The 115,343-nt window shown below is 69.1% G+C and carries 103 protein-coding genes, 3 tRNA genes, 1 other RNA gene and 2 pseudogenes (1 of these 109 running past the window's edge); 30 read left to right on the forward strand and 79 right to left on the reverse strand.

The window, feature by feature from the left end:
• The first annotated feature begins 66 nt into the window (after positions 1-66).
• Both JX005_RS13575 and JX005_RS13580 read left to right on the forward strand, forming a co-directional pair.
• Positions 67-1,146 carry a GNAT family N-acetyltransferase gene (locus JX005_RS13575; RefSeq protein WP_214468090.1) on the forward strand — a complete coding sequence of 360 codons (1,080 nt, stop codon included), beginning with the start codon at positions 67-69 and terminating at the stop codon, positions 1,144-1,146.
• Positions 1,143-2,243, forward strand: coding sequence for a GNAT family N-acetyltransferase (locus tag JX005_RS13580; protein ID WP_214468091.1), 1,101 nt, complete (start codon positions 1,143-1,145; stop codon positions 2,241-2,243). Before JX005_RS13575 ends, JX005_RS13580 begins: the two co-directional genes overlap by 4 nt.
• 33 nt (positions 2,244-2,276) lie before the next feature.
• On the opposite strand, the gene mutM is transcribed toward JX005_RS13580, so the two are convergent.
• From mutM to JX005_RS13610, 6 genes are all read right to left on the reverse strand, one after another.
• Positions 2,277-3,197: a bifunctional DNA-formamidopyrimidine glycosylase/DNA-(apurinic or apyrimidinic site) lyase gene (gene mutM / locus JX005_RS13585; RefSeq protein ID WP_214468092.1), complete on the reverse strand. Its 921-nt coding sequence runs from the start codon at positions 3,195-3,197 to the stop codon at positions 2,277-2,279.
• On the reverse strand, positions 3,190-3,891 hold the full coding sequence (gene rnc / locus JX005_RS13590) for a ribonuclease III (RefSeq protein WP_214468093.1): 702 nt from the start codon (positions 3,889-3,891) through the stop codon (positions 3,190-3,192). The genes mutM and rnc overlap by 8 nt, the downstream gene beginning before the upstream one ends.
• A 16-nt stretch (positions 3,892-3,907) precedes the next feature.
• Positions 3,908-4,117: a 50S ribosomal protein L32 gene (gene rpmF, locus JX005_RS13595; RefSeq protein WP_055965500.1), complete on the reverse strand. Its 210-nt coding sequence runs from the start codon at positions 4,115-4,117 to the stop codon at positions 3,908-3,910.
• A 2-nt stretch (positions 4,118-4,119) separates the two neighbouring features.
• A complete protein-coding gene (locus JX005_RS13600; protein ID WP_307858603.1) occupies positions 4,120-4,674 on the reverse strand; it encodes a YceD family protein in 555 nt (184 codons plus the stop codon).
• 61 nt (positions 4,675-4,735) lie between these two features.
• Positions 4,736-5,233, reverse strand: coding sequence for a pantetheine-phosphate adenylyltransferase (gene coaD / locus JX005_RS13605; RefSeq protein ID WP_214468094.1), 498 nt, complete (start codon positions 5,231-5,233; stop codon positions 4,736-4,738).
• A gap of 13 nt (positions 5,234-5,246) precedes the next feature.
• Entirely contained in the window at positions 5,247-7,406 is a 2,160-nt protein-coding gene (locus JX005_RS13610) for an ATP-dependent DNA helicase RecG (RefSeq protein ID WP_214468095.1), read from the reverse strand.
• Between the two features lie 85 nt (positions 7,407-7,491).
• Between JX005_RS13610 and JX005_RS13615 the strand changes: the two genes are divergently transcribed.
• Entirely contained in the window at positions 7,492-8,076 is a 585-nt protein-coding gene (locus JX005_RS13615; protein ID WP_214468096.1) for a 1-acyl-sn-glycerol-3-phosphate acyltransferase, read from the forward strand.
• 22 nt (positions 8,077-8,098) lie between these two features.
• Positions 8,099-8,674: a 16S rRNA (guanine(966)-N(2))-methyltransferase RsmD gene (gene rsmD, locus JX005_RS13620; RefSeq protein ID WP_214468097.1), complete on the forward strand. Its 576-nt coding sequence runs from the start codon at positions 8,099-8,101 to the stop codon at positions 8,672-8,674.
• Between the two features lie 2 nt (positions 8,675-8,676).
• Here rsmD and thiL read toward each other — a convergent pair whose 3' ends face one another.
• Complete coding sequence (gene thiL, locus JX005_RS13625; protein ID WP_214468098.1) at positions 8,677-9,666, reverse strand: thiamine-phosphate kinase; 990 nt, start codon at positions 9,664-9,666, stop codon at positions 8,677-8,679.
• A gap of 22 nt (positions 9,667-9,688) precedes the next feature.
• On the opposite strand from thiL, the gene JX005_RS13630 reads away from it, so the two are divergent.
• Positions 9,689-10,165 carry a DUF3515 family protein gene (locus JX005_RS13630; protein WP_214468099.1) on the forward strand — a complete coding sequence of 159 codons (477 nt, stop codon included), beginning with the start codon at positions 9,689-9,691 and terminating at the stop codon, positions 10,163-10,165.
• Between the two features lie 10 nt (positions 10,166-10,175).
• On the opposite strand, the gene JX005_RS13635 is transcribed toward JX005_RS13630, so the two are convergent.
• The 7 genes from JX005_RS13635 to JX005_RS13665 form a co-directional block, all read right to left on the reverse strand.
• Entirely contained in the window at positions 10,176-11,267 is a 1,092-nt protein-coding gene (locus JX005_RS13635) for a D-alanine--D-alanine ligase family protein (RefSeq protein ID WP_372447346.1), read from the reverse strand.
• The gene (locus JX005_RS13640; protein ID WP_214468101.1) at positions 11,167-12,303 is read right to left on the reverse strand and encodes an NAD(P)H-dependent glycerol-3-phosphate dehydrogenase; all 1,137 of its coding nucleotides are present in this window, start codon (positions 12,301-12,303) and stop codon (positions 11,167-11,169) included. The genes JX005_RS13635 and JX005_RS13640 overlap by 101 nt, the downstream gene beginning before the upstream one ends.
• Complete coding sequence (locus JX005_RS13645) at positions 12,293-13,060, reverse strand: lysophospholipid acyltransferase family protein (RefSeq protein ID WP_214468102.1); 768 nt, start codon at positions 13,058-13,060, stop codon at positions 12,293-12,295. The genes JX005_RS13640 and JX005_RS13645 overlap by 11 nt, the downstream gene beginning before the upstream one ends.
• 4 nt (positions 13,061-13,064) lie before the next feature.
• Complete coding sequence (gene murA / locus JX005_RS13650; RefSeq protein WP_214468103.1) at positions 13,065-14,432, reverse strand: UDP-N-acetylglucosamine 1-carboxyvinyltransferase; 1,368 nt, start codon at positions 14,430-14,432, stop codon at positions 13,065-13,067.
• Positions 14,433-14,501: 69 nt separating this feature from the next.
• Positions 14,502-15,098, reverse strand: coding sequence for a 3-isopropylmalate dehydratase small subunit (leuD, locus tag JX005_RS13655; RefSeq protein ID WP_214468104.1), 597 nt, complete (start codon positions 15,096-15,098; stop codon positions 14,502-14,504).
• A gap of 1 nt (position 15,099) precedes the next feature.
• Entirely contained in the window at positions 15,100-16,578 is a 1,479-nt protein-coding gene (gene leuC, locus JX005_RS13660; RefSeq protein ID WP_214468105.1) for a 3-isopropylmalate dehydratase large subunit, read from the reverse strand.
• A 199-nt stretch (positions 16,579-16,777) separates the two neighbouring features.
• Positions 16,778-17,848 (reverse strand): TerC family protein, encoded by a 1,071-nt coding sequence (locus JX005_RS13665; RefSeq protein ID WP_214468106.1) that lies wholly within the window; start codon positions 17,846-17,848, stop codon positions 16,778-16,780.
• Positions 17,849-18,132: 284 nt separating this feature from the next.
• Here JX005_RS13665 and JX005_RS13670 point away from each other — a divergent pair, with 284 nt between their 5' ends.
• The 4 genes from JX005_RS13670 to JX005_RS13685 are packed head-to-tail and all read left to right on the forward strand — an operon-like array spanning position 18,133 to position 21,328.
• Positions 18,133-18,690 carry an RNA polymerase sigma factor gene (locus tag JX005_RS13670; protein ID WP_214468107.1) on the forward strand — a complete coding sequence of 186 codons (558 nt, stop codon included), beginning with the start codon at positions 18,133-18,135 and terminating at the stop codon, positions 18,688-18,690.
• Complete coding sequence (locus tag JX005_RS13675) at positions 18,687-19,865, forward strand: DUF4349 domain-containing protein (protein WP_214468108.1); 1,179 nt, start codon at positions 18,687-18,689, stop codon at positions 19,863-19,865. Before JX005_RS13670 ends, JX005_RS13675 begins: the two co-directional genes overlap by 4 nt.
• Before the next feature lie 30 nt (positions 19,866-19,895).
• Positions 19,896-20,735 carry an endonuclease/exonuclease/phosphatase family protein gene (locus JX005_RS13680; protein WP_307858594.1) on the forward strand — a complete coding sequence of 280 codons (840 nt, stop codon included), beginning with the start codon at positions 19,896-19,898 and terminating at the stop codon, positions 20,733-20,735.
• A complete protein-coding gene (locus JX005_RS13685) occupies positions 20,732-21,328 on the forward strand; it encodes a DUF2238 domain-containing protein (RefSeq protein ID WP_214468109.1) in 597 nt (198 codons plus the stop codon). The genes JX005_RS13680 and JX005_RS13685 overlap by 4 nt, the downstream gene beginning before the upstream one ends.
• A 42-nt stretch (positions 21,329-21,370) precedes the next feature.
• Here JX005_RS13685 and JX005_RS13690 read toward each other — a convergent pair.
• Positions 21,371-21,446: transfer RNA gene (locus JX005_RS13690), tRNA-Glu, on the reverse strand.
• Positions 21,447-21,553: 107 nt separating this feature from the next.
• Between JX005_RS13690 and JX005_RS13695 the strand changes: the two genes are divergently transcribed.
• Positions 21,554-22,189 (forward strand): MBL fold metallo-hydrolase, encoded by a 636-nt coding sequence (locus JX005_RS13695; protein WP_214468110.1) that lies wholly within the window; start codon positions 21,554-21,556, stop codon positions 22,187-22,189.
• Between the two features lie 97 nt (positions 22,190-22,286).
• Here JX005_RS13695 and JX005_RS13700 read toward each other — a convergent pair whose 3' ends face one another.
• From JX005_RS13700 to JX005_RS13715, 4 genes are read right to left on the reverse strand one after another with little or no spacing between them, the layout of a single operon-like run.
• Positions 22,287-22,556 carry an HPr family phosphocarrier protein gene (locus JX005_RS13700; RefSeq protein ID WP_214468111.1) on the reverse strand — a complete coding sequence of 90 codons (270 nt, stop codon included), beginning with the start codon at positions 22,554-22,556 and terminating at the stop codon, positions 22,287-22,289.
• Between the two features lie 35 nt (positions 22,557-22,591).
• A complete protein-coding gene (locus JX005_RS13705; RefSeq protein WP_214468112.1) occupies positions 22,592-24,646 on the reverse strand; it encodes a PTS fructose transporter subunit IIABC in 2,055 nt (684 codons plus the stop codon).
• A 31-nt stretch (positions 24,647-24,677) separates the two neighbouring features.
• A complete protein-coding gene (pfkB, locus tag JX005_RS13710; protein ID WP_214468113.1) occupies positions 24,678-25,628 on the reverse strand; it encodes a 1-phosphofructokinase in 951 nt (316 codons plus the stop codon).
• Positions 25,625-26,404: a DeoR/GlpR family DNA-binding transcription regulator gene (locus JX005_RS13715; RefSeq protein WP_214468114.1), complete on the reverse strand. Its 780-nt coding sequence runs from the start codon at positions 26,402-26,404 to the stop codon at positions 25,625-25,627. The genes pfkB and JX005_RS13715 overlap by 4 nt, the downstream gene beginning before the upstream one ends.
• 80 nt (positions 26,405-26,484) lie before the next feature.
• Here JX005_RS13715 and JX005_RS13720 point away from each other — a divergent pair, with 80 nt between their 5' ends.
• The gene (locus JX005_RS13720) at positions 26,485-27,405 is read left to right on the forward strand and encodes an aminoglycoside phosphotransferase family protein (RefSeq protein WP_214468115.1); all 921 of its coding nucleotides are present in this window, start codon (positions 26,485-26,487) and stop codon (positions 27,403-27,405) included.
• On the opposite strand, the gene JX005_RS13725 is transcribed toward JX005_RS13720, so the two are convergent.
• Positions 27,345-28,202, reverse strand: coding sequence for a hypothetical protein (locus JX005_RS13725; protein WP_214468116.1), 858 nt, complete (start codon positions 28,200-28,202; stop codon positions 27,345-27,347). The genes JX005_RS13720 and JX005_RS13725 overlap by 61 nt on opposite strands.
• Positions 28,203-28,488: 286 nt before the next feature.
• Here JX005_RS13725 and JX005_RS13730 point away from each other — a divergent pair, with 286 nt between their 5' ends.
• Positions 28,489-29,922 carry a hypothetical protein gene (locus tag JX005_RS13730; protein ID WP_214468117.1) on the forward strand — a complete coding sequence of 478 codons (1,434 nt, stop codon included), beginning with the start codon at positions 28,489-28,491 and terminating at the stop codon, positions 29,920-29,922.
• A 47-nt stretch (positions 29,923-29,969) separates the two neighbouring features.
• Here the strand turns inward: JX005_RS13730 and JX005_RS13735 are convergent.
• Positions 29,970-30,044, reverse strand: a tRNA-Gln gene (locus JX005_RS13735).
• Between the two features lie 75 nt (positions 30,045-30,119).
• The gene (gene gltX / locus JX005_RS13740; protein ID WP_214468118.1) at positions 30,120-31,634 is read right to left on the reverse strand and encodes a glutamate--tRNA ligase; all 1,515 of its coding nucleotides are present in this window, start codon (positions 31,632-31,634) and stop codon (positions 30,120-30,122) included.
• A 161-nt stretch (positions 31,635-31,795) separates the two neighbouring features.
• Between gltX and JX005_RS13745 the strand changes: the two genes are divergently transcribed.
• Positions 31,796-34,537, forward strand: coding sequence for a cell wall-binding repeat-containing protein (locus tag JX005_RS13745; protein ID WP_214468119.1), 2,742 nt, complete (start codon positions 31,796-31,798; stop codon positions 34,535-34,537).
• Between the two features lie 54 nt (positions 34,538-34,591).
• On the opposite strand, the gene JX005_RS13750 is transcribed toward JX005_RS13745, so the two are convergent.
• Entirely contained in the window at positions 34,592-35,530 is a 939-nt protein-coding gene (locus JX005_RS13750) for a LysR family transcriptional regulator (protein ID WP_246533986.1), read from the reverse strand.
• An 81-nt stretch (positions 35,531-35,611) separates the two neighbouring features.
• Here JX005_RS13750 and JX005_RS13755 point away from each other — a divergent pair, with 81 nt between their 5' ends.
• A complete protein-coding gene (locus JX005_RS13755) occupies positions 35,612-36,682 on the forward strand; it encodes an aminotransferase class V-fold PLP-dependent enzyme (protein ID WP_214468121.1) in 1,071 nt (356 codons plus the stop codon).
• Positions 36,683-36,704: 22 nt separating this feature from the next.
• Positions 36,705-36,833, forward strand: a complete 129-nt coding sequence (locus JX005_RS13760) for a hypothetical protein (protein WP_307858595.1) — start codon at positions 36,705-36,707, stop codon at positions 36,831-36,833.
• Between the two features lie 399 nt (positions 36,834-37,232).
• Here JX005_RS13760 and JX005_RS13765 read toward each other — a convergent pair.
• The 9 genes and pseudogenes from JX005_RS13765 to JX005_RS13805 form a co-directional block, all read right to left on the reverse strand.
• Positions 37,233-37,481 (reverse strand): annotated as a pseudogene (locus tag JX005_RS13765) (MerR family transcriptional regulator); the annotation flags it as partial.
• A 16-nt stretch (positions 37,482-37,497) separates the two neighbouring features.
• Positions 37,498-38,349, reverse strand: coding sequence for a DUF6999 family protein (locus JX005_RS13770; RefSeq protein WP_214468123.1), 852 nt, complete (start codon positions 38,347-38,349; stop codon positions 37,498-37,500).
• Between the two features lies 1 nt (position 38,350).
• Positions 38,351-39,028 (reverse strand): iron-containing redox enzyme family protein, encoded by a 678-nt coding sequence (locus JX005_RS13775; RefSeq protein WP_214468124.1) that lies wholly within the window; start codon positions 39,026-39,028, stop codon positions 38,351-38,353.
• Positions 39,029-39,039: 11 nt separating this feature from the next.
• Positions 39,040-40,167, reverse strand: a complete 1,128-nt coding sequence (locus JX005_RS13780; protein WP_214468125.1) for a 3-oxoacyl-[acyl-carrier-protein] synthase III C-terminal domain-containing protein — start codon at positions 40,165-40,167, stop codon at positions 39,040-39,042.
• A gap of 95 nt (positions 40,168-40,262) precedes the next feature.
• Positions 40,263-41,534: an MFS transporter gene (locus JX005_RS13785; protein WP_214468126.1), complete on the reverse strand. Its 1,272-nt coding sequence runs from the start codon at positions 41,532-41,534 to the stop codon at positions 40,263-40,265.
• Between the two features lie 8 nt (positions 41,535-41,542).
• Positions 41,543-42,310 carry a fumarylacetoacetate hydrolase family protein gene (locus JX005_RS13790; RefSeq protein ID WP_214468127.1) on the reverse strand — a complete coding sequence of 256 codons (768 nt, stop codon included), beginning with the start codon at positions 42,308-42,310 and terminating at the stop codon, positions 41,543-41,545.
• A gap of 162 nt (positions 42,311-42,472) precedes the next feature.
• Positions 42,473-43,579: a branched-chain amino acid aminotransferase gene (locus JX005_RS13795; RefSeq protein ID WP_214468128.1), complete on the reverse strand. Its 1,107-nt coding sequence runs from the start codon at positions 43,577-43,579 to the stop codon at positions 42,473-42,475.
• A gap of 62 nt (positions 43,580-43,641) precedes the next feature.
• On the reverse strand, positions 43,642-44,709 hold the full coding sequence (locus JX005_RS13800; RefSeq protein WP_214468129.1) for a 3-isopropylmalate dehydrogenase: 1,068 nt from the start codon (positions 44,707-44,709) through the stop codon (positions 43,642-43,644).
• Positions 44,710-44,746: 37 nt separating this feature from the next.
• Positions 44,747-46,291 (reverse strand): MFS transporter, encoded by a 1,545-nt coding sequence (locus tag JX005_RS13805; RefSeq protein WP_214468130.1) that lies wholly within the window; start codon positions 46,289-46,291, stop codon positions 44,747-44,749.
• A 75-nt stretch (positions 46,292-46,366) separates the two neighbouring features.
• On the opposite strand from JX005_RS13805, the gene JX005_RS13810 reads away from it, so the two are divergent.
• Positions 46,367-46,912: a TetR/AcrR family transcriptional regulator gene (locus JX005_RS13810; protein WP_214468131.1), complete on the forward strand. Its 546-nt coding sequence runs from the start codon at positions 46,367-46,369 to the stop codon at positions 46,910-46,912.
• Between the two features lie 18 nt (positions 46,913-46,930).
• On the opposite strand, the gene serA is transcribed toward JX005_RS13810, so the two are convergent.
• The 10 genes from serA to JX005_RS13860 form a co-directional block, all read right to left on the reverse strand.
• On the reverse strand, positions 46,931-48,535 hold the full coding sequence (gene serA / locus JX005_RS13815) for a phosphoglycerate dehydrogenase (RefSeq protein WP_214468132.1): 1,605 nt from the start codon (positions 48,533-48,535) through the stop codon (positions 46,931-46,933).
• Positions 48,536-48,684: 149 nt separating this feature from the next.
• Positions 48,685-49,050, reverse strand: coding sequence for a bacitracin resistance protein (locus JX005_RS13820; RefSeq protein ID WP_246533987.1), 366 nt, complete (start codon positions 49,048-49,050; stop codon positions 48,685-48,687).
• On the reverse strand, positions 49,047-49,589 hold the full coding sequence (locus tag JX005_RS13825; protein WP_214468133.1) for a DNA polymerase III subunit gamma/tau: 543 nt from the start codon (positions 49,587-49,589) through the stop codon (positions 49,047-49,049). The genes JX005_RS13820 and JX005_RS13825 overlap by 4 nt, the downstream gene beginning before the upstream one ends.
• A 111-nt stretch (positions 49,590-49,700) precedes the next feature.
• Positions 49,701-50,162 carry a hypothetical protein gene (locus tag JX005_RS13830; protein WP_214468134.1) on the reverse strand — a complete coding sequence of 154 codons (462 nt, stop codon included), beginning with the start codon at positions 50,160-50,162 and terminating at the stop codon, positions 49,701-49,703.
• A 233-nt stretch (positions 50,163-50,395) separates the two neighbouring features.
• Positions 50,396-51,421, reverse strand: coding sequence for a ketol-acid reductoisomerase (ilvC, locus tag JX005_RS13835; RefSeq protein WP_214468135.1), 1,026 nt, complete (start codon positions 51,419-51,421; stop codon positions 50,396-50,398).
• An 88-nt stretch (positions 51,422-51,509) separates the two neighbouring features.
• A complete protein-coding gene (gene ilvN, locus JX005_RS13840) occupies positions 51,510-52,019 on the reverse strand; it encodes an acetolactate synthase small subunit (RefSeq protein WP_214468137.1) in 510 nt (169 codons plus the stop codon).
• 3 nt (positions 52,020-52,022) lie between these two features.
• Positions 52,023-53,825 (reverse strand): acetolactate synthase large subunit, encoded by a 1,803-nt coding sequence (locus tag JX005_RS13845; RefSeq protein WP_214468140.1) that lies wholly within the window; start codon positions 53,823-53,825, stop codon positions 52,023-52,025.
• A gap of 43 nt (positions 53,826-53,868) precedes the next feature.
• Positions 53,869-55,575, reverse strand: coding sequence for a dihydroxy-acid dehydratase (ilvD, locus tag JX005_RS13850; protein WP_214468142.1), 1,707 nt, complete (start codon positions 55,573-55,575; stop codon positions 53,869-53,871).
• Between the two features lie 9 nt (positions 55,576-55,584).
• The gene (gene otsB, locus JX005_RS13855; RefSeq protein WP_214468143.1) at positions 55,585-56,379 is read right to left on the reverse strand and encodes a trehalose-phosphatase; all 795 of its coding nucleotides are present in this window, start codon (positions 56,377-56,379) and stop codon (positions 55,585-55,587) included.
• On the reverse strand, positions 56,376-57,809 hold the full coding sequence (locus JX005_RS13860) for an alpha,alpha-trehalose-phosphate synthase (UDP-forming) (protein ID WP_214468145.1): 1,434 nt from the start codon (positions 57,807-57,809) through the stop codon (positions 56,376-56,378). Before JX005_RS13860 ends, otsB begins: the two co-directional genes overlap by 4 nt.
• 137 nt (positions 57,810-57,946) lie before the next feature.
• Here JX005_RS13860 and JX005_RS13865 point away from each other — a divergent pair, with 137 nt between their 5' ends.
• Entirely contained in the window at positions 57,947-58,210 is a 264-nt protein-coding gene (locus JX005_RS13865; RefSeq protein WP_214468147.1) for a hypothetical protein, read from the forward strand.
• 2 nt (positions 58,211-58,212) lie between these two features.
• On the opposite strand, the gene JX005_RS13870 is transcribed toward JX005_RS13865, so the two are convergent.
• Genes JX005_RS13870 through JX005_RS13885 form a run of 4 tightly spaced genes read right to left on the reverse strand, consistent with a single transcriptional unit; the run spans position 58,213 to position 61,327 of the window.
• Positions 58,213-58,653: a GNAT family N-acetyltransferase gene (locus JX005_RS13870; protein ID WP_214468149.1), complete on the reverse strand. Its 441-nt coding sequence runs from the start codon at positions 58,651-58,653 to the stop codon at positions 58,213-58,215.
• 37 nt (positions 58,654-58,690) lie between these two features.
• Positions 58,691-59,875 (reverse strand): acetyl-CoA C-acetyltransferase, encoded by a 1,185-nt coding sequence (locus tag JX005_RS13875; RefSeq protein ID WP_214468151.1) that lies wholly within the window; start codon positions 59,873-59,875, stop codon positions 58,691-58,693.
• Complete coding sequence (locus tag JX005_RS13880; RefSeq protein WP_214468153.1) at positions 59,872-60,525, reverse strand: CoA transferase subunit B; 654 nt, start codon at positions 60,523-60,525, stop codon at positions 59,872-59,874. Before JX005_RS13880 ends, JX005_RS13875 begins: the two co-directional genes overlap by 4 nt.
• 1 nt (position 60,526) lies before the next feature.
• Complete coding sequence (locus JX005_RS13885; RefSeq protein WP_214468155.1) at positions 60,527-61,327, reverse strand: CoA transferase subunit A; 801 nt, start codon at positions 61,325-61,327, stop codon at positions 60,527-60,529.
• A gap of 105 nt (positions 61,328-61,432) precedes the next feature.
• Here JX005_RS13885 and JX005_RS13890 point away from each other — a divergent pair, with 105 nt between their 5' ends.
• Positions 61,433-62,227: an IclR family transcriptional regulator gene (locus JX005_RS13890; RefSeq protein WP_214468157.1), complete on the forward strand. Its 795-nt coding sequence runs from the start codon at positions 61,433-61,435 to the stop codon at positions 62,225-62,227.
• Here JX005_RS13890 and JX005_RS13895 read toward each other — a convergent pair.
• From JX005_RS13895 to JX005_RS13940, 10 genes are all read right to left on the reverse strand, one after another.
• Positions 62,224-63,150 (reverse strand): alpha/beta hydrolase, encoded by a 927-nt coding sequence (locus tag JX005_RS13895; protein WP_246533989.1) that lies wholly within the window; start codon positions 63,148-63,150, stop codon positions 62,224-62,226. The two genes, JX005_RS13890 and JX005_RS13895, sit on opposite strands and share 4 nt — an antisense overlap.
• The gene (locus tag JX005_RS13900) at positions 63,147-63,899 is read right to left on the reverse strand and encodes a 3-hydroxybutyrate dehydrogenase (RefSeq protein WP_214468161.1); all 753 of its coding nucleotides are present in this window, start codon (positions 63,897-63,899) and stop codon (positions 63,147-63,149) included. Before JX005_RS13900 ends, JX005_RS13895 begins: the two co-directional genes overlap by 4 nt.
• Positions 63,899-64,585, reverse strand: coding sequence for a TetR/AcrR family transcriptional regulator (locus tag JX005_RS13905; RefSeq protein ID WP_214468163.1), 687 nt, complete (start codon positions 64,583-64,585; stop codon positions 63,899-63,901). The genes JX005_RS13900 and JX005_RS13905 overlap by 1 nt, the downstream gene beginning before the upstream one ends.
• The gene (locus JX005_RS13910) at positions 64,582-66,171 is read right to left on the reverse strand and encodes a class I adenylate-forming enzyme family protein (protein ID WP_214468164.1); all 1,590 of its coding nucleotides are present in this window, start codon (positions 66,169-66,171) and stop codon (positions 64,582-64,584) included. Before JX005_RS13910 ends, JX005_RS13905 begins: the two co-directional genes overlap by 4 nt.
• The gene (locus tag JX005_RS13915) at positions 66,168-67,292 is read right to left on the reverse strand and encodes a branched-chain amino acid ABC transporter permease (RefSeq protein WP_214468167.1); all 1,125 of its coding nucleotides are present in this window, start codon (positions 67,290-67,292) and stop codon (positions 66,168-66,170) included. Before JX005_RS13915 ends, JX005_RS13910 begins: the two co-directional genes overlap by 4 nt.
• Positions 67,289-68,164: a branched-chain amino acid ABC transporter permease gene (locus JX005_RS13920; RefSeq protein ID WP_214468169.1), complete on the reverse strand. Its 876-nt coding sequence runs from the start codon at positions 68,162-68,164 to the stop codon at positions 67,289-67,291. Before JX005_RS13920 ends, JX005_RS13915 begins: the two co-directional genes overlap by 4 nt.
• On the reverse strand, positions 68,161-68,895 hold the full coding sequence (locus JX005_RS13925) for an ABC transporter ATP-binding protein (RefSeq protein WP_214468308.1): 735 nt from the start codon (positions 68,893-68,895) through the stop codon (positions 68,161-68,163). Before JX005_RS13925 ends, JX005_RS13920 begins: the two co-directional genes overlap by 4 nt.
• On the reverse strand, positions 68,895-69,686 hold the full coding sequence (locus tag JX005_RS13930; protein ID WP_214468171.1) for an ABC transporter ATP-binding protein: 792 nt from the start codon (positions 69,684-69,686) through the stop codon (positions 68,895-68,897). The genes JX005_RS13925 and JX005_RS13930 overlap by 1 nt, the downstream gene beginning before the upstream one ends.
• 19 nt (positions 69,687-69,705) lie before the next feature.
• Positions 69,706-70,911, reverse strand: coding sequence for a substrate-binding domain-containing protein (locus JX005_RS13935; protein ID WP_214468173.1), 1,206 nt, complete (start codon positions 70,909-70,911; stop codon positions 69,706-69,708).
• 214 nt (positions 70,912-71,125) lie between these two features.
• On the reverse strand, positions 71,126-71,962 hold the full coding sequence (locus JX005_RS13940) for a zinc-ribbon domain-containing protein (RefSeq protein ID WP_214468175.1): 837 nt from the start codon (positions 71,960-71,962) through the stop codon (positions 71,126-71,128).
• 89 nt (positions 71,963-72,051) lie between these two features.
• Here JX005_RS13940 and JX005_RS13945 point away from each other — a divergent pair, with 89 nt between their 5' ends.
• The gene (locus JX005_RS13945) at positions 72,052-72,357 is read left to right on the forward strand and encodes a hypothetical protein (protein WP_214468177.1); all 306 of its coding nucleotides are present in this window, start codon (positions 72,052-72,054) and stop codon (positions 72,355-72,357) included.
• Between the two features lie 56 nt (positions 72,358-72,413).
• Here JX005_RS13945 and JX005_RS13950 read toward each other — a convergent pair.
• Positions 72,414-72,489, reverse strand: a tRNA-Lys gene (locus JX005_RS13950).
• A gap of 93 nt (positions 72,490-72,582) precedes the next feature.
• Here JX005_RS13950 and JX005_RS13955 point away from each other — a divergent pair.
• Both JX005_RS13955 and JX005_RS13960 read left to right on the forward strand, forming a co-directional pair.
• On the forward strand, positions 72,583-73,413 hold the full coding sequence (locus JX005_RS13955) for an inositol monophosphatase family protein (protein WP_214468179.1): 831 nt from the start codon (positions 72,583-72,585) through the stop codon (positions 73,411-73,413).
• 38 nt (positions 73,414-73,451) lie between these two features.
• Entirely contained in the window at positions 73,452-74,036 is a 585-nt protein-coding gene (locus tag JX005_RS13960; RefSeq protein WP_214468182.1) for a hypothetical protein, read from the forward strand.
• Between the two features lie 328 nt (positions 74,037-74,364).
• Here the strand turns inward: JX005_RS13960 and JX005_RS13965 are convergent, their stop codons facing one another.
• The 5 genes from JX005_RS13965 to nhaA all read right to left on the reverse strand — a co-directional run bounded on the left by JX005_RS13965 (position 74,365) and on the right by nhaA (position 86,640).
• Entirely contained in the window at positions 74,365-80,040 is a 5,676-nt protein-coding gene (locus JX005_RS13965; RefSeq protein ID WP_214468183.1) for a cell wall-binding repeat-containing protein, read from the reverse strand.
• A gap of 354 nt (positions 80,041-80,394) precedes the next feature.
• Positions 80,395-82,545, reverse strand: coding sequence for an MMPL family transporter (locus JX005_RS13970; RefSeq protein WP_307858596.1), 2,151 nt, complete (start codon positions 82,543-82,545; stop codon positions 80,395-80,397).
• Between the two features lie 178 nt (positions 82,546-82,723).
• Positions 82,724-83,077, reverse strand: coding sequence for a UBP-type zinc finger domain-containing protein (locus JX005_RS13975; RefSeq protein WP_214468187.1), 354 nt, complete (start codon positions 83,075-83,077; stop codon positions 82,724-82,726).
• 30 nt (positions 83,078-83,107) lie between these two features.
• Positions 83,108-84,739, reverse strand: coding sequence for an FAD-dependent oxidoreductase (locus tag JX005_RS13980; RefSeq protein WP_214468309.1), 1,632 nt, complete (start codon positions 84,737-84,739; stop codon positions 83,108-83,110).
• 2 nt (positions 84,740-84,741) lie between these two features.
• Complete coding sequence (gene nhaA / locus JX005_RS13985) at positions 84,742-86,640, reverse strand: Na+/H+ antiporter NhaA (protein ID WP_214468189.1); 1,899 nt, start codon at positions 86,638-86,640, stop codon at positions 84,742-84,744.
• 194 nt (positions 86,641-86,834) lie between these two features.
• On the opposite strand from nhaA, the gene JX005_RS13990 reads away from it, so the two are divergent.
• From JX005_RS13990 to JX005_RS16170, 3 genes and pseudogenes are all read left to right on the forward strand, one after another.
• On the forward strand, positions 86,835-87,341 hold the full coding sequence (locus JX005_RS13990) for a DUF2231 domain-containing protein (RefSeq protein ID WP_214468190.1): 507 nt from the start codon (positions 86,835-86,837) through the stop codon (positions 87,339-87,341).
• A gap of 129 nt (positions 87,342-87,470) precedes the next feature.
• On the forward strand, positions 87,471-88,793 hold the full coding sequence (locus tag JX005_RS13995) for a flavin monoamine oxidase family protein (RefSeq protein WP_214468192.1): 1,323 nt from the start codon (positions 87,471-87,473) through the stop codon (positions 88,791-88,793).
• 48 nt (positions 88,794-88,841) lie between these two features.
• A pseudogene (locus JX005_RS16170) lies at positions 88,842-88,970 on the forward strand (VOC family protein); the annotation flags it as partial.
• 15 nt (positions 88,971-88,985) lie between these two features.
• Here the strand turns inward: JX005_RS16170 and JX005_RS14000 are convergent.
• The 4 genes from JX005_RS14000 to JX005_RS14015 all read right to left on the reverse strand — a co-directional run bounded on the left by JX005_RS14000 (position 88,986) and on the right by JX005_RS14015 (position 91,515).
• Complete coding sequence (locus tag JX005_RS14000) at positions 88,986-89,675, reverse strand: ArsR/SmtB family transcription factor (RefSeq protein ID WP_214468194.1); 690 nt, start codon at positions 89,673-89,675, stop codon at positions 88,986-88,988.
• Positions 89,672-90,031 carry a hypothetical protein gene (locus JX005_RS14005; RefSeq protein WP_214468196.1) on the reverse strand — a complete coding sequence of 120 codons (360 nt, stop codon included), beginning with the start codon at positions 90,029-90,031 and terminating at the stop codon, positions 89,672-89,674. Before JX005_RS14005 ends, JX005_RS14000 begins: the two co-directional genes overlap by 4 nt.
• A complete protein-coding gene (locus JX005_RS14010; protein ID WP_214468199.1) occupies positions 90,028-90,480 on the reverse strand; it encodes an OsmC family protein in 453 nt (150 codons plus the stop codon). The genes JX005_RS14005 and JX005_RS14010 overlap by 4 nt, the downstream gene beginning before the upstream one ends.
• Before the next feature lie 420 nt (positions 90,481-90,900).
• Positions 90,901-91,515 carry a hypothetical protein gene (locus JX005_RS14015; RefSeq protein ID WP_214468201.1) on the reverse strand — a complete coding sequence of 205 codons (615 nt, stop codon included), beginning with the start codon at positions 91,513-91,515 and terminating at the stop codon, positions 90,901-90,903.
• Positions 91,516-92,160: 645 nt separating this feature from the next.
• Here JX005_RS14015 and JX005_RS14020 point away from each other — a divergent pair.
• A complete protein-coding gene (locus JX005_RS14020) occupies positions 92,161-95,511 on the forward strand; it encodes a DUF5979 domain-containing protein (protein ID WP_214468203.1) in 3,351 nt (1,116 codons plus the stop codon).
• 306 nt (positions 95,512-95,817) lie between these two features.
• Here the strand turns inward: JX005_RS14020 and JX005_RS14025 are convergent, their stop codons facing one another.
• From JX005_RS14025 to JX005_RS14065, 9 genes are all read right to left on the reverse strand, one after another.
• A complete protein-coding gene (locus JX005_RS14025; RefSeq protein ID WP_307858597.1) occupies positions 95,818-98,379 on the reverse strand; it encodes an AAA family ATPase in 2,562 nt (853 codons plus the stop codon).
• Positions 98,380-98,728: 349 nt separating this feature from the next.
• Complete coding sequence (locus JX005_RS14030; protein WP_214468207.1) at positions 98,729-100,162, reverse strand: SAVED domain-containing protein; 1,434 nt, start codon at positions 100,160-100,162, stop codon at positions 98,729-98,731.
• A gap of 11 nt (positions 100,163-100,173) precedes the next feature.
• Complete coding sequence (locus tag JX005_RS16470; protein ID WP_214468209.1) at positions 100,174-100,650, reverse strand: Mov34/MPN/PAD-1 family protein; 477 nt, start codon at positions 100,648-100,650, stop codon at positions 100,174-100,176.
• Complete coding sequence (locus JX005_RS14040; RefSeq protein ID WP_214468211.1) at positions 100,637-102,067, reverse strand: ThiF family adenylyltransferase; 1,431 nt, start codon at positions 102,065-102,067, stop codon at positions 100,637-100,639. The genes JX005_RS16470 and JX005_RS14040 overlap by 14 nt, the downstream gene beginning before the upstream one ends.
• Positions 102,064-103,110 carry an SMODS domain-containing nucleotidyltransferase gene (locus JX005_RS14045; RefSeq protein WP_307858598.1) on the reverse strand — a complete coding sequence of 349 codons (1,047 nt, stop codon included), beginning with the start codon at positions 103,108-103,110 and terminating at the stop codon, positions 102,064-102,066. Before JX005_RS14045 ends, JX005_RS14040 begins: the two co-directional genes overlap by 4 nt.
• Before the next feature lie 372 nt (positions 103,111-103,482).
• Positions 103,483-104,754: an APC family permease gene (locus JX005_RS14050; RefSeq protein ID WP_246533990.1), complete on the reverse strand. Its 1,272-nt coding sequence runs from the start codon at positions 104,752-104,754 to the stop codon at positions 103,483-103,485.
• A gap of 41 nt (positions 104,755-104,795) precedes the next feature.
• The gene (locus tag JX005_RS14055; protein ID WP_214468213.1) at positions 104,796-106,148 is read right to left on the reverse strand and encodes a M20/M25/M40 family metallo-hydrolase; all 1,353 of its coding nucleotides are present in this window, start codon (positions 106,146-106,148) and stop codon (positions 104,796-104,798) included.
• A 61-nt stretch (positions 106,149-106,209) separates the two neighbouring features.
• Entirely contained in the window at positions 106,210-107,673 is a 1,464-nt protein-coding gene (locus tag JX005_RS14060; RefSeq protein WP_214468215.1) for an anaerobic C4-dicarboxylate transporter family protein, read from the reverse strand.
• A 147-nt stretch (positions 107,674-107,820) separates the two neighbouring features.
• Positions 107,821-108,351 carry a DUF1269 domain-containing protein gene (locus tag JX005_RS14065; RefSeq protein ID WP_214468217.1) on the reverse strand — a complete coding sequence of 177 codons (531 nt, stop codon included), beginning with the start codon at positions 108,349-108,351 and terminating at the stop codon, positions 107,821-107,823.
• A 272-nt stretch (positions 108,352-108,623) separates the two neighbouring features.
• Here JX005_RS14065 and JX005_RS14070 point away from each other — a divergent pair, with 272 nt between their 5' ends.
• From JX005_RS14070 to JX005_RS14085, 4 genes are all read left to right on the forward strand, one after another.
• Entirely contained in the window at positions 108,624-109,007 is a 384-nt protein-coding gene (locus JX005_RS14070; protein WP_214468219.1) for an SHOCT domain-containing protein, read from the forward strand.
• A gap of 60 nt (positions 109,008-109,067) precedes the next feature.
• Complete coding sequence (locus JX005_RS14075) at positions 109,068-110,210, forward strand: peptidoglycan-binding domain-containing protein (protein WP_214468220.1); 1,143 nt, start codon at positions 109,068-109,070, stop codon at positions 110,208-110,210.
• Positions 110,211-110,311: 101 nt separating this feature from the next.
• Complete coding sequence (locus JX005_RS14080; RefSeq protein ID WP_214468222.1) at positions 110,312-110,830, forward strand: DUF1269 domain-containing protein; 519 nt, start codon at positions 110,312-110,314, stop codon at positions 110,828-110,830.
• Between the two features lie 285 nt (positions 110,831-111,115).
• Entirely contained in the window at positions 111,116-112,282 is a 1,167-nt protein-coding gene (locus JX005_RS14085; RefSeq protein WP_214468224.1) for a site-specific integrase, read from the forward strand.
• Between the two features lie 233 nt (positions 112,283-112,515).
• Here the strand turns inward: JX005_RS14085 and ssrA are convergent.
• Positions 112,516-112,884: a transfer-messenger RNA gene (gene ssrA / locus JX005_RS14090) on the reverse strand.
• Positions 112,885-113,019: 135 nt separating this feature from the next.
• Between ssrA and JX005_RS14095 the strand changes: the two genes are divergently transcribed.
• A complete protein-coding gene (locus tag JX005_RS14095) occupies positions 113,020-113,694 on the forward strand; it encodes an SIMPL domain-containing protein (protein WP_214468226.1) in 675 nt (224 codons plus the stop codon).
• Between the two features lie 8 nt (positions 113,695-113,702).
• Here JX005_RS14095 and smpB read toward each other — a convergent pair whose 3' ends face one another.
• From smpB to ftsE, 3 genes are all read right to left on the reverse strand, one after another.
• Positions 113,703-114,179 (reverse strand): SsrA-binding protein SmpB, encoded by a 477-nt coding sequence (smpB, locus tag JX005_RS14100; RefSeq protein WP_214468227.1) that lies wholly within the window; start codon positions 114,177-114,179, stop codon positions 113,703-113,705.
• Positions 114,180-114,253: 74 nt separating this feature from the next.
• Positions 114,254-115,168: a permease-like cell division protein FtsX gene (gene ftsX / locus JX005_RS14105; protein ID WP_214468228.1), complete on the reverse strand. Its 915-nt coding sequence runs from the start codon at positions 115,166-115,168 to the stop codon at positions 114,254-114,256.
• Positions 115,165-115,343, reverse strand: partial view of a cell division ATP-binding protein FtsE gene (ftsE, locus tag JX005_RS14110; RefSeq protein ID WP_214468229.1) — the 3' portion only. The gene runs 901 nt beyond the window's last position; only the last 179 of its 1,080 coding nucleotides appear in the window; its start codon lies off the right edge, out of view — the gene reads right to left on this strand; it ends in the stop codon at positions 115,165-115,167. The genes ftsX and ftsE overlap by 4 nt, the downstream gene beginning before the upstream one ends.

A 115,343-nucleotide genomic window follows, 5' to 3' on the forward strand; every position in this document is an offset into this window, starting at 1 on the left:
GCCGCCCGCAACGGGCGGCGGACCCCCTCCCCCTCTTTCACACACGCACACACCGAAAGACGCATCATGAACACACTGACCGACATCGAATTCCGGCCGCTTATCGTGCCGGAGTCCATCGATGCACCCGACGCCGCCGACTTCCTCGAGATGGTGCGGGTGCGCAACCTCGTCTACAGCGAGATCTCCGGTCATGGCGACCACAGCATCCCGGCCGACGAACTGCTCCCCCATTTCAAGCCGAACGAGTACGAGCGGCGCCTGATGTGGGTGATCGTCGACGACGGCGCGGTCATCGGCCGCGCGGCGTGCGACCTTCCACTCGAGAACGACTCGAAGGTCGCGTTCTGGCTCATCGAGCTGGTCCGCGCCTCGTGGGGTCGCGGCATCGGCTCCGCCGCCTACGAGCTGATCGAGCGCGTGGCGCGTGAGAACGGCCGCAACGTGCTGCAGGCCTGGGCGGAGCATCCCGCCGCCGACGGTCCGCGTCTCGCGCCGCCGACCGGATTCGGCGAGATCCCCGAGGATCACGCCGCCCGGTTCTTCCAGCGGCACGGGTACACGCTCGAGCAGGTCGAGCGCAACAGCGCGTTCGACCTGACGGCTCCGTTCGACACCGTCGAGCGGCTGCTGGCCGAGGCCCAGGCGGCGGCGTCCGGGTATCGCGTCGTGCAGTGGTTCGCGCCGACCCCGCCCGAGTTCGTCGACGGCTACGCGTGGATGAAGTCCCGCATGGTCACCGACGCGCCGTCCGCCGGCCTGGAGTTCGATGAGGAGAAGTGGGATGCCGCGCGCATCGCCGAGCACGACTCGAAGTACACCGACTCTGGCCGCACCATCCAGGTGACCGCGGCGCAGCACATCGACACCGGCGAGCTCTGCGCGTTCAACGAGCTCGTCGTCGGCAAGGACCGCACGGAGGCCAGCCACCAGGAGGACACCCTCGTCCTCAAGGAGCACCGCGGGCACAAGCTGGGCACCCTCGTGAAGTGCGCGGGTCTGCTGTCGTGGCGCGACATCGCACCCGACTCGCCGCGGGTGATCACGTACAACGCAGAGGAGAACCGTCCCATGCTCGACATCAACGAGGCGATCGGCTTCGCCCCGATCGCGTACGAAGGCGCATGGAAGAAGGTGCTGTCATGACCGGGATCGCACAGGCTCCGGCCATCACCGTCCGGCCGGTCGTCGTTCCGGCCGGCCTGGATGCTCCGGACGCCGGCACTTTCCTCGAGATGGTTCGCATCGCCAACGCGGTGTGCCTGCACGACGCCGGCCACGACTACCTGCACGAGGAGCCCGAGGAGATGCTCGGCTTCATGCAGGACCAGTCGGACTGGACGCAGCCGGCCTTCGCCGCCGAGCGCGACGGCGTGGTCCTCGGTGTCGTGAAGCTGATGATCTCGAACGAGCCCGATGCTCAGACCGTCGAGTTCGATCTCATGATCGACCCGCCGATGTGGGGTCAGGGCGCCGAGGAGCTGCTGCTCGCCGAGGTCGAGCGCGAGGCGCGCGACCGCGGCCTGGCGACGATCCAGACGTGGACGCTGCACCGCCCCGGCACGCCCGGGCCGACGCTGGAGCCGCCGACGGGCTGGGGCAGCATCCCCGCTGAGGATCGCCAGACGGTCTTCCAGCTGTCCCATGGGTTCAGCCTCGAGCAGGTGGAGCGCAACAGCGTCTTCGATCTGACCGGCGAGTTCGGGCTCGTCGAACGCATGCTCGCCGAGGCTCAGGAGGTCGCGGGCGCCGACTACCGTGTGGTGAGCTGGACGGCTCCGACGCCGCCCGAGTTCCGGGACGGGTTCGCGTACGTCCTGTCGCGGATGTCGACCGACGCGCCGAGCGGCGGGATGGTCGTGGACGAGCAGCACTGGGACGCCGCGCGCGTCGAGCGCCGCGACGCCCGCCAGCGGGCGCAGGGGCTCACCGTCTCCGTCGCCGCGGTGCAGCACATCCCGACCGGCACCCTCGCGGCGTACAACGAGCTCGTCATCTCGGAAGACCGCTCCGGTGCCACGCAGCAGTACGGAACCCTCGTGCTCACCGAGCACCGAGGTCGGCGCCTGGGCACGGTCGTCAAGTGCGCGAACCTCCTGCGCTGGCGCGACGTCGTCCCGGAGTCGCCGCGGGTCTCGACGTTCAACGCCGAGGAGAACCGGCACATGCTCGACATCAACGAGGCGATCGGCTTCGTCCCGGCCTCCTACGCGGGAGCCTGGAAGAAGACGCTCGCCCTGTGACGGCCGTGGGTGAGGGCGCGGTGCGCCGCGTCCTCACCGGCCGCCGGGCCGCGGCATCCGCTGGCAATGCGGGCAGAAGTGGCTCGAGCGATTGGTGAACGAGACACGCACAATCGGGCGCCCGCAGCGTGGGCACGGCTCGCCCGTGCGTCCGTAGGCGTTGAGCGAGTGGGCGAAGTAGCCCGCCTGACCGTTGACGTTGACGTACTGCGCGTCGAAGCTCGTGCCGCCCTCGGCCAGGGCTTTGTCGAGCACGTGCCGCACCTCCGCGAGGAGGCGGTTCACGGCGCGGGTCGAGAGGTCTCCGGCGCGTGTCTCGGGATGGATCCGAGCCGCCCACAGCGACTCATCGGCGTAGATGTTGCCGACGCCGCTGACGACGGTCTGGTCCAGCAGGACCCGCTTGATCGCCGAGTCCTTCCGCGCGAGAGCCCGGCGGAAGCCGGTGTCGGAGAACGCCGGATCGAGCGGGTCGCGGGCGATGTGCGCGACCTGACGGGGGACGGATGCCTCGGCCGCGCCGAGTCCGCCGGGCGCGGCGTCGGGCGTGGGGATGAGCTCGTCGATGGCCAGCGATCCGAAGGTGCGCTGATCGGCGAAGACGACGGAGATCTCACCGTGAGTCGGGTGGGCGAGATCGATGCGCACGCGCTCGTGCCGCTCGGGTGCGGCCCCCGGCGGGCGCAGCAGAAGCTGGCCGCTCATGCCGAGGTGACCGACCACCGCCTCGGCGGGATCGCCGCCGCGCTCCTCCAGCGGCAGCCAGAGGAACTTGCCGCGGCGAGCCGCCGACCGGATGGTGCGCCCCGTCAGGGCCGACTCGAACTCGGCGGCGCTTCCGGCGTGCCGCGTCAGCGCGCGCTCATCGAGAACCGACACGCCGAGCACGGTGGCGCCGGTGACCGCGGGCGCGAGGCCGGCGCGGACGACCTCGACCTCGGGCAGTTCAGGCACGCCCGCTGAGCTCCTGCCAGGCGCGCAGCGCCGCGGACATCTCGGCCTGCTTCTTGCTGGTGCCGACGCCCTCGGCGGAGACGTCGCCGACCACCACGGTCGCCATGAACTGGCGGTCGTGATCGGGTCCGGTCGACGACACCGAATACGCGGGAGGCTGCACGCCGCTGCGCGCCGCGAGCTCCTGCAGGCTCGTCTTCGGATCCATCGCGGCGCCGTACCGATCGGGGTCGCTCAGGAGCGGTTCGACGAGGCGGAGGACGAGCGCCGTGGCCGCGTCTGCACCCGCGGAGAGGTACGTCGCGCCGATGATCGCCTCGGTCGTGTCGGCGAGGATCGAGTCCTTGTCGCGGCCGCCGGTCATGTCTTCCCCGCGACCGAGCTTGACGTGGGCTCCGAGGCCGATGGTGCGGGCGATCTCGGCGAGGGCCACAGTCGAGACCACACTGGCACGGCGCTTGGCGAGGGCGCCTTCTTCGAGCTCGGGGTGCCCGGTGAACAGGCGCACCGTCACGGCTTGGCCAAGCACGGAGTCGCCGAGGAACTCGAGGCGCTCGTTGTGCGGGACCTGGCCGTTCTCGTAGGCCCATGACCGGTGGGTGAGCGCGAGCGACAGAAGCTCGGGGTCGATATCGACCCCGAGCTTCTGCATGAGCTCGGTGAGCGCGAGGCGCTCATCCATGACGTCGGTCATGTCGCCGTGGTGGCGATCAGACGTCGGCGACCTTGCGGCCCTTGTACTCGAGGAACAGCTCGGTGCCCTGCGAGTCGGTGACGACCTTCGCCTGGTGCGGGCGGCTGTAGACCGTCTTGCCGTTCTCGACCGTGGTGGTCAGCGTGATGGGCGCCGCCTTCCACTGGGCGCGACGCGAGCGGGTGTTCGAGCGGGAGACCTTCCGCTTCGGGGGGTTACCTGCCATGGCTAGCTCTCTTCTGTGTTCTCGACGCGGAGGCGCGGTGCTTCTTCGTCGTGGTCTGTGGTGTAGTCCTGGAGCGCGGCCCAGCGAGGATCGAGGGGCTCGCGCTGCTCTGCGCCGGTGCTGTCGGTCAGTCGCTCACCCGTGGCCGGATCGAGGCCGGGGCAATCCGGCTGACACACCGGCTGAAACGGAAGCGACAGGACGATCGCATCCCTGACCAGAGTTTCAAGATCCACGTGGTCGTCTTGAACCTCGAAGTCAGTTGCTTCCTCACCAGGATACGCGAAAAGCTCCTGAAACTCGACTTCGAGCGGCTCGGCGATGTCGGTGAGGCAGCGTCCGCACACCCCCGCGTACTCCGTCGCGGCGCTTCCCGAGACGAGGATGCCCTCGTGCACGGACTCCAGCCGGACCTCGAGGTCGAGCGGCACGCCGGCGTCGACCGAGACCAGACCCTCGCCCCACTTCTCGGGCGCGGGGACCTCGAAGTCGTGCTCCCGCATCTCGCCGGGACGGCGGACGATGTCTCTCACGCGGATCACGAACGGACCCGTCACATGCTGTCTGGCCACGATCAACCATCGTAGCGGGGTGGTCCTGGGCGAGGGCCGGGAGCGATCAGACGTCGCGCGCGCCGGTGTCGAGGAAGCGGGCCACGGCCGGCGGGACGAACGGCGACACATCCCCTCCGAGCGAGGCCACCTGCCGCACGAGCGAGCTCGACACGAGAGCGTGTGCCGGATCGGGCAGCAGGAAGACCGTCTCGACGTGCGCGAGGTGCCGGTTCACGATCGCCATCGGCGTCTCGTACGCGACGTCGACCTGGGACCGGATGCCCTTCACCAGGACCCCGGCATCGACATCCGTCGCATAGTCGACCAGGAGTCCCATGCTCCACGATGCGACGACGACGTCGCCGTCGATGTCGCTCTCGGCGATGGACTGCTCGAGCAAAGCCAGGCGCTGCGCGATCGGCAGCATCGCCTCCTTGCCGGGATTGTGCACGACGAGCACGTGGAGCTGGTCGTAGAGGGAGGCGGCGCGTCGGATGACGTCGAGGTGACCGAGGGTCGGCGGGTCGAAAGACCCGGGGACGACGGCGATCCGGCTGTTCATGGGGCCAGCCTATTCAATTCTTCGCGAGGGCCGCTCGCTCCTCCATGCCCACGCGGCGCTCGAGCGCGGCAGCCAGGCCGGGGTGACGGGTGAGCGCGGGGTCGTCCGCGAGCACCGCCTCGGCGGCGACTCTGGCCTCGGCGATGATGTCGGCATCCTTCACGACGCGCAGCAGTCGCAGCGACGAGCGCGCGCCGGACTGCGCGTCGCCGAGCACATCGCCCTCGCCGCGCAGCTCGAGGTCGACCTCCGCGAGCTCGAATCCGTCGAGCGTCGCCGCGACCGCGTCGACGCGCTCACGCGCAGGCGATCCGGCGCCCGCCTCGGTCACCAGCAGACACAGCCCCGGCACGCCTCCGCGGCCGACACGGCCGCGCAGCTGATGCAGCTGCGACACCCCGAAGCGGTCGGCCTCGAGGATCGCCATGGTGGACGCGTTCGGCACGTCGACCCCGACCTCGACGACGGTCGTCGCGACGAGCACGTCCACCTCGCCGCGGGCGAACGCCTGCATGACCGCGTCCTTATCTTCGGACGGCATCTTGCCGTGGAGCATCTCGACGCGAATGGCGGAGAATGCCGGATGCCGCGACAGCAGGTCCGCGACCTGCACGACGCCCCACCGGGTGCGGGCACCGCCGGCGTCGTCGGGCACCGGTTCATCGGCGGTGTCGTCCTTGGTGAGCTTCTCGGCGTCGATCGCCGCGCAGACGACGAACGCCTGGCGTCCTTGCGCGACCTCCTCGGCGATCCGGTCCCACACGCGCCCGAACCACGCGGGCTTCTCGGCGAGCGGCGCCACGAAGGTCTGGATGCCGGCGCGCCCCGCCGGCATGGTGCGGATGGTCGACACATCGAGGTCACCGAACACCGTCATCGCCACCGTCCTGGGGATCGGGGTCGCGGTGAGCACGAGCGCATGCGGCGACGAGCCTTTGGCGCGGAGGGACTCGCGCTGCTCGACGCCGAAGCGATGCTGCTCGTCGACCACGACGAGACCGAGGTCGGCGAACGTGGTCGTCTCGCTCAGCAGCGCGTGGGTGCCGACAACGATGCGCGCCTGCCCTGAGGCGACCCGCAGCGCGGCCTTGCGACGTTCGGCGGCCGGCATCTGGCCGGTCAGGAGCGTCGGCATGAGCTCGGGGGCGAGCTGCGGCCCGAGCATGCGGGCGATCGACCGCAGGTGCTGCCCCGCGAGCACCTCGGTGGGCGCGATGAGCGCCGACTGACCGCCGCTCTGGGCGACCTGCAGCATCGCGCGCAGGGCGACGAGCGTCTTGCCCGAGCCCACTTCGCCCTGCACCAGCCGGTTCATCGGCCAGTCGCCCTGCAGATCGCGCTCGATCTGCTCGCCGACGCCGATCTGGTCGGGCGTGCGGGGAAAGGGCAGCGCCTCGTCGAAGCGCTCGAGCAGCGCGCCCGGCGCGCGGCGGGTGGCAGACAGGGCCCGGACGAACGCCCGCTGCTGGAGAAGCGCCGCCTGCAGCACGAAGGCCTCGTGCATGCGCAGCGTGCTGCGCGCAGGTTCGATCTGGTCCTCGAAGTCGGGACGGTGGATGCGCTCGACGGCCTCGCGGGCGCCGAGCAGGCCACGCCGCGCACGAAGGTCGTCGGGAAGCGGGTCGGGCACGGGTCCGAGACCATCGAGCACGAGGGCGATGATCTTCGTCAGCTGCCAGCTGGCGATCGTGCTCGTCGCCGGATAGATGGGGATCGGCAGGTTCGCGTTCGCCTCGGCGGTGAGCCGCGCCGTCGCCTCGTCGTCGAACAGCTCGTAGTCGGGGTGCGCCAGCTGCTGGGTGCCGCGGTACTCCCCCACTTTGCCGGCGAAGATGCCGCGTCGACCGGGCTGCAGATCCTTGACGCGCCACGACTGGTTGAAGAAGGTCAGGGAGAGGTCGCCGCGGCCGTCGCTGATGACGACCTCGAGGATCGAGCCCTTGCGGTTCTGCATCCGGCGCTCGTTCGCGCGTCGCACCTCGGCCACGATCGTCACCGGCTCGCCCACCGGCAGCGACGAGATGGGGGTCAGCTCGCCCCGCTTGGCGTAGCGCCGCGGGTAGTGCGAGAGCAGGTCGCCGACCGTGCGCATGCCGAAGGCGCGCTCGAGCGCCGACGCGGTCTTTCCCCCGACGGCGCCGTCGAGGCGGGACTCGAGGGAGAACGACGGCATGCGACGAGTCTAGATTCGACCGGCGACGCGCGCGGCTGCGGTCGCCTGTCGGCGCAACCTCAGCCCCGTGGCATACGGTGGCGGGATGCTCCGACGACTCCTTTCCCGCGCCTACTGGGCCTGCAGCCGTTGGACGCTCTCATCGCAGCCCGCCCCCGACCGCCCCACGGTGCTCCTCGGCGTTCCGCACACGTCGAACTGGGACTTCGTGCTGATGCTCGCCATCGCGTGGCGGCTCGGAATCCACGTCCGGTGGCTGGGCAAGTCGAGTCTCTTCGGCGGCTGGCGGGGTCCTGTGATGCGCCGGCTGGGCGGCATCCCGGTCGACCGGTCCGACCCGTCCCGCGTCGTCGGCGACGTCGTCGCCCGCATCCGCGGCGGCGAGACCTTCGGCCTCGTGGTCACCCCCGAGGGCACACGAGGAGCCGGCGACTACTGGAAATCGGGCTTCTACCGCATCGCACGCGAGGCTGGCCTCGGGGTCACGCTCGGCTACGTCGACCGCACGACCATGACCACCGGGCTCGGGCCGACGATCGACCTCACCGGCGACGTCCGCGCCGACATGGACGTGATCCGCGCGTTCTACGCGGACAAGTCCGGTCTGCGCCCCGAGCGTCGCACCGAGCCGCGCCTCCGCGAAGAGGACGCCCCGCCCGCCGACGCCTGACCTGCGCGGCTATCGTGGGCGTGTGACGCGCATCATCGCCGGCAGAGCCGGCTCCCTCACCCTCGAGGTCCCCGACGCCGGCACCCGCCCGACCAGCGACCGCGTGCGCGAGTCCCTCTTCGGAGCGCTCGAGTCGGCCGATGCGCTTCGCGGCGCGGCGGTGCTCGACCTCTATGCCGGTTCAGGTGCGCTCGCGCTGGAGGCGATCAGCCGGGGGGCCGCGAGCGCCGACCTCGTGGAGAAGTCGCCGCGCGCAGCGACAGTGGTCCAGCGCAACGTCGCGCGCGTCGCCAAGTCGGTGGGGCGGGATGCCGCGATGAACGTCCACCGGTCGTCGGCGATCGCGTACCTGCAGACGGCGCGCGGCCCGTTCGACCTCGTGTTCATCGATCCGCCCTATGACCTCGCCGAGCACGAGCTGACGCACGCGCTGGAGCTTCTCGTTCCCCTGCTCTCACCGCACGCGGTCGTGGTCGTCGAGCGCGCGAAGCGATCCCCCGAGCCCACGCTCCCCGCAGGGCTCATCGCCGATCGCATGAAGCGCTACGGCGACACGGCGCTGTGGTGGTCCCGCCCGGCGGAACCGTCGGCCGACTGACCTCAGCCCCGCCCGGCGTCCCAGTCGCGGTACGGGTCCCACCCGGTCCGGCCGTCGTGCGGGCGGCCGTCGACGGTCACGGCTTCCGCGCCGCTCGCACGCACCTCTCCGATCACGCGGAACCCCTCCGGCAGGGGCGCATCCGGCGGGAACGTCGCGAGCAGGCCGTGGTCCTCGCCCCCGGAGAGTGCCGCGCCGGGGTCGGCTCCGAGCGCCGCCGACTCGATCGCGAGGCAGACACCGGATGCCGCAGCCATCCGGGATGCGTCGAGGACGAGGCCGTCCGACACGTCCATCATCGCCGTCGCGCCGGCGGCCGCCGCGATCGCCCCGAGCGCCACCGGCGGGCTGGGGCGCAGCTGGACCTCGAGGTCGGCGCGCTCCTGGTCGGCGAGGCGACCGAAATCGATGGGGATCGGTGAGCCCGAGGCATCCGTGAATCGCTCGAACAGGATGCCGAGCCCTCGCGCGGCCCGGCCGAGTGTGCCGGCGACCGCCACGACGTCACCCGCACGCGCGCCCGACCGCAGCACGGGGGCGCGTCCGTCCAGCGAGCCGAGCGCCGTCACGGCGATGGTCAGCGTGTCGGACACCGTCAGGTCGCCGCCCTCGACGGCGCACCCGGGCGCGAGGGCATCGCACGCCGCGCGGAGCCCGTCTGCGAGACCCTCGACGAAGGACAGCCGGGTGTCTTCCGGCATGGCGAGGGCGACCAGCAGCGCGGTCGGCCGCGCGCCCATCGCCGCGACGTCGGCGAGGTTCACCGCCGCCGCCTTCCAGCCGAGGTCGAACGCGCCCGACCAGGCCAGGCGGAAGTCGGGTCCGTGCACCAGGGTGTCGACGGTCGCGACCACACGGGCGTCGGGGGCTGCGATCAGGGCGGCGTCGTCTCCCGGACCGACCAGCGCACCCGACTTCGGGAGCCGCGCCAGGATGCCGCGGAGGATCGTGCCCTCGCTCACGTCGCCCACGCGCGGATCGGAGGCAGTCATCCTCCCAAGGTAGCCTGGAGAGGTGACCCGAGCGCGCCGATCCCTCGCCTCCGTGCTCGTCCTGGCCGCCGCGGTCGCCCTCGCCGGCTGCGCCGCGAACGTGTCGATGCAGCCCGCCGACGGATCGAACGACCCTGCATGCGCCGACGTCTCGGTCGCGCTGCGCGGCACCCTCGCCGGACAGGAGCGCCGCTGGACCGACGCGCAGGCCACGGCGGCCTGGGGCGACCCCGCCGCCGTCCTCTTCACGTGCGGTCTCGAGCCGCTCGGACCCACGACGCTCCCCTGCCAGACGATCAACGGCGTCGACTGGGTCATCGACGAGGCCGACGCCCCGCAGTACCGTGTCACGTCGTTCGGCCGCGTCCCCGCGGTCGAGGTCTACCTCGACAACGACGTCGTCGCCAGCGCCGAGGTGCTCGACGCGCTGTCGCTCGTCGTGTCGCGTCTCCCCGCGGACGGGTCGACGTGCGTCGCCCGCGGCGACGCCGGCGAGTAGCCGCAGCCGGCTAGGCCGCGCGCTCGAGCGCGGTGTCGATGAGCTCCGAGATCAGCTCGGGGTAGGTGACGCCCGACGCGATCCAGCACTTGGGGAACATCGAGATGGGCGTGAATCCCGGCATCGTGTTCAGCTCGTTGACGTAGAGCCCGTCGGCGGTCAGGAAGAAGTCGACGCGGGCGAGTCCCTGTCCGCCCACCGCCTCGAACGCCCGTACGCCGAGCTCCTGGATGGCCGTGATCTCGTCGGCGGTGAGATCGGCCGGGCACACGACCTCGGCACCGTCACCGCCCAGGTACTTGCCCTCGAAGTCGTAGAACTCGCGGGTCGTCAGGACGATCTCTCCGGGAAGCGATGCCCGGGCGGGTGCTCCGCCACGGCCCTCGAGGATCGCGACCTCCACCTCGCGCCCGACGATCGCCGTCTCGATGAGCACCTTGTCGTCCTCGGCGAACGCCAGCTCGAGCGCTACCTCGAGCTCGGAAGGGTCGTGCACCTTCGAGACCCCGACGCTCGAGCCCGCGCGCGCAGGCTTGACGAAGGTCGGTTCGCCCAGGGCCGCGGCATCCGCTCGCACACCCTCGGGGTCGAGCTCCCAGCGCCGGCGCGTGACCGTGATCGATGGCGACACCGGCACGCCCGCCGCGGCGAGGACGATCTTCATGAAGTGCTTGTCCATGCACAGCGCCGAGTCGAGGACGCCGCCGCCGGCGTACGGGATGCCGAGCGTGTCGAAGAAGCCCTGCACCGTGCCGTCCTCCCCGTGGAGTCCGTGCAGGATCGGCAGGACGACGTCGATCGCGCCGACCTCGTCGATCGAGCCGTCGGCTCGCCGCACCCGCAGCATGCGGTCGCCGCCGCCCTCGGGCCACAGCACGCGCGTGCCGTTGTCGACAACCTCCGGCAGCCGCTCGGCGTCGAGCCCGAACTTGGTGGGGTCGTCGTCCTCGAGCACGAACACGCCGTCGCGGGTGATGCCGACCGGGATCACCCGGTAGCGGTCACGGTCGATCGCCCGCAGCACCCCGCCCGCCGTTGCGGAACTGATCGAGTGCTCGCTGGATCGACCGCCAAAGAGCACCGCCACCGCCGGCATGTCCATTCTGCGTCCTCTCGCCCTGGGGGGTGTCGTCGTCTGTCGTCAGATGCGGCGCGATGTCGCGCGGGTTCATGGTTCCGTCGAGGACCATCTTGACCTGCTCGACGATCGGCATCTCGACGCCGACCTCTCGGGCGAGCTGGAGGATGGGCGCCACGGAGGCGAGTCCCTCGGCCGTCTGATTCATCTGCTTGACGACGTCGTCGAAGCGGTAGCCCTGGCCGAGGAGGCGGCCGGCGGTGTTGTTGCGGCTGAGGGGAGACTGGCACGTCGCGATGAGGTCGCCGAGACCGGCGAGGCCCTGCAGCGTCTCGGGATGCGCGCCGAAAGCGACCGCGAAGTCGGTCATCTCGACGAGACCGCGCGTGATGATCGACGCCTTCGTGTTCTCGCCGTAGCCGACGCCGTCGACGATGCCGATCGCGACCGCGATGAGGTTCTTCAGGACGCCGCCGAACTCGGTTCCGATGACATCGGTGTTCACGAACGTGCGGAAGTAGCCGTTGCGCGCTCGGCGGGCGACGGCGTCGGCCGTCTCCTGACTCGTCGACGAGATGACCGCCGCCGTCGGCTGCTCCCGGGCGATCTCGAGCGCCAGGTTCGGTCCGGACGCCACGGCGATGCGGGCGGGGTCGCAGTGGAGCTCCTGCTCGATCACCTGGCTCATGCGCAGCCCGGTCCGGCGCTCGACGCCCTTCATGAGCGACACGATCGGCACCTCGCTGCGCGACACGAGGGGGCGCACCGCCTTGAGGTTCTGGCGGACCGCCTGGCTCGGAATCGAGAGGTACACCTGCTCGGCGCCGTCGAGCGCCTCGGAGAGGTGGTGGGTGGCCGACATGGAGCGCGGCAGGTTGATGCCCGGCAGGTACTCGCTGTTGCGCTTGGCCTCCTGGATCTCGCTCGCGAGCTCCGGGCGCCGCGCCCACATGGTGACGTTCGCGCCGCCGTCGGCGAGGATCTTGCCGAACGTCGTGCCCCAGCTGCCGGCTCCGATCACCGCGACGCGCGGGCGGGAGGCATCCTGTCTACGGCTCAAGGCGACCCGTCTCCTTCTGCCCGTGATCCGCGGGATTCCAGCGCGCCGCGGGGGCGGGCTCGCCGCGCAGCTGCGCGAGGAGGTCGGCGACGGCGGCCATCACCCGGTCGGTCGCGGCCGCCAGGTTCACCGGCTGCCCCGCGACCTGAAATGCGGACAGGTCGACCGGATCGCCGATGAGCACGCGCACACGGCGCCGGAGGGGCCACAGCTTCAGCTTGCCGTATCGCGGCATGACCTGCTGGACGCCCCAGTGAGCCATCGGGATCACGGGGATGTCGTCGGCCAGCGCGAGCCGCACGGCCCCCGTCTTCCCGCGCATCGGCCACAGGCCGGGCTCACGGGTGAGGGTCCCCTCCGGGTACACGATCACACCGCGCCCGAGCCGGACCAGCGTCTCGGAGGTCTCGAGCGTCTGCCGAGCGGATGCCGCGGACGACGAGCGCGCGACCGGGACCATGCCGGTGCTGCGCAGGATCCATCCGAGCACCGGAACACGGAAGAGGCTCTCCTTCGCCATGAAGCGAGGGGCGCGCCCGGCCTTCCAGACGGCCAGCGCCACGGCCAGCGGATCGGCCTCCGAGTAGTGGTTCGGCGCGAGGACGTACGCGCCTTCGCGCGGGAGCTTCTCGGCGCCGTGGATCTCGAGCTTGAACAGCAGCGCGATGAGCGGGGCCGCGATCGCTGCGAGCGGCCAGAAGGCGCTCGGGCGCGTCTTCTCCCGAGACGCCGGCGGCATCGGTGACGAGGGTGCCATCGCGCTATCCGATGACGTCGAAGTCGGCGCCGAGCGTCTCGAGCTTGGTCAGGAACTTCTCGTAGCCCCGTCGGATGATCCCGACGTTGCGCACGACGGACTCGCCCTCGGCGGCCAGCGCGGCGATCACGTAGCTGTAGCCGCCGCGGAGGTCGGGAACCACGACGTCGGCGCCGTGCAGCGGGGTCGGCCCGCTGATGACGGCGGCCTGCTCCAGCTCCCGACGGGGCACCCGCCGGTCGCCCGCGTCGATGCCGTGCGGGTGGACGACGATGTCGGCGCCCATCTGCACGAGGGCCTGGGTGAAGCCGAGGCGGTTCTCGTACACGGTCTCGTGGACCGTGGACGTACCCTCGGCCTGCGTGAGCGCCACGATGAGCGGCTGCTGCCAGTCGGTCATGAACCCGGGGTGGACGTCGGTCTCGACGACGACGGGCTTGAGCGCTCCCCCGCGACGGAACTGGATCCCGTCCTCATGCACGTCGAACCACCCGCCCGCCTTGCGGAACACGTTGAGGAACGTGAGCATCTCCTGCTGCTTGGCACCGCCGACGAAGATGTCGCCGTCGGTGGCCAGCGCCGCGCACGCCCAGGACGCCGCCTCGTTCCGGTCGAAGATCGCTCGGTGGTCGTAGCCGCGCAGCTCGTCGACGCCCTCGATGAGGATGACGCGGTTGGGCTCGTACGAGATGATCGCGCCCATCTTCTGCAGGACGGCGATGAGATCCATGATCTCGGGCTCGATGGCCGCGTTGCGGAGCTCGGTCGTGCCCTTGGCCTTCACGGCCGTCAGCAGCACCTGCTCCGTGGCGCCGACGCTCGGGTACGGCAGCTCGATGTTCGCTCCGTGCAGCCCGTCGGGCGCCGTGATCCGGATGCCCTCGTAGCTCTTGTCGACGACCGCGCCGAACGCGCGCAGCGCATCCATGTGGAAGTTGATCGGGCGGTCTCCGATGCGGCAGCCGCCGAGGTCGGGGATGAGCGCCTCGCCCAGCAGGTGCAGCAGGGGTCCGCAGAACAGGATCGGGATGCGGGATGCCCCGGCATGCGCGTCGATCGCCTCGAAGTGCGCCGACTCGGCCCCGCTGGGGTCGAAGTGGAGGGTGCCGTCCTCTTCGCCGTCCCAGACGCGCACGCCGTGGACCTCGAGCAGGGAGCGGACCACCTGGACGTCGCTGATGTCGGGAACGTCGCGCAGCACGCTGTTCGTGCCCCCGAGAAGAGCCGCCACCATCGCCTTGGTGACGAGGTTCTTCGCGCCCTTCACCTCGACGCGCCCGGTCAGCGGTCGCCCCCCTCGGATCGCGAGGACCTCGCCGGCGGGTTCTTCGCCCGCGGGCGTGCTGGGCGTAACGCTGAGAGCGGACTTCATCCGGTGGACCTCACTTGTGTCTCTGGAGGGTGGGCAGATCACGCGCCCTCGTGGGGTGCGTGCCCTGGCTCACGGAACGGGGAGCGTCCGTGGCCGCCATGCCTCGCGGCGAGCCTCGAACTGCGCGATCTTGTCTTCGTTGCGCAGCGTGAGCCCGATGTCGTCGAGCCCTTCGAGAAGCCGCCACCTAGTGTAATCGTCGATGTCGAAAGCGACCTGGTGATCGCCGATCGTCGCGCGTCGCGCCTCGAGATCGACGGTCATCTCGATGCCCGGGTCGGCCTCGATGATGCGCCAGATCGGCTCGAGCTCGTCCTCGTCGATCACGCCGGCGACGAGTCCCTGCTTGCCGGCGTTGCCGCGGAAGATGTCGGCGAACCTCGGGCTCAGCACCACGTGGAAGCCGAAGTCCCGCAGGGCCCACACCGCGTGCTCGCGGCTGGAGCCGGTGCCGAAATCGGGACCGGCGACGAGCACGCTTGCGCCCTGGTACGCCGGCTGGTTGAGCACGAACTCCGGGTCCTGCCGCCAACTGGCGAACAGCGCGTCCTCGAAGCCCGTCTTGGTGACGCGCTTGAGGTAGACGGCCGGGATGATCTGATCGGTGTCGACGGCCGAACGCCGCAGCGGAGCGGCGATGCCGGTGTGGGTGATGAACTTCTCCATGTCAGGCCTCCGCTCCTGCCGCGACCGCGGAGTCCGCCGCGATCGGCTCCAGGTCGCTCGGGCTCGAGAGCGTGCCGCGCACGGCGGTGGCGGCGGCCACCAGCGGCGACACCAGGTGAGTGCGCCCCCCCTTGCCCTGCCGGCCCTCGAAGTTGCGGTTGCTCGTCGACGCGCAGCGCTCCCCCGGCGCGAGCTGATCGGGGTTCATGCCGAGGCACATCGAGCAGCCGGCGAAGCGCCACTCGGCGCCGAAGTCGGTGAAGACCTTGTCGAGCCCCTCGGCCTCGGCCTCGAGCCGGACGCGTGCCGAACCCGGCACGACCATGACGCGGACGCCGTCGGCCTTGGTGCGACCGCGGACGACGGAGGCGAACGCGCGGAGGTCCTCGATGCGGCTGTTCGTGCAGGAGCCCATGAAGACGGCGTCGACCGGCACATCCCTCATCGGGGTGCCGGGCTCGAGAGCCATGTACGCCAGCGCGCGCTCCGCGGCGGCGCGGTCGTTGGGGTCCGTGATGTCGGCCGGGCTCGGCACGACATCGGACAGCGACACGCCCTGGCCGGGGTTGGTGCCCCACGTGACGAAGGGCTCGAGTTCGGCGGCGTCGAGGTACACCTCGGCGTCGTAGACCGCGCCCTCGTCGCTGGGCAGCGTGCGCCAGTAGGCGACCGCGTCGTCCCAGTCCTCACCCCGCGGGGCGTGCGGCCGGCCCTTGACGTAGTCGAAGGTGATCTCGTCAGGCGCGATCATGCCGGCGCGTGCGCCGGCCTCGATCGACATGTTGCACATCGTCATGCGCCCCTCCATGGAGAGGGAGCGGATCGCGCTGCCGCGGAATTCGAGCACGTAGCCCTGCCCGCCGTTGGCGCCGATCTTGGCGATGATGGCGAGGATCACGTCCTTCGCCGTCACGCCGGGCTTCAGCTCGCCCTCGACGGTGATCGCCATCGTCTTGAACGGCTTCAGCGGGAGCGTCTGCGTCGCCATGACGTGCTCGACCTCGCTGGTGCCGATGCCGAAGGCCATCGCGCCGAAGGCGCCGTGGGTGCTGGTGTGGCTGTCGCCGCAGACCACGGTGATGCCCGGCATCGTCAGGCCCAGCTGGGGTCCGACGACGTGGACGATGCCCTGCTCCTTGTCGCCGAGCGAGTGCAGCCGGACGCCGAACTCCTCGGCGTTGCGCCGCAGCGTCTCGATCTGGGTGCGGCTCGTCAGGTCGGCGATGGGCTTGTCGATGTCGAGCGTCGGGGTGTTGTGATCCTCGGTCGCAATGGTCAGGTCGAGGCGCCGCACCGGGCGCCCCTCGGCACGGAGGCCGTCGAAGGCCTGCGGGCTGGTGACCTCGTGCACGAGATGGAGGTCGATGTAGATCAGGTCGGGCTGGCCGTCCTCGCCTTTGACGACGAGATGGTCGTCCCAGACCTTCTCGGCCAGGGTGCGAGGACGATCGGGGATGCCGGATGCGTCGGAAATGCTCATGCTCTGTTCTCCTCGGAGGGGACTGTGTCCGCTAAGGGGGCCCGCGACGAACTCCGCGACGAGGGAGGCCTGGAACTAGGACTCGTCGCGGCCGCTAAGGAGAAGGCGAGCGATCCGCACGGGGCCCAGGCTACCACCCGCTCGAACCCCGACGCGCCGCGCACGACGTCGTGTGACGCGTGCGCGGCGGCCGTGAGGATCAGTGCTGGTCGCCCCGGTGGTGCTCGACGGTCGGCGGCGTGCCCTTCTCATCCGCGACGACGGCGGCCGCGGCATCCGCGCTTCCCGCCTTCTTCTCGCGGGAGGAGGCGACCAGGCTCGCGACCGTCGCGACCGTCATCGCGACGACGATCACGCCGAGCGACATCCACGTCGAGATCTCGGGCGCCCACTCGATGTGCTCGCCGTTGTTGATGAAGGGCAGCTCGTTCACGTGCATGGCGTGGAACACGAGCTTCACGCCGATGAAGGCCAGGATGAAGGCGATGCCGTAGTGGAGGTACCGCAGGCGGTCGAGCAGGTCGCCCAGCAGGAAGTACAGCTGGCGCAGGCCCATGAGCGCGAAGATGTTGGCGGTGAACACGATGAAGGGGCTCGTCGTGATGCCGAAGATCGCGGGGATGGAGTCGATCGCGAACAGCAGGTCGGTGACGCCGATCGCGGCGAACACGATGATCATCGGCGTGAACATCTTCTTGCCGTCGACGACGGTGCGGATCTTCGCGCCGTCGTAGTGATCGGTGATGTCGATCGCGCGCCGCAGCAGGCGGACGACGAAGTTCTCCTGCTTCACGTCGTCGTCGTGGTCGCCGCCGGGGAAGGCCTGACGCCACGCCGTCCACACGAGGAAGGCTCCGAAGAGGTAGAACACCCAGCTGAACTGCTCGATGATCGCAGCGCCCGCGAGGATGAACAGGCCGCGCAGGACCAGGGCGATGATGATGCCCACCATCAGCACTTCCTGCTGGTAGCGCCGCGGCACCGCGAACTGGCTCATGATCAGCACGAAGACGAACAGATTGTCGATCGAGAGGCTGTACTCGGTGAGCCAGCCGGCGACGAACTGACCGGCGTACTCGGCTCCGGCGAACACCCACATCAGCGCGGCGAAGATGAGCGCGAGGGTGACGTAGAAGACCACCCACAGTGTCGACTCCCGCGTCGACGGGATGTGCGGCCGCTTCAGGATGAGCAGCAGGTCCGCGAGGAGGATGAGGGTCAGGATCACGAGCGATCCGATTTCGAACCACAGCGGGAGTTCGAGGTCCATTGAGGGCCTTTCAAGGGAGAGGACGGAGGGTCGGCGGAACGCCGAGAGTCTCTCCCCGTGACCCTGACGGTCACGGCGCGCATCCGGGGTCGCACTCTCGGGACCCGTGATGACGGACGCGCGCTGTCGGGATACTCCCTCTCGCCCGATCAGGATACAGGCTCGGGATGCCGCGCCCGCCGTCTGCGAGACGATGGATCTCCCGGCGACACTGACACCGTGAGAGACAATGGTGCTCCGCGACGTCGCCTGCCCGGTGGCGCCGACGGGGCAGAAGGACGGGAATGCCACAGGACACCGAGCGGGACGACGCTGCGCTCGTGGCGCAGGCGGCGGGGGGCAGCGAGCACGCCTTCCGCGCCCTCTACCGTGCCTACGTGCGGCCGGTGTACTGGCTCGCCTACGGGCTGGTCGGGAACGCGGCCGATGCCGAGGACGTGACCCAGGAGACGTTCCTGGTCGCGTGGCGGAAGCTGCCCGGCCTCGAGCTGGCCGGGGAATCGCTGCTGCCGTGGCTGGCGACGGTGTGCCGCTTCCAGGCCGCCAACCGCATCCGCAGGCAGAAGCGCGATCGCGAGCACACGGCCGCTGCCGCCGACGAGACCCTGCCCGCGACCGTGGACGTCGAGGAGCAGGTGATCGGGGCCGACCTGGCTGACCGCATCCTGCAGGAGGTCGCCGGGCTCAGCCCGCTCGACCGCGACATCTTCCGCCTGTGCGCGGCCGAGGGATACGCCTACCAGGCGGCCGCCGATGAGCTCGGCGTGGCCCACGGCGTCGTGCGCAACCGTCTCTCCCGCATCCGGACGCGTCTCCGGACCGTTGTGAAGGAGAGCACATGAGCACCCAGCACCCCACGGGGGCGCCGGCGGCGCTTCCCGAACTGAGCGACCAGCGCATCGACGAGATCGAGAACGCGCTGTTCGCCGACATCGCGCGCGAACGGACGGCGACACACGCCCGCAGCGCGCGCCGCGGGCGGATCTGGCTGGCCGGCGGTGCGGCTGCGGCGATCGTGGCGGTCGCGGCGGTCATCGCCCCGAGCGTGGTCCCCCTCGTCAGCGGCGGCGCCGGCGGGTCTGCCGACTCCGCCATCGCCCCCGATGTCCCCGTCGAGTCCTCCGAGAGCGACGGCGATGCGGCACTCGACTCCGGCGCCACCACCGACGACAGCGGCGGCAGCCGGAGCGACCTGACCGGTGCGCCCGGCGCCGCCGTGATGGGCGAGGAGTCGGCCGTCGAGCGCGAGATCATCACGACCGCGTCGGCCACCGTGGCCGTCGACGACGTGACCGTCGGGGCGCGGACCATCGGCAACTCCGCGGTCGCGCACGACGGCTACGTCGAGTCGATGAACATCGGCACCGACGGGGCCTACTACCCGGTCGACCCGCAGACCGGCGTCGCGTACGACACGATGCCCTACCCGTACACCCCGAACGGCGCCTGGATCAGCATCCGCGTCCCGTCCGGCGAGCTGCCTGCCGTGATCGACGAGCTGTCGGACGTCGGCGAGGTGACCGCGTCGTCCATCAACCGGCAGGACGTCACCGAGCAGACCGTCGATCTGCGCGCTCGGATCGACGCGGCGCAGGCATCCGTCGACCGTCTCGTCGACCTCATGGCCGAGGCCTCGAGCGTGTCCGACCTCATCGCTGCGGAAGCCGCCCTCTCGGAGCGGCAGGCGATGCTGGAGTCCTACCAGCAGCAGCTGGAGATGCTCGAGGACCAGGTGGCCATGTCGTCGCTGACGGTGACGCTGCACCCTGTCGTCGAGACGGTCGAGGCCGACCCCGCCGGTTTCGCCGACGGACTCGTCGCGGGATGGAACGGCCTCGTCGCGACGCTCAACGGCATTGTCATCGCCCTGGGCTTCCTGATCCCGTGGCTGGCGGTCGCGGCCGTCGCCGGCCTGATCGTGTGGGCCATCGTGCGGGCGGTGCGCCGCCGGCGAGCGGCTAATCGAGATCACCGCCCCGTGTCAACCGCCTCGGAGATCGCTCCGCCGTCGGACTAGCGTGGGGTCCTCCCCCTACGAGGAGACGACGTGAGCGGCTACGAGCCCCTGATCGGGCCAGTTCATCCGCCCGGACTCCATGTGATGACGTTCAACGTGCGTCGCCGACTGGACGCGGCCGCGTTCTCGCCGGCGGATCGCTGGAGCGTCCGGGCGCCACGTGTCCGGACGCTTCTGCGCACGGAGGTCCCGACGCTCGTGGGGCTGCAGGAGGCGCTTCCCGACCAGGCGTCGCTCGTGCGCGACTCCCTCGGTCCGGCCTACAGGCTGATCGGCCACGGTCGCAGCGCCACCGGTGGCGGCGAAGGATGCCCGATCGTCTACGACGCCGGACGCCTGGAGCTTCTGCGGTGGTCGCAGAAGGCGCTGTCGGACAGCCCCGACGTCGCCGGTTCGCGCTCGTGGGGCAATCCGATCGCGCGGGTCCTCGTCACCGCGCTGTTCAGGGATCGCTCGACAGAGCAGTCCTTCACGGCGATGAACACGCACCTCGACCCGCTGTCGCACCGGTCGCGAGTGCGTTCGGCGGCCGTGATCCGCGAAGGCGCGGCCGACGCCGGAACTCCGGTGGTGGTGACCGGTGATCTCAACAGCCGCGCATCGTCTCGTCCGATGAGCACGCTGCTGGAGGGTGACGGACTCCGGGATGCGTGGGACGCGGCATCCGCTCGCCTGACCCCGGAATGGGGGACCTACGCTCGGTACCGGGCACCCCGGTCGAAGGGCGCGCGGATCGACTGGATCCTGGTGTCTTCCGGCGTCACGGTCGACCGCACCGCCATCAACGCCGGTCGGATCGACGGAGGCTGGCCGTCGGATCACCTGCCCGTGCAGACGGTCCTCCGCGTCCTGGCGGAGGAGGCGGCATGAGACGCGCGTTCCTGCAATGGCCCCGCACCGCGGGCGAGCTCACCGCCGACGGCGTGCGGATCCTCGCCGTGGTCAGCGTCCTCGCGGGGGCGATCTGGTGGACGCCGACGGATGCCGGAATCCTCGCCTTCGCGCTGCCGGCCACGCTCCTCCCCCGCTTCCTCAGCGTGCGGCCGGGGTTCGACATCGCCTACGGGATCACGATCCTCGTGGCGGCGTGGAGCAATGTGCTCGATCTCTACACGTCGATCGCGTGGTGGGATCTGGCGGTGCATTTCGTGGCGACCGGCGTGGTGGCCGCGATGCTCTGCGTGCTGCTGAGCCGCTGGGGCGTTGTCGTGTGGCAACCCGAGACCCGTTCGATGCGTCGCGTCCCGCTCATCGTCGTTCCGGTGCTCGCCCTGGCGATCAGCGCTCTCTGGGAGATGGTCGAGTGGTTCGGCTACACCTTCATCAGCGATGACATCTTCGTCGCGTACGCCGACACCATCGGCGACATGGTCGTCGGCGGACTCGGCGGCGTCGTCGCCGGAGTCGTCACGGCCTTCGTCCCGCTGGGAGTTCGGGCGAGGGTCGCGGTCGACGACCGGTAGAAAGCAAGAAGCCCGGTCCGATGGACCGGGCTTCTTTCGTGTTGGTGACCCCAGCGGGATTCGAACCCGCGTTACCGCCGTGAGAGGGCGGCGTACTAGGCCGCTATACGATGGGGCCGTTTTCGCAACCGTTCGATTATGCCATGCCGTTCATGCCCTCTCCAAATCCGCGCGGGAACCGACGCGTCGCTTGCCCGCGCCGAGTCTCCGGGGTTGACTCGGGGCATGCGAGTGACCAAGTTCGAGCATGCCGCCCTGACCCTCCTCGAAGCCGGACGGACGCTGGTCATCGACCCCGGGTCCTTCACGACGCCGCTCGTGGACATCCAGGATCTTGTCGGCATCGTGATCACCCACGAACACCCCGACCACTGGACTCCCGATCACCTCGACCGTCTGCTGAAGGCGTTCCCGAACACACCGATCTACGGCCCCGAGGGCGTGGGCAAGGCCGCCGCCGGGTACGAGGTGACGCCTGTCCGCCCGGGCGACACGCTCGAGCTCGAGCCGTTCCGCCTGGAGTTCTTCGGCGGCCGCCACGCGGTGATCCACGAGTCCATCCCGGTGATCGACAACGTCGGCGTGATGGTGAACGACGAGTTCTACTACCCGGGCGACTCGTACGCGGTTCCGGGCAAGGAGGTGCGGCTGCTCGCCGCGCCGGTCGGAGCGCCGTGGCTCAAGATCGGCGAGGCGATGGACTTCGTGCTGAAGGTGGCGCCGCGACAGGTCTTCGGCACGCATGACATGACACTGTCGGTCGTCGGCCGCGACATGGGGCGCGCTCGGCTGCGCTGGGCGGTCGAGCAGGGCGGTGGAGAGTTCCTCGTGCTCGACCCCGGCGACTCCACAGACCTGTAGCGCACGCCGCGTGAAACGCAGACGACGGATGCCGCGCGGCTTCTCTCCGCGGCATCCGTCGTGCTGTGTCGCGCCGATCGCGGGGCGACCGAGCGCGCTACTCGGCGTCGAGATCGGTTTCGAGCAGTTCGACGAGTTCGTCGAGAGCCTGCTCGGAACCCTCCCCCTCGGCCTTGAGTGTCACGACGGTACCATGCGACGCACCGAGCCCCATGAGGGACAGGATGCTGCCGGCGTTGAGGTCCGGCCCGCCCTCCACCGCGATGGTCACGGGCACGCCCTTCTCCTGCACGGCCTGCACGAAGAGCTTCGCGGGGCGGGCGTGCAGCCCTGAGCTGCTCGCGATGGTGGCCTGACGTTCTGCCATTTCGTGTCTCCTTCGATGGATGGTCGTGCGGTCGGTCACGCGGGCACTGCCTCGAACGGAGCTTCTGCCTGCTCCAGCTCCTTGCGGCCGACCCACTTCTTGAGTGCGACGACCACGAGTGCGGTCACGACCGTACCGGCCGCGATGGCCACCAGGAAGCCCCAGAACGGACTGATCGCGAAGAATACGAACGCGCCGCCGTGCGGTGCCAGTGACTGGACCGCCAGCGCCATGCTCAGGCCGCCCGTCACCGCGCCGCCGACAAGGGATGCCGGGATGACCCGCAGCGGATCGGCGGCAGCGAAAGGAATGGCGCCCTCGCTGATGAAGGCGGCACCGAGCAGCCAGGCCGCCTTGCCGTTCTCTCGCTCGACGGGCGGGAACAGGTCGCGGGCGATCACCGTGGACGCGAGCGCCATCGCGAGGGGCGGCACCATGCCGGCGGCCATGACCGCGGCCATGATCAAGTACGGCGTGGGGTTGTCCGGCGACCCGGCGGCGAGTCCCGCCACGGCGAAGGCGTACGCCACCTTGTTGACGGGCCCGCCGAGGTCGAAGCACATCATCAGCCCGAGGATCACCCCGACGACGACGATGCCGGCCGTGCCGGCGAGGTCGTTGAGCCAGAGGGTCAGGAGCTCCATCAGCGTCGCGATCGGGCGCCCGAGGAACAGCACCATCAGCCCGGAGGCGACGATCGAGGCCAGCAGGGGGATGATCGCGACGGGCATCAGGCCGCGCAGCCACCGGGGCACCCGCCAGGTGCCGATCCACCACGCCGTCACGCCGGCGAGAAGGCCGCCGATGATACCGCCGATGAAGCCGGCGTTCATCAGGACGGCGACCGCACCCGCCACGAATCCGGGGGCGATTCCGGGACGATCCGCGATGGCGAAGGCGATGTACCCCGCCAGGGCGGACACCAGGAATCCCATGGACGCCGCACCGATGGCGAAGGCCACGGATCCCAGGTAGATGCCGAGCCCTCCCTCGGGGAGGTCCCACAGCGAGTTCTGGACGACCACGGTGTTGGCATTCGCCGGCGCGGTGTAGTCGTCGCCGAAGAAGAGGAATCCGAGGGCGATCAGGAGTCCCCCGCCCGCGACGAACGGGATCATGTAGCTGACGCCGGTGAGGAGGATCCGCTGGATGCGGGCTCCCCAGGAGATCGGCTCAGACGACGCAGCGGCGCTCGCCGCGCCCGCGGTGCCGGAGACACGGGTCGCGTCGGGGTCGTTGGCCGCGGCGACAGCCTCGGCGATCAGCTCGCGGGGCTGTTCGATGCCGCGCTTGACGCCGGAGCGCACGACGGGCTTGCCCGCGAACCGCTGCGGCTCGCGCACGTCGACGTCGGTCGCGAAGATCACCGCGTCGGCGCGGTCGATGACGTCTCGGGGCAGCGCCTGGTAACCGCTGGAGCCCTGCGGCTCGACGACGAGGTCTACTCCCCCGGCCACGCCGGCTGCCGTCAGCGCGTCCGCGGCCATGAAGGTGTGGGCGATGCCGGTCGCGCACGCGGTGACGGCGACGATCCGTGCGGGGCGACCGTCGACGACCAGCTCGCTCGGCGTCGGGGTGGCGGCGGCGGACGCTGTGGCGGCCGGCGCCGCGGCGCGGGGGGCGGCGGTCGAAGCATCCCCCTCCCCGATCGCCTCGCGCACGATCGCGACGACCTCGTCGTCGGTCCGTGCCGCGCGCAGCCCGGCGGTGAAGCCCTCCTGCATGAGGCTGCGCGCGAGCTTGGACAGCACCGCGAGGTGCGCCTCGGCTGCGCCTTCGGGAGCGGCGATCAGGAATACGAGATCCGCGGGACCGTCCGGTGCGCCGAAGTCGATCCCGGGCGCGAGCCGCGCGAACGCGAGGGACGGTTCGATGACGGCCGCGCTCTTGGCGTGCGGGATCGCGATCCCGCCGGGCAGCCCTGTCTCGTCCTTGAGTTCACGCGTCCACGCGTCGTCGAACAGCGCCTGGGCGTCGGTGGCGCGGCCCTGAGCGACGACCCGAGCGGCGAGCGCGCGGATGACCTCCGCCTTGTCGGAGCCGAGGCCGACGTCGAGACTGACGAGCTCCGGTGTGATGGTGTCGGACACGGTGACCTCCAGGGGTCGGTGTTGGCTGGGATCAGGCTGGCGAGAGAAGGGTGACGAGCACGTGGCCGGCGGGAAGGTCGGCGGGCGTCGGCGCTTGGGTGCCGGGAAGGGATGCCGCAGCCGCGCCGTAGCGCACGGCCTGACGCAGCCGCTCCTCCGGCGTCGCTCCGGCGGCTTCGGCCAGGACGTACCCCGCGAGCGAGCTGTCGCCCGCCCCGACCGTGCTGACGACGCGGACGGCGGGCGGAGCGGCCGACCAGGCGGCGTCGGCTGTGACGAGCACCGCGCCGGCAGCGCCGAGCGTGACGAGCGCCGCGGCGACCCGCGAGGGCACGAGCGCGCGTGCCACATCGACAACGGCTGCCGCAGCGCCGCCGTCGGTAAGCGCGACGCCGGCGAGCTCGGCGAGCTCGTCGTCATTGGGCTTGATCAGGTCGGGCCGGCCGCGCTCGACGACGGCCGCCAGCGCCGGGCCGGAGGTGTCGACCGCGATCAGCGGGGCATCGGTGCCGTGGGCTTCGCGGACAGCCGAGATGACGTCGACGTAGAAGTTGTCGTCGACACCGGGCGGCAGCGATCCCGCCAGCACCAGCCACCGAGCTGCGGACGACGCGTCGACGACCGCAGACACGACGGCCGCGGCATCCGCTCCGCTCAATGGGGCGCCGGGCAGGTTGAGCTTCGTGGTCATCCCCGAGGGATCGGTGATGGTGACGTTGGCGCGGGCATGGCCGCGGACCGTGACGCGATATGCGGTCAGCGACGATCCGCGCAGGGCGGTGTCGAACGGGTCGTCGTCGGCGAGCGGCAGGACGGCGACGACGTCGACTCCGGCCGCCGACACCGCGCGAGCGACGTTGATGCCCTTCCCGCCGGCGTCCTCGCGCGAGGATGCCGCGGCCTGGACATCGCCGGGCCGAAGCGGCTGATCCAGCGCGATCGTGCGGTCGAGGGACGGGTTCGCCGTGAGGGTGACGATCATGGCCGCCACACCTCCACGTCGGCGTCCGCGAGCGCAGCGGCGAGTTCCGTGTCGGGCCGGCCGTCGGTGACGAGCACGTCCACATCGGACAGCGATGCGAAGCCGACGAGCAGCTCGCGACCGAGCTTCTCGGCGTCCGCGACGAGGATGACCCGGCGCGCAGTGCGGACGATGGCCCTCTTGACGGCGGCCTCGTCGGGATCTGGGGTGCTCAGACCGAACCCGGCCGACACGCCGTTCGCCCCCAGGAAGGCGATGTCGGGGCGCATGCCCTCGATCGCGTGGACGGTGTCGGTGCCGACGGCGGCGCCGGTCACGCCGCGGACCCGGCCCCCGATGAGCGTCAGCCTGGTGTCCGTCGCCGCACTGAGCGCGTGGGCCAGGCTGAGGGCGTGGGTCACGACCTCGACTTCTTCGGACCTGAGGCGCCGCCCCAGGTGTGCAGCAACGGCTGCGGTGGTGGTGCCCGCATCGAAGAACACGGATCCTCGGAATCCGTCGGGGAGCGCAGCCGCCGCGCGGGCGCCGATCGCGGCCTTGGCCGGCCCCTGTCGCTGCTGTCGCTCCCACAGCGACGCTTCGGTGGTGCTCGCCCGCTCGATGCCGACCGCACCGCCGTGGACGCGACGCAGCACGCCTTCGGCCTCCAACTGGTCGAGGTCGCGGCGCACAGTCTCCGTCGTGACGTCGAAGCGACCGGCGAGTTCAACGACGCTCACTCTGCCGTCCGTCTCCAGCAGGCGTTCGATCTGCTCCTGGCGCTCCGTCGCGTACATTCATGACCCTCCATCGGATTCCCACAGAATACAACACATCCCAACATAAAACAATATCCACTGTTGGATATCGTCTTACCGTGGCCGACAAACCCTCCGCCGACATGACCATCGACGAGGCCCTGGTGCGCCGGCTCCTCGCGGCGCAGGCGCCCTCCGACGTCGCGTCCCTCCCCTTGATCCGGGTAGCCGAGGGCTGGGACAGCGAACTGTGGCGGCTGGGTGCGGACCTCGCTGTTCGTCTCCCGCGCCGGGCGGTCGCCGCCCCCCTCATCGAACACGAGCAGCGCAGCCTGCCGCTGATCGCCCCGGCGGTGGAGGCGACGGGTGTCCGCGTCCCCACGCCGCTCGTGCACGGCCGTCCCGCTGCCGGGTTCCCGTGGCCGTGGTCTCTCGTGCCGTGGTTCGAGGGAGTGCGCGGGATCGACGTGCCACGGGTCGAGCGACGCGAGTGGGCGGGGCCGCTCGCACGGGCGCTGGCGGCACTTCACGTAGAGGCACCCGCCGACCACCCGGTCAACCCGGTGCGCGGGCGTGCTCTCGCGACGCGGGCGGCGGTGTTCGAGGAACGCGTGCACATCCTCACCGCCTCTGGTCGACTGGACTCTCCCGCGGCGGCCGCGCTGACGGACGTGTGGCTCCGCGGTGTCGCCGAGCGTCCTTGGGCCGCGACTCCGGTGTGGATCCACGGTGACCTGCATCCGGGCAACCTCGTCGCGGCCGGCGGGCGGCTGCGCGCGATCATCGACTTCGGCGACGTGACAGCCGGCGATCCGGCGTACGACCTCGCCGTCGCGTGGCTCGCGTTCGACCACGCCGGCCGGTCGGCTTTCGTCGAGGCGGCCGGCGATCGATACGACCGCGCCACCTGGATCCGCGCGCATGCGTGGGCAGCCGCGATCGCCGTCGTGCTGCTCGCGCACAGCGACGACAACCCGGACTACGAGAAGCTCGGCGCCGATTCCGCCCGCGAGGTGATCGCCGCGGCATCCCCGCGCTGACCGCCGCCCGGCGTGCTCACCCAGACATCCACGTGCCCGCCGCGCCCCACGAAGCGGATCACCGTCCCGATGGGAAGGGGCTCGTCGAGCGCGAGGGACATCCCGTCGTACACCGTGAAGTCCAGCACGGGGTCGAGCCCCGCGCCGCTGCACGTCGCACTGAGGAAGCCGTCGTCGTGCGACAGGAGCACGCAGCGCGAGTCGTCGACCGCTCGAGCCGTCCAGACCTGGATCACATCGAAAGCCTCGTGCGGCACCACGCTTCCCGGGTCGACCCCCCAGTAGTCGAGGTTCTCTCTGAACCCGGCACCGCGCTCGCCGCCGCCCGGCTCGACCTGGAGCGTGAGATCCGGCGGAGGCTCGGAATCGGTGGGCCACAGGAACCCGAGCCAGATTCCCAGCCCTACCCCGGCCGCTGCGGTGACCGCCCACAGCGGGACCCGCTGCCACCAGCGGCGCGCGGGCGCCGTGGGAGACGCCGCGGCGTCGGGTGCCTCGGGCAGATCGGCATTGTGCACGGGAGGTGTGTCTGCAGCGGGAGGTGAGGTCTCGGATGCCTCGCCGACGACGGGCTGCGGCTCGGGAGCGAGCAGGGGGCCGACGCGGCGGGCGCCGCCGTCATCATCGCTCGATGCCGTGAGATCCTCGGCCGGGATCGGCCGCGCCAGTTCCTCGAGTTCGTGAAGCCGCCGCTGGGCGATCGGATCGCCGTCGATGTCGGCATCCGGGCCGTACGCGCGGCGCCGCAGAGCGGCGAGCTCCTCCATGCGGGCCGTCGTCAGCGCTGGCGCGTCCATGGGGCCATTATCCGCCCGCTGGAGGCATTCGTCTCGGACGGTTCTTTGTCGACCATCTACAGAAATCGAGTCTCAGCAAACGTGACACTTGGTCCCAGCCGGAAGAGTGCGGCGACGTCGATCCGCCGACTGCTACCTTCGCATCGCTTCACGACGACGCTCGTCCCGGCGCACCGACGATGGTGCGCCGGCGATCACCACCCCGGAGATCGCGTCGTCGGCCGGCGACAGCATGCCGGCGCACTTCCGCACGCCTGCCCGCAGGCGCGACCACCAGGAGTCCTCAGTGACGAGAACGACAGTCCACACGCACGGCCTCGGCATGCGCATCGCCGTCATCGTGCTCAGCGTGCTGCTAGCCGCGATGATCTTCCTCTACTTCGCCACGACGTCGAAGATCGCCGCAGGCGCGCAGCAGCTCGCCGACGGCACGACGCAGGCGGACGCCGGATCGGCGGAGCTCGCCGCCGGCGCGGTCACGCTGTCCGACGGCGCCGCCGAGCTCAGCGCGGGTGCGACGCAGCTCGACGACGGTGCTGCGGCTGCGGCCGCCGGTGCCGCGGCGCTCACGGCCGGCGCAACGTCGGCCGACGCGGGAGCGGCGCAGCTGTCGAGCGGAGCGTCCTCGCTCTCGGAGGGCGCATCCTCGGCGGCCACCGGAGCTGCGAACCTGAGCGCCGGTGCGCAGCGTGCCGCGACGGGTGCGGCGGATCTGGCCGCTGGAGCGAAGAACGCCTCGATCGGCGCAGAGACGCTGGCGGGCAAGACCGCGCTGCTCGCTCAAGGGGTGGTCGGCGCGGACACCTACTCCAAGACGCTCCTGTCGAAGGCCGAGGGCTTCCGCGACCTGCTCGCGAAGGGAGTGACGCCCGACGTCGTGACGCTCTCGGGCGCAGGGGCGCAGCTCGGCGCCGTTGCGGCGTCGGCACCGGGCAACGCCCACACGCTGGCGACGACGATCGCCGCGCTCGCGGGAGCAGACCCGACCAATGCGACCCTGCAGGGCCTGAAGCAGCTCTCTGCGGGACTCGAACTGCAGGTCGGCGCGTTGGCCAAGCCTGCCGCCGGCGCACCGGCGCTCGCGCAGGGCCTGATGCAGGCAGCGGGCGGTGCTGAGCAGGTCGTCGGCGGTCTCGACGGGCTCGTCCACGGCGACACCGCGAACAAGTGGCCCGGCACGGTCGCACTCGCGGACGAGAAGACCGGCGCCCCCGCGCTCGCAGCCGGGGCGGCTGACCTGCGCGACGGCGTCGCGCAGGTGCGGGCGGGCGCCGACAAGGTCGCCGCCGGTGCAGGGGAACTCGCCTCGGGCGCCGCGAGTCTGCACACGGGCACGCAGTCCCTCGCAAGCGGCGCAGGCTCGCTGTCCGCCGGCGCCACGACGCTGGCCGACGGCACCTCGAAGCTCGCAGCGGGAGCGGAGGCGCTCTCGACCGGAACGGAAGAACTCGCCGCCGGTTCGGGCACGCTGGCCGAAGGCTCGCAGACGCTGGCCGACGGAACGGTCGAGCTGGCCACCGGTGCCGCGTCCCTCAACGACGGCACCGCGCAGATCGCGGACGGCTCCGGCGAGCTCGCCGCAGGAGCGGCGGGAGCGACGCCCATGGTGCTGCCGTGGCTGCTGCTCGCAGCGCTCGCAGGCCTCGTGGCGATCGGATTCTGGATTGGCCATCGGGTGAGTCACCGGAGCCGGGCGATGGGGGAACCAGCCATCGCGTAAGCGCCTGGAGAAACGAAAAACCCCCGCTGAGCGGGGGTTTTTTCGTTTGGCTGGGGTACCTGGACTCGAACCAAGAACAAAGGTACCAGAAACCTCCGTGTTGCCAATTACACCATACCCCAAGGCGTACGACCGCAGTCGTGCCGAAGATCAAGTTTAGACGACGGAGCCGTCTGAACCAAACCCAGCGTGTCGCGTCAGCTGACGCGGGGCACAAGATCGCCGAGACGGCCGATGGATACCGTCTTGCCCAGCAGCTCCATCGACTCGAAGAGCGGCGGCGAGATCCGGCGCCCGCTCAGCGCGACACGGAGCGGACCGTAGGCGACGCGCGGCTTGAGACCCAGTCCATCGATCAGCGCTGCCGAGAGAGCCTCCTGCAGCGCCGCCGCAGTGAAGTCGGAGTCGGGCACGCTCTCGAGCGCCCCGACGGAGGCCACCAGCACCTCCCCCGCGTTCGCGGGCAGGCTCGAGAGAGCGTCCTCGTCGTAGACGACCTCATCACGCAGGAGAAACCCCAGCAGCCCGGGCGCTTCGCCGAGGAGCTGCATGCGCTCCTGCACGAGTGGTGCCGCGGCCTCGATGATCTGCTGCTGCTGCGGCGTCGGCGGCTCCGACACAAGACCCGCCGTGGCCAGGTACGGGACCAGCCGCTCTGCGAAGTCGGCGGGCTGCAGCATCCGAATGTGGTCGCCGTTGATCGACTCGGCCTTCTTCTGATCGAAGCGGGCGGGGTTCGGATTCACGTCGACGATGTCGAAGGCCTCGACGAGCTCGTCGAGCGTGAACACGTCGCGATCGGGCGCGATCGACCAGCCGAGAAGCGACAGGTAGTTGAGCAGGCCTTCGTGGATGAAGCCCTTCTCGCGCTGAAGGAAGAGGTCGGCCTTCGGGTCGCGCTTGGAGAGCTTCTTGTTGCCGACCTCGCCGAGCACCAGCGGCATGTGCGCGAAGCGCGGGATGAACGTCGTCACGCCGGCGTCGACGAGCGCACGGTACAGCGCGAGCTGGCGTGCGGTCGAGGGCATGAGGTCCTCGCCGCGGATGACGTGGGTGATGCCCATGAGCGCGTCGTCGACCGGATTCACGAACGGGTAGAGCGGCACGCCGCCGGCGCGCACGAGCACGAAGTCGGGGAAGGATCCGGCCGGGAACGTCACCTCGCCGCGGATGAGGTCGACGTAGGTGAGGTCCTCCTCGGGGACCCGCAGGCGCCAGGCGGGCTCGCGGCCCTCCGCCCGGAACGCCGCCTTCTGCTCGTCGGTCAGATCGCGGTCGAAGTTGTCGTAGCCGAGCTGCTTCGCGCGTCCGTTCGCCTCGTTGCGGGCGTCGATCTCCTCTGCCGTCGAGTAGCTCTCGTACACGGCGCCGGCCGCGACGAGCTTGTCCAGCACCTCCCGGTAGATGTCGTGCCGCTGCGACTGGCGGTACGGCGCGTGGGGACCGCCGACCTCGACCCCTTCGTCCCAGTCGATCTCGAGCCACCGCAGGGCATCGAGCAGCTGAAGATAGCTCTCCTCGCTGTCCCGCGCGGAGTCGGTGTCTTCGATGCGGAAGACGAGCTTGCCGCCGTTGTGCCGCGCGTACGCCCAGTTGAACAGGACCGTGCGGATCAGACCCACATGCGGAAGGCCGGTGGGCGACGGGCAGAAGCGCACGCGCACGTCGGCCCCGGTCGCGGTGGTGGTGCGGGGATCGGGTGAAGAAGGCATCGCCGACAAGTCTAGTTGCGGGATGCTGCGATGCCCGGTGGAGGAGCTGCAGGGCCGCTGTCCGCCGAACGGGTGACATTCCGAAGCCCTCGGGCTAACCTCGCCATCAACCGGCTGTGTCACCCGGCCCGGCCGACGGCCAATCGACGAAGGAGTCGAACGTGACCTCAGTTCTCGCGCGTCTGCGCCGTGGCACCATCGGTGCGACGGCGGCACTGGCGCTCACCGTTCCGCTTGGACTCGCCGTCGCTCAACCGGCGATGGCGGCTGTCGAGCCCGCGCCGCCGCCCGTTCAGAAGCTCATCGCCGACGGGGAGTCGGCGGTGAGGATCTCCGGTCCCGACCGCTACGAGACGGCGGCGCGCATCTCCCTCGAGTTCGGCGCGGCCGACGTCGTGCACGTCGCGTCGGGCACCGCGTTCCCGGACGCGCTCAGTGCGCAGCTCCCGCCCTCGTCGGTCCCGACCGAGGACGTTCTGCCCGGTGGGCTGTGGCCGGCGTCCCACGCCGGCGGCGGCGGAGCACCGACGCTTCTGACGCAGCAGAACTCGGTGCCGTCGGCCACGGCGGCGGCACTGTGGACCCTCGCGCCCACGACGATCCGCATCATCGGCGGCGAGGGCGCGGTCTCGCGAAGCGTCGCTCGCCAGCTCTCGGCCTACGGCACCGTCGAGCGGATCGGCGGTGCGGATCGCTACGAGACCTCGGCACTGGTCGCCGCGAAGTTCCCGAAGAACCTTCCGATCCTGTTCGTCGCGACGGGCGAGACCTTCCCCGACGCGCTCGCCGGCAGCGCCGCGGCCGCGCGGGCGCAGGCGCCGATCCTGCTCACACGGAGCACAGCGCTTCCCGCTGTGACCGCCGCCGCGCTGCGGTCGCTCGCACCCCGCACAGTGGTCGTCCTCGGTGGTCCCGGCGCGGTCAGCAACGCGGTCGTCTCCGCCATCACCGCGATCGTGCCCGACACGACGCGTATCGGCGGCGCCGACCGTTATGAGACGGCCGCCGCGATCGCGCAAGCGTACGAGCGCGACAGCTCACCGCTGCTCGCCACCGGACAGACCTTCCCCGACGCTCTCGCCGGCGGCGCCTTGGCGGGACACCTCGGAGCACCGCTCCTGCTGACGAAGAGCACATCACTGCCGCCGTCGACCAGCGCGGCGCTCGATCGACTGTCGCCGCAGGGCATCAGCATCCTCGGTGGCACCGGCGCGGTCAGCCAGGCCGTGCAGAGCGCTGTGAACGCGCAGCAGCCGCGGTGGTTCGACGAGACTGTCGCCCAGATCCTGTCGTTCAACGACTACCACGGCCACCTCGAAGCCATGGAGGGCGCCGTGCTCACCCCGGCCCAGGATCCCGACCAGAACCTCGTCGGCGGCGTGGAGTACCTCTCGACGACCCTCGCGGGTCTGCGGACCACGTCGCTCGCCGACCGGACGATCACCGTCGCGGCGGGCGATCTGATCGGCGGTTCGCCGTTCCTGTCGGGGCTGTTCCAGGACGAGCCGTCGGTGGAAAGCCTCAACCACATCGGACTCGATGTGTCCAGCGTGGGCAACCACGAGTTCGACGAGGGGACCGAAGAGCTCCTCCGCATGCAGAACGGCGGGTGCCACCCCGAGAAGGGATGCTTCTTCCCCAACGAGCCGTACGCGGGCGCGGACTTCTCGTGGCTGGCAGCCAACGTGGTCAACCGCGTCGGCGGCGGCACCCTTCTGCCCGGCACAGCGGTGCGTGAACTCGGCGGCATCCAGGTGGGATTCATCGGGATGACCTTGGAAGCGACTCCGACACTCGTGGCGCCCGGCGGCGTCGCCTCGGTGGAGTTCCTGGACGAGATCGTGACGGCGAACGCCGCCGCGGCCGAGCTGCAGACGGCGGGCGTCGAGGCGATCGTCGTGCTCCTGCACGAAGGCGGCTTCCAGACGGGTTCGTACAACGGGTGCGAAGGCATCTCCGGCCCCATCGTCGCGATTGCCGAGGGGCTCGATCCGGCCATCGACATGATGGTCACCGGCCACACCCACATGCCGTACATCTGCGACATTCCCGACCCCGACGGCAACAGCCGCTACGTCACGAGCGCGAACCAGTACGGGCGTGTCGTGACCGACACCAGCCTGGTGCTGAGCCAGACCACGGGGGATGTCGTCCGGGACCGGGTGTCGTCCGAGAACAACCTCGTGCTCCGCACGGCGGCCGACCCCGCGGCGACGGCGATCATCGACAAGTGGGCCGCACTCAGTGACGTCGTCGGTGGTGAGGTCGTCGGAAGCGTCGCCGAGGACATCACCGGAGACTCGAGCGGTGACCGCGGAATCGAGACGCCCCTGGGCAACCTCATTGCGGACGCGATCCTGGCGGGCACCTCGGCTCCCGAGGACGGCGGAGCGCAGATCGCGTTCATGAACATCGGGGGCATCCGGGCCAGTCTCCTGTTCAACGCCCAGTCGCACGATGAGCAGCCTGGCGAGATCACCTATGCCGAAGCATTCGCCGTGGCTCCGTTCGGAAACATCACGGTGACACTCGACCTCACGGGGCAGCAGATCAAGGACGTGCTGGAGCAGCAGTACGTCCCGGCGCGCAGCCGGCAGTTCCTGCATCTGGCGACGTCGGGAGGGCTGACCTATTCGTGGGACAAGTCAGCCCCGGAGGGCGAGCAGATCAGTGATCTGATGTTCAACGGCACGCCGCTCGACCCGGCGGCGACCTACCGTGTGGCCACGCTGAGCTTCCTCGCGGAAGGCGGTGACAGCTTCACGGCGTTCACCGGTGGCATGAACCTCGTCGGTGGTCCCGAGGATCTCGCCAACCTGGTGGAGTTCTTCGGAGCGAACCCGGGCCTGACGGCACCGGCGACGGACCGCGTGACCGAGATCGCACCGGCGCCGGCACCCTAGCGGCAGGTCATCCGTCACGGCGGCCGGTCCCGCAAAGGGTCCGGCCGCCGGTCGTCACTCCGACATCCGCTCCAGCACATGCTCGATTCCGGCGAGCACCGCACGGACGGCAGGCACTCGCTCGGCGCCGTGCGCCGTCACGACGTGGATCGTGCGGGACTCGGTCGGCGGGAGCGGCAGCGTCACCACGCCCGGCAGTTGGGGGAAGGATGCCACGGCCATGCGCGGCAGGGTGGCGACGCCGATCCCCTGCGCCACGAGGCCCTCGACCGCGACGAAATTGTCGGTCTCGAACGCGATGTGCGGCTCGAACCCGGCGCGTGCGCAGAGCTCCAGCAGATGTCCACGGCAGCGGGGGCAGCCGGCGATCCATCTCTCCCCCGCGAGTCCGGCGACGTCGACCACCGCGGTGCCCGCCTCGCGGTGACCCGCCGGCAGCACCGCCAGGAGGTCGTCCGTGCCGACGGTGCGGACCGAGAGACCGCGGGCACTCGGTCCGTGCGGGTCGTCGCGGTCGCCGGGATAGCTGAAGGTCAGCGCGATGTCGGCACGGTCCTCGCGTACCGCCACGACCGCCTCCGGCGGCTCCGCCTCGAGGTACGTGACGGTGACGCCGGCGTGGCCCGCCTCGAGCTCGGCGAGAAGGCGCGGCACGATTGTGGGCGATGCGGACGGAAAGCCCACCAGCCGCACGCGCCCTGCGCGCAGACCTCGAAGCTCCGCGAGTTCGCCGGCCGCGGCATCCAGCGCCGTCGTCACCGCCGGCGCGTGGCGCGCGAGGATGCGGCCCGCCTCGGTGAGGCGGACGCTGCGGCCGACCCGCTCGACCAGCGGAACCCCGAGCCGCCGTTCGAGCCGCTTCAGCTGCTGGCTGATCGCCGGCTGGCTGTAGCCGAGCGCCGCCGCGGCGCCGGTGATGGACCCGGCATCCGCGACGGCCTTCACCACACGAAGCACCTGCGGGTCGAGGTCGGGATCGTCGAACGCGCTCATGCCGGAATCATAACGAAGCGACATGATTCGCATGCATCACCTCCCGTAGACGAATGCGTCGGCGACGGTCAGGCTGGGTCCATGTCCACTCTCGCCGCCCCGCACCCCGCGATCTACGCGGCCCGAGCCGAGTTCACCGGCGGCCGCGGCTACCTCGCCGCCTGCACGGTGGGCCTTCCGACTCGCGCCGGTCGAGCGGCGGTCATCGCCGACCTGGATGCCGCGGCCGCGGGTCGTCCCGATCCGAAGGCTTACTCCGCCGCGGTCGAACGCACGCGGGATCACTTCGCGGCGCTCGTCGGCGTCGGCTCCGACCGGGTGGCCATCGGCTCGCAGGCGTCCGTCGCGGCGGCGCTCGTGGCGGCATCACTCCCCGACGGCGGCGAGGTGCTCATCGCCGACGGCGACTTCTCGTCGATCGTGCTTCCGTTCGTCCATTCGGGCCGCGGGCTGCGCGTGCGCACCGCTCCCCTGAGCCGCCTCGCCGACGCGGTCGGCACCGACACGGCTCTCGTCGTCTTCTCGCTCGTCCAGTCGGCCACCGGTGAAGTCGCCGATGCCGAGGCGATCCTCGCCGCGGCGACTGCGCACGATGCACGCACGCTGTGCGATGCGACGCAGGCGGTCGGATGGCTGCCGGTCGAGGCATCCCGATTCGATGCGGTCATCTGCCACGCGTACAAGTGGCTGTGCGCGCCGCGCGGCGTCTCCTTCCTCACCGTCTCGCCGGCGCTGCAGCGCGACATGCCGGCCCTCTACGCCGGGTGGTATGCCGGGTCCGATCCGTGGTCGTCCTGCTACGGGCGCGAGGTCGACCTGGCTCCGGACGCGACCCGGTTCGACGTCTCCCCCGCCTGGCAGGCCTTCGTCGGCGCCGAGCCCGCGCTCGCGCTGTTCGCGTCGCTGGACGCGGGCGTCCTGCACGCGCACACGACCGGACTCGCTCGTCGGTTCCGTGAGGGTATGGGACTGAAGGCGCCCCGACGCGAGAGCGCGATCGTGACGTGGGCGGATGCCGACGGTGCCGATCTCGCCGCCCTCACCGCCGCTGGGGTGACCGCCTCGGGTCGCGCGGGACGCGCACGCGTGGCCTTCCACGTCTTCAACGACGAGGATGACGTGTTTCTGGCGCTGCGCGCACTCGGCCGTTGAGTCGGCAGCGTCGACTCGCCCGGTGCAGTCGGAGGCCAAGCCGTCGGACGCGCTGGTGCGCCTGTCGATCGGGCTCGAGAGCCCCGACGATCTCATCGCCGAACTCGAGCAGGCGTTCGCGCGCTCCAGGGTGCTCTCGCACCAGGTCTGAGGTCGCCCCGCCCGGAGCGCTTTCCCCACAGGTGATTGAGCGAAGAGCCCCGGGGCCGCGGTGCCGTTCTCAGGACGAGTCGACACCCGGGACGACCCCCGCCGCGGAAATCCGGTGCTGCGAGCGCGGGGGCTGTCCATCGATCCTGAGAACGGTACGCGGCCTCACGAACCGGGGCGTCGCCTCGCCCACGGCTCGTTGAGCGAGGAGCGAAGCGACGAGACGAAACGCCTCGAACCCGCAAAGAGCCCCGGCGCGTCGCCTCCCCCACGGGTCGTTGAGCGAGGAGCGAAGCGACGAGACGAAACGCCTCGAACCCGCGAGGACCCCCGTCGGTGCGACGCGTTTCGTCTCGCTCCGCTCGCTCAACGACCCGGGTTGCCTCCCCTGTGAAGGGCCTCAGGCCGTGGGGGCGGCGCGGCGGACCGCGAGCTCGTCGAGCGTCTCGGGCGCCTGCGCCTCGAACGCCACGAGCTCGGTCTCGACCTCGCGAAGCACCTTGCCGACGGCGATGCCGAAGACGCCCTGACCGCGGCTGACGACGTCGATGACCTCGTCGTTCGACGTGCACAGGTAGACGGACGCGCCGTCGCTCATGAGGGTGGTTCCGGCGAGATCGCGGATGCCCGCGGCACGCAGCTGATCTAGCCGCGCACCCGCAGTGTCAGTCGAAGTCGACCGGTGTCTGGCGCGGATAGGCGCCACCGGCGAGCTTGACCAGGCGCGCGTGCGCGTACTCGCACACCAGCGCGTGCCGGTACACCATCTGGGGGACGTCGACGTTCGAGTCCATCCAGAGGCTCAGTCCGCCCACCTTCCAGTGCCGGAACGTGTCGTCGTCGCACACGAGCGCGAGGATCTCGAGGAACGAGTCGTCGAAGCGGATCGAGTGCACCGCGCGGCGATACTCCTCGACCGTGAGCGCCATCGAGAACGGGATGTTCATGAAGCAGAGCGCCGTCTGGATGTCGAGCCGCAGCAGCCGGCGACGATGACGCTCGGCGTCGAGCGGCGGGATGTCCAGCTGCGAGAAGTCGAGCGTCTCGGGCCGTGTCAGCGGCACCGGGTCGAGCGCGATGAGCAGGTCGTAGACGTTGACATCGTGCTCGACCACCGCATTGTCGCCCAGGCCCGCGAGGGTCTCGGGGCGCAGGGTGACCGGCTCCATGTCGATCGCGGTGTTGCGGATGATGAAGTTGACCAGGTTCGTCTCGACGACGAAGTGCCGGATCAGGAGGTCGACTGCGTCCGGCGAGACGAAGTGCCGCAGGAACCAGACGCAGAGCCGGTCCATCGTCGACAGCGGCATCCACCGGAAGGGGAGCACCCGTTTCACGATGGAGACCAGCGCCACGACGAGGCGCGAGAGGATCCGCACCACCGGATAGAGCCAGCGCCGCGACAGCCGGCGCTGGTCGTCGATGATCTGCCGCACGACCGCCCGATCGAGCGGGATCGACGGATCGGCGTAGATCGCCTCCCACATGCTCGGATCCGAGCGCACGAACTCCGCCACGTCAGCGATCCAGTTCCTCGAGCTGGAGCGCGTACAGCCGCGCGACGACCTCGGCGCAGCGCACGATCTCGTCGGCCGCCTCCGCGTCGATGTCACCCGAGGTGAGGATCGCCTCGAGGTTGCCGGTGTGCTCGGCATCGGCATCCTGGTGGTAGGTCATGAAACGCACCTGGCTGTCGGCGAGTCCGAGGACCTCCTGGAACCGCGCCGCCCATCCGGCGGCGCGTCGCGCCCCGAGCCCCTCGATGATGAACATCGCGCCGAGCAGCCCGACCGGATTCGGCCGGTCGGCGTAGTGGAACATGTAGCCCGACAGAGCTTCGGACCCGAGGTTCTTCCGCCCGGCGCGGAGGTCGGCCAGCGAGCCGCCCACCGCGACGTAGTCGCGCTCGATCATGAGGTAGTCGCGATGCTCCTCCTCGGCGTGGCGGATCGCCGCCGAGCGCAGCTCGAAGTAGGCGATGTCGAAGCTCGCGGCGGCACGCGAGATCCACGGCGATCCGTCCACGACCTGCTGACGCAGGTTGAACAGCAGTCGGCGATAGTCCTCGATCGTCACTGTGCCGTCGGCGAGCCGTCGCAGGACGGGAACGTCGGAGAGGCGTGCCTCGAACTCGTCCCACACCGAAGCGAGCCGGTCGGCGAGCGTGGCGGCAACGGTGAGCGTTTCTGTCGTCATGTCGGTGCTCCTTAGGGTGCGGTCGGGGCGACCACGGTGAGATGGGCGAAGGCGAAGGCGAAGCGGCCGGACTCCGGAACGGCGAGCAGAATGGTCTCCCCCGGCGCGAACCGTCCGGTGCGCCAGGCCTCCTCGAGCGCGATGAAGATGCTCGCGGCGCCGGTGTTGCCGCAGGTCTCGAGGTTCGAGAACCACCGGGAGGTGTCGAGCGTGGGGATCCGCCGCCGCAGGCCTTCGAACGCGAGGTCGCGGAACATGTTGGTGCTGTAGTGGCACAGCACGTGGTCGAGATGGTGCACGTCGACCAGCCCGATGTCGACGAGCTCCTCGAACTGGGCGAGGCCGGCGTCCGCGAGCTCGTCGAGCACTCGGACGTCCTGGCGCAGGAGGAACATGCCGGCGGCGTCGGCCTGGTCGACGGAGACGTCCTGCCAGGTCCGGCCGACGACCGGATCGATGCCGTCCATCCCCGCCCGCATGCAGACGTCGTGCTCGTGCGCAAGCGAGACATGCCGCACCCAGTCCACCCGCAGCGAGGGACGGCTGGGGTGCGGCTGGAACTCGACGACGACGGCGCCGGCGCCGTCCGACAGCATCCACCGCAGGAAGTGCGAGTCCATGCCGGAGCGGATGCCGTCGAAGCGCGCCTGGCGCAGACTCCGGCTCGGCAGCTCGGAGCCGACCACGGCCACCCGCGGGTGATCGCCCAGACGCACCTTGCTCACGGCTGCGTCGAGCGCGGCAAGGCTCGACGCGCAGACGCCGGACGCCGAGAGCAGCTGCATCGGCCCGCCGCCCAGTCGCCCGTGGACCATGGACGCGAACCCCGGGACGAGCACATCGCCCATCGTCGTCGCCGTGGCGAGCATGCGCAGGTCTGCGGCATCCATCCCCCGATCCTCGAGCGCGGCGCGCAGCGCCTTCACGGCGAGCTCCTCGTTCAGCTCGGTCGGGTCGCCGTTCTCGTCGAGTGCGTAGTGGCGCGAGCGGATGCCGTTCGCGGCAAGGACACGGCGCCGGATGCGCTCGGTGACGGCGTCGTCGCCGCCGAGGCGGTCGACGATCCCGCCGTTGCCGACCGGCTCGCCGGGGAGGTAGCGGCCGAAGCCGGTGAGATACGCAGACGCCGTCGTGCCCATGGGGCGACGCTAGAGCACGCTCACGCGTGTGTTCGGGAACGTTGTGGCGAGGTCACAAAACTGCATTCCGTTTCGCGAATATGCGGAGAAGCGGATCACGGGCTGGATTGCGCCGACTCGGCAGCGGGCGTCGGCACCCTCCGCCCGAAGGGCGCGAGCAGGACGGTGGCGATGACGGCGACGCCGACGACGAGGGCGAGCCCGCCATAGCCGATCCACGACAGCACCAGGCCGGCGAGGATCGCCCCGGTCGCCCCGACGAGGCTCATCGTGAGGTCGCTGAGTCCCTGACGGCGCGTGCGCTGCACCTCGGACGACGCCTCGGTGAGCAGCGCCGACCCCGACACGGTCGTCGCACTCCACCCGAGACCGAGCAGCACGAGCGCGACCGTCACGGATGTCGTCGACTCCGCGCCGAACGACGCCGTCACGAGCGCCGCCACGAGCAGCACCTGGCCGATCATGATCGTCGGGAGGCGGCCGAGGCGGTCGGCAAGGATGCCGAACACCGGCGACAGCGCGAACATGCCCGCGACGTGCAGGCTGATGGTCAGCCCGATGACGGACAGTGAGGCGCCATGGTGAAGCAGATGCACCGGGGTCATGGCCATGACCGAGACCATGACGCCGTGGGCTGCGGCGACCGCGAAGATCGCGTAACGGGCCACCCTGGGCTGATCCGCCTTGGCGATGCGGGGCGTGCTCGACCGGGCCTCCGAAGCCACCACGCGCTGTGCGAGCTTGAGCGGATCGGGCCGCAATGCGACGAGGTACAGCGTGATGGCCAGCAACTGCGCCGCCACGGCGATGAGGTAGGCGCCCGTGAGCTCGGGCATGCCGACCGCCCGTCCGAGCACCTCACCCGGTTCGATGAGGTTCGGGCCGAGCACGGCCCCGATCGTCGTCGCCCAGACGACGAGCGACAGGTCGCGGCCGCGGGTGGCGTCAGTCGCCAGGTCGACCGCCGCGAAGCGGGTCTGAAGGTTCGCGGCCTGGCCCGCGCCGATGAGTCCGAAGCTCACGAGGAGGAGCGGGAAGGAGCCGAGCGCCACCGCGACCACGACCGACACGACGCCGATCAGGGCGATGGCCATGCCTGTGGCGAGGGACGGGCGTCGACCGCTGCGCCGGGCGAAGGCCGCCATGGGCACGGCGAAGGCGGCCGTGCCGAGCGTGATGGCCGCCGTGGCGAGCCCGGCGAACGCGTCGTCGCCGGAGACCTCGGCCGCGAGGACCGCTCCGAGCGAGAGAGTCGCCCCGAACGCGAGCCCGCCGAGGACCTGGCCGAGCGACAGCACCCACACCGTCCGCCGCTGTGCCGACGCGATGCGGTCGGGCGCGAGCGCGGCATCCGTCGAGTCGGCCACCGCTGTTCCTAGGCGTCGCGCGCGGTGTTGCGCAGGATCCCGAGGCCGCTGATCTCGACCTCGACGGTGTCGCCGGCCGAGATCTGGCCGACGCCGGCGGGGGTGCCCGTGAGGATCACGTCACCGGGAAGCAGCGTGAACGCCGCCGATGCGTACTCGATGACCTCGGCCAGCGAGAAGATCATGTCGGAGATCGGCCCCTGCTGGCGCACCTCGCCGTTCAGGCGGGTGGTGATCACCGCCGAGCCGTTCACGTCGAAGTCGGTCTCGATCGCGGGGCCGAGCGGACACGACGTGTCGAAGCCCTTCGCGCGTGCCCACTGCCCATCGGACTTCTGCCAGTCGCGCGCGGTGAGGTCGTTGCCGATCGTGTAGCCGAAGACGTAGTCGAGCGCGTTCTCGGCCGAGACGTTCTTCGCGATGCGGCCGATCACCGCGGCCAGCTCGCCCTCGAAGCTGATGAAGTCGGAGCCCTTCGGCAGCACGACCGCGTCGCCGGGACCGACCACCGAGGTGTTGGGCTTGAAGAACAGCATCGGCGCTGTGGGGACGTCGCTGCCCATCTCGGCGGCGTGGTCGCGGTAGTTGCGGCCGACGCACACGAGCTTCGATCGCGGGATCACCGGCGCGAGCAGCGCCACATCGGCGAGCGGCACGCGCTCTCCCGTGGTGTCGTACCCCGCGAACATCGGGTCGCCCGCGAGGACGACCAGCTCGCCCTCGTCGACGATTCCGAACCTGATGGCGTCGTTGTGGCTGAAGCGCGCGATCCTCACCGGATCAGCCTAGCCACCTCCCCCGACCCGCGCCCGCCCCTCGCCCAAGCCCCCACCCAAATCCGCGAGACCGCATCGGTGCACCGAGGGTGCAGCTACCGGCCGCGGTTTCGGTGCACCGATGCGGTCTCGCGAGAACGGGGGTTCACGCGGGCGGACAGGTCAGGCGTCGAGGCGCAGGAGCCAGCCGTGCTTGTCCTCGCGGCGGCCGTACTGGATGTCGGTGAGCTCCTCGCGCAGCGAGAGCGCCAGCTCGCCGATGGGCTGCTCGTCGACGAAGTCCTTGCCCTTGAGGACGCCGATCGGCGTGACGACGGCGGCGGTGCCGCACGCGAACACCTCGACGATGTCGCCGGATGCCACGCCCTGGCGCCACTCGTCGAACGAGACCGCGCGGCCCTCGACCTTGTGACCGCGGTCCATCGCGAGCTGCAGGATCGAGTCGCGCGTGATGCCCTCGAGGATCGAGTCGGACTGAGGGGTGACGATGGTGCCGTCCTTGTAGACGAACACGACGTTCATGCCGCCGAGCTCCTCGACGTTGCGGTCCTGGTCGAGGAAGACGACCTGGTCGCACTCGTTCTCGTACGCCTCGGACTGCGGCAGCAGCGACGCGGCGTAGTTGCCGCCGGTCTTGGCCGCACCCGTGCCGCCCTTGCCGGCCCGCGCGTAGTCCTCGCTCAGCCAGATCGACACCGGCCGCACGCCGCCCGTGAAGTACGCGCCCGCGGGCGAGGCGATCACGTAGTAGCCGACCTTGTGCGCGGGGCGCACGCCGAGGAACGCCTCCTTCGCGAACATGAACGGACGCAGGTAGAGGCTCTGGTCGGCGCCCGAGGGCACCCAGTCGCCGTCGACCGCGATGAGCTCGCGCAGCGACTGGATGAAATACGAGACGGGCAGCTCGGGCAGGGCGAGTCGGCGCGCCGAGCGCTGCAGGCGACGCCCGTTCTGGTCGGGGCGGAACGTGTGGATCGAGCCGTCGGTGTGACGGTAGGCCTTGATGCCCTCGAAGATCTCCTGGCCGTAGTGCAGCACCGCGGCGGCCGGGTCGAGCGACAGAGGGCCGTACGGCTGCACGCGCGGGCGGTGCCATCCGCCGCCGGTCGACCAGCAGATGTCGACCATGTGGTCGGTGAAGCTGGTGCCGAAGCCGGGGTCGGTGAGCATCTGGGCGCGCTGCTCGGCGGACTTCGCCTGCAGATTGCGGTTGACGGTGAACTCGAGCGGGGCGAGTCCGGTGTCGGGATCGGAGTCGATGAGCGTCATGACGGCCTGTGCTTTCCTGCGGAGCGTTCCGCTGCGTTGTGGTGGCGCCTGCCGGTTCCAGGTTACGCCTGGAGTCGGGCGGCGATGGAGTCGCCGATCTGCGCCGTGGTGCGGGATGCCGTGCCCCGGTCCGCGATGTCGGCCTCGACCGCGCGGGTGACGGCGTCGGACTCCGCCCGCAGCCCGAGGTGATCGAGCAGCAGAGCGGTGGACAGGATCGCGGCCGTGGGGTCGGCCTTCTGCTGACCTGCGATGTCGGGCGCCGAACCGTGCACGGGCTCGAACATCGAGGGGAACGCGCCGTCGGGGTTGATGTTGCCCGATGCGGCGAGACCGATGCCACCGGTGACGGCGCCGGCCAGGTCCGTGAGGATGTCGCCGAAGAGGTTGTCGGTGACGATCACGTCGAAACGGCCCGGGTTCGTGACCAGGAAGATGGTTGCCGCGTCGACGTGCAGGTAGTCTACGGCCACCTCCGGGTGCTCCGCCGACACGGCGTCGACGATGCGCTTCCAGATGCCGCCCGCGTGCACGAGCACGTTCGTCTTGTGAACGAGCGTGACCCTCTTGCTGCGCCGCTCCGCCAGGTCGAACGCGTACCGCACGACCCGCTCCACGCCGAAGGCGGTGTTCACGGACGTCTCGTTCGCCACCTCGTGCGGCGTGCCGCGACGGATCGAGCCGCCGTTGCCGACGTACGGCCCTTCGGTGCCCTCGCGCACGACGACGAAGTCGATGTCGCCGGCCTCGGCGAGCGGACCGGGGACGCCCGGATAGAGCTTGGAGGGACGCAGGTTGACGTAGTGGTCGAGTTCGAACCGCAGCTTCAGCAGCAGACCGCGCTCGATGTTGGCGTCCTTCAGGCGCGGGTCGCCCGGCACTCCCCCGACGGCGCCGAGCAGGATGGCGTCGTGCTGCTTGATGGCGTCGAGATCGGCATCCGTCAGCGTCTCACCGGTCTCGAGGAAGCGCGCCGCTCCCAGCGAGAAGCGCGACTTCTCGAATCGGATGCCGCTGCCCGCGGTCGCCGCATCGAGCGCCTTCTCGGCCTCGGCGATCACCTCGGGTCCGATCCCGTCGCCCGGGATGACGGCCAGCTTCACGACGCTCGGGTCCTGCACGCGCGGCATTGCTCTCCTCGCCTGGCGTCCGGCGGGGCTCCCGAGCTCAGTGCTCGGACGCGGACGCGGTCCTCTCCAGGGTAGTGGCCGCGATGACGGCGGCGATCACGATCAGGCCGGCGCCGATCAGCGCGGTGACGCCGACGCCCGCGTCGAAGGCGTGGGCCGCGGCATCCCTCAGCTGCTGCGCCATCCCGGGGTCCAGCTCGCGTCCGGCGGCGACCGCTCCGGCGAGGGTCTCACGCGCGGCCTCTGCCGCCTCCGCGGGAACCCCGTCCGGCAGGACGAGGCTGCCGCGGTAGAGCGCGGTCAGCAGTCCGCCGAGCACCGCAGTGCCGAGTACCGCGCCGAGCTCGTACGCGGTCTCCGACACGGCGCTCGCGGCGCCGGCCTTCTCGGGCGGGGCGCTCGAGAGGATGAGCTCGTTCGAGACCGTCTCGGCCATGCCGATGCCGATGCCCAGCGCGACGAAGGCCAGCGACAGCACCCAGACCTCGCCGTCCTGCGCGGTGACGGCGATCGTGACGTAGGCGAGCACCGACACCGCGAGCCCCGCAGGCACGATGACACGTGACGAGAAGCGCTTCGCGAGCGGCACGACGAGGAGCCCGGCGGCGATCATCGCGACGAGACCCGGAACCAGCGCGAGCCCGGCCTCGAGAGGCGACAGGCCCACGATGAGCTGCAGGTGCTGCGCGACGAAGAACAGGAACCCGACCAGGGCGATGACGCTCAGCAGGTTGACGAGGATCGCACCGCTGAACGAGCCGCGGCGGAACAGCGCCATGTCGAGCATCGGCGTCTCGAGCCGCAGCTGGCGGCGCACGAAGAGCACCGCGAACAGCACGCCGACCCCGAAGAGCGCCGGTGCGAGCCCGACGATGCCGTGGACGGCGAACTCCTTGATCGCGTAGACGATCGGCACCAGCGCGGCCATCGAGAGCACGATGCTCACGGGGTCGATGCGACCGGGATGCGGGTCGCGCGACTCGGGCACCAGCAGCGGAACGAGCACGAGCAGGGGCACGAGCACCGGAACGGCCATGAGGAACACCGACCCCCACGAGAAGTGCTCGAGCAGGATGCCTCCGACCACCGGTCCGAGGGCGGCACCGGCCGAGAACCCGGCCGCCCAGATCGCGATCGCGAGGCGCCGCTGATCGCGGTTCGTGAAGACCGTGCGCAGCAGCGACAGGGTCGACGGCATCAGCATCGCTCCGAAGACGCCCATCCCCGCCCGCGCTGCGATGAGCAGCGCGGCGGTGGGCGCGAAGGCCGCGAGTGCGGACACGATGCCGAACCCGGTCGCGCCGATCAGCAGCATCCGTCGCCGTCCGAAGCGATCTCCCAGCACGCCCATCGTGACGAGCAGTCCAGCCAGGACGAGCGGGTAGGCGTCGATGATCCAGAGCTGCTGCGCGCTCGTCGGCTCGAGGTCCAGCGCGATCGCGGGCAGCGCGAAGCTCAGCACGGTGTTGTCGACCGAGACGAGCAGCACGGGGAGCATGAGCACCACGAGCGCGAGCCAGCCCCGCCAGCCGACCCGCTGTCCGGCGTCGGCGCGGGGCTCGATCAGGGTCGCGGTGGTCATGGCTTCCTCAGTTTCTGTACCGTCCAGCCGGTATAGTATCAGGATGCCGCGTCCGCCGTCGATAGCATCGACCACATGAGCCGCCCTCCCCTCGCCCGAGACAAGGTGCTCGACGCGTTCGAGGCGATCCTCATCGACGAAGGCGAGCGCTCGGCGACGATGGACGCCACCGCTCGGGCGGCGGGCGTGTCGAAGGGCGGTCTGCTGTACCACTTCGGCTCGAAGGATGCCCTCGAGGCGGCGCTCCTCGAGCGGCTCCATGCACTGGTCGAAGACGACGTCGCCGCGATGGCCGCCGCACCGGAAGGCCCGATCGCCTACTTCCTGCGCACGTCGGTCATGGAGAACGACCGGATCGACCGCGCGATCCTGGCCGCCTCGCGCCTCGCCCAGGGGGGCAGCGCCCCGGCTCGCGCCGCGCTCCGCGACATCCGCGATCAGTGGGCGGAACTCCTCCGCGCGCACACCAAGGACGCCACCGCGCTCGACCTGGTGATGCTGGTCAGCGACGGCCTGTACTTCAACAACGCGCTCGAGGGCGGCTCGATCCCGGGACCGGTCCCCCGCGGCGCCGCGCTGGACGCCCTCATCGCGATGGTCGAGCGGGCCGCCAGAGCCTGACGGCCGCGGCGGCGCCGATCAGGACTCGGTGATCTCGATCTGGCGGAAGATGTCGGCCTGGATGTCGGACCGCACCTCGTCGAGGAGCGCGTCGGGCACCGGCGAATCGACCGTGAGCACCGAGAGCGCCTGGCCGCCGGCCTCGCGCCGTGCGATCTGCATGCCTGCGATGTTGATGCCGGCCTCGCCGAACTTCTGGCCGTACACCGCGACGATGCCGGGACGGTCGGTGTAGATCATCACGACGTGGTGCTTCTCGATCGGCAGCTCGATCGCGTAGTCGTTGATGCCTACGAGCTTCTCGATCTGCTTCGTCCCCGTGAGCGTGCCCGAGACCGACAGCTGCGAGCCGTCGGAGAGGGCGCCGCGGAGCGTGATGATGTTGCGGTACTCGGGGCTGTCGTCGTCGACGAGGAGGCGCACCTCGACGCCGCGCTGGTCGGCGAGCAGCGGGGCGTTCACGTACGACACCGTCTCGCTGACGATGTTCGTGAAGACGCCCTTGAGCGCCGCGAGCTTCAGCACGCTGACGTCGTAGTCGTTGAGCTCGCCGTGCACCTCGACGTCGAGGCTCGTGAGCGGCGAGTGGGCCAGCGCGGCGAAGATCTGGCCGAGCTTCTCGACGAGCGGAATGCCGGGGCGCACGTAGGGGTCGATGACGCCGCCGGCGACGTTGACCGCGTCGGGCACGAGCTCGCCGCCGAGCGCCAGTCGCACCGAGCGGGCGACGGACACGCCGGCCTTCTCCTGCGCCTCCTCGGTCGACGCGCCGAGGTGGGGCGTCACGACGACGTTGGGCAGGTCGAGCAGTGCGTGAGCGGTGCCGCCCTCGACCGGGGGCTCGGACGTGAAGACGTCGAGCCCCGCGCCGGCGATCTCGCCGGTCGTGAGCGCGGTGTGCAGCGCCTCTTCGTCGATGAGTCCGCCGCGTGCCACGTTCACCACGACGGCGGAGGGCTTCATGAGCTTGAACTGCTCGGCGCCGATCATGCCCGTCGTCTCGGGCGTCTTGGGCATGTGGATCGTGACGAAGTCGCTCTGCTGGAGCAGCTCGTCGAGGCTCAGCAGCTGCACGCCGAGCTGCTGCGCACGCGCGCTGGTGACGTACGGGTCGTACGCGACCACGCGCATGTCGAAGCCCTGCAGACGGGCCGCGATGAGCGCGCCGATCCGGCCGAGACCGATGATGCCGACCGTCTTCTCGAAGAGCTCGGTGCCGGTGTACGAGCTGCGCTTCCACTGCCCCTGCGCCAGCGACGCGTGCGCGGCCGGGATGCGGCGGGCGAGGCTCAGGATGTGACCCACGGTCAGCTCGGCCGCCGAGATGATGTTCGAGGTCGGCGCGTTCACGACCATCACGCCGGCTGTCGTGGCCGTCTTGATGTCGACGTTGTCGAGGCCGACACCCGCGCGGGCGACCACCTTGAGCACGGGCGCGGCCGCGATGGCCTCCGCGTCGATCTTGGTCGCCGACCGGATCAGCACGGCATGCGCGTCGGCGAGGGCCGACAGGAGCGCAGGCCGGTCGGTGCCGTCGACGCTGCGCACGTCGAAGTCCGGACCCAGGGCGTCGATCGTGGCGGGAGAGAGCTCTTCGGCGATCAGAACGACAGGCTTCGTCACGGGATGGTTCCTTTGGGGGCTGTGCGCGACGGGCAGAGGCCGTCCGTCAGTGCAGGGCAGAGCGGATGCCGCGCCGCACGCCAGCGGGGGCGAGGCCTCTGCCAGCCTATCGCGGGGCGACGAGTTCCCCGACCGTGTGACGCAGAGCGTCAGCCGAGGAGCGACGCGCCGTAGACGGCCGCGTACGCGACCACGTTCAGCCAGAACACCGCGACGAGGCAGAGGCCCGTGAACAGCACGAGCGCGAACTGCCACGCCGTCCGGCGCCACGAGAGCGCGAACGCGATCCCGAAGGCGGCGAGCGGGAAGACGACGGCCAGCAGCAGCACGAACCAGCCGTACCCGTTGAGGCCGAGCGGTCCGCTCGCCTGGGCGATCAGGAAGCCGAGGGCGTTCCACACCGCGTAGGCGTAGAAGAGGCCGAAGACCACCGCGATCGCGACGACGACCCAGGTCGGCATCCGCTTCGACGGGGAGGAACCGGATGCCGCGGCATCCGTCACGGAGTCGGTCATCGTCCGATCGCCCCCACCATGATGAAGGGCCACGGCACGAGCAGCACCACGCCGGCGGCCAGCCACGCGAATCGCACCCACGTCTTCGACCCGATGGTCAGGAGGTACACCGCGGCGAACCAGACCACGGGTGCGAGGACGGCGAGCCAGAGGCTGATCTGGTAAGCCACGGACGACACCAGGAACTGCGCCGTGCCCTGCAGCCGCAGGCCTCCGATCAGCCATCCGACGGCGTACAGGACCGAGAACCCGCCGATGACGCCCAAGGTGATCAGCTCGGCGTTGCCCATCGGCTCGCGCACCGGCGCACCCTGCGCCACCGACTCCATCGAGCCTTGGGCCCCGGCGTCGGCGTCGGCTTCGGCGGCTTCAGCGGCCGAAACGGACTCGCTCCCCCGCCCGACGGCGCTCCACCCCTCGGGCAGCGACGCGGTCTCGGCGGTCGGTGTCGCCTCATCGCGGTCGGCGGCGCCGACATCGAGCGTCGGGTCGTCGTCACCGCCCCAGGAGAGGGCGTCTTCGTCGCGTCCGGCCGGCATGCCCTCAGCGTACCGGTGCACCGAACGCGGTGGCCCCAGCGCAAACGATGAGGCTCCCGTTCCGAAGGACGGGAGCCTCAGCGTTCGATCTGCGGCGGTCGCGTTCGACGCCTACTCATGCGTGTCGACTCGGTCGGCCAGGACGCGGACCTGCGTGGCCTCGCGCTGCGTGTCGACTCGGTCGGCCAGCACCCGCACCTGCGCTGCCTCGCGCTGCGTGTCGAGACGGTCGGCCAGGACGCGGACCGAGGTGTCGGCCTGCTGTGCGCGACGAGCCCAGTACTCGGCCAGTCCTTCGTACCGAGACTGCGACGCATCGGCGACGATGGCGGTCTGCACTCCGTCGGCGCCCTGAGCGCGCTCCGACCAGTAGTCGGCCAGGCCTTCGTACCGTGCCTGTGCGGCGGCGGCCGATCGTTCGACCTGAGCTGCCGACGGCGGCGCGTCCTGTTCGGTGCGGTTCGGGTCGACGACACCGGTCTGGCATCCGGCCAGTCCCAGTCCGACGACCGCGAGGATCGTAGCGGTGAGGGCGACCTTCCGGCCGCGACCTCCGCGCGTGATGGTGTTCATTTGGGGGCTCCCTTGCGGTTCCGCCGGACGGGCTTCCGGCTGCCATAAGAGAGCGGAGTGCGGCCGGGGATGATACCAAAAGGACGGGCCCCCGTGGTGCGATTCCGAAGGAGAAAGGGCCGTCCCCTCGTGGGGAACGGCCCGGACCGCGGCTCCGGAGTACCGGGCGCGCGGAAGTCGAGGGACCGCGCCGCCTCGATCAGAGAGCGGCGCGACCCCTCGAAGACGTCAGGTCAGCGCGCGGCGCTGCCTTCCACGTAATCCTCGTCCTGCTGCTTCCAGGCGAACAGACCGCGCAGGTCCTTGCCGACCTCTTCGATCGGGTGCTGCGCCGCCTTGGCGCGCAGCTCCTGGAACTCGACGCCGCCCTTGTCCTGGTCGTCGATGAAGCGCTGCGCGAATGCACCCGACTGGATGTCGGCGAGGACGGCCTGCATGTTCTCCTTGACGCGCGGGTCGATCACGCGCGGACCCGAGACGTAGTCGCCGTACTCGGCCGTGTCGGAGACCGACCAGCGCTGCTTGGCGATGCCGCCCTCCCACATCAGGTCGACGATGAGCTTGAGCTCGTGCAGCACCTCGAAATAGGCGATCTGCGGCTGGTAGCCCGCCTCGGTGAGGGTCTCGAAGCCGTACTGGACGAGCTGCGACACGCCGCCGCAGAGCACGGCCTGCTCGCCGAAGAGGTCGGTCTCGGTCTCCTCGGTGAACGTCGTCTTGATGACGCCGGCGCGCGTTCCGCCGATGGCCTTGGCGTACGACTTCGCGAGGTCCCACGCGGTGCCGGAGGCATCCTGCTCCACCGCGATGATGTCGGGGATGCCGCGACCGGCGACGTACTCGCGGCGCACCGTGTGGCCCGGCGCCTTCGGCGCGACGAGGATCACGTCGACGCCCTCGGGCGCCTGGATGTAGCCGAAGCGGATGTTGAAGCCGTGCGCGAAGGCCAGCGTCTTGCCCGGGACGAGCTTGTCCTTGATCGAGTCGTTGAAGATGCCGCGCTGGTGCTGGTCCGGCGCGAGGATCATGATGACGTCGGCCCACTCGGCGGCGTCGGCGACGGACTTGACCTCGAAGCCCTCGTCCTGCGCCTTCTCGGTCGACTTCGAGCCGTCCTTGAGGGCGATGACGACCTCGACGCCGGAGTCGCGGAGGTTCTGCGCGTGCGCGTGGCCCTGCGAGCCGTAGCCGACGATCGCGACCTTCTTGCTCTGGATGAGCGACAGGTCGGCGTCGGCGTCGTAGAAGAGTTCAGCCATGGGGTGTGTCTCCTTGTGTGATTCCGGTCGTTGCGTTTCGTCTCGCTTCGCTCGCTCAACGACCGGGAGCGGCATGCGAAATGGTCTGTCAGCCGCGCAGGACGCGTTCGGTGATGCTCTTGCCGCCGCGGCCGATCGCCAGCAGTCCGGACTGTGCGAGCTCCTTGATGCCGAACGGCTCGAGGGCGCGCAGGAGCGCCTCGACCTTGCCCTTGTCGCCCGTCACCTCGACGACGAGCGCGTCGGTGGCGTAGTCGACGATCGACGCGCGGAAGAGGTTGACGACCTCCAGCACGTTCGACCGCGTCTGGTTGTCGGCGCGCACCTTGACGAGCATGTGCTCGCGCTGCACGGATGCCCCGGCGTCGAGCTCGACGATCTTGATGACGTTCACCAGCTTGTTGAGCTGCTTGGTCACCTGTTCGAGAGGAAGCTCGTCGACGTCGACGACGACGGTGATGCGCGAGAGTCCGGGAACCTCGGTCACGCCCACCGCGAGCGACTCGATGTTGAAGCCGCGACGGGCGAAGAGCCCGGCGACGCGCGTCAGCAGACCCGGCTTGTCCTCGACGAGGAGGCTCAGCACGTGCGTGGTCATGGCTCAGTCCTCCTGCTCGAAGGCGGGCGCGTGGTCGCGCGCGTACTGGACGTAGCTGTTGCTGACGCCCTGCGGCACCATCGGCCACACCATCGCGTCGGCGCTCACCACGAAGTCGATGACCACGGGGCGGTCGTTCGTCTCGAGGGCGGTGCGGATCGCGGCATCCACGTCCTCCTCCTTCTCGACGCGGATCGCGAGACAGCCGTACGCCTCCGCCAGCTTCACGAAGTCGGGGATGCGCACCGTGTCGTGCCCGGTGTTGAGATCGGTGTGCGAGTAGCGGCCGTCGTAGAACAGCGTCTGCCACTGGCGCACCATGCCCAACGACGAGTTGTTGATGATCGCGACCTTGATCGGGATGTTGTTGATGGCGCAGGTCGCGAGTTCCTGATTCGTCATCTGGAAGCAGCCGTCGCCGTCGATCGCCCACACGGGGCGATCGGGCTGGGCGACCTTGGCGCCCATCGCGGCGGGCACCGAGTAGCCCATCGTTCCCGCTCCGCCCGAGTTGAGCCACGCATTGGGCCGCTCGTACTTGATGAACTGCGCGGCCCACATCTGGTGCTGGCCGACGCCTGCGGCGTACACGCCCTCGGGGCCCGTGAGCTCGCCGATGCGCTGGATGACGTACTGCGGCGACATGAGCCCGTCCGAGGGCTGCGTGTAGCCGAGCGGGAACTCGTCGCGCAGTCCGTCGAGGAACGACCACCACTCGGCGATGTCGGGCTTCGACGCCTGCGCGGCGGAGCGGAAGGCGACGTCGAGGTCGACGAGCACGTCCTTCAGGTCGCCCACGATCGGCACGTCGGCGGTGCGGATCTTCGAGATCTCAGCGGGATCGATGTCGACGTGCACGACCTGCGCGTTCGGTGCGAACAGCGCCGCCTTGCCCGTGACGCGATCGTCGAACCGCGCGCCGAGCGACACCAGCAGGTCGGCCTCCTGCAGCGCGAGCACCGCGGGGACGGTGCCGTGCATTCCGGGCATGCCGAGGTGCTGCGCGTGCGAGTCGGGGAACGCGCCGCGCGCCATCAGGGTCGTCACGACCGGCGCGCCGGTGGTCTCGGCGAGCGTCCGCAGCTCGGCGGACGCCTGCGCGCGGATGACCCCGCCGCCGACGTAGAGCACGGGCTTCTTGGCCTCGGCGATCAGCTGCGCGGCCGCCTGGATCTGCTTGCCGTGGGCCTTCGTGACCGGGCGGTAGCCCGGGAGGTCGATCTTCGGAGGCCAGACGAACGGCGCCTCGGCCTGCTGCGCGTCCTTGGTGATGTCGACGAGAACCGGGCCGGGGCGACCGGTGCCGGCGATCTCGAACGCGGCGGCGATGGCGCCGGGGATCTCGGAGGCGTCCTTCACGAGGAACGAGTGCTTCGTGATCGGCATCGTGATGCCCACGATGTCGGCCTCCTGGAAGGCGTCCGTCCCCATCAGGTTCGAGAAGACCTGGCCGGTGATGCACACGATCGGCACGGAGTCCATGTACGCGTCGGCGATGGCCGTGACGAGATTCGTCGCACCGGGGCCTGACGTGGCGATGGCGACGCCGACCTTGTTGGAAGCGCTCGCGTAGCCCTCGGCGGCGTGACCCGCACCCTGCTCGTGGCGGACCAGGATGTGGCGCAGCTCGCTCGAGTCCATGAGCGGGTCGTAGACGGGGAGGATGGCGCCGCCCGGCAGCCCGAAGACGTCGGTGACGCCGAGCAGCTCGAGCGAGCGGACGACCGCCTGGGCGCCCGTGAGCACGGGCGCGGTGGCGGTGCGAGCGGGAGGCCGTGGAACGGCCGCGGCGGTTTCGGCGGGCATGATGAGGATCCTCGATCGGTCGAAGGGATGTCAGTGGCCGGGCTCAGCCGGTCGTCGCGCCCTCTGCTGCAGAGCGCACGAGACGGGAGTACTTGGCTAGGACGCCACGGGTATAGCGCGGAGGGAGAGGCTCCCAGCCAGAACGGCGGGAGTCGAGCTCTGCATCGTCGACGAGTAGGTCGAGAGTGCGAGCCGCGATATCGACCCGTATCAGATCACCATCGCGCACGAAGGCGATCGGACCTGCGTCCACCGCTTCGGGTGCTATGTGGCCGATGCACAGGCCGGTTGTGCCGCCTGAGAATCTGCCGTCCGTCAAGAGTAGTACATCTTTTCCGAGCCCCGCGCCCTTGATGGCGGCGGTGATGGCGAGCATCTCGCGCATGCCGGGACCGCCCTTGGGGCCCTCGTAGCGGATGACGACGACGTCGCCCTTGTCGATGGCGCCCGCCTCCAGCGCGTCCATCGCGGCGCGCTCGCGCTCGAACACGCGAGCGGGGCCTTCGAACACGGCGGCGTCGAAGCCGGCCGTCTTGACGACCGCCCCCTCCGGTGCCATCGACCCGTGCAGGATGGTGATGCCGCCGGTGGCGTGGATCGGGTCGTCGAACGTGTGGATGACCGTGCCGTCGATCGGGTCGGGGTCGAGTTCGGCGAGGTTCTCGGCGAGCGTCTTGCCGGTCACGGTGAGGGCGTCGCCGTGCAGCAGGCCCTCGTCGAGCATGGCCTTCATGATGACGGGGATGCCGCCGTGGCGGTCGACGTCGTTCATGACGTACTTGCCGAACGGCTTCATGTCGGCCACGTGCGGCACCTTGTCGCCGATGCGGTTGAAGTCGTGGAGGCTGAGCTCGACGTCCGCCTCGCGGGCGATCGCAAGGAGGTGCAGCACGACGTTCGTCGAGCCGCCGAGCGCCATCGCGAGGGCGATCGCGTTCTCGAACGCCTCCTTGGTGAGGATGTCGCGCGTCGTGATGCCCTGGCGCAGCAGGTTGACCACGGCCTCGCCGGAGCGGTGGGCGAAGTAGTCGCGGCGGCGGTCGGCCGACGGCGGCGCGGCCGAGCCGGGCAGCGACAGCCCGAGCGCCTCGGCGACGGACGCCATCGTGTTGGCGGTGTACATGCCGCCGCACGCGCCCTCGCCCGGTGCGATCGCGCACTCGATGCGCTTGAGGTCGGCCTCGCTCATCTTGCCCGCGAGGCAGGCGCCCACCGCCTCGAACGAGTCGATGATGGTGACGTCCTTCTCGGTGCCGTCGGAGAGCTTCACCCAGCCGGGTGCGATCGATCCGGCGTACAGGAAGACGCTCGACAGGTCGAGCCGTGCGGAGGCCATCAGCATGCCCGGGATGGACTTGTCGCACCCGGCGAGGAGCACCGATCCGTCGAGGCGCTCCGCCATCATGACGGTCTCGACGGAGTCGGCGATGACCTCGCGGGAGACCAGCGAGAAGTGCATGCCCTCGTGACCCATCGAGATGCCGTCGGACACGGAGATCGTGCCGAACTGCAGCGGATAGCCGCCACCGGCGTGCACGCCCTCCTTCGCGCCCTGCGCCAGCCGGTCGAGGCTGAGGTTGCACGGAGTGATCTCGTTCCAGCTCGACGCGATGCCGATCTGAGGCTTGTCCCAGTCCTCGTCGCCCATGCCGACCGCGCGGAGCATTCCGCGCGAGGTGGTCGCTTCGATGCCGTCGGTGACGACCCGGCTGCGGGGCTTGATGTCGATGGAGTTGTCAGGCTGGGGCATGACCAGAGTCTATTGCCGCGCGGCGGACCGCTCTGCGGCGATGACGGCCAGCAGGTCGGCCATCGCCGCGATGTCGGGGACGCTCAGCGTGGCGGCGGTCGGCCGCGTGCCGACGTGCACGCCCAGGTCGGACTCCCCCAGGCTCTCGAGTGCATCCTCGTCGGTCACGTCGTCGCCCGCGAAGAGCACGGCCGAGGCATCCGTCCGCACGCGCAGCTCCGCGACCGCGGAGTCCTTGCCCTCGTGCCGGAACGCGTACTCGACGATGTTGTGCCCCGTGCGGCGACGCCAGTGCGGGGCTTCTGCCGAGACGAGCGCGTCGACCAGGCGGTTCGCCTCGGCGGCGTCCGCCGCGGCGGCCCTGCGCGTGTGCACGCCGAAGCCGAACCGCTTGGGCTCGATCCACACGCCCTCGAGGCTCGCGGTCGCCTCCTCGGCGTGCGCGCGCAGCGCGTCGCGCAGCGCCGCGTCGGCGGGATCGTCGTCATGGGTCACGACGCCCTCGCCGGGGATCCAGAACTCGGCGCCGTGGGATCCGGCCAGCAGCAGCGGCGAGTCGTCGAGGTGCTCGGCGATGATCCTCAGGTCGGACAGGCTGCGCCCCGACACGAGCGCCACCGACGTGCCCGGCGCCGAGACCGCCGCGTCGACGGCCTCCCGCGCGGCCGGCAGCATGCGGGCGTCCATCGGCTCGTCCTCCAGCGGCGCCAGCGTGCCGTCGAAGTCCAGGGCGATCAGAAGGCGATCGGATGCCACGACCCCGGCGATCGCGGTGGCGATGTCGTCGCCTCGGCCCGCGCTCATGCGGTCTCCCGGATGGCGCGATTGGCCGTGCCGGCGGCGTCGAGGGCCGCGAGGAACGACTGCGACCATCGCGCCACGTCGTTCTCGAGCACCTTCCGGCGCAGGGCGCGCATCCGCCGCCCCTGCTCGGCCGCGGGCATCTCGATCGAGCGCATGATGGCGTCCTTCATTCCGTCGATGTCGTGGGGGTTGATGCGCACGGCGCTCGACAGCTCGTCGGCGGCGCCCGCGAACTCGCTCAGCACGAGCACCCCGCGGTTGTCGGTGCGCGCCGCGACGTATTCCTTGGCGACGAGGTTCATCCCGTCGCGCAGGGCGGTGACGAGCATCACGTCGGCCGCCAGGAACAGCGCGACCATCTCCTCGCGCGGGTAGGCTTGGTGCAGGTACCGGATGGCCGTGTGGCCCATCGTGTCGAAGTCGCCGTTGATGCGGCCCACCCGCAGCTCGATCTCGTCCCGCAGCTGCACGTACGCCTCGACGCGCTCTCGGCTGGGACTCGCCACCTGCACGAGGGTGACCTCCTCGACCGAGATCTTGCCGTCCTCGAGCAGTTCGCCGAAGGCCTTCAGGCGATGTCGGATGCCCTTCGTGTAGTCGAGCCGGTCGACGCCGAGCAGGATCTTCTTCGGGTTGCCCAGCTCCTCGCGGATCTCGGCCGCACGCGCACGGATCTCGGGGCGACGAGCGAGCTCGACGTACGACGCCGCGTCGATCGAGATCGGAAAGGCCTTCGCCAGCGCGTTGCGCGTCGTGCCGTCATCGTTCGGGACGGTGATCCCGGACGCCTTCGTGGGATAGCGCAGCGCACGCCGGACGGCCCGGGCGAAGTTGCCGGCGTCGGCCGCGCGCTGGAATCCGATCACGTCGGCACCGAGCAGGCCCTCGAGCACCTGGCGACGCCAGGGAAGCTGCGAGTAGAGGCCATATGCCGGGAAGGGGATGTGGTGGAAGTAGCCGATCACCAGGTCGGGCCGCGCCTCGCGGAGCATGCGCGGCACGAGCTGAAGCTGGTAGTCCTGCACCCATACGGTGGCGCCGGGCGCAGCCACCTCCGCCGCGGCCGCGGCGAAGCGCCGGTTGACCTTGACATAGGCGTCCCACCACACGCGCCGGTAGCGGGGCTCGGCGATCACGTCGTGGTACAGCGGCCAGAAGGTGTCGTTCGACATGCCCTCGTAGTAGAGCTCGATCTCCTCCGCGCTGAGCGACACCGGCACGAGGTGCGTGCCCTCGAACTCGAACGGCTCCACCTCGATGCCCGGCTGCCCGGGCCAGCCGACCCACGCTCCGTCGGCCCGCCGCATCACCGGCTCGAGCGCCGTGACGAGGCCTCCGGGGGAACGCCGCCAGGACTGCTCTCCCGAGCCGTCGGCCACGCGGTCGACGGGAAGGCGGTTGGCGACGACGACGAGTTCGGCCTGGGTCACTCGGGCTCCTGACGGTGGCTGGGGGACGAGGCATCCTCAGGATATCGGTCCCACCGGGGCCGCCTTCCCCGCTTGACGTGCGGAGGGATCCCTGTCAAGGGGCGCGGCCCGGCAGCGCGCCGCGATAGCGTGGCCGCATGCGCAAGTACCTCTTCGGCACAGGGCTCATGACCGCCATCACCGGAGGCCTCACGCTCCTGCGGGGGATGCGGGAGGATGCTCCGTTCACTTGGCGGACCGCGCTCGGCTGGCTGAGCTGGGCCATCTCCGTCGCCCTCGTGGTCGGCGCGATCGTCGACATCCGCCGTGCGTCGCACGGCGCGACCATCGCGCCCGACTCGCCCGTGCACGGCCAGGAGAAGAAGCTGCAGCAGAACCGCCTGCGGCGCGAGCGCCGCTGAGGCTAGACCTCGATCTCGTAGTGCACGAAGCCGGTCGACACGGCGACCCGGTCGTAGAGGGCGCGCGCCGTCGCATTGTGGCCCTGGGTGAGCCAGTACACCTTCTCGGCGCCGTGCTCGGCGGCCCACGCGCGCACGTGCTCGATCAGCGCCCGGCCGGTGCCGCTCCCCCGCGACTCGGGATCGACGAACAAGTCCTCGAGGTAGCAGTAGACGCCGGTGGACCAGGTCGCCGGGTGTGTCAGCCAGTGCACGATGCCGATCGCGCGGCCCGAGGCATCCCTCGCCATCGCTCCGTGCAGCTGCTCGTCCTCGAGGATGCGGGCGAACGTCGCGTCGGAGACGTGCGCGGGCACCTCCGACTCGTAGAACGCGATGTACGCCTGCCAGAGCGCGTCCCATTCGGCGCGGTCGGCAGGGGTCGGTCGGGAGATCGTGGTCACGTCGCGACGCTACCGCCCGCCGACCCGCCGCCGCACCTCAGCGCGTGAGGATCAGCGCGTCGCCCTGACCGCCGCCGCCGCACAGCGCGACCGCCGCGGTGCCGCCGCCGCGGCGCACGAGCTCGTGCACGGCGTGGACGACCAGCCGGTTGCCGGACGCCCCGATGGGGTGCCCGATCGCGATGCCGCCGCCGTGCGGGTTGACGATGTCGTCGGGCAGCCCGAGCTCGGCCTGCGACCTCACCACGACGGCGCCGAACGCCTCGTTGATCTCGACGAGGTCGAGGTCGGAGACGGCGATGCCCTGCTTGGCCACGGCCTTCTCGATCGCCCGGGCGGGCTGCGAGTGCAGCGAGTTGTCGGGCCCGGCGACCTGACCCGAGGCGCCGACCACCGCGAGCACCGGCCAGCCGTTCTCATCGGCGTGCGAGCGGCTCGTGAGGACGACCGCCGACGCACCGTCGGAGATCTGCGACGAGTTCCCCGCGGTGATCGAGCCGCCCTCGGCGAAGGCGGGGCGCAGCCCGGCGAGAGTGTCGACCGTGGTCTCGGGCCGGATGCCCTCGTCGGTGGTCACGACGATCGGGTCGCCCTTGCGCTGCGGGATCTCGACGGGCACGATCTCGGCGTCGAACAGCCCGTCGGCCTGAGCGGCCGCGGCACGCTGGTGGGAACGGGCGGCGACGGCGTCCTGGGCTTCGCGGGTGACCTCGAGCGGGCCGTTGTGGCGTTCCGTCGAGGCCCCCATGCTCTCGCGGTCGTACGCGTCCGTCAGTCCGTCGTACGCCATGTGATCGAGCACCTCGATCGAGCCATAGGCCCAGCCGTCGCGCGATCCCATGAGCAGGTGCGGCGAGCGGGTCATCGACTCCATGCCCGCGGCGACCACGACCGTGGCATCGCCGAGTGCGATCATGCGGGCACCGTCGATGATCGCGGTGAGGCCGGACAGGCAGACCTTGTTGACCGACCCGGAGTGGACGTCCCAGCCGATTCCGGCGCCGACGGCGGCCTGGCGAGCGGGGTTCTGGCCGGAGCCGGCCGGCAGCACCTGTCCGACGAGGACCGCGTCGACGGCGGCGGCGGGGACGCCGCCCTTCTCGAGCGCACCGCGGATGGCGGCGCTGCCCAGCTGCACGGCGGTCAGCGGCGCGAGCCGGCCCTTCAGCCGGCCCTGTGGGGTGCGGGCTGCGGCGACGATGACGACGTCGTCGTGGTTCATGATTCCTCCTTGAGTTCAGCGGCGACGGTGAGCGCCGGCTCGGTGGCGGCGATCACCTCGTCGACCGTGACGCCGGGCGCGAGCTCGACGAGCACGAGCCCGTCGTCGGTCACGTCGATGACGGCGAGATCGGTGATGATGCGGTCGACCACGCCGCGGCCGGTGAGCGGCAGCGAGCATTCGTCGACGATCTTGGCGGAGCCGTCGCGCGCGACGTGCTCCATGAGGACGATGACCTTCGCCGCGCCGTGGACCAGGTCCATGGCGCCGCCCGGGCCCTTGACCATCTTGCCGGGGATCATCCAGTTGGCGAGGTCGCCGGCGGCCGACACCTGCATGGCGCCGAGGATCGCGGCGTCGATCTTGCCGCCGCGGATCATGCCGAAGCTGGTGGCGGAATCGAAGTACGCGGCGCCGGGAAGCGTCGTGACGGTCTCCTTGCCGGCGTTGATGAGGTCGGGATCGACTCGATCCTCGGTCGGATACGGTCCGACGCCGAGGATGCCGTTCTCCGACTGCAGCACGACCGTGACGTCGTCGGGCACGTAGTTGGGGACCAGGGTCGGAAGACCGATGCCCAGGTTGACGTAGGCGCCGTCCGCCAGCTCCCGCGCAGCGCGCGCGGCCATCTCGTTGCGGGTGAGTGCCATGTCAGGCTCCTTCGGGGATGTCGCGGCTCGGCGCCTCGGTGACCGATACGGTGCGGCGCTCGATGCGCTTCTCGATGTCGCCGCCGACCTCCACGATGCGGTGCACGTAGATGCCGGGCAGGTGGACGCAGTCGGGGTCGAGGTCGCCGGGCTCGACGAGCTCCTCGACCTGCGCGATGCACACGCGTCCGGCCATCGCGGCGAGCGGGTTGAAGTTGCGGGCCGCCTTGTTGAAGATCAGGTTGCCGTGCCGGTCGCCCTTGAGCGCGTGGACCAGGGCGTAGTCCGTGACGATCGCCTCCTCCAGCACGTAGTCGTGCGGCTCGCCGGTGACGTCGAAGCTGCGCACGTCCTTCACCGGGGAGGCGACGGCGATGCCGCCGCTCCCGTCGTACTTGCGCGGGAGGCCGCCCTCGGCGACCTGCGTGCCGACGCCGGTCTGCGTGAAGAACGCGGCGATGCCGGAGCCACCGGCCCGCAGCTTCTCCGCGAGCGTTCCCTGGGGCGTGAGCTCGAGCTCGAGCTCGCCCGAGAGGAACTGCCGCTCGAACTCCTTGTTCTCGCCGACGTAGGACGAGGTCATCTTGCGGATGCGCTTGGCGTTCAGCAGGATGCCGAGGCCCCAGTCGTCGACGCCGCAGTTGTTGCTCACGATGCTCAGGTCGGTGGTGCCCTGCGCGAGCAGGGCCTCGATGAGGGCGATGGGGTTTCCCGACAGGCCGAACCCGCCGACGGCGAGCGATGCCCCATCGGGGATGTCGGCGACCGCCTCGGCCGCAGACCCCCACGTCTTGTCGATCACGTGCTCCTCCTTCGTTGCCGGACGATCCCCATCCTCCGCCCGTTTCGCGGGTGGCGGCGCAGAGCGGTTTGCCATGTGGAAGACCGTGGGCGTAGTGTCCACATCGTGGACGAATCGACGAAGGCCGGGCGTTCGATCCCGGGCGCGCAGTCGGTGGCGCGTGCGGCGCAGCTGCTGCGCCTGGTCACGTCGTCAGGGGGTGAGGGGATGTCGGTGGTCGACCTCTCCCGGAAGGCCGACCTCACCCGTCCCACCACGCACCGGCTGCTGACCGCCCTGCGCCACGAGGGCCTCGTCGACCAGGACGACCGCACGGGCCGCTGGATGCCAGGACCGGAGCTGTACCTGATGGGGTCGGTGGCGGCATCCCGCTACGACATCACCGGCATCGCCCGCGACATCGTGCGGTCCCTCGCGGTCCGCACCGAGGAGAGCGCGTTCCTCTCGGTGCGCCGGGGAGACGAAACCGTGTGCCTCCTTCGCGAGGAGGGCAGCTTCCCGATCCGCTCGTTCGTGCTGTCGGAGGGCGTCCGGTTCCCCCTCGGCGTGGCCTCGGCCGGGCTGGCGATCCTCGCGTTCCTCCCGCCCCACGATGTGGACGCCTACCTGGAGCGTCACCCTGGGCTCCCGCAGGCGTGGGGCGCGTCGCACGGCGAGAAGCGCCTGCGGGCGCGCCTGCGCGACACCCACGAGCGCGGCTACGCGGTCAACCCCGGACTCATCGTCGAGGGCAGCTGGGGACTGGGCGCCGCCGTGTTCACGCGGGAGGGTCATCCGCAGTGGGCGCTGAGCCTCACCGGGGTCGAGTTCCGCTTCGGACCCGAGCGACTGCCCGAGCTCGGCCGCACGCTGCTCGCGCACGCCCACCAGCTCACGACGCGCATCGCCGCCGCACGCTAGACCTGGGCCGCTTCGAGCTCCTGCCGCACCACCGCCGCGACGGCGTCGGCGCCGTCGGGCGACATCACGATCGTGTAGTGGTTGAACCGGTCGAGGCGCTCGTGGCGCACCGTGGGACTCGCGGCGAGCACGCGGGCGAGGTGCTCCGGCGCATAGAGGCCGGGCTCCTCGTTCTGCAGTCCGCGCGGGGCCGTCAGCATGCGGACGGGATGCCGCAGCCCGGCCAGCGCGTCGGTCAGGCTCGTCCCGGTGTTCATGTCGAGCGTGTCGTCGGCGGTCGTCTCGTAGCTCGTCGCGGGTCGCAGCGCGCCCGCCCCGTCGTCGACCAGGTCGTAGGCGAGGTACGCCTCGAGCTCGGGGGTCCAGTCGCTCCGGAACGCCGGGTGGCCGCGCCAGAACTCCAGGTACTCCCCCGGGTCGGCGAACCGCATCGAGAGCCGGGCCGCCGTGGGTCCGAGAATGCCCGCGACCAGCGCGTCGGTGTCGATCCCGGCGGGCACGTCCAGCGGAAGACCGCCGTCCACCAGCACGAGCCGCGACACGCGCTCGGGGTGGAAGTGCGCGAAGACGACGGCCACGAAGGCGCCCATCGAGTGCCCGACCACGACGATGCGCTCGATGCCGAGGGCGTCGAGCGCCGCCGCGAGGTCGTCGGCGTGCGCGCGCATGCCCGCGGGCCCCACCAGCCCGTTGCTGGCACCCCGGCCGCGCAGGTCGGGCGCGATCGCCCGCACCCCCGGCAGCCGGTCGACCACGAAGGGCCATGCGAGGTGCGAGGAGGTCACGCCGTGGATCAGCAGCACGTCCGCTTCGGCTGGCCCGGCGGTCGTCGGATCCCATACCGCGAGGCGCAGGTCACCGCCCGCGACGGGCACGTCGACCGTGCGATACGTGTGGCCGGTGCGGGTCTGAGCCGAGGTCATCGCGCCGTCCATCCGCCGTCCATCGTGTAGGACGCGCCGGTGACCATGCCCGACTTGTCCGACACGAGCCAGCCGGCGAGCGAAGCGACTTCATCGGCCTCCACCAGGCGTTTGACGGCCGTCTCGGTCAGCATGATCCGCTCGACGACCTCGCTCTCCGGGATGCCGTGCACCGCCGCCTGATCAGCGATCTGCTTCTCGACCAGCGGCGTGCGCACGTACGCCGGATTGATGCAGTTGCTCGTCACCCCGTGCGCGGCGCCCTCGAGCGCTGTGACCTTCGAGAGACCCTCGAGTCCGTGCTTGGCGGCGACGTAGGCGGACTTGAACGCGCTCGCGCGCAGTCCGTGGGCGCTCGAGATGTTCACCACGCGCCCCCACCCCTTGTCGTACATGCCCGGCAGCGCCGCGCGCACCAGCAAGAAGGGCGACTCGAGCATCAGCCGAAGGAGCAGCCGGAACGCTTCGGGATCGAACTCCGTGATGGGGCTGACCCGCTGAATTCCGGCGTTGTTGACGAGGATGTCGACGTCGAGCGAGAGGTCGTCGAGGGCGGCGGTGTCGGAGAGGTCCACCACCCACGACTCGCCGCCGACGTCCGCAGCCGCTGCGGTGGCGGCATCCGCGTTCAGATCCGCGATGATCACGTGCGCTCCGCGCCGCGCGAACTCATGGGCGCACGCGAGCCCGATGCCGCTCGCGCCGCCCGTCACGAGGGCGCGCTTGCCCGCCAGATCCTGCTCGGCCATCACTTCGGTCCTTCCGGCTGCGCCGTCCTCGGCGCGAGAGCGTTGTCGATGAGTCGGGTCATGCCGTCGAAGACGACGGGGTCGAGCTGCGCGGGCGGACGCCCGTCGGCGTCGCGCTCCCACAGCAGGAACCGCATGCCGATGAGCTCGCCCATTCCCATGAGCGCCCACGCGGTGGTCTCGGGATCGAGCGCGCGGTCCACGTCGCCGACGTCCTGCGCCGCGCGCAGACCGGCCTCGTACCCCTCGACGATGCGGGTGTAGTGCAGCCGCAGCACCTCGGGAGAGACGAACTCGGCCTCGCGGACCACCCGGTAGAGGGCCGGATGCTCGGCCGTGAAGCGGAAGAATCCCGCGAAGCCCGCCCGCTCGGCGTCGAGGCGCGATGACGCGCCTTCCATCGCCTCCGACATCGAGTGGCGGACGCGGCGGTTGAGGTCGATGACGAGCGCCTCGAAGATCGACTGCTTGCTGTCGAAGTACAGATAGAACGTGCCGAGGCCGATGCCCGCACGCTCGGTGATCTTGACGATGGATGCCTCGTGGTAGCCCTGCTCGGCGAACACGACTTCGGCCGCCTCCAGCAGCCGTCGGCGCGTGGCTTCGCCCCGCTTGGTCAGCGGGCGGCCGGTCGCCGGCGAGACGAGCTCGGTCTCGTCGTCGACCATTCCGTCGGGAAGCGTCATGGCGCCACCCCTTCCGTCTCATGATCGGACGCCGTCGCCCGATCCCCCTCGATGAGCCGTCGCGCCCGGTCGCGCAGCCGCGATCGTGCGAGCTTCTCGATCGTCGCGCGCGGGAGCGCCTCGACGAACTCCACCCGTGCCGGCACCTTGAACCCGGCGAGGTTGCGCCGCGCGTGCGCCAGCACCTCGTCCGTCGACAGCGCGGCCCCCGGAGCGGGCACGACGAATGCCACGCCCCGCTCCCCCCACACCGGATCGGGCACGCCGACGACCGCAGCCGCCTCGATGAGCGGATGCAGCGTCAGCGCGTGCTCGACCTCGGCGGGCGCGACGTTCTCGCCGCCCGAGATGAAGATGTCCTTGATGCGGTCGACGATGCGCATGACGCCCTCTGCATCCCGATGCACCAGGTCGCCGGTGCGCAGCCACTCGCCGCTCATCGTGCGCTCCGTCGCCGCATCGTCGCCGAGGTAGCCCGCGAAGACGCTCGGCCCGCGCACCCACAGCTCGCCGGTCGCGTCGCCCTCGAGCGGAAGTGCCGTCTCGGGATCGACGATCCGCACCGAGACGTGCGGATACGGGCGTCCGACCGCGCCGGGATGCGCGGGGGCCTCGTCGGCGGGCAGGTGCAGCACGTTGGGCGCGGCTTCGGTGAGTCCATAGCCCTGAGTGAGCGGGATGCCGCGACCCGTCCACTCCTCCTGGAGCCACGCCGGCATCGTGGCGCCGCCGACGAGCGCGAGCCGGAGGGACGAAGCATCCGTCGTCTTCCACGCCCGATCCGACGCGAGGAGCGCATACTGCGTCGGCACGCCCATCATCGCGGTCACCCTGCGCTCGGCGATGAGCTGCAGGACGCGCGCGGGCTGGAACGAGCGCTCGAGCACGACCGTCGCGCCGACCCACCAGGCCAGCAGCGGCTGGCAGTTCCACGCGGCCACATGGAACTGCGGCAGCATCGCGAGCACGACGTCGTCGTGCGTCAGCGGCAGCGCCTGGGCCAGCGCGAGGTTGTTCCAGAAGCAGTTGGCGTGAGTGAGTACGACGCCCTTGGGTGCTGCCTCACTGCCGGACGTGAACACCACCAGCAGCGGGTCGTCGTCCTGCACGGGGCGACGCGGCCTCGGCGATCGCGACGGCACGACCGTCGCCTCGACCTCGGTCGTTCCCAGGACGGCGACGGGGAGCACACGGTGCAGGCTCCGCAGCGCCTCGCCCGCGAGCGCGGCGTGCTCGTCCTCTACGAGCACCAGGACGGGATCGGCGCGGTCGAGCTGGTCGCCGAGCTCGCGCGGTGTCAGCCGCCACGACAGCGGGACGAACGCGATGCCCGCGAGCGCGCACGCGAAGAACGCCACGACGTGGTCGGTCGAGTTTCCCGAGACGGTGGCGATGCGGTCGCCCGGTCCGTATCCCGCGTGCCGCAGTCCGTCGGCGAGGGCGGCCGCGCGGCCGGCCAGGGTCTCATAGTCGGTGGTCACCCCGCGGTCGTCGACGGCGATGCGCAGCGGAGAGCGCGACGCACGGTCGATGAGCCAGCGCCCGATCGTGTGCGCGCCGTCCTCGTACTCGGCGGGCCACGTCATGCGCGCACCTCTGCCGGCGCGTCCGCCGCCTCGTCGTCAAGGGTGCGCAGCGTGCCGCGCGCCTTCTCACCACGGCGGCGCCGAACGCCGGCGTCGATCGTGCCCGCGATCCCGCCCGGCAGGAACATCACCACGAGGATGAAGAGGACGCCGAGAATGAACAGCGGCTCAGACAGCGGCACGCGCAGCACGTCGGGGAGCCCGGCGACGGCGTCGGAGCCGGCGAGGACGGTCAGTCGCTGGTCGAGCAGCGTGTACAGCACACCGCCAACGATGGCACCCCACCGGAACCCGACGCCACCGAGGACGACCATGACGAGGATCGTGATCGTGAGGTCGGCCGACACCGCCCGAGGCACGGTGCCCGACTGCAGGAGCATGTAGGCCACGCCGGCGAGGCTCGCGAGCACCGCGGCGATCACGAACACGAGCAGGCGCACGCGATACGGCGAGAGACCGAGCACACGCACGCGCTGCTCGTTCTCGCGGGTGGCGCGGGCGAGGTGCCCGAGCCGCGACGTGTCGACCCACAGCGTCACCAGGTACACCACGACGAGCACCGTCAGCGCGAACCAGTACAGGTTGCGGGTGTTGATCACGCCGATGAGGAAGTCGGGCACGAGGTCGGTCTCGAGGCCGAGCCCTTCCTCGCCCCCGGTGATCTGCGAGTTGCGGCGCACCAGCACCGATCCCGCCTGCGCGAACGCGAGGGTGACCATCGCGAACGGGATGCCCGAGACCCGCATCGACACCGCGCCGGTGACGAGCGCGATCAGCATGCCCCCGATCAGTGCGATGAAGACGCCGGGCCACAGTGGTACCCCGAAGTGCTCGAGCGCGATGCCCAGCCCGTACGCACCGGCGCCGAAGTACAGGGCGTGGCCGAACGACAGCATCCCACCGGAGCCGAGCAGCAGGTTGTACGAGAGCGCGAGCGCCGCGAACACCATGCACAGCGACAGCAGCGCGAGGGTGCCCGGCATGTACGTCGGCGTCGGAAGGATTCCGGGAAGCGACAGGTTCAGCATCGGCAGCAGGGCCATGAACCCGACGAGGACGACGCCGGCGATCGCCGGGACGAACCGGCGCAGGCGGCCGGTGGTGGTCGTGTCGGCGCTCATGCCTTCTTCCCCAGGAGTCCGGCCGGGCGCACCAGCAGCACCACGGCGAGGAGGATGACGACGATGAAGTCGCCGGTTCCTCCGAGATAGAAGTTCGCGAACTGCTGCAGGACGGCGACGAGGACGGATGCCACGGCCGCGCCGGTCAGCGAGCCGAGACCTCCGACCACGGTGACGATGAACGCGAAGATCAGCAGTGTCGCCCCGAGATGCGCCGACACGAACGTGGAGTAGTGCATCGCGAGCACTCCCCCGATGCCGGCCGCGGCGCCGCCGATCGCGAACACGAGGGTGAACGAGCGGCGCACGTCGATGCCGAGCGCGGTCACCATCGACCGGTTCTCGACGCCGGCGCGGATGATCATGCCGTAGCGCGTGCGCTTGAGGAAGAGCACGAGGGCGGCCAGCACCAGCGCCGCGGCGATCATCAGCACCCAGTAGGTGTTGGGGATGCGCGCGCCGAGCACGTTGGTCGTCTGGGTGAGCCACGGCGGACCGCTGATGTGGATGGGGTCGGTGCCCCAGATCCCCTCGAACAGCGCGACGGCGGCGAACGAGAGGCCTACTGTGACGAGCACCTGCTCGATGTGCCGCTCGTACAGCGGCCGGATCAGGACGAGCTCGGTGAGGGTCGCGAACACGGCGCCGACACCGGCTCCGACGAGCACCGAGAGCAGGAAGGAGCCCCACGACTCCGTGCCCAGCGCCTGCGCCACCGTCCAGCCGATGAAGGCGCTCAGGGTCAAGAAGGCGCCGTGCGCGAAGTTGAGGACGTGCATGAGCCCGTAGATGAGGCTGAGCCCGCTGGCGACCAGGAAGTACAGGGCGCCGAGGCCGACGCCGGTGATCAGAGTGAGGACGAGGGTGCTCATGCGCGACCGCCCTCCGTCTCGTGTGAGGGGCTCTGCTCGGCATGCACTCCGAGAAGCCGCCGGGTGAGGTCGTCGTCGTCGAGGATCTCGCGGGCCTTTCCGATGTGGACGACGCGGCCGCCGCCGATGACGACGGCCGTGTCGGCGAGGCGGCGGACCACCTCGAGGTTCTGTTCGACGAGGAGGATCGGCACGGTGTGCGCCGCCTCCTCGAGGGCATCCGCCACCTCGGCGACGATCCTGGGCGCGAGGCCCTTCGTCGGCTCGTCCACGAGCAGCAGGCGGTTGTCGTTGATCAGTGCCCGCGCGACGGACACCATCTGCTGCTGACCACCCGAGAGCGTTCCGGCCGGCTGGTCGCGCCGGGCGACGAGGTCGGGGAAGAGCTCGGCGACGAACTCGCGGCGAGGCGCGCGCTGGCGCTCGGCCAGCGCGAGGTTCTCCGCCACGGTCAGCGACGAGAAGATCTCGCGATCCTCGGGAACGTAGCCGACGCCCTTGCGCACGATCCGGTGGGTGGGAAGGCCGTCGATGCGCTCACCTGCCAGACGCACCTCGCCGCGGCGATGGATGAGACCCAGGATGCCGCGCAGCGTCGAGGTCTTTCCCACGCCGTTCCGGCCGAGCACGGCCGTGATGCCCGTGGCGGGCATCTCGAAGGTGACGTCCTCGACGACCTGCTGGCCGGCGATCGAGCACCGCAGGCCGGTGACGGTCAGGATGGGATCCATCACGCGGCCCCCGTCCCGAGGTAGGCGCTCTGAACGAGCGGGTTCGCCATCACGTTCTGCGGCGTGTCGTAGGCGATGATCGAGCCGAAGTACATCACCGCCACCTTGTCGACCAGGCCCATCAGGACGTCGATGTGATGCTCGACCATGAGCACGGTGCAGCCCTTCTCCCGGTGGAGGTCGCGGATGTTGCCGACGAGCCCGTCGACGTCTCCCGACCCGACGCCGGCCATCGGCTCGTCGAGCAGCACGATGCTCGTCTCGGTCGCCAGCAGCACGGCGATCTCGAGCTTGCGCTTGTCGCCGTGAGAGATGTCGCCCGCAGCCGCGTCGCGCTTGTGACCGAGCCCGACGGCCTCGAGCTTCTCGAGGGCGAGCTCGGTCGCGGCGTCCGCTCGCCGGGGGAACCGCAGGAGCGACCCCGAGCCGCCCAGCGACACCTGCGCCGCGAGACGCACGTTCTCGAGCACCGAGAGCCGCGGGAAGAGGCTCGAGGTCTGGAAGGTGCGTCCCAATCCCGCCCGCGCCCTGGCGGGCACGGACGCCGTGGTGATGTCGTCCCCGTCGAGCAGGACCTGCCCGGCGGTGGGCTTCAGGAGACCGGAGACCACGTTGAACAGCGTGGTCTTGCCGGCTCCGTTCGGCCCGATGACGCCCACGAGCGAGCCCGCGGCGATATCGAGGTCGACATCCTTGAGGATCGTCGCGCCGCCGATCTGAAGGCCGAGGCCTGCGACCTGCAACCGTGAGCCGCGGGTGGCGGTCGGCGCGGACGGGACGGGAGTGCTCATCGTTCGGTGCTGCTCCGGTTCACTCGGCGGCTTCGGCCGGCGCGACGTCGTCGGCCGAGACCGTGTCGACGAGCTCGGGCACGAAAGCACCGCCGTCGGCGACGAGCTTGACCTGGTACATCTCCTGGATGAGGGCGTGGTCGCCCTCGCGCACGGTCATGGTGCCCTTCGGGCCCTCGAACTCGAAGCCCTCGAGCGCCCCGACCATCGCGTCGACGTCGCCGGCGCCCTCTTGGATCGCGTGGACGATCATGATGGCCGCGTTGAACCCGTCGGGACTGAAGAGATCCACCGTGCCGCCGGCTCCCTCGATGGCCTCGACCATCGCGGTGTTCACGTCGTTGTCGGGAGCGCCCGGGAAGTAGTGGTTCAGGAAGTTGATCTTCTCGGATGCCTCGCCATACGCCCCGAAGGTCGCCGCGTCGCCGAGCCCGGTGACCACGGGGATCTCGTCGAGCACGCCCTGCTGGCTCAGCGCCTGCCACATCGCACCCGAGGTGGCACCGGCCCACGCCACGAAGACGAGGTCGGGCGCGCCGGTGAGGATCTGCTGCGCGAACGGCGTGAACTCGGTCGCGTCCTCGGCGACGAGCACCGAGTTCACCGTCGCGCCCTGACCGCCGAGGATCGCCTCGACCGCGGCGACGTTGCCCTGGCCGAACGCGTTGTCCTGAGCGAAGACCGTGATCTTGCGACCTTCGATGTCGTCGAGGAACGTTCCGGCGGTGGCCACGTCCTGAGCGCTCTGGCGTCCGGAGCGGAAGGTGTAGTCGTTGATGCCGGTGAGGGCGTCGGCGGCTGCCGGCCCTGAGATGTAGAGCACCTTGTTCTGCTCGGCCTGCTCGGCGACCGCCAGAGCGACGCCCGACGAGGCGGTGCCGGCGATGATGTTCACGCCTTCGCCGATCAGCTCCTTGACGACCGTCACCGCCTTGTCGGGGTCGCCCGCGTCGTCCATGTACTCGACGTTGATCGTCGTGCCGTCGATCTCGCCCGTGCCGTCGGTGGCGTAGTCGAGTCCTGCCTTGAACGCGTCGAGGTACTGCTTGCCGTAGCCCGCGAGAGGGCCGGACTCGCTGGTGACGACGCCGACCGTGACCTCGGCAGGACCATCGCCGCCGTCGGACGGGGCGCCGCCCGGCTCGGTCTGCGGCGCGCACGCCGCCAGGAAGATCGCGGCCGTGGCGACCACAGACCCCAGGAGCAACTTCTTCGAAACCCGCATGTGCGTGCCTTTCACCGTTGGAAGGTTCGGGTGCCCGGATCCGGGCGTACCTGAAATCCGATTCAGGTAGTGGTAAATGTACGAAGCGCGTGGCTCGCGGTCAAGTCGAGGCGGACGTGCGGGCCGCGTCGTTATCGAATCGGGACCGAGCCAGCCCCTCCCGCCCCCGGTCGTTGAGCGAGCGAAGCGAGACGAAACGCCCCACCCCTGACGCTCACCTCAAGTACGCGTCCACGAGCAGCGTCCCCCGAATCTCACGCAGAACGTCGACGAGCCGTTCCAGGCCCCGACGCCCGATCGACGAGAGCTGCAAGTCGAACGGGCCGAGCGGCTCCAGCCGCCCGGTTCGAATGCGCACGACCTCCCACCCGGCGCTGCGCAGGGTGCGGTCCTTGCGTCGGTCGGCATCCTCCCGCTTGCCGACGTGCTCGAGCCCGTGCCGGCCGGTGCTGTCGTATTCGATTGCGACGCGAAGCTCGGGCAGGAGGATGTCGGGCCAGACCTCGAGGTGGTCGAAGAACGGGCGCGACACCCGCACGGCGTTGAGCCCGGTGGTCACCTCCAACCGCGCGAACACGTCGACGCGGAGCTGCGCCTCGACGGCCGACGCGGGTCGCGGCGCGCATAAGCTGGCGAACGGCTCGCCGGTCGGCAGGTCGGGCGTCTTCGGGCACAGCGCGCGAAGCGGGCGCGGAGGCTTCGCGCGTCGGGGCGCGGCCACGGGGCGACCGAGGGTCGCGACCGGGGCGCGCGCAGCTGTCGAGCACTCCGGGCACCAGGCCGAGCGGCGGCGCTCGCGTCCGGGGCGGTTGCGCTGCTCCGCCGGTGTCGCGGCGAAGCAGTGCCCGGCTTCGCACTGCCACAGGAGAAGCACGTCGGCCGCCGGCGGGATCTGCGTGAGCGTGATCCCGGCGTTGAGCTCGGGGTGGTACTGGCGGATGAGCGCGGGGTACGGCGCCCACGCCTCGCGGTAGGTGCCGACGGCGTACGGCACGTCGGCACCGCGCGAGAACTGGCGCCTCGCCCACCACAGTTCGACCCGCTCCGCCATGCCGGCACGTTAGCGCCGACCTCCCCCATCGGATGTCGGTGGTCGCGCCGTACGCTGGATCATCGGCCGGCGGAGGGGAAGCCGGCCAGGTGACGAAGAACAGGCGCTACGAGGCGCACTACGACGCGCTCAACGATCAGCGCATCGCGCAGACTGCGGCGCATCTGTCCCCTTGCACACTCCCGAGCACGGCCTACGGCCCCGAGCCGATCCGGTGGGCGCCGCGCGACCGCCAGCCCGCGGTGTGGGCATGGATCAGCTGGAAGGATGCTCCGGCCAGCCGTGTCGCCGCGGTGGCGGCCGGCTGGAACGACCGCGTTGTGATCGTCGAGTGGGAGGCGGCGGGCGGCCGTCGGAGCGTCGTGGTGTGGCGCAACGCCGTCTCCCGGCGCTGAGGCGCTGCTGCCCCGAGACGAGGAAAGAGCGGCCCGTCCGGGACCGCTCTGCTCTGTGGTGCACCCCCTGGGACTTGAACCCAGAACCCACTGATTAAGAGTCAGTTGCTCTGCCGATTGAGCTAGAGGTGCGTGATTCGCAAGAGGCGAACCGAGGGTCAACATTAGCATCACGATTGCGTCACCGGAAATCGAGGCCACCGTGAGCCGGATATCCTTGTCGGTGTGACCTCCCCCTCGTCGACGCCGCTCTTCAACGCGCCGTTCGAGGGCGATCTGCAGCCCGATCTCGAGCTCGCATTGCAGCTCGCGGATGCCGCGGACGCAGCATCCATGAGTCGCTTCGATGCGGCAGATCTCGAAGTGAACCTCAAGGCCGACGCGAGTCACGTGACCGAGGCCGACCTGGCGACCGAGCGGGCGATCCGCGCCGTGCTCCAGACCGAGCGACCCTCCGACGGAGTGTTCGGCGAAGAGTACGGCGTCACCGGCGACTCGCATCGGCAGTGGATCATCGACCCGATCGACGGCACCGCCAACTACCTCAAAGGCATCCCGATGTGGACGACGCTCATCGCGCTCGCGATCGACGGCGTTCCCCGCGTCGGTGTCGCCAGCCAGCCCGCCATCGGACGGCGATGGTGGGCGGCGACCGGCCTCGGCGCATGGACCAACACGCCATCGGGTGAGCCGCGCCGCCTCGCCGTCTCGTCCGTCGACTCGATCGCCGCCTCCAGCGTCAGCTTCCAGAGCATGGGCCAGTGGCGGGATGCCGGCAAGCTGGGCGCGCTCGAGCGTCTCACTTCGTCGGTCTGGCGCGATCGCGGCTACGGCGACACCTGGCCGTACATGCTCCTCGCCGAGGGGCGCCTCGAGTTCGTGGCGGAGTTCGGCGTGAAAGAGTACGACATCGCCGCGCTCGTCCCCATCGTCACCGAGGCCGGCGGCCGCTTCACCTCGTTCGACGGCCACGACTCGCTCTCGGAGCGCTCCTCGCTCGCCACCAACGGCGTGCTGCACGACGACTTCCTCCAGCTCCTGCACGCCAACGGCTGATCCCCTTCCGCCCGATCCCCTCCCCCGGAGACCGCACGATGATCCCCCCACGTCACCGTCTCGGCGCCGGCGCCGCGTTCGTCCTCGCCGCCACGGTGCTGCTGACCGCCTGCGCGGCGAGCCCCCCGGCCGCCGCGCCCAGCGGTCCACCCACTCCCGCCGCGACCACACCGCCGCCCGAACCATCGAGCACGCCCGCGCCCGAGCCGTCGCCCGACGACGACCCCACGTGCGAGACGCTCATCGGCGAGTCCGTCGTCGCGGACTTCCAGAGCCTGGGCTGGACATCGCAGGCGGAGCCGTTCTACATCGGCAGCTTCGAGGTCGCCGAGGGGCTCCAATGCGTCTGGGCCGACTTCGAAGGCCCCGCAGGTGACCACGGGCAGATGTTCGGGTGGGCCCGCATCTCCGAAGAGGACGCCACGTCGACGCAGGCGGAGCTCGTCCGGCAGGGGTGGATCCGGGAAGAAGGACCCGAGGGCGTCTACATCACTGAGAGCTCCGACACCACGGTCGCGACCGACGATGAGGGCTACGGCATGACGTACTTGTTCGCCGCAGGGTGGGTCAAGCTCGCCGACACCAAGCAGGGCCTGCTGCTCATCGAGTGGCCGAAGGGCTGACAGCGGAAGGCGGAGGGCTGATCTGTTCTGAGCAGATCGCCCTCCGCCTCCTTCACCAGCGGGTCGTCACACGCGGGGGTAGGGACCTCTGGGAGAGGTGACGTATGTCGGCCTCCGGACGTCGCCGTGGGGTTGGCGAGAGTTCCGGTGCCTGGGGGTAGCAGACCAGCGGCTTCGCCATCGCCGCCGATCAGGCCCTGGCCTGCCGGTGACAGCTCGACGTTCGAGACATCGGCTGCGGTCGTGAGTTCGGGTTGAAAGCAGTGGGTGAGTAGCCCGCTGCCCCCGGGGACCCGAGAGGGTCACCCGGAGGCAGCGGACGTTCTCGTTATGGTGCTGGCGGAGTAGCCGCCACAGGGCTGGTGCTGTTCGCAACCACGAACTGCTGCGCTTCCGAGCCGTCCTGGTAGCCGACCGTTACACGGATCCAGCGGCCGAGGTCGGCGTTAGTCGGAGCGTAGACGTTGTTCGTCTGCGGCGGCAGGTAGCCAGTCCAGTCCGCCTCGGTGGCGGTTGCGGGATCGACTGCGGAGGACTCCCAGAGGTACGTGAGCACGGTCTCCTCGAAGATGCCATCCGGGTCCGTCGGGCTCCCCGCCGCGATCGGCTGTCCTACCGATGGTGCGGCGACCGTGAAGGTCAGTGCACCGTTGAATTGGACATCCGCCACCTGTGCGGTCGACACGGCACGTTCCGCGGTGCGGAACTCACCGTCCGCGGCGAGGTAGCTCACCGTGACCCTCAGGAACTGGCCGACCGCCTCCTGCGTGGGGACGTACGTCGGAGACACCTGGTTCAGCGACAGCACCTCCCACTCGCTGACGGTGTCGACCGTGTCACCCTCGCCGGCCCACCACGTGTAGCGGACGTTGGTGGCGCCCGCGTCGACGTCCTCGGTCCACGGGATGGTGCGAGCCGCGTCGCTCCAGAGGAGCGCCGTCACCGGCCCGCCCTCGGTCGGCGTCGTGGGCTGCATCGTCGCGAACGCCGTCTGGACACAGGAGACCAGTTGACCGTTGACGATGTTGGCGCAGCCGTCTGCGAACTGCAGACGCTCGAACCCGCGGAGGACGTCGACGCCGTCGCTCTCCTCGGCCTCCTGCACCGCCGTGTGCTCGACCCGCCAGTAGCCGGATCCCGCGAAGCCCATCTCCGTCACCGTGTAGGCGTCGAAGACGTCGTTGTACTGCGCGATGTCCAGCGAGGCCGGGTTGGTGTCGTACGTGATGTCACGGACGATGTCGATCGCGCCCGGGTTCAGCGTTCCGGCGAACACGGCGGCCTGCAGCTGCGAAGCACTGTTGAAGTACTGGTAGTTGCCTTCGGTACCCGTCCGGAGACGCACGCGGAGCATCGCGTCGCCGTCGAGGTAGTCGTTGCCGCCACGTCCTTCGATCGTGTCGTTTCCGGGACCGCCGATCATCACCTTGTGGACACCGTCCGCGTCGATCTCAGGAGCGTCGCGCATGATCGGGAGCGTGAAGTCCCCGATTGCCACGCCGTTCACGACCGGCTTCAGCATGTCCTCGAAGCCGTCGACCAGGTCGAGCGATGCCTGCGTTGCCTTGTGGAGCGGGAGCTCGCTGACCGTCGTCGCGTCGTCCGGCTCTTTGATGGGCCCCCGCAGGGTGTCGTTCCCCGATCCGCCGGACAGCGCCTCCAGGAGGTCGTAACGCGACGCAAGCTGGTTCTGCGTCTCGAAGACCGCGTTGAAGGACCAGTCCGAGGTGACGTTCGCCGTCTGACCGTAGTAGGTCAGCCAGTCGAACCCGAGGTTGCCCAGGTGACGGTCGGTGCCGACGGCAGCTCCGACGATGATGTCGTCGCCGCCCTCGCCCTCGATGTCGTCGTTTCCGAGCTTGCCGATGACCACGTCGTTGCCACCCAGAGTGTCGTTCTGGGCCTGATCGGCGTTGTCTCCCTGGAGGAGGTCGGCGTGGCTGGATCCTTCGACCCAGTCATCGTGCTCACCGCCGAAGACCGTGGTGCGACCGGAGGTTCCGAGAACGATGTCGTCGCCCAGCCCGGCGAAGATCGTCGAACCGTCACCGCCACCGTTCATCACGAAGTCGTCTCCGCTGCCGGCGATCCCGAGGTCAACACCGGGTCCGACGTTCATCGCGTCGTTGCCCTGCTTGCCCTTCAGGTTGTCGTCACCGAACGAATCCGTGAGGATGTCGTCACCCTTGCCGCCGACGAGCGCGTCGTTACCCGACCCGCCCTCGATGCGGTCGTTGCCTTCGTAGCCCCAGATCGAGTCGTCACCCTCGTCACCCCGGATGTTGTCGTTGTTCGGGGTGCCGTGGATCTCGACGTGCTCATCACCCTGCCAACGCCACTGTCCGCTGATCAGGCTGAGTCCCGGCTCGCGCTGGGCCGCCGGCAGGGCTGCCTGCTCGGCGATGTCGAGCACCGGATCCTGCAGAGCGAAGATGTCGGCCGGCAGGTGCGACGCATCCGTATTGCGCTGGATGATGTCCGAGAACGTGTTGCCCTCGAGAGCGGCAAACAGTTGCTCTCCCTGGTTGCGGAACAGGTAGTAGAACCGGTCACCGAACTGGAGGTTCTCCAGCTGCGTCTCGAACACGAAGTTGAACGTCGATCCGAGCATTCCGCCGAACGGATCGAGCCGTTCTGCCAGTCCGCCCATCCAGAAGTCCACGTTGTTCAGGCCGGTCTCCTTGTTCGCCCACGCGCCGGTGCTGAACATGAAGTTCAGTCGGTCGGCCGGCGGGCTGAGTGGCTCGGGTGCGAAGGCAGCGAGAGCCGCCTCGACTCCGGTGCTGACGACGCCGGTACCACCCAGGATGAAGATCCGTCCGGGGTTGAGCTCGCCGATCATCTGCCGAAGCGCCGGCGTGAGACCCGTCGGCGGAACGAGCAGAAGCGGAGCGCCGTTGACACCTGCCGCCGGGGTCGCCGTCAGCGCGTCGGGGAAGTTGGCCCCCGTTGCGAGGTACAGCGTCTCCGCTCCGTTCGGGAAGAAGTGATCCACGATGCTCATCGCCGTCTCGTAGCGAGTGGCACCACCGAGGCGCACGACCCTTCCGTCCGTGTAACTGCGCAGCTGGCTCGCGACCTGCGACGACACCGCACCGGTGCCACCGAGGACCACGATCTCCGTCGCGTCGAGCCGCGCCAGGGCGGTGCGGGTCGCTGCGGGGATGGAGTTGCGGTGAACGAGCAGAATCGCCGCTCCCTGATCCGCCGCGACTGCCGCGCCGGCGAGGGCGTCCGGGAAGTTCATGCCGTCGGCGATGAACACCCGGCGTCCGGGCTCGAGCTGTTGCGAGATCTTCGCCGCCGTCTCGAACCGGTCCGCCCCCGCGATGCGGGTCGTCGGTGCGATCGCCTTGTAGGAAGCGAGCGCCTTCGGTCCGACGACACCCGCGCCACCGAGGATCACGATCCGCTGGGGATCGAGGTTCTGCAGTGCGAGGCGCGTCGCGAGCGGGATCTCACCCGTGTCGTTCGGCGCTGCCAGCAGCACCGGTCCTCCCGTCTGCGCGGCGAGCGGGCCGCCCGCCAGCGCGTCGGGGAAGTTGTTTCCGCGTGAGATGTACACGACGGGAACCGGTGCCTGGAAGTTGCGCTCCGCGATGGCCTGAGCCGTCTCGTAACGGTCTGTTCCAGCAAGCCGCACCACGAACTCCTCGCCCAGGGGCGCACCGTTCACGAGCAGCGAAGCGGCGTTGCGCTTGTCGTCCAGCGAAACAGCGTTCTGGACGCTCGGGTGCGTGCCGTAGGCAGCGACGAAGTTGACCAGCGACGCCTTCTCGCCGGCTCGACCGAAGTTGTTGCCGTTCTTGATGTTCCGACCGAAGTCGTCCCAGCTCGTGTACGGAGCAAGGCTCGGCTCGTTCGTCGCCTCGAAGAACGTGCGACGCGCTTCCTGCAGCGGCGGGATGCCGACATCGCGTCCGCGCAGCAGGTTGAGCGTCGGCAGGTCGAGCGGAAGCCCCAGCAAGTTGTTGCGAAGGACGTCGACCACGTGCTCATCGATCTGGCTGCCGATGCGCGAGGTCATGCCGTTGACGAGCGTGCCGGTCGCCTCCTCAGGAGTGAGTTGTCCGCCCATGTCGAACAGCTCCGGTGCGAGGAAGCCCGAGAGCAGCGGCACATCGCCCCTGCCATCCGGCTGGATCAGTCCTGATCCGCCCTCCTGCAGCGGCTCGCGGCCGATCTCCTCCGTCATCATCGAGTGCCCGAAGCGGTAGACCACGTGGGCGAACTCGGCGGTGATGGCGGCGTTGACACCCGCGTTGTAGCTGTTCTCGTTGAAGACCACAGCATCGATCGTCGGGACGACCTTGCGTGCGAACTCCTCGAACACGAGGTGCTGGTACTGCATCTCGGTCGCGAACTTCGCGGCCTGGAAGAGGCGCTCCTCGTACGACCAGTCGTCCGCGGTACCGGCCACCGGGGCCGCTTCGGGGTTGTTCGCGGGGACGTACCCGGGGAGCTGGTCCTCGGGACGGTCGGACGAGTAGGAGTGGGTCTCGCCGCGGAACGCCGCCGCGAACTCTTCGATTCCACCTCGCTCGTTCGAGTCCTGCGCCACCAGGTCCTCCGTGCCGGGAGCCTGCTCGAGGAGCCGCTCGATCTGGCCCACCATGCGGTTGTGCTCGGCGTGGAAGACCGCGTGCACCGCCGTGAGGCCGATGTTCTCGTTCACACGGCCGTCACCCGCGATGAAGTGCTCGTCGAGCGTCGCGTTGTCGTAGCCCGTCAGGATGGGCCGGCCGTTCGCGTCGAGCCGAGGCGTGCCGTCCGGGTTGAACCGCGGCTCCAGGTCACCGTTGGCGCCGACGACGGGCGTCGAGCCGTGCGCGATGTCATCGAGGAACGCGTGGCCGGTGCCGAGCACGTTAGCGGGCACGGGCGTGCCGGCTGCGCTGCCCTCGACGAAGCCGCCACCTTCAACGATGAACTGCGGGTAGCCGTTGTCGCCGCGGACGAAGTTGCCGTACGGGTCCACCAGCACCTGCGGGATGTCGAGCAGGTCGGCGTCGGTGATCTCGAGGCCCAGGACCTCAGCCGCCTGTGCCTTGACATCGCGCCACTTCGCCATGCCGCCGTTCTCGCCTTCGATCAGACGACCGGTGGCCTGAGGGCCCTGCGCGGACGGGATGTACTCGCGCAGGAACACCTGGTGCGCCGGGTGCGACGAGTAGGTCTGGTTCTGGTCGATGAACGGCGACGTCAGGTTCTTGTGCTCCGTGCCGTCCTCGATGCGCGACGCCCGCGAGAGCGTGATGAAGTTCGCATCGGGGTTGCAGTCGACCTCGGGACCGTCGGGGTCGTTCACGTTCGGACGCGTTCCGTCGGCCGGGCAGTAGAGCGGGTCGCCCACTGCCAGCGGGACGACCATGCTGCCGCTGCCGGCCTTGCCGACCAGGTCGAGGCCGTGGTCGAAGAACTGGCCGAAGAAGCCCATGAACGTGTTGAACGGGGCCGACAGCTCCTCGTCCGGAGCGGTGTTCGGGATGTTCACGCGGTTGGTTCCCGGAACGGCGACGCCCGTGCCGGCCTCGAGGTGGTTCTCGATCGCCGGGTTGTTCAGGGTCTGGTCGACGATCAGGTTGCTGATCTCACGCGGCTGGCTGTCGTACACGATGCCGTCGGTCTGCAGGTAGCAGGTCGTGCCGGCTTCGCACATCGCCGTCTGCGCAGGAGTGTTCGGGTCGAACTCGAGGTTGGCGACCTCGGGCTCCGCCTGGCGCCACTCCGGCTCGAGGAGCCGCGGGAACGGGTTGTCGGTCGCGCCGTACTCGGTCGCGAGCAGGTTGTTGTAGCTGCCGTCGACCGTGCGGACGCCGGCGGGCTTCATCACGTCGGAGACGCAGTTCTGCGCGGCCACGCCCTGATCGGGACAGTACAGCTCGTAGTTGGACGGATTGGTCTGGTCGGCCGCGTGGGCCTCCGAGATCTGGATCTGACGCAGGATGAACTCCAGGTCGTTCTGCGTCAGAACGAACGATGGATCGTCGTCAGTGACCGCCACCGCCGGTGTGGGTGGTGGCGCGAGTATCAGTGTCACCACCATGGCGACGGCGGCGATCAGCGCGACGAGAATCGCGCGCGCTGACCGCCCTTCCCCAGTTGATCCGACGATTGAACGTGCGTGAGCGTTCATGCCCCAGCCTCCATGCGGACGAGCGCCCGCATCCCCAGTCCATGACGGCGACGTTCCCCATTTGATCGCCCCGCCGCAACCGCCTGGCAAGCGGTTACAGTCCGGTTCTACTCCTGCGTTCAGCGAGCGTCAAGTTAAGATTCAGTCAATTTCCAGCTTGCTCGACGCACGGCGAACGACGAACACCCCTGACATCCGCGGGGTGACTGGGATCGCAGGGGGTCAGACCGAAACGCGCTCGGCGACCTCTGGTGCCGGCTGAGGAGCATCACGGCGCGACAGAGCGCTGGGCCACCACGTGCGGGCGCCGAGGTCGTACGCGAGCGCAGGGACGAGCAGAGTGCGCACGACGAAGGTGTCCAGCAGCACGCCGAACGCGACGATGAACGCGATCTGGGCCAGGAACAGCAGCGGGAGGATCCCCAGCGCGGCGAAGGTGGCGGCCAGGACGATGCCGGCCGACGTGATCACCCCTCCGGTGAACACCAGACTTCGCAGCACCCCCTCCCGTGCGCCGTGGAGGAGGGACTCCTCCCTGGCTCGCGTCATCAGGAAGATGTTGTAGTCCACGCCCAGCGCGATCAGGAACACGAAGGCGAACAGCGGCACGGTGGGATCGGCTCCGCCGAAGCCGAAGACCACGTTGAAGACGATCGCCGAGACGCCCAGCGCCGCGGCATACGACAGCGCGACGCTGCCCACCACGAGGAGAGGTGCCACGACCGATCTCAGCAGGAGCACCAGCAGCCCGAAGACGCACAGGAGCACGAGGGGCACGATCAGGGTCCGATCGACGATCGCGGCCGCGTTCGCATCGACGTCGATCGCCGTCTGGCCCCCCACGAGGAGGTCCTTCCCGACATCGTCGAGCGCACCGCGCAGCTCGCGGACGGTCTCTTCCGCCGCCGGCGTGTCGGCCGCATCGGTCAGCGTCACCTCGAGCAGGATCTGATCGTCGACCACGAGCGGTGCGGGAGGTATGCCCGCTCCCGCGGCGAACGGCTGGATGCCGGCGGCCGTGATCGGCGCAGGACCTCCCAGCGTGGCGATGCGGACGGAGTCCACGCCGGGTACGGCGAGGATCGCCTCGGTGGCAACCAGCATCCGCTCGGTGTCCACGATGACGACGGCGGGTGTGCCCGCGCCGGCCGGATAGTGCTCGGCGATGACCGCCAGCCCGTCCCTCGCCTGCGACTCCCCCATCACGTACTCGCTCGAGGGCGAGCCGTCCGCTCGCAGCTGGGTCAGCCCGAGCGACATCACGACGAGCACGAGAGCCGTCACCACCCAGACCACGCGATGGCGGCCGGCGATGAGCCGCGCGAGGCGCGCCCACACGCTGTCCCCGGCCAGCACGTCGTCCTCGACGACGGCGCGACCGGAGAATGCCGCGACCTTGCGTGGCCAGAACGCGCGGCGCCCCGCCCACAGCAGCAGCGCGGGCAGCATCGTGAACGACGCGAGCAGTGCGAAGACGATTCCGATCGAGGCGATGGGCCCGAGGGTGCGGTTCGAATCGAGCTGGCTGACCAGCAGCACCATGAGCGCGACGATGACCGTGAGCCCCGATGCGAGGATGGGCTGCCAGGAGCGCTTCAGCGCGGCCCAGGTTGCCTCCCACTTCGACTCCCTCCGCCTGAGCTCCTCGATGTAGCGGGAGATGTACAGCAGCGCGTAGTTCGTCGTGGCGCCGACCACGAGGATCAGCAGGATGCCTTGGGTCTGGCCCGCGAGGAGGATGGCGCCCGAGCGCGCGAGCCCCGACACGACGATCACCGACCCGCACAGGGCGGCCAGGCTCGTGGAGAGCACGATCACCGGCAGGAGCGGGGATCGGTAGACGACGACGAGGATCAGGAAGACGGCGCCGAGCGCGACCAGCAGGAGCAGCCCGTCGATGCCCGAGAAGGCGGCGATGATGTCGGCGGCGAACCCGGCCGGGCCCGTGATGTACACGGCAGCCGCCTCCGGCACGGCCGTCTGCAGCCCTGCGCGCAGTCCGGCGACGGACTCGTCCAGCTCGCCTGCGGAGTCGAGGGGGATCACCATCTCGGCCGCGAGCCGGTCCTCGGCCACGATCAGCGGGGTGGCGTTGAAAATGAAGACGCCGTCGATGGCGCCGACCCGCTGGACCGCGCGTTCGATGAGAGGCGCCGCGTGGTCATCCAGCGGTTCGTCGAACGCGAAGACGGCGACCGCATACGTGAAGCCCTGCTCCCGGAAGTCGTTCTGCACCTCGTTGACCTGCGTCGACTCGGCGGAGTTCGGCAGGAACTGCACGCGGTCGTTCGTGCCCAGGTCGTTGAGCTGGCTGAACATGCGTCCGCCCACGAGCAGCACCAGGAGCCACACCGCGATGATGACGGCCGTCACCGCCACTCGCTTCTTCCGTGACCAGTGCAGCACTCGCGAACGATCCCCAACCATGGGTGTCAACTTAGGCCATCCGGCATCCATCCGCTCAAGTGAATCTTTCGAGATGCTCAACATTTCCTCAGGCCGAGTCTCGAGAGGTCACGGACGGGCGGCAAGAGACCGCTGCAGCGCGTTCTCAGCGGCCGGCGGCGCGCAGTTCGTCCCGCCAGTCGGGAGGAACGCGATCGGCCGGACCCGGCACCGGCTGGGCGTCGGGCCTGCTGGTGGGAGGCGCCAGCCCGGGGCCGTCGGCCCACTCGCCCGCCGCGTAGTCCCACCACCAGTCCTCACCGGGCTCGAAGCTCTGGACCAGGCGGTGCCCCGTCTCCCTCGCGTGGGCCGAGGCGTGCTGTCCGAGCGACGAGTCGCAGCATCCGATGTGCCCGCACGCGGCGCAGCGACGAAGATGCAGCCACCAGCCGCCGAGGTCCTCGCACTCGGCACAGCCGGTGCCGCTGGGCGCGGCGGTCACGTCGATGTCGTCGGCCACGAAGATTCTCCTGAGGGTGATGCGGGCGGGTCAGAACGCGAGCGCGCGGTGCACGGAGGCGACGGCGCTCGAGCCTTCGCCCACGGCCGCCGCCACGCGCTTCATGGATCCTCGGCGCACGTCGCCGGCGGCGAACACCCGCGGGACAGAGGTCTCGAACGGGAGGGGCTCGCGGCCGAGGCGCTGCCACTGCGCGAGCGACTGCGCGGCGATGTCGGTGCCCGTCCGGAGAAAGCCGTCCGCATCGCGGTCGAGCGTCGACAGCCAGCCGGTCGCCGGGTCGGCTCCGATGAAGCAGAAGAGACCGCGGGCGTCGACGTCACCCAGGCTGTCGATCCGAACGCGCTCGAGTGCCGCTCGCCCGTCCAGGCCGACGACGTTCGCGCCGGTGTGCACCTGCACGCGCGGCTCCTCCATCAGCCGGTCCACGAGATAGGAGGACATCCGGCCGCCGAGCTCGGACCCGCGCACGACGAGGTGGACGGGGCAGCCGTTCGCAGCGAGATAGAGGGATGCCTGCCCCGCCGAGTTCGCACCCCCGACGACGACCACCGGAGACTCCATCACCTGGCGCAGCTCGAGCTGTGTTGCCGCGTAATAGATGCCGGAGCGCTCGAAGTCGGTCCAGCGCTCCAGATCGAGCCGACGGTAGGCCGCGCCCGACGTGACGATCGCGCTGCGGGCCCGGATGACCCGGCCGTCGGCGAGCGTCACGTCGAGCTGACGGTCCTCGACGGGGTCGAGCTTGACCGCCTCGCAGGGTGCGTAGACGCGCACCCCGAACTTGAGCGCCTGCAGGCTCGCCTGCCCGATGAGGTCGCCCCCGCTCACGCCGAACGGGAAGCCGAGGAAGTTCTCGATGCGGGCGGTCGAGGCCGCCTGTCCTCCCGGCGCCACCGCGTCCAGCAGCACCGTGCTCAGACCTTCGGATGCGCCGTAGATCGCGGCCGCGAGACCGGCCGGCCCTCCCCCGATCACCACGAGGTCGACGACCTCGTCTCCGTCCGCCTGATAGCTGAGCCCGAGGCGCTCGGCGACCAGCCCCGGCGTCGCCCGCGAGATCGGCTCGCCCTGGATGTACGCGATCGGCAGGTCGTCGGCGGTGACGCCGAACTCCTCGTGGACCCCCAGATCGTCGGGCGCCAGCGCCACGCTCTTGTGGACGAGGTCGAGCCGCTCGGCGAACCGCTGCAGCGCGAGGAAGTCGCCCGACGAGCTGCGCCCGACGAACTTGAGGGTCAGCGCTGCGGGGCCGCGTCGCAGCGACTCCCGCCGGGCCCAGAGCGCGTGCAGGATGATGTCGCACAGCTCGTCGTCCTCGGCCATGAGCCGACGCAGCTCCGCGCGCGAGACGCGCAGCACCCGGGTGGGAGTCGTCGCCCGCGCCGACAGGAACGCTCCCTGCCCGTTGAGCAGTCCCAGCTCTCCCACGAACGTCCGCGGGCCCGACCGTGCGAGCACTGCCTCCTCGATCCAGAACAGCGAATCGCGGACCACCTCGATCTCACCTTCGTCGACGAGGATGAGGTCGTAGTCGCGGTCGCCCGAGCGGAAGAGATAGTCCCCGGCGGCCACGTCCTCGGGAACTCCGAACCCGTGCAGGCGCTCCCACTGGGCGTCGGTCAGCACCGGACGCTGCACCGGGTCGAGGTCGGTCTCCATCGTCACGCTCCAGAAGTCTCCGGATCGGCGGTCATCGCGGGCTCGGCTCCGGCAGACAGCGCGCGGATGAGCGACTGCGCGTCGTACGGACCGGTGTGGCGGCGCCCGTTGATGAAGAGAGTCGGCACCGACGTGATGCCCATGGCTTCGGCATCCAGCATGTCGTCCTGCACTCGGCCGGTCACCTCCGGCGACGTGAGATCGCGCTCGAATCTGTCGACATCGAGGCCCAGGCCGCGGGCGAGACGCACGATGTCGGACGGTCGCTGGTTCTCCTGGTCGGCGAACAGCCCCCGCTCGAACTCGAAGAACTTCCCCTGCAGCGCCGCCGCTTCGGAGGCCTCGGCCCCGGCGAGCGCGTTCGGGTGGTACTGCGTCAGCGGCGCGTGCCGCCAGACGTACCGCAGACGGTCGCCGAGCTCTTCGTACACCTCGTGGATCGAGCCCGACGCCTTGAGGCAGAACCCGCACTGGAAGTCGCCGTACTCGACGACCGTGAAAGGCGCATCCGGCGAGCCGAAGATGTGGTCGCGCTTCGGGTCCACGGGGCGCAGGAGCGTCTGGCCCGGGTCGACGTCGGTCCGCACGGCGTCGGAGACGCGGAAGATGATCGTCGCCACGATGAACGCGATGACGGATGCCGCGAGCACGCCGACGCGCGCCTCATTCTGGGCGAGGTCGTCGTCGATCGCGAGGTCGACGATGAACAGCGAGATGGTGAAGCCGATGCCGCACAGCGCCGCACCGCCGGCGAGGCGATCGAGTGTCAGTCCGGGGCCGAACTCGCCCATGCGCATCATCTTCATGAGCGCCGCCGATCCGAACACGCCGATGAGCTTCCCCGCGACGAGTCCGGCGACGATGCCCCAGGTGAGCGACGAGGTCACCGCCGCTGCCAGGATCTCGGGGCTCAGCACCACTCCGGCGTTCGCGAGCGCGAACAGCGGCAGGATGACGTACGCGACATACGGCGCGTACGCGGACTGCAGCCGCTCGTTGATCGAGATCGACTCGCGCAGGCTGTTCGCCGCCGCACGCGCGTAATCGCTGTTCGGCGACTGCCGGAACGTGCGCGCGAGCTCGAGTGCGTGCTCGACGTCGCGACGGTCGGGCCGGTACACCGGCACCAGCAGGGCGATCGCGACGCCCGCCAGGGTCGGGTGCACGCCGGACGCGAGGAACGCGAGCCAGACGATGATCGACAGCGTCGCGTAGACCGGACCGCGACCGGTCGGGAGATAGCGCGTGAAGTACACGCCGACCAGACCCACCGCGGCGATCAGGAGTGGCAGCGGATTGAAGTTCTCCGTATAGACGAGCGCGATGATCGAGAGCGCGCCGATGTCGTCGACGACCGCGAGCGCGAGCAGGAAGACGCGCAGTCGCCCCGGCACGCGCGGGCCGATGAGCGCCAGAGCCCCCACGAGGAAGGCGGTGTCGGTCGAGATCACGATTCCCCACGCGTGCTCGAACCCCGAGCCCCACGCGACCAGCACGAACAGCAGCGCCGGGATCGCGAGTCCCGCGATCGCCGCGATCACCGGCACCATCGCGCGCGACCAGCTCGTGAGCTCGCCGATCGCGAACTCCCGCCGCACCTCGAGACCGACGGTGAAGAAGAAGATCGCCATGAGCGCATCGTTGACGAGGGCGTGCAGGGTGAAATCGAGCTGGAGATCGCCGACTCCCACCGTCAGATGGGTCTCCCAGAACGCCTCGTAGGACCCGGTCGCGAAGTTCGCCCAGACGATCGCGACGACCGTCGCGAGCAGCAGCAGCAGCGCTCCGATGCGGTTCTGGCCCATCGCGCGGATCTTGTCCGCGATGGAGCGGCGCGTGCGCGATCGCTCCGCCACCTGTTCGGGATCGGGCGATTGCTGGATGATCGTCAGATTCGCCATCGGTCGCGATTCTTGCACGTCCGCGGGGGTGCGCGGGCGGTCGAGCGGATGCCTCTTCCCGCGCACGCCGTGATGCCACAGCATCCGCGCACTCCGCAAGCCCCGAGCGTGACGCGGACGATCGGTATTCACTGAGCATGATGACCACGACACCGGGCCGTCCGCGCCCGCCTGAGAGAAGGAGAAGTGACATCATGACCGAACGCACTGCGCAGGATCGCGCGAAGCGCCCCCGCTCGATCGTCGCCGGCCCGTACGGGCATCCCTTCCACCCGATCCTCGTGACGATCCCGATCGGCACGTGGATCGCGAGCGTCGTGTTCGACATGATCGGCTTCGTGGCGGAAGACCCCACGCCCTACGTCATCGCGGCGCGCATCCTCATCCTCATCGGAATCATCGGGGCCCTGCTGGCGGCCGTCTTCGGATTCCTCGACTACACGCAGCTGGAGCGCGGCACGCCCGCGCACAAGACGGCGACCATCCACATGGCCCTCAACCTCGTCGTCACGGTGCTGTTCCTCGTCAACCTGCTCCTGCGGTGGAACGCCGACGACGACGAGGTGAGCGTCATCGGCTTCATCCTCGGTCTGATCGGAGTCGCCGCGCTCGGCGCGTCGGGCTGGCTCGGCGGCAAGCTCGCCTACCACTACGGCGTGCGCGTGGCGGATGAGCGCACGCAGAGCGAGGGCTTCCGCTGATCGACGTCATGTGACGCGTTCCTCCCGGTCGCCTGCGCGCGCCGGCGGGCGTTTCGAGCGCATTCGGCCGCCCCCGCGGCACGGTAGCGTCGGAGTGCGGGCCGGAGTCGGCCGGGAGGAAGGTCATCGATGGATCGGTTCGACACGATCGTGATCGGCGCCGGCGTGTCCGGCCTCACCGCGGCGCGGCTCCTCGCGTCGGAGGGCCGGCGAGTCGTGGTGCTCGAGGCACGAGATCGCGTCGGCGGACGGGTCGTGAGCGATCGCCGCTACGGCTTCGCCACCGATCTGGGCGCCTCCTGGATCCACGGCATCACCGACTCCCCCGTCGCCGCCGCAGCCGAGGCGCTCGGCATGCGCACCGTCGAGTTCACCGTCGGCGGGTATCAGCCCTACAGTCGTCCGATCGCCTACTACGGCCCGGACGGGCGGCGCCTCTCCGACGACGCCACCCGGGCGTTCGTCGCGGACATCGAGGCGGTGGACGAGGTGCTGCTCGGAGTGGTCGCCGAGTCGGCTCCGGATGCCTCGTACCGCGACGTCACCGAGTCGGCCCTTGTGGCGCAGGCTTGGGACGAAGAGCGCACTCAGCGCGTACGCGAGTACCTCGAGCACCGCTCCGAGGAGCAGTACGGCGCCTGGATCGAGGATCTCGCCGCGCACGGTCTCGATGACGACGTCGTCGACGGCGACGAGGTCGTCTTCCCCGACGGGTACGACCGCCTTCCCCGCAGCCTCGCGAAGGGTCTCGACATCCGTCTCATCCACGTCGTGTCGCTCGTGCGATGGAGTGCGGACGGCGTTGTCGTCACGACGGATCACGGAACCTTCGAGGCCGCCGACGCGATCGTCACCGTCCCGGTCGGAGTGCTGCAGTCCGCCGACTTCGTCATCGAGCCGCCACTGCCCGAGCCGCATGCGAGCGCGCTCGGCCGGCTCCGCATGAATGCGTTCGAGAAGGTCATCCTCGGCTTCCCCTCGAAGTTCTGGGACGACGACGTCTACGCGATCCGCCAGCAGGGTCCGGAGGGGCGGTGGTGGCACTCCTGGTACGACCTGACTCCGCTGCACGACAGGCCGACCCTGCTGACCTTCGCCGCGGGCCCCGCTGCCGTCGCCACGCGCGACTGGAGCGAGGAGGAGATCGTCGAATCGGTGCTCGTCCAGCTGCGGCGTCTCTACGGCGACCGCGTGCCACGTCCCAGCCACGTGCATGTGACCGACTGGCAGGACGACCCCTTCTCACACGGCTCATACGCCTACATGCGCATCGGCTCGACCATGTCCGATCATGACGCGCTCGCCGTGCCCATCGGCGGAGTCCTGCATCTCGCCGGCGAGGCGACGTGGACCGACGACCCCGCCACCGTTCCGGCCGCGATGCTCTCGGGCCATCGGGCAGCCCAGAACGCGCTCGGACGCGCCCTCGCGATCGAGGCGACCTGGGCCTAGAGTCTCCCGCATGCCGATCAGGCTGGAGAACGGCGCCATCGCCGTACGATCGCGGCGAAGCACGGGTGCCATCCCCTGCGCGGAGTCGCCACGTACGAGGACGTCTACAAGCTGACATACGTGCGCGGGCCGAGCGGCATCCTCGTCATGCTCGCCGAGGATCTCACCAAGAGCTGACCACGTCAGCGCCGGTCACGGCGCACCGAGCCCGAGCCCGGCGAAATGGTCGCGACCTCGAGGGGTGATCGTCAACGCCCGGTCGTCGCGGCGGCGACGCAGCCATCCGGCGTGAAGCATGCCGGCGAGGATGGCCGCGCCGAGCTGCCCGGCGACGTGCGGGCGCCTTTCCGTCCAGTCCAGGCACGGGCGCACGACCGGGCGGGAAGAGGACGCGAGCGTGACGGGGATGCCGAGTGCGGAACCGACCGTGCCGGCCTCCGTGGCGAACGTCCAGGAGCCGTCGTGGTCGACGATCCACCCGTCCGAGATCGCCCGGTCAGCGATCGCGATCCCCAGGTCGCCCGCGAGATGGTCGTAGCAGCGGCGCGCCCGACGCAGTGCCGTGCGTCGATCGTGGGCCGAGAGTGAGGAGACGGGATCCTCGCCGGAGAGCCGGAGCAGGCTCTCGATCGCGTCCGCCACGGTCTGATCGGCCAACCGCGCTTCCCGTGTGCGGCCGACGCTCTCGATCTCGATCAGTCCCGCGTCAGCCAGTCGTGCCAGGTGGGCGCTCACGGTCGACGGGGCGACGCCGATGCGGGCCGCCAGCGCGCCTGCGGGCAGGGGCGTGCCGCCGAGGAGCTCTCGTAGTACGCGCAGTCGCATCGGTTCGGCCAGCACCCGGCCGAGCTCGTCGAGCGACGGTCGCACGCGGTCGGTCATCCCAGCGCCCTCCGTGCACCCTCGATGTCGTCCACGACGAACACCTTGCGGTTGTCGTGGTCACTGTATTGAGCATGGACGCTGACGCGCGCCGCTGCCAGCTCCGTCATCATCCTCCCCAGCGCTCCCGGCCGGTCTGCCGGCAGCGCGGCGAGGACGACTCCGCGACTCTCCGCACCGGTGATGCCCGCGGTGCTCAGCGCTCGGAGTGCCGCTTCGCCGTCCTCGACGAGGTAGTGGGCCACGTCGCCCCACACTCCACCGCCTTCCAGCCCCACGCCGGCAGATCCGAGGACCCGGCCGATGCGAGCGACGTCCGCGGCGATGTCCTGGACGGGGATGCTGATGTCGTTCATGCGGCGACCTCCACGGTGATGTCCATCTCGAGGGACGCGGTGAGCGAATGCGCGATGAAGCATCCGGCGTGCGCTTCGCGCATCAGCCGCACGATCGTCTCCGGGTCGCTCTGGCGGACCGTGACCGTGGGGCTGAGGACGATGTGAGTGATGCGCACCGGACGCACGTCCGAAGGCATGATCGCAGTCGCGTCGTCGCGGTAGTCGACCACGTTCACACCGGCCCGCGCAGCCACGGCGAGGAAAGAGAGCAGCTGGCAGGAGCTGGCGGCCGCCAGGAGCAGCTGCTCCGGATTCGGAAGCGCCGCGTCACCGAGGAACGCCCGATCGGCGCTCGCAGCCACTTCGGTTCGACCGGCGGTCACCTGGTGCTGACGGCTGTAGGCGGCGTACCCGGCTCCGGTAGACCCGGACCACCTCACCGTGGACTCGTAGACGTGAGCGTTCATGCTCCCACGCTAGGACCGGGACACTTCGGTGGGGACCGAAACGTCCCTTCGCCGGGCCGGAGACGAGAAAGGCCCAGGATCCGCGCGTTCGCGCGAGTCCTGGGCCTTCTCTGTGACAGCGGCAGATGGTGGAGATGGGGGGAATCGAATGACGCTGAAGGCATGGGATCGCCCCACATCAACCAGCGAAAACCGCGGAATTCTGCGGCTCACGGGGCCATGCGCCGACAAGTATGTGCATTGAAAATCGCCCACATTCAGAGCAAACGCGGGCGATTTGTGGGCGATCCGACGGGCCAACCTCGACATCGACTTAGCGGCCCGACACCGAGCTCATGAGATGTGGCAGCGCTCACCTGCCGGCCGGCACCTTCAAGGCTACGCCGGTCAGCCAACCGAGGCCAGCCCTTGAGAGGCGATTCAGCGCCCGATCGATGGCCCCGCGGGCCCGCTGCCGGGGACCTGGTGGGGCGACATCATGCGCTGTTGCTCCTCCTGCATTCGGTTGTACGTCTCTCGAGTGATCAGGTCAGTGGCGAGACCCTGCTGACGTGCCTTCGCCATCAGGCGGGTCGCGGTGCTCACGCTGACCTCGAGCTCATTGGCGACGAACTTGAGCGGTGCCAGGTTGACGGTGGCGGCGATCCGATAGAGCACAACCGCTTCGGTAATGGCCTCTTCGGTGGTGCGTCCGCCCGCCGCCCTTACGTCGTCCAGGTAGGCAGAGAAGGACTTCGACTCGCCCCCGCCGCGCGAGACCGAAACCACGCGCATCGCGGATGTTGCAACCGCCCACTGCACGCGCACCTCCCGCAAAGTGAGTGCCGTGACCTCGTCGCCTTCACCGCTTCGGTCGAGGCGCACGGAAGCCGCCACTGCTCGGCGCAGCACCGGATCGTACTCTGCAGCGATTCTGACAGCGCCGGGGATGCCGGGCTCCCCCGTGACGACCGCATCCCAAGCCGTGGCGATGCTGATCCCGTCACCCACGTCAACTCGGCTCGGGGCGACCGACTCGAGGGCAAGCTCGCTCATGTCGGCGAGTTTGTCATGAGTCACAGCAGAGGGCAATCTATGTCGTGAGGAATTCATGTCGCGCATTGCTCGGAATGGGAGTACCGTGTGCGCAAGTGCTGTCACGTATTGCGCAGGCAAAGGAGATGGACCGGTGAACAAGTCGCCACGGTCGCTCGCGTTGACGATGAAGGATGCTGCACAGCTCGTCGGCGTGGACTATCGCACAATCAAGCTCGGCATCGACAGCGGGACGATTCCTACCGTCCAGCTCGGGCCGAGAAGGATGATACCGAGAGCCGTCCTGCTCCGAGTTTTCGGAGTCGAGCCCTAACCACGGGCCGACTCGTTGTCGTTCATCGGCACCTACAGCGACTTCGTCATCGCACGTGTGATGCTCAAGTGCTCCGAGCATTTCCCGCTGCCGATCGACCTGTATAACTGATCCTCCGACGAGCGCAACACCCGTGGCGAGTTCGCGGCGGGTGCCGTCGTGGCTGCGATCCCGGTCGTCGTGCTGTCCCTGATCCGTCGTCGCGGGCCTGGCGGGGGTCCACGAAGGGCTGAAGGCGTACGCCGCCGGCGCGGTCCGCCTGGGGGTCGACGGATCGATCGCGACACGGTGTACTGGGTTCCGTGCGCTCGCCAGCCCCGGAAGGATCCCACGTGCCGAATACTCGACGAAGCCCGCGTCGCTGGCTGGCCGCGGCTGTCACCGTCCTTCTCGTCGGCGCGGGGGTCGTCACGATAGACGCATCACATCCGGTGCCCGCGAAGGCCGCGTATCCCGACACGTTCAACCCGTTTTCCATGAGCGGCGGCTTCACGGTGTACGCACGTGAAGATGCGCTGCTGCAGAACCAGGAGACGGAGGGGAGCATCGCCGCCGGTGGCACCGCAACCGTCCAAGGGTCTAGCGGCACGTATTCGATCATCCACGTGGCCGCGGGGACGGGCGACTACACGCTCCCGACCGTGGACGGCGACCCCACCCGCTTTCTGGTCGGCACCTACGACCCGGCCAGTACCGGCATCCTCGCTCTGACGAGCGCGGGTACTACCGAGCCCGCACTCCTGGGCGCGTTGAAGATGGTCGACCGCGACGGTCCATGGCAGGCGTTCGCACGGGCGGACTGGCTGCGGCTGAACACGAATCCGTCCGATGTCGACCGCACCCCGCTGATCGACGCGACCCACCAGCGCTATCCGGAACACGCCGAGCCCCCGTCCGGCACCACGGGCGGCGACAGCATCTACACCGTCGACACGTCGGCCAGCGCCGTCGCAAACTATGTCGAGGCGAACGCCGAGGCATCGTACGAGGCCACCGCAGACTGCCTCGACGGCATCGCGACCGACATCGGCTATCCCGTCGGCGTCGCGGAGGACGTCGGCGCCCGAGTTGTGCTCGAACCGCTCAGCGCCGACAGGCCGAACATCGTTAGTTACTCCGACATCGCCGGCACCGCGCTCATCCAGTTCTCGGCCGGCCCCACCCCCGGCGTGCTGAACCCGCTCATCATCCGGGTTCCCGCCGGGACGACAGCGGTGACGGGCGCCCGGACCGACCCGCAAGGGGTGTACTCCCCCTACATCCTCTGGGACCTCTCCGAGCTGAGCGGGCCCGTAGCGGTCACCGCCGCAGAGGGCGGCCGCATAGACGGCTCGATCTATGCGCCGACCGCCGACGTGACGGTCACCGCCGCTCCCCTGGACGGCCAGGTGCTCGGCCAGAACGTGACCATCACGGGCGGAGAGGTGCACTCCTTCCTCTTCGACGGTCAGATCAGCTGCGACGCCGACAGCGGCGGCTTCGAGGTGCGCAAGACGCTGGAGGGCATTGACGACGCCGATCTTCCGGCCGGGACGACGTTCACCGTCAACTACACCGCGACCGAACCGGATGGCACGATAGTCACCGGATCGCTCGAAGTACCCGCTGACGGGAGTCCGGTGCCGGGCGACGCAGAGTTCCCGATCGGCACAGTGGTGGAGTTCGAGGAGATTTCTCCCGAAACTGTTCCCGGCTACGAGTGGGGTGCGGCGGCCATCACACCCAACCCGCTCACTGTGGGCGCCGGCACCGCGGATATCGTCGTGGCCAACGCGCTGACAGCGCAGACCGGTTCGTTCAGCGTCTCGAAGACCGTCGAGGACGTCTCAGGCGGCGATCCCGGGGAGCCGTCGCAGGCGACCGTGCCTGTGGACTGGACCGCGCTGGAGGGACTCCAGGAGATCGCGAGCGGAACCCTGGACGTACCGTTCGACGGAACCCCCGTCCCCGTCGGCCAGGACTTCCCCGTCGGCACGCGCATCGTCCTCACAGAGGATCTGACGGGCATCGACCCCCCAGTCGGCTACGACTGGTCAGGGGTGGCCTGGGATCCGGGACGCACTTTCCTGATTGAAGAGGACGGCGCCGTCGTCGCCGTCGCGCTCACCAACGCGGTCGCGCCGTCCGACCTCGACCGCACGGTCACCATCATGAAATCCGCCGACGGCGAGGCGGCAGACCCCGGGTACGCCTATGCCGTCAGCTACAACACCAACCCGGCCGGCACCCGCGCCGAGCGCCCTCTACCGGTCGGCGATCCCGAACTGCTTGACGACATCGAAACCGGAGCCGACACGCTCCTCCTCGCAGAGCTCCTGCCGACCCTCGACGGTGCCCCCGTGGATCCGGCCGGATGGACGCTCCCCGTCATAACTGTGACCATCGACGACGTGGCCACGACCTACACGCCCCAGAACTTCGAAGGAGCAGGGCCGCTCGAGACGGCCATCGTCGAGATTCCGCTGCCGGAGTCGGGCGACATCACGATCGACGTGGCCAATGCCACCCAAGTGGGCACCTTCGAACTTTCGAAGGAGTTCGCCAACATCTCCGGCGACGACCTTCCGGACGGAACGGCGTTCACCGTCGAGTGGACCACCACGACACCGTCGGGCGAGGTGAGCAGCGGTGCGATGCGCCTCCCCGCCGACGGGACCCCGGTGAGCCCGGCGGACGCGTCCGGCGAACCCGTCACCTTCCCCTTCGGCACGGTCGTGACGTTTGAAGAGCTCGAGCCGCCCCGGCTTCGCGCAGTGCGGTGGCAGGGTTCCAGCTTCGATCCCGCTGAGCTCATCATCGGCGCGGAGGTCGTCAGCACCGTCACTTCGACGCTGACGAACGATGCCCGTCAGGTGACCGGCACGTTCCAGGTTGCCAAGGCCCTCGCCGGCATCGAACCATCGGAACTGCTCGTGGATTCTTTCACGGTCGTGTACACCGCGACACTCACCGGCGAGGACGATGTCTCCGGCAGCTTCGAGGTGCCCGCGGACGGCACCCCGGCAGGTCCGACGAACCAGTCTGGCGCGACCGTCGAGTTCCCCATCGGCACCGTCGTGGTGCTGGAAGAAGTCGAGCCCGACACACCGGCGCTTCCGCCCGGATACGCGTGGGCGGAGACGACCTGGAGCCCCGGCAATCACCTCGTCATCCGCGGCGAGCAGGCTCCGGTACTTGAAGTCACCAACAGTGTCGAGCGGCTCACCCGCTGGGCGGTGACCAAGGTGATCGACGGGAACGGCGACTCAGCCGTCCCAGCTGACACCCTGTTCCCCGTCGACTGGTGGTGGGACTACGACCCGCAACTGCCGGTCGGTCTCCGGGAGGGCGTCGTCGTCACGTCGCCCTGGTTCCCTGCTGGTTCGATCATCCAAGCAAGGGAAGGCGATCTGCCCGACGTCTCGGGCATCGAGTGGGGCACTCCCACCTGGATTGCCAACGGCCAAGCGCTCGTGCCCGACTCGGAAGGGAGGGTCACCCTTCCGGCCGCGACGACGAGGACGGAAGGGACCGCCGAGCTGACGCTCACCAACACCGCCGTCGCGGACGATCTGCCCATGACCGGTGGGGCCGCCGTGTCGCCCATACTCCCCACAGCGGCACTGGCGATGGTCGCTGCCGGCTTGGCACTCGTGCTTCGGAGACGACCTACGGGCACTCACGCTGGCCGTTCGCGCGCCTGAGTCCTCAACCCGTTGCCGGCCCGAGCCGGAGAAGGGTGGATGGGTCGAGTGTGCTCGGACCACCCGGGCGTTTGACGAAGCCCGTTGACATCACGGTTTGCCCGTGATCGTCCGCCCCGGCAATCAGCCATGCAGCGGTCAGCGGCGCCGCAGTGCCCGAAGTGAGCGGTTGCTAAGCGCAGCTCGGAGCGCAGCGGAGAGCGGAGTCTGCAAAGAGCGAGCGCACGGGAACCGAGGTGTCGATGATCGCTATCATCTCTGCGGTCGGGGCGAGCTGCCGCGCCGTCGGGTCCCGGCGCGCCCTTACTAGCGCGACATCCCGGCGCCTGACCCCGGCGCGACGAACGGCCCGGTCATGGCAGCGTCGTGCCGAGTTCGGGCTGCACGCCGCAGTTCGGCGTCCGCCGCGCGGACGGCATCTTGCATCGTGAGTTCGGTGCCACCGCGGAGCATGCTGGCGGCGACCTTCGCCCGCGCCGTGCGGTCGTTCGAAGCGACCACGAGGGCCTCGTTGTGTAAGCGGCCGCGGGTGAGACCGACGTACAGGCCGGCGGCATCCACGTCGGGTCCGACGAACGAGGCGTCCACCGTCTCTCCTTGGATGCCGTGAACTGTGGACGCATACGCGAGTTGCAAATGGTCGAGCGCGTAGTCCTCGGTGACCTTCCGCAGCTCGCCGCTGTCGTAGACGGAGGTGAGCATGATCGAGTGCTCGCGGATGCGACTCACCACCCACAGAGCACGATTCTCGACACCGGCCTGTGCGTCGTTTCGACGGGTCTGGACGGTGTCTCCGACCAGGATGCGCTGCTCCCCCATACCCACAGCCATGAGTGTGGGATCAAGCTCGCCGCGGTCGATGCGTTGCTGCTGGATCGCATCGTTGATCGAGTTCGCCTCGCTGTTGGTTGCACTCACGAGGGCGACGCGTCGGCCGCGCGCGTGCCAGGCGAAGTAGGAGTCGACCATGTGTTCGCGTGCGGCATCCAGGTGGTCGACTCGCGCGATGTGACCTTGCCGTGCCAGCTCGTCGGCCACCGCGGACGCGTGCTGAGCGTCGCCGGGGTTTCGCATACGAAGCGTGAGAGCACCGTACGTGGGGTCCCGGAAGCGGTGCACCGTGTCGAGCTCAACCGCGGCCCCTGCGAGCCGAACGGCGGTGGCCATGGCACCGACGTGCCCGACGGGGAGCGCCTGGTGCGGGTCACCGACCATTGCGACCCCGACTCCCTGCTCGTGGGCAAGCTCAGTGAGTGCGTTCGCAGTTTGCAGATCGAGCATCCCGGCTTCATCGACCACGATCCGGTCGTGCGGTCGCAATGGGTACGCGGTCGGGCCCTTATAGATGGCCCCACTTTCGATGTCGACGTCGCCGACGGAGAGTCGGCGCCACGAGTGCGCTCCCGCGGCGTCCTCGCCCCATCGGTAACCGTGATCGGCGAGCAGTGAGTGGATGCTCGCCGCCGTCGCGCCGACCTCGCGAGCAGCGACGGACGCGGCTTTGCGTGTGGGTGCGAGCACGATCAGGCGGCGGCGCTGAGCTCCCAGTGCGCCGAACGCTACCTGCAGCATCGTGGTCTTGCCCGCACCCGCGGGACCTGTGACGGTGACGAGTCCGTGCGTGCCGGCGATGGCGGATGCCGCGGCCAGCTGCGAGCCGTCCAGTTTGTCGAACCCGTCGAGCGCGCCGGCAAGCCGATCCAGTTCTGCCGCCACCAACGCCCGGCCAGGGGTGGCAAGGAGGTCGAGCCGCTGGAAGAGGAGGACCTTGGACCTCATCGTCTCGGTGGCCATGAGGTTCTTCACGTGCCGGGGCGCGTCGGGATCACCGCTCAGCCGCACGCACGCGCGGCAGGCTCGCCTCGCGATCGTCGCGATCAGCTGGTCCAGCTCGTCGCGCTGGTGAACCACGCCTGACCGCGAGAGCGCGCGGATGGTGCCGGCACGCAGGTCGAAGGCGCTGAAACGTCCGCCCGAGGTGGTGGAGCGACTATCGGCGTCGACGACAGCTATGGCCGCGAGCAGGTCGAGGTCGATCTCGTCAAGACGGATCGACCTGATCGCGACCGCCGGTCGTTCACGGACGAGCTCGGGATCGACGGCGGCGATCTCGTCGCGCACCATCGCCTCCCAGGAGTCCTCGTCGAGATCGCGCGGCTTGTTCGGGCGAGATACCGCCCACGCCCGCCGGTCGATCTGATTCATCACCTCGGCGCTCGGGATGGCACCATCGCGCGATGCCGACCATTCGGCGACCAGGCGTGCCCGGTTCGCTTCGATCTGGGCGGATCGGCGAGACAGCGGTCGGACCGCGGCCGACAGCTCCGCGATCTCGCCGGCCTCATTGATCGTGTAGCCGTGAAGGGCCAGCGCCGCGAGCCACTCCGGATCGGTGCGGGCAGCGAGTTCGCCCTCGGCGTTGATGACGGTGTGCAGCTTCATCGCGACGCGCGAGTCGAGATTCGACCACCTCCCGTCGGCGCCGAGCACCTTCACATTGAGCCAGAGATGTCGATGGATGTGCGGGTCAAGTGCACGGGACCGTCGGTGCCGAAGCTCAACGACCTCGAGGCGGGCAACGTCCTCCCGGATGAGGCCGTTGTGGCCGCGGCGGACATTGAGCTCCCGCTGCCAGGCGAGGAGGATCCGATTCCGCAGGCGGTCCTGTAACGCTTCGAACTCTGTGGCGAGATCCTCGTGAAGCAGCGCGGCGACGCTATACGACTTCGGGTGGTTGATGGTGCCGTCGAGCACGAGGTCGGCGTCCGGGCTGAGCCGTGAGCGGCCCCGCTCCTCCCCCGTCGCCGGATCGTGACCGGTGAGCCACACACGCAGTCCTCCCGCGGTGAGCTCGTCAGTCGAGATCACGCCATCCGAGACGACGAACCGAGAGACACTCGCGTCGGATGCCGGGCCATACCGGTCGAGCGCGTCCACGCCACTGGCGGGGTGGAGGTGCGCATCGCAATTGCCCTCGATGGCGTAGGCGATCGCCTGTCGAATACCACGAGAGTCCGTACCCCGCTTCCACCGCTCCAGCCCGCCTCGCATGGCGCCAGAGTACGTCGCGTTTTGCCGCTTATCCAGGTATTTTTGTGCGTTGCAGGTTTGTGTGGGGAGATGGTGCTCAGTGCGCTCGGTCCGGCAGGCTCATCCACTGATGCCTGCGTGCATCGCTGTCTTCGCGTGGTTCCAGGACGACGGCTGCTTCCCCACGCTACGCCTCGATCTGAAACGCCTCTTCGTACTCCGCGCCGTCTATGTGCTCGTAGACAGTGGTCGGCCGCATTCTGCTCCAGTGGTGGCCAAGCAACACGGAGAGTCCAAGCGGTCCGATCTGGAAGAGATGTATTCGTCCAACTCCCGCGAGTCCGGACCTCACCTGGTTTCGAATCTGTGTGGCGATGGAACTTGCACTCGCTGCTGAGGTGATCGAGTTCGCACCAATCACGGGAGTGCTAATGATCAAGATCGAAGCGACTGGTAGCTCGGACGCGAGGATCCAGTCGATGGCGTCCCTCGAGCCGGGATACGAGACTTGGACGATAACGCCGAGGTCATCGCCTCTCCCGACGGGCACTTCTTCATACGTGAGCAAAGCGGATCCAGCAGAGGCGTCTGAGGTCCACAGCTGGGAGCGCTGTTTGGTCGCGACAACGAAGCCTCTCACGCTCCTCATTTCCGTTCCTACGAGAAAGCCCACGGCCTGTCGCATGAAACCAGTCACTAGCACTCGACCCGGCTGGAGCGATTTAACGACGTCCCTGATATCGAACGCAAGGTCGTCCCAGGTGTACGGCGCGCAAGGCCTGATTCGGTTCCAGACCGTGTCGCCTTGCATTCGGTCGACTCGGTCGATCGAAGCGGAAGAGTCGCCGGCAGCTGGATCGTGATCCACGGTGGCCACGGACAGGGTTGTCCAGGGCTCTGACGTCGTCAGACCCATCCTGTCGACGGCTCTGACGATTGCGTCGAGCTCGATCCGTCGTTCGCCGGCGACCACCACACTCTGCACCCACGACAGCCCGATTTCGACGGCGCGTTCATCGCTGTCGAGGCCATTCGCCGTCATCAGGAGTTGGACTTCAGACCGTAGCTGCGTCGCATCTCGACCCGATTCGATATGGAAGTCGTCTAAGAACTTCTCGAGTGCATCGACGTCTACACCCGCTGCATGGGCCCACGCAGTACGAGCCTCTCCACGCCTCGAGTTCGGGGTTCCTTGGAGTGCGCGTGGAACAAGGCGACCGTCACGCCCATCGCGATCCCTAAGGAGAACGTCGCCGGGGTCGATTTGACGGTTGGTGACGAGTCGAATCTCGGCGACCGAGTTCTCGGCAGACAGAGTCTGGTGGGACTCGACGAGCTTGGCCAATATCCGATCGGCAGTCAGATACTCCAGGTTGAGGGGCGAGCTCGCATCGACCGCGTACTTCACTTGCATGAAAGTGTGGGGAGGCGAAGCCCTGTACAAGACAACGTCATCCGCATTGCCAGCTCCTCGCGCTTCGACCCCAACTGCAACGAGTCGATTTCCGCTGTAGCCCGTCGCGTGCTCATGAAGCACTTGAAGGCACGCGCGCCAGCCCACCAGCCACTGATACTCATCGCCGGCTATCCGAACGCCAGTCGCGCTGGGCATTTCTGTCATCGGTCCGACTCCTATCGCAGATCAAGAGGAACTGAAAAGACTGCCGTACGAAGGGACTCGTGCACCGCGACGCGCGTGTCGGCGCGCACCGTACCTCGAGCCGGATCGATCATGAGGACTACGAGCGCGACAGGCCCGGGGACCTGCTTCGCGATCGACCTTATGCTGGCGATGTCAGTCCTGCTCGCCATCTGGGGCAACGGGTGGGAGTGCCATTCGCCGACATATCCGAGAGCAGGATTGTCAGCCATCTGGAGGTATTCAGCGAGCGCCCGACTAGCTCGGTTCTCGCGTCGCCAATATCCGCGTCGCGTCGCTCGATGGTCTCGGACCTCGATAAATGCGTCTATCACCACCTCGGCGCCCACTCGCCAGCCGGTCAGAATGCCACCAGTCTCATCCGGCAGCGCCTCACGTGCATGGCGGGATGCCAAGTCGAACGCGGCGCGGGGGGCGTGGACACGCACGTCGAGCTCACGTGTACGCACGGGCTTCTCCGGCTCCCGCGGACGATGGACGGAGCAGGAGTTGAACGGCGAGCCGGCAGGCGAGAGATGCAGCCTCGTTCGCAGCGTAAGGCGGTGTCATGGAGACTGGATCGCCGCAGCCCGCCTCGAAGACGAGATCATCGCCCGAAATCTCGAACTCGATTGCTGGGACTGCTTCCCCTTCGACCGGAGGGATCACATCGGCCCGGACTATGCGGCCTTCGTCCTGCAACGATGCACTGATGATGTGACTACCCAAGGTCCTGGCAGCGTCTGCCAGCATCGCTGATGCCGCGCCGTCCGCTGTTGCGTCGATGATGAGGTCGAACTCGGCGAGTAGCTCTGGAACCTCGTCGGCTCTGCGCAGGGCACGAACGTCCACGTCAATCTGTGTGACGGTTCCTGGTCGCCCATCAAGTAGACGCTTTATCGCTATCGCCTTCCGGTGTCCTGCGAAGTGCGACGGCACCAAGTGACGGACGGAGTTGCCGGGTCTGAGCACGTCTGGGTCTCGGACAGTGAGGTGACCGAGCCCGCTACGCACGAGGTAATCGCAAACGAAAGAGCCGATCGCGCCGGCGCCAACCACCAGCACGCGCTTCTCGGCAAGCGACAGCGCGTCGCGTCCAGCACGCAGCTCAAGCGTCGCGGCAGAATTGGACGCGCTCGGCACCGACCGCAGGGTCACTTCGTTCGAGTCTTGGCCAACAAATAGGGCGATGGCACCCACCGCACCCTTCCTCGAATATCGAACCAGAAGCAGATCTACAGCGCCGCGACGGACTTCCCTCTCGAGCGTCGACCTCGCTTCGTGCCCTAGGAGCTGGGCCAGCTCCTCCCAGTCACGTGGCGGTCCTTCCGGCTCTCCGATATCCGCGACGTACCCGTAGAGCCTGTGTCGCCGCTGGGTCACCTTTCGGGGCTTTACGCCAGAACCGGCCAACAGGATCTGAGGACCACGGACATTGAAGCGCACCATTCGGTTCATGAGCGGTTCGATCGCCTCACCGTAGACAACCAAGAACGACTCCCCGATCGGTTGGAAGTAACGTTCGAGGTCCATGTCGGGAGCATCGGCCGGCCACCCCTGTTCTGTAGCCTCCAGCCATCGCTCGACAGTCGCGACTAAGTCATCGACGTCTAGCCATGGAAGACTCCCTCGCCCATCCTCCGGGTAGAGACACATGGCGCCGTCGAGTTCGCGATGCCAGGACATCGGAAGCTCAGACAATGGGAACACTCTGGGCGGCGCGAAAGGAAAGTGTGAGTCGAGCTGGACACGAACTGCATGCGTGGAACCTCCCACCACCACTTGACTCTCGAGTTCCGAATCCGAAACGAGCCGCCAGCCCCGCCTCTCCAGCTTCTCCACGAACTCAGTTCGTGTCGCCTCGATCCGCTCGTCCCAGATGGTCATCCGAAGCGTCGGTCACCTGCTGGGACCATACGCTCGCCCGCTGTGATCGGACCCGCGAACGACTTCTTGGTGCCGGCTTCGTCATAGCCCGCGGGCATGGGAAAGACGATGTCGTCGTCTGCGTTCGCCCCGAGGACGGATCGGTAGCCGAGCGCTGCCACGCCCAGATCCTCCTCGAGGTACGCCTGGCCCGCGGTATCCGCGGCAGCCCGGAATCGGTCGCGTGCTTTCTCCCACTGAAGCTCGGTCGCCCGGAAACTGGCGTTATGGCCGGGCATGGTCGGGTCTGGAAGCTCCCGACCCCAAGTGACCTTGTCGTGCAGGTAGTCAGCGATCGCATTCAGTCCGGTGACAAACGCATGAGCTTGGGAGTCCCACTGCACTTGGCCGCGCAAGCACGCATCGTAAAGTGCCACCTCGACGAAGAGTCCTCCGGGCCGCGAATCCAGGATTTCACGACGGGCCTGGCGGAGGAGCTTCACTGTCGGGACATACATGCCATCCATCGTGGCGTTCATGGCTGTCTTGAGATCAGTGAGCTTCTCGGGGTTGGTGCTCTGCCAATCGTCGGAGTCCTTCTTTGGGATCTCCCAATAGCCGTCGCCGCGAGGACGTGCCGGTACGGCATCGACGTAGAGCCCGTCATACTCCGGGAAAGAGACCTGCAGGGATCGCGCCTGGCGCCGCACGCGCGGCGCACCGGAATCGTCGCGACCGTATTCGCTGTCGAGCACCTTGAAGAAGGCCGCGAGGACATCCTGGCCAGAAACGCTGGAGTCGATGGTTTGCATCCGACAGAACACGTCTACATCCTTCACTCGCCGGATCGACACATCTCGCTTGTACGAACCGATTAGCACAGGGGAGAGTCCCCAGGCCTTCAGAGAATTAGCCCCAGTCAGCACGTCGCGCACGGACGAGTGCGCAAGCGGTGCGTTCGTTTTGTCCGCCGAAGAAGGCTCGACCATCGTCAATGCGGTGGCAAAGCAGTTACTCAGAGTCGCCATTTCTCCCCCAATGCGGGCCGACAATGGCTCGCTCACGCAATGCTATCCACCGCCGCCGACAGCGACGCTGCAGTCCCTATTGACTCGGTGCGGGGTAAACGCGATTCGTTTTACATTCGCGCCGAGTGCCGCGGCGTTCCTAGCTAAAGCGCCGCACGGACGAGCGGCGACCGTGCGACACTCTCGGCGAGCCGCGGACGACTCCCCGCTACGTCGCACTTACCTCAGTCGTGTCGCGTGACAACAGATTGACAACACTTGACCGCGAAAGGGGTGCATTGGGACGTCGGTATCCGACGATGCGCGCAGCGCCAAACCGCCTGCGCGGGTTCGAGCCCTACGGCGTCCACCCTTTGCGAAGACCCCGAGATCCTTAGCTCGGCGACACACCGTTAGAGCCTCGACGAACTACCTATCGGCGCTTGGAAGGGACCGTTCACGGACCCGCTTCCAGATCAGGTCCAATGTGATCGCTGCCAGAACGATCACCACGAGGGCGATAGCGGTTCTCGGCTCATTGACCAACGTGGTCGTCGTGAAGACCACGAAAGTCCCCAGTGTGGCGACGAGAGCGACGATCAAGATCAGGAGGCTGGCGCCTGTTTCTCGGTAGGTCCGAAAGTGGGAAACCGTGACGGCGGAGAAGATGAGCAGAGCGACCGCGCTGCCCAGCGAAGCGATGGCGTTCAGGTCTAGGGCGACGATCATGAAGATCGTGAGCAGGGCCATCACGAGGAGCCCGAACGGCGCCCTTCCGCCGATTTGGCGAGCGAAGGCGCCGGGGAATTGGCCAACCTGCGCGAGATGGCGTGTCATGCCCGCGGACGGGTAGAGGCTCGCATTCACCGCTCCAGCCGTGGAGAAGAGGGCGGTGATCACCATGAGCGCGTATCCCGCCTCACCGAGCGTCGGTTTGGCAGCTTCCGCGAGTGCAGTGGGACCGTATTCGACGACTTCGTCAGCGGTGAGCGTGCCGAACACCCCGAGCGAGACGGCCACGTACACAGCGGTCGCGATGAGGAGCGCTAGGTACATTGCGCGAGGGAGCTGGCGGGCGGGACGGGGAAGGTCTTTCGCAGTGAAGGTGATGACTCCGAAGCCAAGGAAGGCGAAGAAGGTCAGGGCGACGCTGGAGATGATCTCTCGAACCCCGGGATACCCGGCGGGACTCAGGAGAGATGGGTTCCAGTTCGCGATCGTGACGATGGCGAACAGGGTCAGGATGGCGAGCACGACATTGACGATGACAGCTTGCACCCTCGCCACGGCGCTCGATCCGACGACGTTGAGCGTGGTCATGACGACGACGAGAAGGACGGCGAACACAACCGCCCAGACGGGGTCGTCATCGGTCGCCACTGCGCTTGCGTATCCGCCGAAGGATGTCGCGACCATCGCTGCGACGATGGCTCCAGTCATGTAGAAGAGCCACGACACGATGCCGGTCACGTGCCCCTCTCCAAATCCCTTGGCGAGGTAGGTCAGCATGCCGCCGGAAGACGGGTACGCCGATCCCAGTTTGGCGAATGAGTAGCCCTGCAGCCCGGCGATCGCGCCTGCGATCAGGAACGAGAGCCACACCGCCGACCCGGCGACCGCGCCGGCTGCCCCGAGCAACGCGAAGATGCCCGCGCCGACCATCGCCCCGACGCCGATGAACGACGCCTGAACGACCGTCATGCGCTTCGCCTCGGCCGGGGCGCTCACCATCGGGTCCTCGCTCAACGCACTGAGGCCACGAAGTTCTCGATGAACGCGACCTGCGCCACGATCATCCGTTCGATCTCCTGTGGGTCTACCGACTCATCGGAGGCATGGATCCGCGCTTTAGCGGTGTCTTCGGCGCCCCACAGGATGATCGACGCGTCAGGCGCGACCTTCTGTAGCGATGCGACGAGCGGAATCGACGCACCGCTTCCGATCGATTCCGCCGGCGAGCCGTACGCCTGCTCCAGTGCACTGTTTGCCGCCACGATCGCGGGGTGGGAGGAATCCACCGCAAAAGCATGCCCCGTCTTGATCTTGGTCACCTCAACCGCACAGTTCCACGGCCGCTGAGACCGCAAGTGCGACATCAGCGCCTCGAGCTGCGCATCGGCATCCGATCCCGGAACGATCCTCATGGAGAGCTTGGCCGTGATCTCCGGCAGAAGGACATTGGAAGCCTCGGCGGTATTCGGAATGTCCATCCCCAGGACGGTGACGGACGGCTTTGCCCAGATGCGGTCGGACAAAGAGCCGGTGCCCAGGTAGTCGACTCCCGGAAGGATCGCCGACCCTTCCCTGTACACCGATTCCTCCATCGCGGCCCCTTCCCACGTCGAGCTATCCACGCCGGGAATGACGGTGTCGCCGTTCTCGTCGTGGAGGGTGTCGAGGATGCGGATCATCGCCGTCATCGCGTCGGGGGCCGCACCACCGAAAAGCCCCGAGTGCACGGGATAGGCAAGGGTACGAACGGTCAAAGTGCAGGCCACGTCGCCTCGCAGAGCCGTCGTGAGGCCCGGGCGACCGACGACCTGCCCTCCAATGTCGGCGATCACGTACGCGTCCGCGGCGAACCGCTCAGGGTTGGCTTCGACGAACTCCTCCAGGTGCGAGATCGTCTCCTCCTCGCCCTCCACCAGCAGCTTGATCCGACAGGGGCGGTCAGGCCCGAGCAGCTTCAGCGTCGCGTAGTGCATCACGAGCCCAGACTTGTCGTCGGCAGCGCCGCGCCCGTAGATACGTCCATCCGCCCCGGTCACCGGCTCGAAGGGCTCCGTGGACCATCGCTGGCTTTTCGGAGCAGGCTGCACATCGTAATGCGCGTACAGCATGACGGTCGGTGACCCCTCTGGACCCGGAAGGTCTGCGAAAACGCATGGGTAGCCGCCCGGAACGTCGAGGAGTTCCACGCCGGTCGCCCCGGCGGCTTCGAACAGTTCGACGACCGCCGCGCCCATTGCATGAACGGGTGCGGAATCGAAGCCAGGGAAGGCAATGGAGGGGATCCGGACGAGGGTGCGGAGGCGCTCCACAACGTCCGGCATGAGCCCCGCTGCCTCGGCTGCGAGGCTGTCGCTCTGGGACATGATTTCTCCTTCAGGGTGATCCCGTCCGACTAACGGCTGCGAGATCAGGGATGAGCGATGTTCAAACAGGAATGACGAGCTGGATCAGCAGGCCCGTGGCCACCACGGCCACCCACGAAACCAGCATCGGGATTGTGAAGGAGTGCCAGACCGGAACCTGCGTCAACTTGGTGGACCCGGTCATGTCGGTCTCGACCGATGCGATCTGAGATCCGTTTGCGGGGAACAACCAGACACCGATCAAAGAAGGCCACATCGCCGTGATGATGCCCGGCGCCAACCCGGCGACCAAGGCAATGGGGATCAGCGTGTTTGTCGTCGCCGACTGGCTCGTCGTCAGACCGCACACGATGAAGAGGGCCACGGCGAGCCAGAGCGGCTGCGCCTCAATGAGGGCGCCGAGGGGCTCGATGATGGTCTCCTCGTTGGCGGAGATGAAGGTATCCGCCATCCAGGCAATGCCGAACAGGGCGACGGCTGCGACGAAGCCCGCACGGAGCAGCGGCTGCTCCACCACGAGAGACGGCTTCACCTTCCGCACCAGGATGATCACCAGCGCCGCGCTGAACATCACCATCTCGATGACGATGGACATCCCGATGGGAACCAGTTCGCCCTCCGCGTCCGGGAAGGCCGGCCGCAATCCCGGAAAGAGGCCCAGGATGACGACGAGGAACGTCCCGGCCATGAAGATCCAGGCGGCCGTCTTGCCGCCCTCGGGCACGGGGTGTTCGATCGGCACGGCCTTGGCGGCCGTGCGCGAGGGCTGCACGCTTGACGTCGCCGTGCCGGCTTCATCGGCCCCAGGGGTCGGCGTTCCGGCGGAGACGCTGGCACCGCCACCGTACTTCGCCTCGTACTGAGCCTGCAGCGCCGCGGGGACCTCGACCGTGCCGTTCTTCACGCGCTTAAGGAACTCGGGATCGTCGAGCAGGTCCTTGCCCAGGCGCTGCTGCACGAACGACGTGGCGATGCAGGCGACGATGGCCGCCGGGATCGTGACGAGGAGAATCTGGGGCAGCCCATACCCGGTGCCCTCCATCAGAATCAGATAGGCCGCCATCGCCGCTGAGACCGGGCTCGCGGTAATACCCAAACCCGACGTGACGGTCGAGGCGGCAAGCGCCCGTTCCGGGCGCTGACCGTTCCGATACGAGGTCTCATAGATCACGGGAATGAGAGCGAAGAAGATGTTCGATGTACCCGAGAGCACGGTGAAGACGAACGCAACAAGCGGCGCAACGAAGGTCAGTCGCCTCGGGTTGCGCTGAATGATCTTCGACGCGATCGCGACGAGGTAGTCGATGCCGCCGGCCGCCTGCATGGCGGACGAGGCCGTGATCACCGCGATGATGATGAAGAACGCGTCGACAGGTGGGGAGCCCGGCGGCAGACGGAAGATGAACACCAGGATCGCGGTGCCCACCACACCCCAGAGGCCGAGGCCGATCCCGCCGGTGCGCACGCCCATGACGATTGCCCCGAGCACGACGCAGGCCTGCAGGATGACAACAAGAATCTCCACAGCGAGTCCTTACTGAGTCAGCGAGGGTGAAACCTCGAGTCCAACTGAACTGCAGACTTGCTCCCAGACAGTGCTGGGTGGCCGATCGTCACATATGCCTGGCACGTGCCCTACCGGTCGGCGATGTCGTTGACGTGCCACGCAGACTCACTCGTAGGCTTCGTCGACCTCTTCGTCCAACCGCTCGCTGTCGACCGCGAGATCCTTCTGCGTCACTTTCGTCGCATTCACCAGCGACGTCTTCACCTCGTCCGCATCGGCGGGGTCCACGACGAGGACGATCCCGGCGCTTCCGGCATTGAGAGTCTCGCTGATCGCTTCGAGATCCTTCGAGGGAGACTTGCGCGAGATGTGTCCGGCAATGGCGCCGAGACCTGCTCCGGATCCGCCTGCGACGACCAGAGCGCTTCCGAGCGCCACGGCCGGGAACAGTGCAACGGCCAGTCCCGTCGCGAGTCCGATCTTCAGACCCTTCTTGGTGCTGCGGTGTTTCCCGCTGTCCTCGCGCTTGACGAGGGTGAGCTTTCCGTCGAGACCTCGACGGATCAACGCAGCGTCGAAGAAGTCGTGCTTGTGACCTGACTCCTTGAGGTGCGTGACCATCTCGTCGAAGTCAGCATCTGCCACAGCCTCGTCCGCGTACTGTGCGGCGATTGCCACAAACTGCTGATCAGCCATGTGTGCTCCAGTCTCTTGCAGCGGCCTCGCGGCCGGGCGTGGTCATTTGGCCGAAGTCTAGGGGCGGGACGCCGCCGACTGCTATGCCCAGTTTCGCGAGTGATCGATGGGGTCCACGATCGGGGCTGGACGGCCGATGTCGGTCGCCCGGCCGGCCGCGCAGTCATCATCCTTCCCGGGTGATGAGTCTCAGGGGGATTCGCGGGATGGTGGGCTCGGGCCCACCAGACGGCCACCATCCGCGGCATCCGCGCAGACGAAGGGCAATCGCCATGACCGGCAGCATTTGGGACTTCCTCCTCTGGGTGTTCTGGTTCTACATCCTGTTCGCGTGCATCTGGATCTTCATCACGATCATCATGGATCTGTTCCGCGACCACACGCTGAACGGCTGGGGCAAGGCTCTGTGGGTCATCTTCCTGGTCGTGCTGCCGTTCCTCGCCGCACTGATCTACCTGATCGCCCGCGGACAGGGCATGACCAAGCGCGAGCTGGAACGACGCGGCCAGGCTCAGAGCGAAGCGAACAGCTACATCCGCAGCGTCGCCGGCACCTCCTCACCCACGAGCGAGATCGAATCCGCCAAGAAGCTCCTCGACTCCGGAGCGATCACGCAGGCCGAGTACGACGCGCTCAAAGCAAAAGCCCTCGCCTGAGTCTCTCCACGAGGAGGCCATGATGGGCAGACATCGTTGGGCGGGTCATCGGAGGCTCCTGTGGTAGTCACGTCGGCCTGGAACGGCATCCGCGTTGCTGGTGCCGCGGGGGCGGTGCTCCTGGTGGTGGCGGGCCTCGCAGGATGCGCGGCCGATGTCAGCGCGATCGACAGGGCAGAGGCGAGAGTGACTGCGAAGGCGAACGCCCTGTCCGACGCCCAAGCCCAGCTGACGGCGGCGTCGGAGACATTCTGCGAGGCGAGCAAGACGTACGTTCTGGCCCTCGATCGCTACGGGGATGTGCTGAACGAGACGGCGCCGACCGTCGGGGATGTGAAGCTCGCCGGAGACGACTTGGTTGCGCCGAGGGAAGACGCTCTCGACGGCGCGGAGGCGGCCGTAGCGGCCCAGCAAGACGTCGTCACCGCGGAACGAGAGCTGCTCGAGGCGCAAGCGGCGCTCGCGCAGGAGCAGTCGGGAGCCTCGGCTGCGCCCGGCGCGGAGGTCCCCACGCCACCGGCCCCGACCCCGCTGGCCGCCTCGACGACCGTGGACCGTGTCACGCAAGCTGAATCGGAGTTCGCAGCGGCGCAGGACGCGATCACCGACGACACCCCGCTGTCGGACGCGTCCGAGCGGTTCAACAGCGCGGCCGTTGCTCTTGAGGTCGCTTGGCTGCGGCTGTTCGCGGAAACGGGGTGCCTCTCGGCGGATGAGGCGCTGCAGGCGCAGGAAGCGGTGAGCGCGTACACGACTGCGCTGCAGCAGGACCTCTTCGACGCCGGGTACTACGACGGCGCGATCGACGGCGTGTACGGGCCGCAGACCGTCGCCGCGGTAGAGGCGCTGCAGGAAGCGAACGGACTCAACGTCACGGGTACCGTCGACAACGCGACTGCCGACGCGCTCCAGGCCGAGCTACTGGCGCTGGGCGGGGCTGCAGCACAGCAGTCGGTCGCTACGACCGCCGCGATTCAGCAGACGCTCAAGCTCCTGGGATTCTGGGACGGACCGGTGGACGGTGTGTGGACGCCTGCTTTGACGGAGGCGGTCGTAGGGGTGCAGATCGAGCTGGGAGTCGAGCCGACCGGCACAGTCGACGCAGCGACCGTTCATGCATTCCAAGCAGCGATCGCACAGATCACCCAGCCGAATCCGCCGGAGACCCCATCTCCGACGCCCTCCGCTTCAGACGGGCCATAAGTTGGGTGCCCCACGATCCGAGCGAGCTCGGCAGGTGAGGATCGAGTCTTGCGGAGAAAGCGCCGGGAGCACCAGTCTGAGCATGACGAAAGGGACCCCACATGAGTGAGCACAACTACACGCTGGTCATCGCCGCGTATGACAACGCGGATGCCGCAAAGGCTGACTTCGCGGCCATGAAGCAGATCGATGACTTGTCCGTCGAGGCGGCCGTCGTGATGTCACGGGACGCCGGAGGCAAAGTCGAGGTGGCCGAGCATGGCGGCAAACTGATCGCGCGCGGCACTGGTATCGGTGCCGTCAGCGGATTGGTTGTCGGCCTGTTCGCTCCACCGCTGCTGCTCTCCGGAGTCGTCGGGGCCGGCGTCGGCGCCGGTGTGGGTGCGATCGTGAAGCGTCACGAGGAGAAGCAGATCGGCGTCGACGTAGAGGAATGGCTGCCACCGGGCTCATCGGCGGTCGTCGCGGTCGTCGACAACCTCTATCTCGACCGTGTTCAGGCTGCGATCGCTCAGGCCACCAAGAAGCTCGACAAAGCGATCGACAAGGGCGATTACGACGCCATCGTGAAGGCCGTCAACGAGGGCGACGAGAAGATCATCGACGCGATCCAGTCCTGAGCATCTCGCCGCCCTATTGAGTGGCGCTTCCTCGAGGTGCACACCGTAAGGCCCTCTCACGAGGACGACGGGTACGCCCGCGCACTCGCGTTCTACGACGCGGTCAAGTTCGCACCGTGGAAGAGCGCGAAAGCGTCGACTGGGACGGCCCGACACTGCTGACGATCGAGATTTCGTAGCCTCACAAGCCACAACTGGCAACAGTTATCCACAAGACACACCCGCCTCGTGGCCGCACCGCCCCACGCCCCGCATCTCAGGGCTACCCTGGCCGCGAGGTGACACATGGGAAGCATCACGCCGTACGAGATCGAGGCAGGACGGCGCTACCGTGTCCGCTGGCGCAACGACCAGCAGAAGCAGGTCGAGAAGAAGGGTTTCCGCACCAAGAAGGATGCGGAGCTTCACCTCGCGCACAGCGAAGTTTCGCGATCAAACGGCTCCTACACCGATCCGGGCGAGGCGCGCATCACGGTGGGCGCGCTCGGCGTCGAGTGGCTCGGCAACAAGGAGCACGCCCTCAAGGCATCGTCGTTCAGCTCGCTGAAGACGTCGTGGCGGGTCTACGTCCTCCCCCGCTGGGGCGACGTGCGTATCGGGGACATCCGCGCGTCCCATGTCGAGCAGTGGATTCGGGAGCTCTCAGAGGGCACCGCCACGACGAAGCGCACCAAGAGTGAGAAGGCCGGCGCAAACCCGCGCTCGGCGAGTGTGGTGTATCGCGCGCTGGGCGTGCTCGCCGGAATTCTCGACACCGCCGTGCGCGATGGCCGCATCCCTCGCAACGTGGCCCGCGGAGCGCAGAACCTACCGCCGAAGCAGTCGCAGAAGCCGCGGCGATACCTGACTCATGCCGAGGTAGTCCGCCTTGCCGAGTCGACGAACAACGACACCCACAAGACCCTCATCCTCCTGCTCTCGTACTGCGGGCTCCGCTGGAGCGAGGCGATCGGCATGCACGTCAGCGACATCATCTTCCCGAGACATCGGATCCAGGTGCAGCGCGCCGCCGTCGAGGTGGAAGGCAAGATCGTGCTCGGCACACCGAAGAATTGGGAACGTCGGCTAGTCCCGTTCCCCGCGTTTCTCGAGGGACCGCTCAAACAGCTGTGCCGAGGCAAGCGGTCCGACGGGCTCGTCTTCACCGACCTCGAGGGCAAGCACCTGCGCCGGGCGAAGACCCAGTACGGCGTGAACTCGTGGTTCACGACCGCGCTCGATCTCGCCGATATCGAGCGGCTCACACCGCACGACCTGCGTCACACTGCCGCGAGCCTCGCGATCTCGTCAGGGGCGAATGTCAAGGCCGTGCAGCGGATGCTCGGCCACAAGTCGGCTGCGATGACCCTCGACACGTACGCCGATCTGTTCGACGATGACCTCGCCGACGTCGCCGAGCGGATGAATCAAGGCGGGTTGAACGCGGATGTCGTACGCCTCTGGGCGAGCTGACTCCCGTTTCGTCTCGCTGCGCTCACTCGAAGACCCACTCGCGGTCTCTGGCGCTCGCGGGCCCTTGAATCGGCAACTAGCGGCTTTCGGACACGCATTTCGACATACATACGCCAAAAGTTTGTGGGCGATTTGTGGGCGATTGGGTTTCGAGCCATCCCACCAACAACGAACGAAGGCCCCAAAACCCGCGTGATTACGCGGCTCTCAGGGCCTTGTTCCGTGACAGCGGGTGGTGGAGATGGGGGGAATCGAACCCCCGTCCATCGCTGGGATACTGCGTATTCTCCGGGCGCAGTCTGTAGAGACGTTCTGCTCGGCTCCGACCTTTGTCACAGACACCTAAGTCGACGAGCCCAGCCTGGGAAGAGTCCCACGTGACGTCCAGACGCCATCACGCAGCAAGTCCCCTAGATGACGCGAGGATCCGTAGCGGGAACGCCTACGGTCTCACGGAGTTCAGGCTCGCTTAAGCAGCGAGGGCGAACTCATTGCGATTTGCATCGGCAATTATTGTTTTGCAGAGGTCGTTTACGAGATAACCCTGCATCCTCGGCCCGCTTCCCGCAGATTCACAGGCGATGTCGAAACCGATCATCCCCATGAGCCTTCATTGCGAAGGGCCGCTGTCACGCTGTGGAGTTTCCAAGTGACGGATGCCGCGGCATCCGAGCACATCAGTCTATAACGACTCGGCGACGCAGGCCATTCCCCGGTCCCGGCGTAGGCTCGCCCACATGAGCGACGTCGTCATCACCGTCCGTGGCGAGCACGAGACCCGCATCGCCCCCGAACGCGCGATCGCGCACCTCACCGTCCGCGTGGAGGGTGCGGAGCGTGGCGCGGTCGTCGAGCGCATGGCCGCTCTCAGCGAGCCCGTGCGCGACGACCTCGCGGCGCGCAAGTCCGCCGGCACCGTCGTCGACTGGACCAGCCAGCGCGTCTCGGTGTGGTCGGAGCGTCCGTGGAATCCCGACGGCCGGCGGCTGGCGCCGGTGCACTACGGCTCCGTCGACTTCAGCGCGACGTTCACCGACTTCGCCGTGCTGTCGTTCTGGGCCGGCGAGGTCGTCGAGCGAGACGGCGTGCAGCTCGGGTGGATCGAGTGGCAGCTCACGCCCGAGACGCGTGCGTCGATCGAGCGGGATGTCGCCGCCGGCGCGGTAGGCGTGGCCGTCGCGCGGGCGAACGCCTACGCGGGTGCGATCGGGCTCTCGACCGTGACTCCGCTCGAGATCGCCGATCTCGGACTGCTCACGCGCAACGACTCGCCGGCACCCCAGCAGGAGCGGATGCTGGTGGCCAAGGCATCCTTCGCCGCCGACTCGTCCGGCGGGGCGTCCGCCGTCCAGCTCCAGCCGGAGGACATCATCATCACGGCTGCGGTCGAGGCGCGGTTCGGCGCGAGCTGAGCTCGGGCCTACTCCCCCAGCCGGTTTCGGCTGCGCATCGCACGCTCCGCCTCGCGCTTGTCCTCGCGCTCGCGGATCGTCTGACGCTTCTCGTATTCGCGCTTGCCCTTCGCGACCGCGATCTCCACCTTCGCGCGGCCGTCGGAGAAGTAGAGCTTGAGGGGCACGAGGGTGTAGCCGCCCGCCGAGACCGCGTGCGAGAGCTTGATGATCTCGTCCTTGTGGAGGAGCAGCTTGCGCACGCGCTTGGACGCGTGGTTGGTCCAGTGCCCCTGCGAGTACTCGGGGATGTGCACCGCATCGAGGAACGCCTCGCCGCCGTTGATGTACGCGTAGCCGTCGGAGATGTTGGCGCGCCCCTGTCGCAGCGACTTGACCTCGGTGCCGGTCAGCACGAGGCCGGCCTCATAGGTCTTCTCGATGGTGTACTCGTGGCGCGCGCGACGGTTGGTCGCGACGACCGTCTCCCCGCGTTCCCTGGGCATGGTGGCTCCTCGATCATTCGCCGCGCGGGCGCACGGCAGCCGCTCAGTCTACCCCCGGGCGCGCCTCGACAGCGTCAGGCCCGCAGCCAGCGCCGGATGGCGAAGCTCGCCGAGAGGGCGGCCAGGACGATCCCGATGAGGATCAGCACCGGCACGACGATCCAGGTGTCGTCCAGCCCGACCCACGTGGTGACGAACTCGACGCGGCCGCGCAGATACTGGTCGACGCCGAAGTGCACGCCGGCGATCACGGCCCCGCTGGCGAGCAGCGAGCCGATGAGCGCGGCGAACACGCCTTCCAGCACGAAGGGGGTCTGAATGAATCGATTGGATGCCCCGACCAGGCGCATGATGCCCAGTTCGCGCCGTCGCGCATAGGCCGAGAGCCGGATGGTGGTGGCGATGAGGAGCACGGCCGCGACGAGCATGAGGGCGGCGATGCCGACGGCGATGTAGGTCGCGACGGTCAGCGCCGAGAACAGCGGCTCGAGGTACTGGAGCTGGTCCTGCACCTCTTCCACTCCCTCGGTTCCCGCGAACGCCTCGATGATCACGTCGGACTGGTTCTGGTCGACCAGGTTGATCCAGTACGTCTCGTTCAGCTGGTCGGGGGTGATGACGCTCGCGTAGTCCTCGCCGAGGAGCTCGATGACGTTCTCGTATGCCTCTTCGCTGTCCTCGAACCGAACGTCGCGGATGAGCGGCGACAGCGCGGGGCCGTCGAGCTTCTCCTGCACCGCGGCGAGCTGCTCCTCGGTCGCCACGCCCTCGGTGCAGGTCGGCGCCTGCGAGATCGCGGTGCACATGTAGATCGCGACCTGGGCGCGATCCACCCAGAAGTCCTTCATGATGCCGATCTGCATCTGCATGAGCATCGCGGCGCCGACGAACGTCAGCGACACGAACGTCACCAGCACGACCGAGATGACCATGGAGGCGTTGCGGCGGAGGCCGGTGAACGCCTCGCCGAGGATGAGGCCGATCCTCATGATGTGGGCCCCACTTCGTCGTCGGGGTCCGTCGCCCCGAGCCCCAGCCGGTCGGCGAGGCCCAGCTCTGCCACGTCCACCTCGGGGATGTCGGCGACCGGGATGGGCGCCGTCTGCGGCGCGCGCGGCGCCGGAGGCACGGGCGTCTCCGCCTCCACCTCGCCGATGGCGTCCA

The organism is Microbacterium flavescens, from assembly GCF_018588945.1.
Taxonomy (GTDB): domain Bacteria; phylum Actinomycetota; class Actinomycetes; order Actinomycetales; family Microbacteriaceae; genus Microbacterium; species Microbacterium flavescens.

Coding starts and splice junctions, on each gene's coding strand:
- JX005_RS13575 (WP_214468090.1), top strand. CDS start 67: ATGAACACACTGACCGACATCGAATTCCGGCCGCTTATCGTGCCGGAG.
- JX005_RS13580 (WP_214468091.1), top strand. CDS start 1,143: ATGACCGGGATCGCACAGGCTCCGGCCATCACCGTCCGGCCGGTCGTC.
- rnc (WP_214468093.1), bottom strand. CDS start 3,891: ATGACCGACGTCATGGATGAGCGCCTCGCGCTCACCGAGCTCATGCAG.
- rpmF (WP_055965500.1), bottom strand. CDS start 4,117: ATGGCAGGTAACCCCCCGAAGCGGAAGGTCTCCCGCTCGAACACCCGC.
- coaD (WP_214468094.1), bottom strand. CDS start 5,233: ATGAACAGCCGGATCGCCGTCGTCCCCGGGTCTTTCGACCCGCCGACC.
- JX005_RS13610 (WP_214468095.1), bottom strand. CDS start 7,406: ATGCCGTCGTTCTCCCTCGAGTCCCGCCTCGACGGCGCCGTCGGGGGA.
- JX005_RS13615 (WP_214468096.1), top strand. CDS start 7,492: ATGCTCCGACGACTCCTTTCCCGCGCCTACTGGGCCTGCAGCCGTTGG.
- thiL (WP_214468098.1), bottom strand. CDS start 9,666: ATGACTGCCTCCGATCCGCGCGTGGGCGACGTGAGCGAGGGCACGATC.
- JX005_RS13635 (WP_372447346.1), bottom strand. CDS start 11,267: ATGGACATGCCGGCGGTGGCGGTGCTCTTTGGCGGTCGATCCAGCGAG.
- JX005_RS13645 (WP_214468102.1), bottom strand. CDS start 13,060: ATGGCACCCTCGTCACCGATGCCGCCGGCGTCTCGGGAGAAGACGCGC.
- murA (WP_214468103.1), bottom strand. CDS start 14,432: ATGAAGTCCGCTCTCAGCGTTACGCCCAGCACGCCCGCGGGCGAAGAA.
- leuD (WP_214468104.1), bottom strand. CDS start 15,098: ATGGAGAAGTTCATCACCCACACCGGCATCGCCGCTCCGCTGCGGCGT.
- leuC (WP_214468105.1), bottom strand. CDS start 16,578: ATGAGCATTTCCGACGCATCCGGCATCCCCGATCGTCCTCGCACCCTG.
- JX005_RS13665 (WP_214468106.1), bottom strand. CDS start 17,848: ATGGACCTCGAACTCCCGCTGTGGTTCGAAATCGGATCGCTCGTGATC.
- JX005_RS13670 (WP_214468107.1), top strand. CDS start 18,133: ATGCCACAGGACACCGAGCGGGACGACGCTGCGCTCGTGGCGCAGGCG.
- JX005_RS13675 (WP_214468108.1), top strand. CDS start 18,687: ATGAGCACCCAGCACCCCACGGGGGCGCCGGCGGCGCTTCCCGAACTG.
- JX005_RS13685 (WP_214468109.1), top strand. CDS start 20,732: ATGAGACGCGCGTTCCTGCAATGGCCCCGCACCGCGGGCGAGCTCACC.
- JX005_RS13695 (WP_214468110.1), top strand. CDS start 21,554: ATGCGAGTGACCAAGTTCGAGCATGCCGCCCTGACCCTCCTCGAAGCC.
- JX005_RS13700 (WP_214468111.1), bottom strand. CDS start 22,556: ATGGCAGAACGTCAGGCCACCATCGCGAGCAGCTCAGGGCTGCACGCC.
- pfkB (WP_214468113.1), bottom strand. CDS start 25,628: ATGATCGTCACCCTCACGGCGAACCCGTCCCTCGACCGCACGATCGCG.
- JX005_RS13715 (WP_214468114.1), bottom strand. CDS start 26,404: ATGTACGCGACGGAGCGCCAGGAGCAGATCGAACGCCTGCTGGAGACG.
- JX005_RS13725 (WP_214468116.1), bottom strand. CDS start 28,202: ATGGACGCGCCAGCGCTGACGACGGCCCGCATGGAGGAGCTCGCCGCT.
- gltX (WP_214468118.1), bottom strand. CDS start 31,634: ATGCCTTCTTCACCCGATCCCCGCACCACCACCGCGACCGGGGCCGAC.
- JX005_RS13750 (WP_246533986.1), bottom strand. CDS start 35,530: ATGAGCGCGTTCGACGATCCCGACCTCGACCCGCAGGTGCTTCGTGTG.
- JX005_RS13755 (WP_214468121.1), top strand. CDS start 35,612: ATGTCCACTCTCGCCGCCCCGCACCCCGCGATCTACGCGGCCCGAGCC.
- JX005_RS13775 (WP_214468124.1), bottom strand. CDS start 39,028: ATGACGACAGAAACGCTCACCGTTGCCGCCACGCTCGCCGACCGGCTC.
- JX005_RS13780 (WP_214468125.1), bottom strand. CDS start 40,167: ATGGGCACGACGGCGTCTGCGTATCTCACCGGCTTCGGCCGCTACCTC.
- JX005_RS13795 (WP_214468128.1), bottom strand. CDS start 43,579: ATGACGCTCATCGACTCCGATCCCGACACCGGACTCGCCCCGCTCGAG.
- JX005_RS13800 (WP_214468129.1), bottom strand. CDS start 44,709: ATGCCGCGCGTGCAGGACCCGAGCGTCGTGAAGCTGGCCGTCATCCCG.
- JX005_RS13805 (WP_214468130.1), bottom strand. CDS start 46,291: ATGACCACCGCGACCCTGATCGAGCCCCGCGCCGACGCCGGACAGCGG.
- JX005_RS13810 (WP_214468131.1), top strand. CDS start 46,367: ATGAGCCGCCCTCCCCTCGCCCGAGACAAGGTGCTCGACGCGTTCGAG.
- JX005_RS13820 (WP_246533987.1), bottom strand. CDS start 49,050: ATGACCGACTCCGTGACGGATGCCGCGGCATCCGGTTCCTCCCCGTCG.
- JX005_RS13825 (WP_214468133.1), bottom strand. CDS start 49,589: ATGCCGGCCGGACGCGACGAAGACGCCCTCTCCTGGGGCGGTGACGAC.
- JX005_RS13830 (WP_214468134.1), bottom strand. CDS start 50,162: ATGAACACCATCACGCGCGGAGGTCGCGGCCGGAAGGTCGCCCTCACC.
- ilvC (WP_214468135.1), bottom strand. CDS start 51,421: ATGGCTGAACTCTTCTACGACGCCGACGCCGACCTGTCGCTCATCCAG.
- ilvN (WP_214468137.1), bottom strand. CDS start 52,019: ATGACCACGCACGTGCTGAGCCTCCTCGTCGAGGACAAGCCGGGTCTG.
- JX005_RS13845 (WP_214468140.1), bottom strand. CDS start 53,825: ATGCCCGCCGAAACCGCCGCGGCCGTTCCACGGCCTCCCGCTCGCACC.
- ilvD (WP_214468142.1), bottom strand. CDS start 55,575: ATGCCCCAGCCTGACAACTCCATCGACATCAAGCCCCGCAGCCGGGTC.
- otsB (WP_214468143.1), bottom strand. CDS start 56,379: ATGAGCGCGGGCCGAGGCGACGACATCGCCACCGCGATCGCCGGGGTC.
- JX005_RS13865 (WP_214468147.1), top strand. CDS start 57,947: ATGCGCAAGTACCTCTTCGGCACAGGGCTCATGACCGCCATCACCGGA.
- JX005_RS13875 (WP_214468151.1), bottom strand. CDS start 59,875: ATGAACCACGACGACGTCGTCATCGTCGCCGCAGCCCGCACCCCACAG.
- JX005_RS13880 (WP_214468153.1), bottom strand. CDS start 60,525: ATGGCACTCACCCGCAACGAGATGGCCGCGCGCGCTGCGCGGGAGCTG.
- JX005_RS13895 (WP_246533989.1), bottom strand. CDS start 63,150: ATGACCTCGGCTCAGACCCGCACCGGCCACACGTATCGCACGGTCGAC.
- JX005_RS13900 (WP_214468161.1), bottom strand. CDS start 63,899: ATGGCCGAGCAGGATCTGGCGGGCAAGCGCGCCCTCGTGACGGGCGGC.
- JX005_RS13905 (WP_214468163.1), bottom strand. CDS start 64,585: ATGACGCTTCCCGACGGAATGGTCGACGACGAGACCGAGCTCGTCTCG.
- JX005_RS13910 (WP_214468164.1), bottom strand. CDS start 66,171: ATGACGTGGCCCGCCGAGTACGAGGACGGCGCGCACACGATCGGGCGC.
- JX005_RS13915 (WP_214468167.1), bottom strand. CDS start 67,292: ATGAGCGCCGACACGACCACCACCGGCCGCCTGCGCCGGTTCGTCCCG.
- JX005_RS13920 (WP_214468169.1), bottom strand. CDS start 68,164: ATGAGCACCCTCGTCCTCACTCTGATCACCGGCGTCGGCCTCGGCGCC.
- JX005_RS13925 (WP_214468308.1), bottom strand. CDS start 68,895: ATGGATCCCATCCTGACCGTCACCGGCCTGCGGTGCTCGATCGCCGGC.
- JX005_RS13930 (WP_214468171.1), bottom strand. CDS start 69,686: ATGAGCACTCCCGTCCCGTCCGCGCCGACCGCCACCCGCGGCTCACGG.
- JX005_RS13935 (WP_214468173.1), bottom strand. CDS start 70,911: ATGCGGGTTTCGAAGAAGTTGCTCCTGGGGTCTGTGGTCGCCACGGCC.
- JX005_RS13940 (WP_214468175.1), bottom strand. CDS start 71,962: ATGGCGGAGCGGGTCGAACTGTGGTGGGCGAGGCGCCAGTTCTCGCGC.
- JX005_RS13960 (WP_214468182.1), top strand. CDS start 73,452: ATGATCCCCCCACGTCACCGTCTCGGCGCCGGCGCCGCGTTCGTCCTC.
- JX005_RS13980 (WP_214468309.1), bottom strand. CDS start 84,739: ATGGAGACCGACCTCGACCCGGTGCAGCGTCCGGTGCTGACCGACGCC.
- nhaA (WP_214468189.1), bottom strand. CDS start 86,640: ATGGCGAATCTGACGATCATCCAGCAATCGCCCGATCCCGAACAGGTG.
- JX005_RS13990 (WP_214468190.1), top strand. CDS start 86,835: ATGACCGAACGCACTGCGCAGGATCGCGCGAAGCGCCCCCGCTCGATC.
- JX005_RS13995 (WP_214468192.1), top strand. CDS start 87,471: ATGGATCGGTTCGACACGATCGTGATCGGCGCCGGCGTGTCCGGCCTC.
- JX005_RS14000 (WP_214468194.1), bottom strand. CDS start 89,675: ATGACCGACCGCGTGCGACCGTCGCTCGACGAGCTCGGCCGGGTGCTG.
- JX005_RS14005 (WP_214468196.1), bottom strand. CDS start 90,031: ATGAACGACATCAGCATCCCCGTCCAGGACATCGCCGCGGACGTCGCT.
- JX005_RS14010 (WP_214468199.1), bottom strand. CDS start 90,480: ATGAACGCTCACGTCTACGAGTCCACGGTGAGGTGGTCCGGGTCTACC.
- JX005_RS14015 (WP_214468201.1), bottom strand. CDS start 91,515: ATGAGCGAGCTTGCCCTCGAGTCGGTCGCCCCGAGCCGAGTTGACGTG.
- JX005_RS14030 (WP_214468207.1), bottom strand. CDS start 100,162: ATGACAGAAATGCCCAGCGCGACTGGCGTTCGGATAGCCGGCGATGAG.
- JX005_RS14040 (WP_214468211.1), bottom strand. CDS start 102,067: ATGACCATCTGGGACGAGCGGATCGAGGCGACACGAACTGAGTTCGTG.
- JX005_RS14050 (WP_246533990.1), bottom strand. CDS start 104,754: ATGACGGTCGTTCAGGCGTCGTTCATCGGCGTCGGGGCGATGGTCGGC.
- JX005_RS14055 (WP_214468213.1), bottom strand. CDS start 106,148: ATGTCCCAGAGCGACAGCCTCGCAGCCGAGGCAGCGGGGCTCATGCCG.
- JX005_RS14065 (WP_214468217.1), bottom strand. CDS start 108,351: ATGGCTGATCAGCAGTTTGTGGCAATCGCCGCACAGTACGCGGACGAG.
- JX005_RS14070 (WP_214468219.1), top strand. CDS start 108,624: ATGACCGGCAGCATTTGGGACTTCCTCCTCTGGGTGTTCTGGTTCTAC.
- JX005_RS14080 (WP_214468222.1), top strand. CDS start 110,312: ATGAGTGAGCACAACTACACGCTGGTCATCGCCGCGTATGACAACGCG.
- JX005_RS14085 (WP_214468224.1), top strand. CDS start 111,116: ATGGGAAGCATCACGCCGTACGAGATCGAGGCAGGACGGCGCTACCGT.
- JX005_RS14095 (WP_214468226.1), top strand. CDS start 113,020: ATGAGCGACGTCGTCATCACCGTCCGTGGCGAGCACGAGACCCGCATC.
- smpB (WP_214468227.1), bottom strand. CDS start 114,179: ATGCCCAGGGAACGCGGGGAGACGGTCGTCGCGACCAACCGTCGCGCG.
- ftsX (WP_214468228.1), bottom strand. CDS start 115,168: ATGAGGATCGGCCTCATCCTCGGCGAGGCGTTCACCGGCCTCCGCCGC.